The organism is Rhizobacter sp. P2_H3 (genome assembly GCF_056403355.1).
In genome coordinates, this window is sequence record NZ_JBFUFQ010000001.1 from 1 (window position 1) to 101,774 (window position 101,774).

A 101,774-nucleotide genomic window follows, 5' to 3' on the forward strand; every position below is an offset into this window, starting at 1 on the left:
GCCATGCGCTGCGCGGCCCGCTGGAGCAGGCCGTCCAGGCGCCGCGCGGCGCAGCGCCGCCGGCCGCTGGCGCCACCCCCCCGCAGGCGCTGCGCGACGATGAGGGTGACGATCCCCGCAGCGACGGGGCCGGGACCCTGGCCGCCGCACAGCAGGCGCTCGATGCGCACCTCGCGCTGCTGACGCCTGCGTTGCAGCTGGCCAAGGCCACGTAGGCCACCGGACTCAGCCGGCCGGGTCGGCGGGATCGGACGGGTCGGCCGGATCGGCCCACCGCCCGGTGTCCGCGAGCTGCGGCGCGAACTCGGCTGCCGACCAGCGCAGCGGCAGCGCCTGCGGCCGCCACACGCCGGCCTGCACCTGCACCCGCAGCAGCCGCTGCGCGCCGGCGAAGGCCTGCAGCTCGGGGCCGTCCCAGACCAGCTCGGCGTCGCCGGTCAGCTGCAGCACGTCGCCGCGCGCGTAGTCGATGAACAGCAGCCCGGCGTGCGGGTGGGCCGCGATGTTGCCGAGCGTGTTGAAGAGCCGGTTGCCGCGGAAGTCGGGGATCGTCAGCACGCTGTGCGCGCCGACCGTCTCGACCCGCACGAAGCCCGGCCGGCCGCCGCGGTGCGAGACGTCGACACCGTCCGCGCCCGCCTCGCCGCGCGCATGCGGCGACGCCGACGCGATGAACAGCGTGTCCGCTCCGCGCACCAGCGCGCTCGCCTGCGGGCTCAGCAGCGGACCCAGCAGCGTGGCTTCCGGTCGCGTCGCCGAAGCCGGTCGGTCAGCCGGCGCCACGTCGCGCGCCTGGATGTACTGCGGGCAGTTGCCGAAGCTCGCGTCGACCTGCACCTCGATGCGCGCGGCGTCCAGCTGCGTGACCGTCCCGTTCAGCCGGTTGCGCCGCCGCGTGTGCGGCTCCAGGCCCAGCAGGCCGATCGGGTCGCCGACGGCCAGGTGGGCCGACAGCGGATCGGCGGCGTCGCGCGCGGCGCGGATGCGCAGGTGCCGCGCGTCCTGCGCATCGGCGAAGCCCGGCGCACCGCTCAGCACCGAGGCCCACGGGCGACGCATCGCATCGAGGCTGCCGACGAACAGCGTCGGCAGCTGGGCGAAGAACTGCTGGTGCTGCAGCGGCATCGCGTCGCGGATCATGTGCGACGCGAAGCCGTCGACCATCGCGCGCACGCCGGCACGTTGCTGAACCGCCAGTTCGCCGGCGTGGAAGAGGGGGGTGTCGTTCATGCCCCTACCTTAGGCGGCGGCGCCGCGCAGCGGAATCCCCGCCGGGCGCATTTGATTCTTCCGCCGCGCGGAATGGCGAGAATGCGCGGATGGACCGACTCGAAGGGATGCGGGTGTTCGTGGCCGTCGCCGAGGCGCGCGGCTTTGCGCCGGCGGCGCGGCTGCTCGGCATGTCGCCGCCGGCCGTCACGCGGGCGGTCGCGGCGATCGAGCAGCACGTGGGCGCGCAGCTGCTGCGGCGCACGACGCGCAGCGTCTCGCTGACCGATGCCGGCACGCGCTTCCACGCCGACTGCAAGCGCATCCTGGCCGACATCGCCGAGGCCGAGGCGGCCGCGGGCGGTGCGTACACCGCGCCGCAGGGGCTGCTCGCGATCACCGCGCCGGCGATGTTCGGGCGGCTGCACGTCGCGCCGGTGGTGCTCGACTTCCTCGCGGCGCACCCCCAGGTCAGCGCGCGCACCTGGTTCGCCGACCACGTCGTGCACCTGCTCGACGAGGGCTTCGATGTCGCGGTGCGCATCGCGCGCCTCGCCGATTCGGGCTTGCGCGCGGTGCCGCTCGGCCAGGTGCGGCGCGTCGTCGTCGCGTCGCCCGGCTACCTGGCGGCGCATGGCGTGCCGCGCACGCCGGCCGACGTGGCGCAGCATGCGGCGATCGGCTTCTCGCAGCACGGCGCGGTGAACGTGCCGTGGGCGTTCGGCACGCGCGGCGAGAGCGTGCAACCGCGCATGCAGCTGGTGGGCAACACCGGCGAGATGGCGATCGCTGCCGCGCTGGCCGGGCACGGGTTGGCGCGGGCGATGTCATACCAGGTGGCCGACGACGTGCGCGCCGGGCGGCTGCGCATCGTGCTGGCCGGGCACGAGCCGGCACCGGTGCCGGTGCAGCTGGTGCACCTCGAAGGCCGCCGCGCCACCGCGAAGCTGCGCGCCTTCATCGATTTCAGCGTCGCGCGGCTGCGCGACGTGCCGGTGCTGAACGGGCGCTTCCCGTGGCCCGAGCCGGCATGATCCACCTTCCCCTCACCTGGATTCCATGATGAAGCTGATTCGCCTGAGCCTGCTGGCCTTGTGTTCGATCGCGGGCGCTGCGCACGCGGCGCCCGACCCGGCGCCGTTCCCGGACCAGCCGGCGCTGCGCGAGATCGCCGCCGCCGTCAGCCCCGACGAACTGCGCAGCACCATCACCCACCTGGTCGCCTTCGGCACGCGCCACACCGCCTCGGACACCACCTCGCCGACGCGCGGCATCGGCGCGGCGCGCCGCTGGGTGCAGTCGCGCTTCGCCGCGCTGTCGCGCGACTGCGGCGGCTGCCTGCAGGTGGCGACGCCGTCGCAGACCTTCACCGGCCCGCGGCTGCCGCAGCCGACCGAGGTGATGGACATCGTCGCGGTGCAGCGTGGCACCACCGAGCCGCAGCGCGTGATCGTGATCACCGGCCACCTCGACTCGCGCGTCAGCGACGTGATGGATGCGACCAGCGACGCGCCTGGCGCGAACGACGACGCGTCGGGGGTCGCCGCGCTGATGGAGGCGGCGCGGGTGCTGTCGAAATACAAGTTCCGCGCGACCATCGTCTATGCCGCGCTGTCCGGCGAGGAGCAGGGCCTGTACGGCGGCAAGGTGCTGGTCGACCATGCCAAGGTCGAGGGCTGGCAGGTGCAGGCCGACCTGAACAACGACATCGTCGGCAACAGCCGCGGCCAGGACGGCGTGCACGACAACGGCACGGTGCGCGTGTTCTCCGAAGGGACCAAGGCGGTCGAGACGCCGGCGCAGGCCGGCAAGCGGCGCTACAACGGCGGCGAGGTCGATTCGCCGTCGCGCAACATCGCGCGCTTCATGGCCAGCCTGTCGGAACGCTACCTGACCAACTTGCGCGTGCAGATGGTCTACCGCACCGACCGCTACGGCCGCGGCGGCGACCAGGTGCCGTTCCTCGATGCCGGCATCCCGGCGGTGCGCGTGACCGAGGCGCACGAGGACTACACGCGCCAGCACCAGGACCTGCGCACCGAGGGCGGCATCGCCTACGGCGACACGATCGACGGCGTCGACTTCCCGTACCTCGCGCAGGTGACGCGGCTGAACGCGGTGACGCTGGCCGCGATGGCGAACGCGCCGATGCCGCCGAAGGGGGTGTCGATCGGGGGTGCGGTGACGCCGGACACCACAGTCAAGTGGCAGGCACAGCCGGGCGTGGCCGGGTACCGTGTCTGGTGGCGCGAGACGACCGCACCGCAGTGGCAGCGCAGCCGCTTCGTCGCGGGCGATGCAACCCAGCTGGTGCTGAAGAACGTCGTGATCGACGACTGGTTCTTCGGTGTGTCGGCGGTGTCGGCCGACGGCTACGAATCGCCGGTGGTGTTCCCGGGGGATCCAGGCAGCTTCTAGGCTTCGATCGGATCGGCCCGCAGGTCCGCCGCCAGCACCTGGTTGCGCCCGCTGCGCTTGGCCTCGAGCAGCCGGTCGTCGGCGGTCTTCAGCAACTGCTCCATCGCCGCCAGCTCGGCGAGCGAATCGGCGACACCGGCCGAGAAGGTGTTGCCGTGCAGCGTACCGGTCTCGAACTGGAACACCTCATCGCGCCACGCGCCGAGCAGCGCCTCGACCTTGCGCTGCGCGGCGAACGCATCGGTGCGCGGCATCAGCAGGCAGAACTCCTCGCCGCCGAAGCGGAACGCGATGTCGCTGCGCCGCCCGTGCGCGATCAGCAGTGCACCGAACGCGGCCAGCAGCTTGTCGCCGGCCACGTGGCCGTGCCGGTCGTTCACCGACTTGAAGTGGTCCAGGTCGATGATCGCGGCCGCCAGCGGTTGCTGCTCGCGCTGCGCGAGCAGCAGCATCTGCGGCAGCACGTCGTTCAGGTGGCGGCGGTTGAACAGGCCGGTCAGGAAGTCGCGCGTGGCCTGCTGCCGCAGCTCGGCCTGCAGCGCCTCGACCTCGTCGATCTTCTGCGACAGCTGCTGGTTGATGGCCTCGAGCTCGGCCTTCGCGCGCTCGGTGCTGCGGCGGCGCGCCTCGATCTCGTCGAGGTTCTGCTGCAGCCGGCGCAGCTCGGTCTGCAGCGAGGCCGCCTGGTAGCGCGCCCGCGAGGCCTGCTGCGCGCGCTCGACGTGCAGCGCCTGCCAGATGCGCAGCGAGGCCAGCGCCTGCGCCGCGTGGCCCAGCCGCTCATGGGTGTCGGCCATCGCCTGGTGGAACAGGCAGCGCACGCGCAGGCTCAGGCCTTCGGCCGCGGCGTTCAGCACCGCCGGCTGCGCCTGCGCGAGCAGCGCAGCGGCCTGCGGCAGCAGGTCGCGCGCGGCCATCACCTCGGCGGTGGCGACCACCAGCGTGATGCGCTCGTCGGGCACCTTGATGCCGCTCTTGTCCTGCGAGGCGCGCTCGATCAGCTCGGCACCGAGCGCGGTGTTGCCGGCGCGCAGCGCGGCGATCGCCATCGTCTCGAAGTTCGCGTTGGTGCTGCCGCGCCCGCTCGCGTCGGTCGGCAGCGCGAGCAGCCGCTCGACATCGCCCAGCGCATCGGCCGCGCGCTCGAGGTTGGTCAGGCAGATCACGCGGTTGATCAGCAGCACGCTGAGCAGCCGCGGGTTGTCGAGCCGCGCATAGCGGGCGATGCCTTCCTCGACGTGGCTGAGCGCCTGGTGGTAGTCGCCGAGCTGGATCAGCTCGTGCGCGAGGTTGCAGTACAGCACCACCTCGAAGCCGTTGCCGCGTGCCGGGCGCGATTCGTTGAGCGCCTGGAACATGTACGCGAAGGCCTGCTCCGACTGGCCGAGCGAGGCATAGCAGCCGGCGATCACGTTCAGCAGCATGCCGAGCTCGTCGTGCTTCAGCACCGCCAGGCCCTCGGCGCGCAGCGGCAGCGCGCGCTCCAGCGATTCGCGGTACTTGCCCTCGCGCCACAGGCAGCGCGCGATGCCGACCTCGGCCAGCAGGTGGCCGGCGCGGTCGTGCGTGGCGTCGAAGCAGCGGTCGGCCTCGGCCAGCTCGCCGGCGGCTTCGAGCGGTGTGGAATACCAGATCAGGTGCAGCCCGCGCACCAGCCGGGCCCAGCCTTCGGCGGCCTGGTCGCCGTGCGCGAGGCTGCGCTCGAGCGCCTGGTCGGCCAGCGCGATGCAACGGCGCGAGTCGCTGTACAGCAGCCGCCATGCGCGGCGTGCGGTGGCGAGCGCGGTGGACGTCGATCGTCGGATGGGCGGCGCTTTCATGGCACCGGATTGTCATCGCTTTTGGCGTGTGCCGGCATCCCCAAGCTTGCCGGCAGGCGCCGGCCCGGCTACATGCTGCGCCGGTACTGCCCGCCCACCTCGAACAGCGCCGCGGTGATCTGCCCGAGCGAGCAGCAGCGCACCGCGTCCATCAGCACCTCGAACACGTTGCCGTTCGCGATCACCGCCTGCTGCAGCCGCGCCAGCATCGCCGGCGCCGCATCGGCATGCGTTGCATGGAAGGCGGCAAGCCGCGCGAGCTGCGACTGCTTCTCGTCGTCGGTCGAGCGCGCCAGCTCGATGTGATCCTGCACCGGGTCGCCGTGCGGGTTGCGGAAGGTGTTGACGCCGATGATCGGGTACTCGCCGGTGTGCTTGAGCATCTCGTAGTGCATGCTCTCCTCCTGGATCTGGCCGCGCTGGTAGCCGGTCTCCATCGCACCCAGCACGCCGCCGCGCTCGGCGATCTTCTCGAACTCGGCCAGCACCGCCTCTTCCACCAGCTCGGTCAGCTCGTCGATGATGAACGCGCCCTGGTTCGGGTTCTCGTTCTTCGCCAGGCCCCATTCGCGGTTGATGATCAGCTGGATCGCCATCGCGCGGCGCACGCTGTCCTCGGTCGGCGTCGTGATCGCCTCGTCGAAGGCATTGGTGTGCAGCGAGTTGCAGTTGTCGTAGACCGCGATCAGCGCCTGCAGCGTGGTGCGGATGTCGTTGAACTGGATCTCCTGCGCATGCAGCGAGCGGCCCGAGGTCTGCACGTGGTACTTCAGCTTCTGGCTGCGCTCGTTGGCGCCGTAGCGCTCGCGCATCGCCACCGCCCAGATACGCCGCGCGACGCGGCCCAGCACGGTGTACTCCGGGTCCATGCCGTTGCTGAAGAAGAAGCTCAGGTTCGGCGCGAAGTCGTCGACGTGCATGCCGCGCGCGAGATACGCCTCGACGAACGTGAAGCCGTTGCTCAGCGTGAACGCGAGCTGGCTGATCGGGTTCGCCCCCGCTTCGGCGATGTGGTAGCCGCTGATGCTCACCGAGTAGAAGTTGCGCACCTGGTGGTGCACGAAGTATTCGGCGATGTCGCCCATCACCTTCAGGCTGAACTCGGTCGAGAAGATGCAGGTGTTCTGCCCCTGGTCTTCCTTCAGGATGTCGGCCTGCACCGTGCCGCGCACGTTCTGCTGCACCCACGCGCGGATCTTGTGCAGTTCATCGTCGCTCGGCTCGCGGCCGTTGTCGGCCTGGAAGCGCTCCAGCTGCTGGTCGATCGCGGTGTTCATGAACATCGCGAGGATCGTCGGCGCCGGCCCGTTGATCGTCATGCTGACGCTGGTGGCCGGGTTGCACAGGTCGAAGCCGCCGTACAGCACCTTCATGTCGTCCAGCGTCGCGATGCTGACACCGGAGTTGCCGACCTTGCCGTAGATGTCGGGCCGCAGCGCCGGGTCGTTGCCGTACAGCGTGACGCTGTCGAACGCGGTCGACAACCGCTTCGCCGGCATGCCTTCGGACAGCAGCTTGAAGCGCCGGTTGGTGCGGAAGGCATCGCCTTCGCCGGCGAACATGCGCGTCGGGTCCTCGCCCTCGCGCTTGAACGCGAAGGTGCCGGCGCTGTACGGGAAGCTGCCGGGCACGTTGTCGAGCAGCAGCCACTTCAGGATCTCGCCGTGGTCCTCGAACTGCGGCAGCGCCACCTTGCGCACCTTGGTGCCCGACAGGCTCTGCGTGGTCAGCGCGGTGCGCAGTTCCTTGTCGCGGATCTTCACGACGTACTCGTCACCCGCATAGGCGGCCTGCAGCTGCGGCCACTGCGCCAGCAGCTTGCGCGACGCGGCATCGAGCCGCTGCTCGCGCTGGTCGGCGAGCTGCGCCGCGGCATTCGCGTGAGCCGGTTGCGCCGCATCGGCCTCCAGCAGCATGCGCGCCGCACCACGCAGCTGCTGCACCTCGCGCGCGAGCCGGGCCTGCGCGCGCGCGTGCTGCTTGTAGCCGCGCACCGTGTCGCTGATCTCGGCCAGGTAGCGCACGCGCGCGCCGGGCACGATCGGCACCTGGTGGGTGCTGTGGCGCGTCGCGGCCGGCGGCAGCACGCCCGCGCGCACCGGCATGCCGAGGGCGGCCAGCCGCGGCAGCAGCGCCTGGTACAGCGCGGTCACGCCGTCGTCGTTGAAGCGGCTGGCCATCGTGCCGAACACTGGCATCTCGTCGGGCCGCGTGCCCCAGGCCTCGCGGTTGCGCTGCACCTGCTTGGCCACGTCGCGCAGCGCGTCGGCCGCGCCCTTGCGGTCGAACTTGTTGATCGCGACGAACTCGGCGAAATCCAGCATGTCGATCTTCTCGAGCTGGCTCGCGGCACCGAACTCCGGCGTCATCACGTACATCGGCACGTCGACCAGCGGCACGATCGCCGCATCGCCCTGGCCGATGCCGGAGGTCTCGACGATCACGAGGTCGAAGCCGGCGGCGCGGCAGGCGGCCAGCACGTCGGGCAGGGCCTGGCTGATCTCGCTGCCGAAGTCGCGCGTGGCCAGGCTGCGCATGAAGACCCGCGGTCCGGCCCGCCACGGTGCGATCGCGTTCATGCGGATGCGGTCACCGAGCAACGCGCCGCCGCTCTTGCGGCGCGACGGGTCGATGCTGATCACCGCGACGTGCAGTGCGTCGCCCTGGTCGAGGCGCAGCCGGCGGATCAGCTCGTCGGTCAGCGAGCTCTTGCCGGCGCCGCCGGTGCCGGTGATGCCGAGCACCGGCGGCGCGTTCTGCTGCGCGACGGCGTGCAGCTCGGCCTTCAGGGCCTCGGGCACGGCGCCGTTCTCGAGCGCGGTGATCAGCTGTGCCAGCGCACGCCGCTGCGGCTCGCCGCGGCCTTGGATCGCCGCCAGCGCCGTGGGCGCATGCGGCGACAGGTCTTGGTCGCAGCGCATCACCATCTCGCCGATCATTCCCTGCAGGCCCATGCGCTGGCCGTCTTCGGGGCTGTAGATGCGGCTCACGCCGTAGCGCTGCAGCTCGGCGATCTCGGCCGGCACGATCACGCCGCCGCCGCCGCCGAACACCTGGATGTGCGCGCCGCCGCGCTCGCGCAGCAGGTCGACCATGTACTTGAAGTACTCGACGTGCCCGCCCTGGTAGCTGCTGATCGCGATGCCCTGCACGTCTTCCTGCAGCGCCGCGGTGACCACCTCGTCGACCGAGCGGTTGTGCCCCAGGTGGATCACCTCGGCGCCCATGCCCTGCAGGATGCGCCGCATGATGTTGATCGCCGCGTCGTGGCCGTCGAACAGGCTCGCGGCGGTCACGAAGCGCACCTTGTGCGTGGGCCGGTAGTCATGACTGCCCCTCGTCGAAGGGGTACCTTCGCCGATCCCCCGAGGGGATGCCGGCCGGCTTGGGAGCGGCCCGGCGCTCGGCCGGTTGCGCGTTGAAGGATCAGCGGTCATCAGTGTCTCCGTGTCAGCGCACGCGCAGCTTCGCGAGGTCGTCGCTGGCCGGCGGGTAGCGCAGCTTCAGCCCGAGCAGCGCGCGCTTCACCAGCGTCGCGATCATCAGGTTGCGGTGCGTCTTCGAATCGGCCGGCACCACGGTCCACGGCGCCCAGCGCGTGCCGGTGGCTGCGATCGCATCGGCATACGCCTGCTGGTAGGCCTTCCACTGCTTGCGCACGGTCAGGTCCTCGGGCGCGAACTTCCAGTTCTTCGTCGGGTCGTCCAGCCGCTCCTGCAGCCGGGCGCGCTGCTCGTCCTTCGAGATGTGCAGCATGAACTTCAGCACCACGGTGCCGGTCTCGGTCAGCATGCGCTCGAAGTCGTTGATGTGGGCGTAGCGCTGGCGCGCCTGCTGCGGCGTGATCCAGCCGTTCACCACCGGCACCAGCACGTCTTCGTAGTGGCTGCGGTTGAAGACCATCACCTCGCCGGCACCCGGCACCTTCTGGTGGATGCGCCACAGGAAGTCGTGGTCGCGCTCCGGGGCGGTCGGCGCCTTCCAGCCGACCGTCTGCACGCCCAGCGCGCTCATCTGGCCGAACACGCCGCGCAGCGTGCCGTCCTTGCCGCTGGTGTCGGTGCCCTGCAGCACCACCAGCAGCTTGAAGCGGCGGTCGGCGAAGAACAGGTTCTGCAGTTCGTCGAGCTCCAGCGCCAGTGCATCGACAGCCGCCTTGTCGGCCGGCTTGTCGCCGGTCGAGAACGGCTTTGCGCCGGGATCGATCGCGGAGAGGTCGAAGGCGCGCTTCTTGCTCCCGGCGTCCGCATACTGGAAATCCGCCCCATCCGGTGCCTTGGTCGTCACGTGGACTCCGTTCGTTGCAATTGACGTATACGTCAATCGCGAGTGTATCGCCGATACTTCGCAGCGGGCGGCCGCACTCCGTTGCGGGGAATCATGGTCTACCCGACCCGATTCCGGCGGCACAATCGCGCCGTTCAGAAGTACAGCGCCGGAGGGGGCGCCAGGGCAGAACATCAGGAGTGGTTCCGTGCCGAGCATCAATATCCCCGTGAAGACGCCGGAAGGCGTCGACGAGTTGGGCAGTCGACAACGAAAACTGGGACAGCGGCATCGCACGGTCTTGCTGCTGGTCGATGGTCGCAGGCGCGAGAGCCAGGTGCGGCAGCTCGCCGTGCAGGCCGGGGTGCCCGACCAGATCTTCGACGAGCTGGTGGCCATGGGCCTGATCATGTTCACGCAGGGCACCGGTTCGATGCAGGGCAATTCCGGCCTGGCACCGCTCGATGTCGACCTGCCGCTGGACACCGTCTCCGGCCCGTTGCCGCCGTCGCTGAGCCTGCAGCCGGAGTCGGTGCTCACCGATTCGATGCTCGGCGAGTTGCCGATCTCCGACCTGGCGCCGCTGGACGAAGCCGACGCCGCGCTCGACGAAGCGCGCGCGATCCTGATGCGCGCCGTGAAGGCCGAGGCGCCGGTCGCCGGCTCGCTGACGCTGATRCGCCTGAAGCGGGCGCGCTCGCGCAACGACATCGAGGCGCTGCTCGACGAAGTGGAGCAACGCATCACGAAGCCGTTCAAGGGCATCTGGGCGGCGCAGACGATTGCCCGCGTGCGCGACCTGCTGCGCACCGTCAACTCGCCGTCGGCGGCCTGAAGCGGCTGGCGCGCGGCGGGCCCGGGACTTTCCCGGGTTTGCCGGATGCCGGCCTGTCGCCCGGGCGGCAGCGGTTACCCTTGCGGCCATGACGTTCCTGGCCATCGACATCGGCAACACGCGGCTCAAGTGGGCGCACTACGGCAGTCCGCAACCGGGCGCGCGGCTGCTGGCGCACGGCGCCGTCTTCCTCGAAACCATCGACCGGCTGACCGACACCGAATGGAAGAACCTGCCGCCGCCGAGCAGCATGCTGGGCTGCGTGGTGGCCGGCGAGGGCATCCGGCGCGAGGTCGAGGAGCAGCTGGAGCAGCTCGCGCACTGGCAGATCGAGCCGCGCTGGGTGGTCTCGACCGCGCATGCCGCCGGCGTCACCAACGGCTACGACCACCCGAACCGCCTCGGCACCGACCGCTGGGTCGCGTTGATCGGCGCCTGGCAGCGCGTGCGGGCGGCCGGTGCGCCGCGGCCCGCGCTGGTGGTGATGGTGGGCACGGCCGTCACCGTCGATGCGCTGGATGAAACCGGACGTTTCATCGGCGGCATGATCCTGCCGGGCTTCGGGCTGATGCTGCGTGCCCTCGAGATGGGCACCGCGGGCCTGAAGGCACCGACCGGCGAGGTGGTCGATTTCCCGACCAACACCAGCGATGCGCTGATGAGCGGCGGCGCGCATGCGATGGCCGGAGCGATCCTGCGCATGGCGGACAAGCTGCGTGCGCGCACCGGCCAGGAGCCGGTGTTCGTGATGACCGGCGGCGCGGCCGTGAAGCTGGCGCCGATCGTGCCRCTGCCGTTCGAGACCGTCGACACGCTGATCTTCGACGGGCTGCTGGAGCTGCAGTCGCACCGCCTGGCGCTGTGATCCCGGCGCTGTGATCAGCCGCTGACGCGGATGACCACCTTGCCGAGGTGCGCGCCGTCGGCCAGGTGCCGGTAGGCGGCCTCGGCCTGATCGATGGGGAACACGTGATCGATCACCGGCCTCAGCCGGTGCGCGGCGATCAGCCGGTTCATCGCCTCGAAGTCGCTGCGGCTGCCGACGGCAATGCGGCGCAGCGTCAGCAGCCGGCCGCTGAAGGCGCGCGGGTCGAGGCGGGCGTCGTCGGTGCCGAACACGCCCATCAGGCCGATGTCGGCATCCCACGCGGCGCAGCGCAGCGAGCGCTCCAGCGTGGCCGGCCCGACCGCCTCGATCACATGGTCGGCGCCGCGGCCGTCGGTCAGGCGCAGCACCTCGCGGTCCCAGTCGGCCCGCTGCCGGTAGTCGACGACCTCGTCCGCGCCGAGCGACTTCAAGCGCGCTGCCTTGTCGTCGCCGGACGTCGTCGCGATCACGCGGGCGCCGAGCGCCTTCGCGAACTGGATCGCGAACACCGCGATGCTGCCGGCGCCCAGCGTCAGCACCGTGCTGCCGGCGCGCACCGGCCGGCCGCCGGTCAGGCCGTTCCACGCGGTCAGCGCGGCGCAGGGCAGCGTGGCCGCTTCGTCGAAGCCGAGGTGGTCCGGCATCGCGAGCACCGATCCTTCGTCGACCACCACCTCGCTGGCCAGCCAGCCCGGCAGGCTGCAGCCGGTCTGCTGCATCGCCTGCGCCAGGCTCAGCCGGCCTTCGGTCCACTGCGGGAAGTAGGTGCTGGTCACCCGATCGCCGACCGCGAAGCGCGTCACCGCGCGGCCCACCTCGATCACCTCGCCCGCACCGTCGCTGACCGGCACGACCCCCGGCGTCAACGGAACCGGGTAGGTGCCGGCGCGGATCATCAGGTCGCGCCGGTTCAGCGACACCGCGTGCACGCGCACGCGCACGTCGTGCGGGCCGGGCGATGCCGGTGGCGCGTCTCGCACCACCAGGGGCGCTGCAGGGTTGTCGGCATCCAGGTGAAGGCTTTGCATCGCGGTCTCGTCGAGAAGGGGATGGCCCCATTCTGGGAGGCAGGTCCAGGACGATGAATACCTGCTACGCTCGATCTCTTGCCTGACCGTCCAAAAAATGATGGACCCCCTCGATGACATCTTTGCCGCGATGCGGGTGCGCAGCGCGTTGTACGCACGGCTCGAACTGAGCGCGCCCTGGGGCCTGGATTTCGCGGCCGGCCGCATGGCGCGCTTCGGGCTCGTCGTGCGGGGCAGTGCGCTGCTGCAGCTGGACGGCGCCGGGCCGCCGGTCGCGCTGGCGGCGGGCGATTGCTTCGTGATGGTGCGCGGCTCGCGCTACGTGCTGAGCGACGCTCCCGGTTCCGCGACGCGGCCCTGCAGCGAGACGGTGCGCGACCACGTCGGCGGCGTCGTGACGCTGGGCGGCGGCKGCGCGCCGGCCACCGCGATCACCGGGTGGGTCGAATTCGATGCGCTGGCGGCGAAGCCGCTGGTCGAGCTGATTCCCGCGCTGCTGCTGGCGCGGCTGGACGACGACCGCAGCCGGCTGCTGCAGGCCACGCTGCAGATGCTCGCCGTCGAAACTGGCACCCCGGCGCTCGGCTCGGGCACCGTGATCAGCCGGCTCGCCGACATCCTGTTCGTGCATGCGGTGCGCTCGCATGCGCAGGCGGTCGCGCTCGACGAGGGGGCGGGTGCGAGCTGGCTGACGGCGTGGGCCGACCGCCGCATCGGCGCGGCCTTGCGCCGCATGCACCATGAACTCGCGCGGGCCTGGACCGTCGACGAACTGGCGTCGGCGGCCGGCCTGTCGCGCTCGGCGTTCGCGCAGCGCTTCCGCCAGCAGGTGGGTGAGCCGCCGCTCGAATACCTGACGCGCTGGCGGATGTTCCGTGCCGGCTGCCTGATGCGCGCCGGCGATGCGCCGCTCGCGGGCATCGCGGCCCAGGTGGGCTACGACTCCGAGCCGGCCTTCAACAAGGCGTTCAAGCGCGTCACCGGCCTGCCGCCCGGCGCCTGGCGGCGCGAGGCGGCCGCGCAGGCTCAGAGGATGTAGCGCGACAGGTCTTCGTTCTTCGCCAGCTCGCCGAGCTTCGCGTCGACCTCGGCGGCGCCGATCGACACCGTCTGGCCCGACAGCTTCGGTGCGTCGAAACTCACCTCGTCGAGCAGCCGCTCCATCACCGTCGACAGGCGCCGCGCGCCGATGTTCTCGGTGCGCTCGTTCACGTCGAACGCGATCTGCGCCAGGCGGCGGATGGCGTCGGGCCGCAGCTCGAGCGTGACGCCCTCGGTCGCGAGCAGCGCCTGGTACTGCTTGACGAGGCTCGCGTGCGTCTGCGTCAGGATGGCCTCGAAATCGTCGACGCTCAGCGAGCCGAGCTCGACGCGGATCGGGAAGCGCCCCTGCAGCTCGGGGATCAGGTCGCTCGGCTTGCTCAGGTGGAACGCACCCGACGCGATGAACAGGATGTGGTCGGTCTTCACCATGCCGTACTTGGTGTTGACGGTCGTGCCCTCGACCAGCGGCAGCAGGTCGCGCTGCACGCCCTGGCGCGAGACATCGGCGCCGCTCGATTCGTTGCGCGACGCGACCTTGTCGATCTCGTCGAGGAACACGATGCCGTTCTGCTCGGTGTTGTGCAGCGCGGCGGTCTTGATCTCGTCCTCGTTGACGAGCTTGGCCGCCTCGTCGTCGACCAGCAGCTTCAGCGCCTCGCCGATCTTCAGCTTGCGCAGCTTGCGCTTGGCGCTGCCGAGGTTGGCGAACATGCCCTTCAGCTGCTCGGCCATTTCATCCATCCCCGGCGGGCCGATGATGTCCAGCGTCGGCTTGGTGTCGGCCACCTCGATCTCGATCTCCTTGTCGTCGAGCGAGCCTTCGCGCAGCCGCTTGCGCATCACCTGGCGGGCGGTGTTGTCGGCCGCCGGTGCGGCCGGCGTGGTCGGTGTCAGGCCGAAGTCGCTGCTCGCGGCGCGCGGCGGCGGCACCAGGATGTCGAGCACCCGGTCTTCCGCGGCGTCTTCTGCGCGCACCCGCTGGCGCTTGATCTGCGTCTCGCGCTCCTGCTTGACGGCCATGTCGACCAGGTCGCGGATGATGGTGTCGACGTCCTTGCCGACGTAGCCGACCTCGGTGAACTTGGTCGCCTCGACCTTGATGAACGGCGCATCGGCCAGCTTGGCCAGCCGGCGCGCGATCTCGGTCTTGCCGACGCCGGTCGGGCCGATCATCAGGATGTTCTTCGGCGTGATCTCGCCGCGCAGCGCGCCGTCGACCTGCTGGCGGCGCCAGCGGTTGCGCAGCGCGATCGCGACCGCGCGCTTGGCGCCGGCCTGGCCGACGATGTGCTTGTCCAGCTCGGACACGATCTCTTGCGGGGTCATGGAGCTCATCGGGTGCTTTCGCCCAGGATTTCGATCGTGTGGTTCTGGTTCGTGTAGATGCACAGGTCGCCGGCGATCTCGAGCGAGCGCTTGACGATGTCCTGCGGCGCCAGGTCGGTGTGCTCCAGCAGCGCGATCGCGGCGGCCTGCGCATACGAGCCGCCGGAGCCGATCGCGACGATGCCCTTCTCGGGCTCGAGCACGTCGCCGTTGCCGGTGATGATCAGCGAGGCTTCCTTGTCGGCCACCGCCAGCATCGCCTCGAGGCGGCGCAGCACGCGGTCGGTGCGCCAGTCCTTGGTCAGCTCGATCGCGGCGCGCACCAGGTGGCCCTGGTGCTTCTCGAGCTTGGCCTCGAAGCGTTCGAAGAGGGTGAAGGCGTCGGCGGTGGCCCCGGCGAAGCCGGCGAGAACCTGGTCGCGGTACAGCTTGCGCACCTTGCGGGCCGTGGCCTTCACGACGACGTTGCCGAGGGTGACCTGGCCGTCGCCGCCGAGCGCGACGAGGTTGCCGCGCCGCACGCTCAGGATGGTGGTGCCGTGGTATTGATCCATGGGGTCTCAGATTCGGGCGAAGCGCGAGGCTTCAAGCCGAAGATTGTGACCCGGGAATCAGACCACCCGAACCTTGACCTTGGCGTGCTCGTTGATGCCCATCGCGCCGAAGAACAGCGCGACGAGGCGGTGCGCTTCGGAGAAGGTCACGGCGCGGTTCTCGCCGCGGCGCGCCAGCACCCAGTTCAGCAGGTCGCCGGCCGCGATGAAGTCGACGCGGATCAGGCGGGCGCACGAGACGTTGACGACCTCGGCATGGCCCAGCTCGTCGTTCATCTTCGTCAGCGTGGCACCGATGTCACCGACCAGCTGGCCGGACAGCTCGACCCCCGCGACCTGCACGCCCGGTTCGTCGGGCATCTGCGATTCGAGGAAGCTGGTCGACACATCGCTGACGACCGACATCGGCGGCGATTGCGTGCTCATGTTCGAGCCGCTGATGCGCACCTGGCATTTCGCGCTCTCCCACGACGGCGGCGACACCTCGTAGGTGACGCAGTAGTCGATGGCCGCTTCGTCGAACTGGTCGGCGCGGTTGGCCATGCGCAGCGCATCGAGGCGCAGCTGCCAGAAGACGGGGTCGGCATCGCGCACGCCGGTGGGCGCGGCATCCTGCAGCACCTGCATCAGGCGGTCGCCGCCCAGCCAGCGCATGTCGAGCGGTTCGTTGATCCAGCCGCGGAACAGCTCGCTCATGCGCGCGCAGGCCTCGGCGTCGATGCTTTGCAGCGAGCTCCAGTCGAACACCCACGGCAGCGGCATCTGCAGCGATTGCGAGCGCAACCGGGCCACCGCGTCGGCATCGACGATGCTCGGGCACACCCAGCCGACCTGGCCGTCGATGCGCGAGCTGGGGCGGCGCTCCTCGCCGGCGGCCTCGGCCACCAACTTGGGCATCGAGAACCACTGTGGCGCCGACCAGCCGAACTGCTGGGCGTAGTCGATCGCAAGGCTCTCGAACTTGTGGTGCTGGCCGATCGCGCGGTACAGGTCGAACAGCGCCAGCCAGGTTTCGGCGTGCTGGGCGCGCGGGCCGCCCTGGCCGGTCAGCGCGGCGAGCGACGATTCGCAGCTCTCGAAATCGGCATTCGCGAACGCGATCACCGCCTCGTCGAGTTCGGGGTCGTGGGCGACTTCGCTCACTTCCACCGCATACGGGTTGCCCAGGTCGCCGCCGGCGATGTCGAGGTTCAGCGGCGACAACGGCGACAGGCCGGCACCCATCACGACCGTGGCCGGCGCGCCGGCGGGCGGGCGGGCGGGGGTGACCGGTTGGGCTGCGGGCGGGCGCGCACCGTTCGCACGGGCCGGCTCGGGCCGGATGCGGCTCTGGTCGGGCTCGGTCGCCGCGTAGCCGATGGCCGCCGGCTGGGTCGGTGCGTCGTAGAAAGAGGGTGGGCGGCGCGACGGCGAGGCGAGGCCGTCACCGACCATCTGCTGCTCGATCTCGTCGATCTTGGCCTTCACGCCGACATCCGGCTTGGCGCCGCTGTCCTGCATGCGGGCTTCGGAGTCATCGAGGCGGGAGGATCCACCCAGTGCCGCCAGCTGCTCGCTGGTCAGGCCTTCGCGGCGCACCTTGCGCAGCATGTCGAATTCGCGCTTGCGGACGAAATCGTTGCGCCGCTTGCGCTCGATCATCGCCTTCAGCTCGGACTTGGCGTACTCGCTCTCGCGGGCTTCTTCCGTGGGGGTGCCGAGCTGCGCCCAGTCCGTGGCCGGGTTGGCCACGAACTTGACAACCTTTCGGAAGAAGCTGGTGTTGTCTTTCTGATCCGACATGTCGGGTGACGGGGTGCGCGAAGGGTACTTGTCAGTCGCCGAACATCTTCTGCTTCAGCTCGCGCCGTTGCTGGGCTTCGAGGGACAGTGTAGCGGTCGGCCGTGCGATCAGGCGGCCCAATCCGATCGGTTCGCCAGTTTCGTCGCAGAAACCATAGTCACCGGCTTCGATGCGGCCCAGGGATTGTGAGATTTTCTTCAGAAGCTTGCGCTCACGGTCGCGGGTGCGCAGCTCGAGCGCGTGCTCTTCCTCGATGGTCGCGCGATCGGCAGGATCGGGGACGATCGAGGTGTCTTCGCGCAGATGCTCGGTGGTTTCGCCGGCGTTGCTGAGCAGATCGTCCTTCAGCTGCTGCAGCCGGGCCTTGAAGAAGGCCAGCTGCTTCTCGTTCATGTACTCGCTGTCGGGCATGGCCTGCAGCTCGTCGTCGGTCAGCGCCTCGCCGGGCTTGTTCTTCCAGGCGTTGGCGAGCTTGGGGTCGGCTTTGTGTTCGTGCTTGGAAATGTCGGTCACAAGAGAATTCATCTGTCGGGTGGGCGGCCGCGGAGGCGCGAAGCGGTCTGCGAAACGGGATGTGGCCGGTGGAATCGGGGCCGGGGACGAGGCCGCTGCCGAAGCCCGGGCGGCGGCGGAAAGCTTGGGGGCGGGCGGCGGCTTGACGGCCACCGGTTTCGGTGCAGCCACCTCGACGGCCTTGGCGACCGGCTTGGCCGGCGCGGCCACCGGTGCATGCACCGCCTTCGCCGCGGGCTTGGCCGCCGGTGCCTTGGCGGCTGGCGCCTTCGGCGCAGCGGCTGCCTTGGCCGGGGCCTTGGCAGCAGGTTTGACCGCGGTCTTGACAGCAGTCTTTGCGGCCGACACCGGCTTTTTCGCCGTTGACGCTGATGGTGTTGCTCGCTGGGCCGGGGTCTTTGTCACTGAGATCTCCTCGCAACGGCTGTTATACCCGCTCCGCGGGGTGGGCAATCACCCCGCAGCCAAACTTGGGCGCCGCGGATTGTAGCCACGTTGTTTTCCGACTCAACGGGAATTTCGACGGAATCACACGAGGCACTGCTCCAGCCCCTGCAGGAAGATTTCCTTCGGCAGGTCCAGGCCGATGAACACCATCTTGCTGGTCTTCTTCTCGCCCTTGGCCCAGGCGGGGCCCAGGTCGCTGCCCATCAGCTGGTGCACACCCTGGAAGATCACCTTCTTGTCGCTGCCCTTCATATTGAGCACGCCCTTGTAACGAAGCATCTTCGGGCCGTAGACCTGCACGATCGCGCCCAGGAAATCCTCCAGCTTGGCCGGGTTGAACGCCCGGTCGGAGCGGAAGACGAAGGATTTCACGTCGTCGTCATGCACATGGTGGTGCGGGTGGTCGCAGTGTTCGCCGTGCTCGTGGTCATGATCATGATCGTGGCCATGGTGGTGATGGTGGTCGTGGTCGTCCGCCTTCAGGAAATCGGGGTCGATGTCGAGCTTGGCGTTCAGGTTGAAGCCGCGCAGGTCGAACACCTCGGCCAGCGGCACCTCGCCGAAGTGCACCTTGCGTTGCGGCGCCCGCGGGTTCATGTGCTTGATCCGGTGGATCAGCGCATCGACCGCCGGGGCGTCGACCAGGTCGGTCTTGCTGATGAAGATCTGGTCGGCGAAGCCGATCTGGCGGCGCGCCTCCTGGCGGGTGTCGAGCTGGGATTCGGCGTGCTTGGCGTCGACCAGGGTCAGGATCGAGTCGAGCAGGTAGCTCTCGGCGATCTCGTCGTCCATGAAGAAGGTCTGGGCGACCGGGCCGGGGTCGGCCAGGCCGGTGGTCTCGATCACGACGCGGTCGAAGCTCAGTTCACCCTTGCGGCGCTTCTCGGCCAGGTCGTTCAGCGTGGTGCGCAGGTCTTCGCGGATCGTGCAGCAGACGCAGCCGTTGTTCAGCTGGATGATCTGCTCCTGGGTGTCCTGCACCAGGATCTCGTTGTCGATGTTCTCGTCGCCGAACTCGTTCTCGATCACGGCGATCTTCTGGCCGTGCGCTTCGGTCAGCACGCGCTTGAGCAGCGTGGTCTTGCCCGATCCGAGGAAGCCGGTCAGGATGGTGGCGGGGATGAGGCTCATGGAATGTCGGTCCTTGACAAGGAAGCGGGCCAGATGCGGCCGAAAAACTTTTGTTCAAGGTATCAGATGTGTCAAGCCAGTGTGACTCCCTGCTTCGAGTAAGCTTTTGACCCTGTAGAACTCTCGCCCCGGCGCGATGTCAGACCCCCACCCGAGTCGATCTTCCAGAGGCGCCGACAAGCACCCCGCTCCCGCGGACAAGCGCGGCCTGTTCGAGCGGCTGATGGAATTCATGTCGCCCGGCCCCGACTCCAAGGACGAGCTGATCTCCACGCTGGCCGACGCGGAGAACCGCGAGCTGATCGCTCCCGAGTCGCGGATGATGCTCGAGGGCGTGATCCGGATGGCCGACCTGACCGCCGGCGACGCGATGGTGGCCGCCCCGCGCATGGACCTGCTCGACATCGAGTCCCCGTACGACGAACTGCTGGCGCTCGTGATCGGCACCGGCCACTCCCGTTTCCCGGTCTTCGAGGGCCAGCGCGAGAACATCGTCGGCACGCTGATGGCGAAAGACCTGCTGAAGCTGCAGCGGGCGCCCGAACTGAACCTGCGTACGCTGCTGCGCCCGGCGGTGTTCGTGCCCGAATCGAAGGGCCTGAACGAGCTGCTGCGCGATTTCCGCTCCAACCGCAACCACCTGGCGATCGTGATCGACGAGTTCGGCAACACCGCCGGGCTGATCACGATCGAGGACGTGCTGGAAGAGATCGTCGGCGAGATCGAGGACGAATTCGACGAGAAGGACGGCGAATCCGGCATCTACACGCTGGCCGACGGCAGCCACCGGGTGGCTGGCGACACCACGATCGAGGCGGTCAACGAATCGTTCGGCGAGGTGCTGCCGCTGGACGATTTCGACACCATCGGCGGCCTGGTCGCCCAGGAACTGGGCCGGGTGCCGCGGCGCGGCGAGGCGGTGCCGGTCGGCAGCCTCATTTTCACGGTGATGCTGACGCGCGGCGGTGCGGTGCGCTGGTTCAAGGTGACGCGCGCGCCCGAGGCGGCCGTGGGTGAAGACGGTGCCTAGGGCGGTGCCGCAGGCGGCGGCGCCTGGGCCCGGCAAGGGCCGTCGCAGCGCGCGCCGCGAGGTCGGCGCCTCCGAGAACATGTTCCTCGGCCTGGACCTGCTGATGGTGCTGGTGCTCGGCGGCGTGCACAGCTTGGCCGCGACCTGGACGCACGCGTGGATCCTGCAGCTGCTGGCGGTCGCCGGCCTCGCGTTCCGCGTCAGTCGGGCCTCGCCACGCCGGGCGGCGCTGCTCGGCTGGGCGTTCGCGACGGCCTGGTTCGTGGCCGGCACGTTCTGGCTCTACGTCAGCATGCACCGCTACGGCGGCCTGCCGGCCTGGATGGCGGGCGCTGCCGTGGTGGCGCTGTCGGCCTTCCTGGCGCTGTATTTCGCGGCGGCGATGGCGCTGTTCGGCGTGCTGCGGCGCAACGTGCTGGTCGTCGATGCGCTGGTGTTCGCCGCCTGCTGGCTGCTGGCCGAGCTGGCGCGCGGGCTGCTGTTCACCGGGTTCCCGTGGGCGGCCTCGGGGTATTCGCACGTCGACAGCCCGCTCGCGCTGCTGGCGCCGTGGATCGGCGTGCACGGCATCGGCTGGGTGGCGGCGCTGCTCGGCGCGCTGGCGGTGATCGGCTTGCGCAACGGCGTCGGGCCGGGCGGGCTGGGTGTCATCACGAGCGTCGCGGTGGTCGGCGGGTTGGCCGCGATGCAGCCGGTCAATTTCACGCGCGGCAGCGGCAGCCTGCAGTTGTCGTTGCTGCAGTCGAACGTCGCGCAGGACGAGAAATTCGCCGAGGACAAGCTGCCGCAGGCCTTGGTGTGGGCGGCGACCACGCTGCAGTCGGCGCGCGGCGACCTGATCCTCGCGCCCGAGACCATCGTGCCGCTGCTGCCCGACCAGTTGCCCGAGGGCTACTGGGCCACGCTGGCCGCCGGCTTCCAGCATGGCGACCGGGCGGCCTTGATCGGCGTTCCGCTGGGCAGCTTCGAGGCCGGCTACACGAACTCGGCGGTCGGGCTGTCGCGCGAGACGGCCAAGTGGCCGGGCGGCTTCTACCGCTATGACAAGCACCACCTGGTGCCGTTCGGCGAGTTCATCCCGACCGGCTTTCGCTGGTTCACCGAGCTGATGAACATCCCGCTGGGCGACTTCAACCGCGGCCCGGTGGGGGCGCCGTCGTTCGAGGTGAAGGGCCAGCGCATCGCGCCCAACATCTGCTACGAGGATCTGTTCGGCGAGGAGCTGGCGGCGCATTTCCGCGAGCCGGAGCGGGCGCCGACCATTTTCGCGAACCTCAGCAACATCGGCTGGTTCGGCGACACCATCGCGCTGGCGCAGCACCTGAACATCTCGCGCATGCGGGCGATCGAGTTCCAGCGGCCGATGCTGCGCGCGACGAACACTGGCGTGACGGCGGTGATCGACCACACCGGGCGGGTCACGCACCAGCTGCCGCCGCTGACGACGGGGGTGTTGCAGGCGCCGGTCGAGGGCCGCGAGGGAATGACGCCGTACGCGAGCTGGGCGGCGCGCTTCTGGCTGTGGCCGCTGCTCGTTGGCGCGCTGTTGTCGCTGGTGATCGTGGTCCCCCTGCGCCGTTCGTAGGTGCTGCTGGCATATTGGCCCGTGCCTTTGCCGAACCAGTGGCTTGATGCGTAGAAGAAGCGCCTGGCGCGCCCGGGTGACAACCCGGGCTCAAACCTCATTTGTTCGCTTGTCACCTCCCAAAAGGCAGGGTGGTGGCAGAAGGCGCGTGCGGGGAGGCTGTGGAGCGCCAATCAGGACGGGTCGCCGGAGCTGGCTGGTTTCGCGGCCCGCGCGCGTCAGCGCGCTTCGTGCACTGACTGTCGCCGACTGTTTGACCACAACGAACGAAGTGAGTGGCGGGAGTTTCGGCGACGGGCCGCGAAACCAGTCAGCGGAGGGAAGTCATCGCCCCCAGGGGCGATGACCGACCCGGCCGGCGAGCCACAGCCTCCCCGCACGCGCCTTCCACGCAGGCGCGCCGCCTAGAATCGCCAGTTCCGCGTTCACCCAACGCGGCGTCTCTTCCACTATCGAACCCCTATGCTGACCTTCCAGCAAATCATCCTGCGCCTGCAAGACTACTGGGACCGCCAAGGCTGCGCGCTGCTGCAGCCCTACGACATGGAGGTCGGCGCCGGCACCAGCCACACCGCCACCTTCCTGCGCGCGCTCGGCCCGGAACCCTGGAAGGCGGCCTACGTGCAGCCCAGCCGCCGCCCGAAGGACGGCCGCTACGGCCAGAACCCGAACCGCCTGCAGCACTATTACCAGTACCAGGTCGTGCTGAAGCCGGCGCCGGCCAACATCCTCGAGCTGTACCTCGGCTCGCTCGAAGCGCTCGGCTTCGACCTGAAGGCCAACGACGTGCGCTTCGTCGAGGACGACTGGGAGAATCCGACGCTCGGCTGCTGGGGCCTCGGCTGGGAGGTCTGGCTGAACGGCATGGAGGTCACGCAGTTCACCTACTTCCAGCAGGTCGGCGGCATCGACTGCAAGCCGATCACCGGCGAGATCACCTACGGGCTGGAGCGCCTGGCGATGTACCTGCAAGGCGTCGACAACGTCTACAACCTGAAGTGGACCGACACGCTGAGCTACGGCGACGTCTACCTGCAGAACGAGATCGAGCAGAGCACCTACAACTTCGAGCACAGCGACGTCGACTTCCTGCTGCAGGCCTTCGCGGCGCACGAGAAGCAGGCCACTTACCTGATGGCGCAGCAGCTCGCGCTGCCGGCCTACGAACAGGTGCTGAAGGCCGGCCACACCTTCAACCTGCTGGACGCGCGCGGCGCGATCAGCGTCACCGAGCGCGCCGCCTACATCGGCCGCATCCGCAACCTGGCGCGTGCCGTCGCGAAGAGCTACCTCGACAGCCGTGCGCGCCTCGGGTTCCCGATGGCGCCCAAGGCCTGGGCCGACGAGGTGATCGAGCAACTGAACAAGAAGAAGGCGGCCTGAGCGATATGAGCACCCACAACCTGCTGGTCGAGCTGTTCGTCGAGGAACTGCCGCCGAAGGACCTGAAGCGCTTCGGCGAGGCCTTCGCCGCGACGCTGTCCGCCGGGCTGAAGACGCGCGGCCTGGCCACCGATCATTCCGCAACCACCTCGTACGCCACCCCGCGCCGCCTCGCGGTGCACGTCAGCGCGGTGCGCGCGCAGGCCGACGACCGCGCTGTGTCGCTGAAGCTGATGCCGGTCAGCGTGGGCCTCGCCGCCGACGGCCAGCCGACGCCGGCGCTGCTGAAGAAGCTCGCGAGCGTCGGCGCCGATGCGTCGGTGCTGCCGCAGCTCAAGCGCCAGCCCGACGGCAAGGCCGAGGCGCTGTTCTACGACAGCCTCGTCAAGGGGCCGATGCTGGCCGAGGGCCTGCAAGGGGCACTCGACGAGGCCCTGGCCGGCCTGCCGATCCGCAAGGTGATGCAGTACCAGCTGGACGACGGCTGGAGCAGCGTGAACTTCGTGCGCCCGGTGCACGGCCTGGTCGCGCTGCACGGTGCCGACGTGGTGCCGCTGCGGGCGTTCGGCCTGGTGTCGGGCCGCGAGACGCGCGGCCACCGCTTCGAGGCGGCGGTCGAGCCGGTGGTGCTGCAGGATGCCGACCACTACGCGCGCCAGCTCGAAGAGCAGGGCGCGGTTATCGCGAGCTTCGCGGCGCGCCATGCCGAGATCGTGCGCCAGCTGGATCATGCGGCGAAGCAGCAGGGGCTGCAGCCGATCGACGACGCGGCGCTGCTCGACGAGGTGACCGCGCTGGTCGAGCGGCCGAACGTGCTGCTGTGCCGCTTCGAGCCGGAGTTCCTCGACGTGCCGCAGGAATGCCTGATCCTGACGATGAAGGCCAACCAGAAGTACTTCCCGCTGCTCGACGCGGCCGGCAAGCTGACCAACCAGTTCCTGGTCGTCAGCAACATCCGCCCGGCCGATGCGAGCCGCGTGACCGGCGGCAACGAGCGCGTGGTGCGCCCGCGGCTGGCCGATGCGAAGTTCTTCTTCGACCAGGACCGCAAGAAGTCGCTGGCCGATCGGGTCGGCGGGCTGGACAAGGTGGTCTACCACGGCAAGCTGGGCTCGCAGGGCGAGCGGGTGCAGCGGGTGCGGGCGATCGCCGCGGGCATCGCGAAGCAGCTGGGTGCCGACGTGGCGCAGGCCGACCGCGCCGCGCTGCTCGCCAAGGCCGACCTGCTGACCGACATGGTCGGCGAGTTCCCCGAGCTGCAGGGCATCATGGGCGGCTACTACGCGCGCCACGATCGCGAGGCCGACGAGGTCGCGCTCGCGATCGAAGACCACTACAAGCCGCGCTTCGCCGGCGATGAACTGCCGCGCGGCCAGGTCGGCGAGATCGTCGCGCTGGCCGACAAATTGGAGACGCTGGTCGGACTGTTCGGCATCGGCCAGCTGCCCACCGGCGACAAGGATCCGTTCGCGCTGCGCCGCCATGCACTCGGCGTGATCCGGCTGCTGAGCGAACGCCAGCTCGCGCTGCCGCTCGACAAGCTGCTGCACGACGCGGCGCAGGCGTTCGGCGACAGGATCACCGACGCCAGCGCCGCGCTGAGCGACTTCATCTACGAGCGCCTGGCCGGCGCGCTGCGCGAACAGGGCGCGACGGCGCAGCAGGTCGACGCCGTGCTGTCGCTGCGGCCGAAGGAGCTCGGCGACGTCGGCAAGAAGCTGGCGGCCGTGCGCGCATTCGCCGCGCTGCCCGAATCCGAATCGCTGGCGGCCGCCAACAAGCGGGTCAGCAACATCCTGAAGAAGGCCGACGGCGAGGTCGCCGAGCAGGTCGATGCGGCGCTGTTCACCGACCCGGCGGAGAAGGCGCTGCACGCCGCGCTGGTCGACATCGAGCGGATCGCCCGGCCCGCCTTCGACCGGCGCGATTTCACCGCCTCGCTGCAGGCGCTCGCGGCGCTGAAGGCGCCGGTCGACGCGTTCTTCGACCAGGTGATGGTGAACGCCGACGATCCGAAGATCCGCGTCAACCGGCTCGGCCTGCTGGCGATCCTGCGCAGTGCGATGAACCGCGTCGCCGACCTCTCCCGGCTCGCGGTGTGAACCATGCCGCGTGAAGCTCGCCCCCAGAGGTCCGATGCCATGAACCTGATCATCCTCGACCGCGATGGCACCATCAACGAAGACCGCGACGACTTCGTCAAGACGGTCGACGAGTGGGTGGCGATGCCGGGGGCGCTCGAGGCGATCGCGCGGCTCAACCACGCCGGCTGGCAGACGGTGATCGCGACCAACCAGTCGGGCCTGGGCCGCGGCCTGTTCGACATGGCGACGCTGAACCTGATGCACGCGAAGATGAACGTGCAGCTCGCGCGCGTCGGCGGGCGTGTCAGCGCGGTGTTCTTCTGCCCGCACACGCCCGAAGACCAGTGCGATTGCCGCAAGCCGCTGCCCGGCCTGTACCTGCAGATCGGCGAGCGTTTCGGCGCCGATCTGGCGAACGTGCCGGTGGTCGGCGATTCGCTGCGCGACCTCGAGGCGGCGGTGGCCGCCGGCTGCCCGCCGCACCTGGTGCGCACCGGCAAGAGCGCTGCGCTCGACGAGGCGCAGCTCGCGCAGCTGCACGAGAAGGTGCCCGGCCTGCAGGTGCATGACGACCTGACGGCGTTCGCCGAATACATGAYCCAGCAGGAGCGCACGCTGCGCGGCGCCTCCGGCAAGACCGACTCCGGATTCGGAAGGCTCGATTGATGTCCAAATTCATTGCGGCGCTGCGTTCGCTGCTGTTCGTGCTGTGGATGGCGGCCACCGTGATCCCGTGGGCGGTGTTCTCGCTGATCGCGTCGATCTTCATCCGCGGCACGCCGCTGTTCTGGTTCACCACCTTCTGGCTGCGCATCGCGATCACCGGCTGCCGCTTCATCTGCGGCGTGCGCTACGAGGTGAAGGGCATGGAGAACCTGCCCGACGGCCCGGCCATCCTGCTGTCCAAGCACCAGTCCACGTGGGAGACCTTCGCGTTCCCGACGCTGATGCCGCGCCCGCTGTGCTACGTGTTCAAGCGCGAGCTGCTGTACATCCCGTTCTTCGGCTGGGCGATGGCGCGGCTCGACATGGTGCACATCGACCGCAGCAAGCGCGCGGAGGCCTGGAACCGCGTGGCCGAGCAGGGCAAGCGCTTCATGGCGCAGGGCAACTGGGTCATCATGTTCCCCGAGGGCACGCGCATCACGCGCGGCCAGCAGGGCACCTACAAGACCGGCGGCACGCGGCTCGCGGTGGCGACCGGCGCGCCGGTGGTGCCGATCGCCGTCAATTCGGCCAGTTGCTGGCCGCGCAAATCGTTCCTGGTGCGGCCGGGCCTGATCACCGTGTCGATCGGCAAGCCGATCGCGCCGGCCGGGCGCGAGGCCGACGAGCTGATGCGCGAGGTCGAGGGCTGGATCGAAGGGGAGATGCGGCGCATCGACCCCGGGGCGTACACGCCTTCGTAGCTCGCCCTTAGAATCGCGGCCCATGACTCGACGCGCGCCGGGCCCCGAAGAACCACAGCTGTCGCTGTTCGATGAGTCGCCCCCGGCAGTGTCCGCGGCCCTCTGGCCCTCGCTGCCGCGCATGCCGGTCGTCGATGCCCCTGCGGCACCACCGCCCGTCGCCCCTGCGCCCGTCTCCAGCCTGCAGCCCGCGGTCTTCCGCCATCCGCAGGCCCAGCGCGAGATCCGCCTGAACGACCACCTGGTCGGCTATGCGCTGCGCCGCGCGCGCCGCCAGAGCATCGGCTTCGTCGTCGGCACCGAGGGCCTGAGCGTGGCGGCGCCGAAATGGGTCGGCCAGCAGGACATCGAATCGGCGCTGCGCGAGAAGGCCGGCTGGATCCTGCGCAAGCTCGGCGAGCAGCAGCAGCGCGCGCAGCGGCTGCAGGCCGCCCGCGTCGACTGGCGCGACGGCACCGGCATCCCGTTCCTCGGCGAGACGGTGATCGTCGTGCTGGATCCGCGTGCCACCGGTGCCATCCTGAACACCGATGCGGCCGCGCTGCCGGGCGTGCCGCGGCTCACGCTGCACGTCGGGCTGCCGCAGACCGCGACGCCGGAGCAGATCCGCGACGCGGTGCAGAGCTGGCTGCAGCGGCAGGCGCGGCGCATCTTCGAAGACCGCTGCCGGCATTTCGCGGCGCAGCTGAACGTGCGCTACACGCGGCTGAGCCTGTCGTCGGCGCAGACGCGCTGGGGCAGCGCGAGCGCCGACGGCCGGATCCGGCTGAACTGGCGCTTGATCCACTTCGCGATGCCGAGCATCGACTACGTGGTGGCACACGAGCTGGCGCACCTGCGCGAGATGAACCACAGCCCGCGCTTCTGGGACGTGGTGCGCTCGGTGATGCCCGACTTCGAGCAGGTGCGTGGCACCTTGAAGGACGACGCGCTGCCGGTGTTCGACTGATCGGGGCGGGCACAATCCCCCGCTGATGTTCAGCCTCAACCGCTACTCCTTCCGCCAGCTGCTGCTCGTCGCCTTCCTGCTGATCGCCGCGCTGCTCAGCGCGGCCTCGCTGCGCGGCCTGTTCCAGCTCGAAGGCCTGCTGCGCCAGAGCAGCGAGGGCGCGCGCCAGGCCGTCGCGCACACCGCCGATGCGCAGGTGCTGGCCGAGCGCACCGTCGCGATGGAACGCGCCGCGCGCCAGTACCTGGTGCTCGACGACCCGGTGCTGCGCCAGCGCTTCGAGGAGGCCGCGCGCGACGCCACCTCGGCGCTCGCCCGCCTCGCCGACAACCGCATCCCGTCGAACCTGGCGGCCGACTGGCGCGCCACCGAATCCGACATCGAGGCCCAGCTGAGCGGCCCCGATCCGGCGATCCGGCTGCGCGAGGTCACCGTGACCACCGCATTCCGGGAGCTCGAGTCGATCAACGCCACGATCGCCGAGCAGGTGCGCCTGGCCACCGAGACCCGCAACCAGGTGCTGATGAGCGAGCTGGAGGCCGGCCGCACCCAGCTCGGCCGGCAGATCCTCGCGGCGATCGGCATCTCGATCGTGATGGCGCTCGGCTTCGGCCTGTGGCTCGCGCGGCCGCTGAAGCACCTGGAGCGCGCCGTCGTCAGCCTCGGCGAGAACCGGCTCGACCAGCCGATCGACATCCGCGGCCCGACCGACGTGCGCCTGCTCGGCCGCCGCCTCGAATGGCTGCGGCTGCGGCTGGCCGAACTCGATTCCGACAAGTCGCGTTTCCTGCGCCATGTCTCGCACGAGCTGAAGACGCCGCTGGCCGCGTTGCGCGAAGGCGTCTCGCTGCTCGAAGACGGCGTCACCGGCGAGCTGAGCGAGAACCAGCGCGAGGTCGCGCGCATCCTGCGCCAGAACACCCACGTGCTGCAGAGCCAGATCGAGGACCTGCTGCGCTTCAACGCCGCCGCGTTCGAGGCCCGCCAGCTGGTGCGGCGCAAGACCGAGCTCACTGCGCTGATCAAGGACCTGGTCGCCCAGCAGCGGCTGCAGTGGCAGGCACGCCAGCTCGCGGTGCTGGTGGAGGGCGAGCCGCTCGTCGCCGAGGTCGATGCCGACAAGCTCGGCGCGGCGCTGGGTAACCTTTTGTCGAACGCGATACGCTTCAGCCCCGCGGGCGCTACCATCCGTTTTTCCGTGACCCGCGTGCCCGGCCGTGCCTGCATCGACATCGTCGACCAGGGCCCGGGCGTTGCGGCGGCCGACCGGGCGCGCGTGTTCGAGCCCTTCTACCGCGGCGAACGCCAGCCGGGCGACGCGGTGCGCGGCAGCGGCATCGGGCTGTCCATCGTGCACGAGTACGTCACGGCCCACGGCGGCCAGGTCGAACTGATGGACGACGGCGGCCCCGGCGGCGCTCACTTTCACATCGAATTGCCCCATGCGCGTTAGTCCTGCCCTCCGTTGCGCTCCCGCCTGGCTCGGCACGTTGCTGCTGGCGGCCTGCGTGACGCCGCCCGCCGAACTGCCGCCACCCGCGCCCGCCGCCTCGGCGCCGGTGCTCGCCCCGGCCCCGGCCGCGTCGGCCGTCGTGATCCTGGTGCCGGCGCCGGTCGAGCCGGCCGACCAGGTGTCGCGGCAGATCCTCGGCTACCACGAGCAACTGCGTCAGATGTCGGCGGCCGACCTCGGCAACGAGATCACGCGCCTGAACGCGATCGTCAGCGCGAACAGCGCCGCGGCGCCGACCGGCGCGGTGCTCGAACTGGCGCTCGCGCTCTCGCAGCAGCACAACGGCGGCGACGTGGCACGCGCGCAGCAGCTGCTCGAATCGGTCGTGAAGGCCGGTGCCGCCGAACTGCAGCCGTGGCAGCCGATGGCGCGCCTGCTGCTCGCGCGCATCGCCGAGCAGCGCCGGCTGGAAGACGCGTTCAACCGCGAGGCCACGCAGCGCCGCGAGCAGCAGCGCACGCTGCAGCAGCTCAACGAGAAGCTCGAGGCGCTGAAGGCGATCGAGCGCAGCATGACGACCCGCCCCGGGCCGGGCGCGAGCGCGGTGCCGGTGACGCCGCTGCCGGCGCCGGCCGCCGCCTCCGCCCCCGCGGCACCGAAGGCGCCCTGAGGGCCCCCGCCGCATGGCCAACATCCTGCTTGTCGACGACGACCCCGACCTGCTGAAGCTGCTGTCGATGCGGCTCGGCGCGGCCGGCCACCGCGTGACCTCGGTCGAGTCGGCCGAGGCGGCGCTGACGCAGCTGGCGGTCGCGCGGCCGCAGCTGGTGGTGAGCGACGTGCAGCTGCCGGGGCGCGACGGCCTCGCGCTGTTCGACGAGATCCGCGCGCGCCATCCGGCGCTGCCGGTGATCCTGCTGACGGCGCACGGCACCATCCCCGATGCGGTCGAGGCCACCGCACGCGGCGTCTTCAGCTACCTGACCAAGCCGTTCGACGGCAAGGCGCTGCTCGACAAGGTGAACCAGGCGCTGGCGCTCGCGCCGCCGTTGCCGCACGCCGAGGATGGCGACGGCGCCTGGCGTGCCGCGATCGTCAGCCGCTCCGGCCCGATGACCGAGCTGCTCGGCGAGGCCAAGATGGTGGCCGCGTCCGATGCGAGCGTGCTGATCCGCGGCGAGAGCGGCAGCGGCAAGGAGCTGCTCGCGCAGGCCATCCACCGCGCGAGCGCGCGTGCCGCGAAGCCGTTCGTCGCGGTGAACTGCAGCGCGATCCCCGAGGCGCTGCTCGAATCCGAGCTGTTCGGCCACGTGAAGGGCTCGTTCACCGGCGCGGTCGCGAACCACCGCGGCCTGTTCGTCACGGCCGACGGCGGCACGCTGTTCCTCGACGAGATCGGCGACATGCCGCCGGCGCTGCAGGTCAAGCTGCTGCGCGTGCTGCAGGAGCGCTCGGTGCGGCCGGTCGGCGCGAGCCAGGCGGTGCCGGTGGACGTGCGCATCCTGTCGGCCACGCACCGCGACCTCGATGCGGCGATGGCCGAGGGCCAGTTCCGCGAAGACCTGTACTACCGGCTCAACGTGGTGTCGCTGCACCTGCCGACGCTGGCCGAACGGCGCGACGACATCCCGCTGCTGGTGAACCACTTCCTCGCGAAGCTGGGCGAGAAGTACGGCAAGCGCTTCAACGGCTTCGCGCCCGAGGCGATGAAGGCACTGACCACCGCGAGCTGGCCCGGCAACGTGCGCCAGCTGCACAACGTGGTGGAACAGGTGTGCGCGCTGACGACCACGCCGCTGATCCCGCTGACGCTGGTGCAGCGCGCGCTGCGCGTGCCGTCGGTCGAGGTGCTGACCTACGCGCAGGCGCGCGAGCGCTTCGAGCGCGACTACCTGGTCGGCCTGCTGAAGCTGACCGATGGCAACGCCGCCGACGCGGCGCGGCTGGCCGACCGCAACCGCACCGAGTTCTACCGGCTGCTGCAGCGCAACGGCCTGACGCCGGGGCAGTTCAAGGCGGCGGCGGACGACGAGGGCTGAACCCGGCGATCGGATTCAAGCCCACGCGGCTGGATGCGAGCCCGGCGGCATCGACGGCCAGCGCCACAGCGGCGGCGTTTCAGAGAACTGCGGCGCATGGCGCACTGCGACGAGGCGACCGAAGCCCGACGGTTCGCTGACGAGGAAGGGCGTGATGTCGGGCGCTTGCGCCTTCAGTCCGCCGTCGACCCGGCCGAGCGACCGCAGCCACTGCCCGACGCCCGCCAGCGACACCTGCACATGCCAGCTGCCGCCTTCGCGCGCCTGGCGCCACAGCGCGGCCTGCGCGCCGAAGGCCAGCAGGTAGCCTGCCGCGTAGTCCAGCGCCTGCAGCGGCAGGGCCTGCGGCTTCGCGGCGCCGGCGGCGCGTGCCTCGGCGTCGTTGAAGCCGGTGGCGGTCTGCACCAGCGAATCGAAGCTGCGCCGCGTCGACCACGGGCCGGTCGATCCGTAGGCCGACAGCGACACCGCGACGATGCCCGGCCGCAGCGCGGCGAGCTGCTCCGGCCCGAAGCCCAGCGCCTGCAGGCCGCCCGGACGGTAGCCCTGCACGAAGACATGCGCATCGGCCAGCAGCTCCTGCAGTCGCTCGCGCCCCGCGCCGCTGCGCAGGTCGAGGTGGGCCGAGCGCTTGCCGCGGCTGGTCTCGGCGATCGCGTCGATGTTGGGCAGGTGGGGCGAATTCAGCAGCAGCACCTCGGCACCGTAGGCCGCGAGCGTGCGGCCGGCCACCGGGCCGGCGAGGATGCGCGTCAGGTCGAGCACGCGCAGGCCGTGCAGCGGGCGATCGGTGTCGGCGGCGTGGGTCCATTCGCGCGGGGCTGCGTCGCCGAGGCGTTCGATGCGCACCGCCGGCTGGCCGGCCAGCGCCAGGGCTTGCGGATGCCGGTCCCAGGTGTCGACGCTGCGCAGCGCGGCGACCACCAGGCCGGCCTGCGCCGCCGCGTCTTCGAACTCCTCGGCGCGCCAGCTGCGCAAGGCCTGCTCGACGGCGGGGCGCTCGGTGGCGTCGCCGGTCGGGCAGCCGAGCAGCTTCAGCGCGCCGTCACGGTGATGCGCGAAGTTCGCGTGCAGGCGCACCCAGCCCGGCTCGCCGAGCGCCTCGCCGCAGCGGTACAGGCCCGACAGCTTGTCCCAGAGATGCAGGGCGCGGCCGTCGAGCGTGAAGTGCGCGCAGCTCTCCAGCACGGCGTTCTCTCGCGGCACCAGCACGCGCTGCCGGCGCCCATGGCGCAGGTGCCACAGCTCGGCGGCCGCGCCGGAGGCAGCGGCCATGCTGGCCTGGATCGCATCGGCGACGGCGAAGCTGCTCGGCAGCACCGGGGCATCGCCGGGCGCTTCGATGTGATCGAGCGCCGCCGCCGGCAGGCCGGCCTGCTGCCACAGGCCGGACAAGGCGTGCTGCGCCGGACCGGCATCACGATCATCGATGGGCACGCGGTGCTCCAGGGGGGGTGAAGATGGCGCGCATTCGACACCGCCACGCGGCACCCGTCAATCGCCCACGTCAATCGCCCACGTCAGGCGCCCAGCCCGGCGATCAGCGAGTGGTGCAGCGAGACGCCGGCCAGCACGCCATCGGCCGACGCGAAGGTGGCGTTGTGGCGCAGGTGGGCCGCATCGCCGGCCGCGTAGACGCCGGGCACGCTGGTCTGCTTCATGTCRTTGACGCGCAGCATCGGGCCGAACGGGCCGTCGGTGAGCTCGCAGCCCAGCGAGTCGACCAGCTCGTGGCCGATGCGCACGCGCGGCGCGACGAACAGCGCGTCCAGCGGCAGCGAGCGGCCGTCCGCGAGGCGCGCCGCGCTGAGCCGCGGCAGCGGCCCTTCGAGGGCCTGCACCACGGCGGGCTCGATCGCGACGCCGTGCGCACGCAGCCGCCCGGCCTCGTCGTCGTCGAGCTGCTGCCCGTTCAGCAGCAGCGTCGTCGGCCCCCACTCCTTGATCAGCAGCGCATGGTGCACCGAGGCCGGTCCGGCCGACAGCACGCCGAGGCGCCGCCCGGCCTCTTCGTAGCCGTGGCAGTACGGGCAGTGCAGCACGCTCACGCCCCAGCGCGGCGCGAGGCCGTCGATGTCGGGGAAGGTGTCCTGCACGCCGATCGCCAGCAGCAGCCGGCGCGCGGCGAGCGTGCGGCCGTCGTCGAGCGACACGCTGAACTGCCGGCCGCCATCGCCATCACCGTCCCGGCGTGCGCGCAGCGCGCGGCCGCTGACGAACTGCACCGTCGGGTAGGCCTGCACGCGTTCGCGTGCGGCAGCGATCAGCTGCAGCGGCGGCGTGCCGTCCTGCGCGAAGAAGCCGTGCGACCGGGCCGCGAAGCGATTGCGYGGTGCGCCGTCGTCGACCACCGCGACCGTGCGGCGGGCGCGCGCCAGCTGCAGCGCGGCCGACAGGCCGGCGAAGCTGCCGCCGATCACGACGGCGTCAAGGGATGCATCGAGGGTTTCAATGGGCATGGTGGAAGTCCTTCATCGTGTGGCCGGTGGCTTTCAGCCGGCGGTGGAAATCGTTCGACAGGTCGGCGAGCGTCACCTGGCCGAGCCGTGCCAGCAGCAGCGCCTCGGCTTCCTGGCAGGCGTGGTCGAGCGCGGCGTTGACCGCCTGCTCGACGAGGCAGCCGGGGCTTTCGGTGCGGTTGCCGAACGCGAGCAACCCAGGCGAGCCGAGCGCCGCATGGATGTCGCCGAGCGTCACCTCGTGCAGCGGGCACGACAGCACCCAGCCGCCGCCGTGCCCCTTGGCCGACGCGACGAAGCCGGCTTCACGCAGCCCCGTCATCAGCCGGCGCACGACCACGGGATTCGTCTGCATCGCGCCGGCGAGCGATTCGGAGGTGGCTGGCCCGTCCTGCTCGGCCATGTGCAACAGCACGTGCAGGACGCCGGAAAGCTTGCTGTCTCGTTTCATGCAACATTATGAGTTGCGTGATGTGCGGGGCGCCCGGACCCGGCTCCGAAAACCCCACGCTGCGGCAGGGCAATCCAGCGGGCAGCGTGTCAGCGCCGTGCGCCAGGCGCCCCGGCCGCCGTCACGACGCGGTGCACGAACGCCAGCTTGCGCACCACCGGCTCGGGCATCACGAAGGGGTAGGCGTCGTGCGAGCCGAGGCTGCGCGACATCGCGTTGATGAACTGCGAGATCGGCAGCCAGCGTTCGATCAGGGCCGGCTCGAGGGCGTCGTCGCGCGGCTCCAGGGCCGCCGCGCGCACCGGCTCGCCACCCGGCGATGCGAGCTGCAGGCCCCAGGCCGAGGCGGTTTCCAGGCCGTCCTGCACGTGCAGGTAGTGGGCCCAGCATTCGGCCCAGTCCTCCCACGGGTGCGCGCTCGCGTAGGCGCTGACGAACTGCTGCGGCCAGTCGGCGGGCGGCGCGCCGTAGTGGGCCTGCAGCGCCTGCGCGTAGTCGGCGCGCTCGTCGCCGAACAACGCGCGGAACTCGTCCAGCCACGGCGTGCCGTCGACCAGCAGGTCCCAGTAGTAGTGCCCGATCTCGTGCCGGAAGTGACCAAGCAGCGTGCGGTAGGGCTCGTGCATCTCGGTGCGCGTCTTCTCGCGCTGCGCATCGTCGGCTTCGCGCACGTTCAGCGTGATGGTGCCGTTGTCGTGGCCGGTCATCACGCGCTGGCCGGGCTGCATCTCCGCGAGGAACTCGAACCACACGCCTTGCTCGGGATCGACGGCCTTGCTGCGCACCGGCAGGCCGAGCGACAACAGGCTGTACACCAGCCGGCGCTTGGCCTGCTCGATGCGTTGCCACGACAGCAGGTTGTCCGGTTCGCTGAGCGCCGGCAGGATGTGCGTGGTCTGGCACGAGGTGCACAGCGTCGCGTCGCTTGCGGCCGGCACCATCCAGTTGCAGGCCTGCGCGCTGGTGTAGTTGTGGCAAGGGCGCTGGGCCGCGGCGCCTTCGCGCAAGCGGTTCCAGTGGCCGTCGGCCGCGATCTCGAACGCGCCCATCGCCAGCTCATCCGGCACGAAGCCGAGCACGGCGCCACAGCGCTCGCAGGCCACGTTCTCGAAGAACACGCGCAGTCCGCAGCGCTCGCACGACAAGGTCTTCATGCGGCGAGCATAGGAGTCCGCAGCAGCGCGCTGCTGCGCCGCAGCGCCCGTCGGCGTGTAGGACGAACGCGCATTCGCGGCCCTTCCCCCCAACGAGGGGAGTGGCGGTCCCCCTCACCCTGATGGGCGGGTTTGAGCAACTGTCATGCAAGCTCCACCACAATCGCCGTTCAGGTCCGTGGACACAGAACAGGACCGCAAGGTATCGCAAAAAAAAGGGGAACGGGATGATGTTCACGCTGCGCATGGCGCCCGACTGGGCGGAGCAGGTCCGCAAGATCCGCGAGGCGGTCACCGAAGACACGCACCTGATCCGGGCCGACAACGGCTTCTACCGCGTCTGCCGCGCGGGCGATGCGGGCTTCCAGGTTCGCGTGCAGCCGGGCAGCGGCGCCCGAGGCGTGGAACTGAGGCTGCGCGAGAGCGACCTCGACGTGACGCACATCGACGGCGGGCCGTTCGAGCCCGGCACCGCCCGTGTCGATCCGCGCCGGCTGCAGGCGCCCGCGTTCGACGAGGCGCTGCTTGCATTGCAACGCAGCGCCGGCCCGCAGCGCTTCGAAGCGCAATCGTTGCTGGTGCTGTGCGTGGCCGGATCGCTGCGCAGCGACGTGCTCGCGGCGAAAATCGGCCAGTGGCTGCGCGTCGTGACGACCGGCCTGCCCGGCGCGTCGGCGCAGTTGGCGGTGGGCGAACTGCTGCAGGAGGCGCGGGCCTGGGGCCCGGCCTGCGAATCGATCTTCAATGCGATCACCGGCACCGCGCGCGGCATCGCGCTGAAGCGCCGCGCGGAGCTGACGCCGCTGCAGCGGCATTTCAGCGAACGGGTCGACCTGGCGAAGGTCGAGCCGGGGCTGCAGGCCGCGGCGCGCAGCCTCCAGGTGCTGAAGCGGCCGAAGTGAGCTGAGCCCTCAGGGCACCGCGCGGCAGCCGGTCAGCAGTTCCAGCAGGCGTGACTGGATCGCCTGGCGCGACGACGACTTCGCGAACTCGCTGCGCGCCATCAGCTGCGCGCCGGCCGGCGTCTTGCGAAAGCGGTCGACCGCGGCAATCTCTTCTTCGGTGTACTCGGCGATCGGTGCCGTCAGCGTCTCGCCGGCATCGAGCCGGGCCTGCGTCACGCTGCGCTCGGCGTACTTCCGGCCGGCCGGCGTCGCGAGGAAGGCCTCGATCGCATCGATCTCGGCCGCGCTCCAGTTGTCCTTCACGGCGGTCTCGAAGACGGGGACCAGCGCGCCGGGTTGCAGCGACTGGACGCAGGTGGCGGCGTCGACGGTGATCTTGCCGCCTTGGCGGGCTTCGCGCATCGCGCTCTGCACGCCGAGCAGCGTGGAGCGGGCGAGCAGCGTCGCGCTGGCGGTGGGAGTGGCCGCCCTGCCGGGGATCGCCTGGGTGGCGAGCAGCGCAGCGAAGACGGTGGCAGTCAGGGGGGTGGTGATTCGCATCCGGCGATTTTCCCGCATCCGGCGCGGCCAACGGCAACGCAAGGTAAGCAAGCCGCGTAGGCGGATCCTGCGTTCCGTTCGGCCCGCCGTCCGACAGACTGCGGCCTCGAGGATGAACAGACTTCAGCGATCCACCGCTTGAAGGAGCCGTTCATGAAGACTTCCACCATGTTGCCCACCGTGTTGCGCTCGTTCGCGCTGGCGCCGCTGATCGTGCTGAGCGTCTCCGCCGCCATGGCCGCCGACAGGACGGCCCAGCAGACCGCCCGTGCCCGCTTCGAGCAGGACAGCGCCGTCTGCAACAGCGGCCGCTCGAACCAGGACCGTGCGACCTGCATGCAGGAAGCGCGCGCCGCACTGGCCGCGGCACAGGGCGGCCGCCTGCCGGAGCCGGACCCCAGCCTGGCCCGCAACGCGACCCGGCGTTGCGCCGCGTTGCCGATGGAGGACCGCGCGGATTGCGAAGCGCGCATGCGCGGCCAAGGGACGACCAGCGGCAGCGCCGCTGCGGGTGGCATCTACCGCGAGCTCGTCACGCGCACCGTCGGCCCGGTGGAGCCTGCCGCCTCGGCCGCCGAGCCCGCTCCCCGGTGACGGACGCGTCAGGCTGACGCCAGCGCCGCCGCGTCCACCGGCAGCTTGCGCAAGCGCCGGCCGGTGGCCGCGAAGATCGCGTTGGTGACGGCCGGCGCGAGGCCCGAGGTGCCGGGCTCGCCCATGCCGCCGGGTGCCTCGCCGCTCGCGACCAGGTGCACCTCGATCGCGGGCGCTTCGTTCATCCGCACCACCCGCACGTCGTGGAAGTTGGATTGCTCGATGCGCCCGTTCGCGAGCGTCGCCTGCCCCCACAGCGCGCCCGAGATCCCGAAGATCACGCCGCCCATCAGCTGGGCGCGCACGGTGTCCGGGTTGACGATCACGCCGGCATCGACCGCGCACACCACGCGCTGCACGGCGACGCTGCCGTCGGCCGCGACCGCCACCTCGGCGACCGTCGCCAGGAAAGTGCCGAACGCGAACTGCAGCGACACGCCGCGGCCGTGCCGTGCCGGCAGCGCCCGGCCCCAGCCGGCCTTCTGCGCCGCCAGCTCGAGCACCGCCTTCGCGCGCGGGTTGTGCTGCAGCAGGTCGAGCCGGTAGGCCACCGGGTCGGCCTTCGCGGCCGCGGCCAGCTCGTCGATGAAGCTCTCGACGACGAACACGTTGTGCGTCGGCGCCACGCCGCGCCAGAACGCGGTCGGGATCGGCGGCTCGTGGTTCACGTAGTCGACGTGGATGTTCGCGAGTGCATACGGCGGGTGCGCGGCGCCGTCGATGGTCTCGGGGTCGAAGCCGTTGTTGTAGAGCGGCGGCGCCCAGCGCTTCAGGATCGACGAGCCGGTCAGCCGGTGCGTCCACGCCACCGGCCGGCCCTGCGCATCCAACCCTGCGGCGACGCGGTCGAAGAAGTAGGGCCGGTACATGTCGTGCTGCGTGTCTTCCTCGCGCGTCCAGATCACCTTCACCGGGTGGTCGAGCGCCTTGGCGATCTGCACCGCGCGCGTGATGCTGTCCACCTCCAGCCGGCGCCCGAAGCCGCCGCCCAGCAGGTGGTTGTGCACCTTCACCTTGTCCAGCGGCAGTCCGGTCACCTGCGCGGCCGCGGCCTGCGCGCGCGACAGCACCTGCGTGCCGACCCACACGTCGCAGCCGTCGGGGCGCACGTGCACCGTGCAGTTCAGCGGCTCCATCGCGGCGTGCACGAGGAAGGGCACCTCGTACACCGCCTCCAGCCGCGTCGCGGCAGCGGCCAGCGCGGCCGCGGCATCGCCGTCGTGGCGCACGGTGGCGCCGGGTTGCAGCGAGGCCACGCGCATCGATTCGACGATGTCGGCGGTGGCGAGCGTCGCGTGCGGGCCGTCGTCCCATTCGATCGCGAGGGCGGCCAGCCCCTTCTTCGCGGCGCCCATGTGGTCGGCGACCACCGCGACGCAATCGTCCAGCGTCACGATGCGGCGCACGCCGCGCACCTTCAGCGCCGCGCGCTCGTCGACGCGGCGCAGCCGGCCGCCCGGCACCGGCGATTGCGCGAGCGTCGCGATCTTCATGCCGGGGACCTGGGCATCGATGCCGTAGCGCGCGCGGCCATTCACCTTGTCGGGCGTGTCCAGCCGATGGGCGGGCGTGCCGATCAGCCGGAATGCCGAGGCCGGCTTCAGCACCACCTCCTTCGGCTCGGGCAGCAGTGCCGCGCTCGCGGTCAGCGCGCCGTAGCCGAGGCGGCGGCCGCTCGCCGCATGCACCACCTGGCCGCGCTCGGCATGGCAGGCCGACGGCTCCACCGACCAGCGCTGCGCCGCCGCCTGCACGAGCAGCGTGCGCGCGACCGCGCCGGCCCGGCGCAGCGGCCCGAAGGCCGCGCGGATCGTCGTCGAGCCGCCGGTCACCTGGAAGCCGAGCAGCGGGTTGCCGTACAGCGTGTCGTCGGGCGGCGCGTGCGCCACGCGGATCGTCGCGAGCTCGACCTCGAGCTCCTCGGCGATCAGCATCGGCACGCTGGTGTAGGTGCCCTGGCCCATCTCGATGTAGCCCATCGTGACGGTGACCTGGCCGTCGGGCGCGATCCGCACGAAGGCGTTCGGCGCGAACGCTGCCGCGGCCTGGGCCGCGCGCGCCGGGCCGGCCGTGCCCAGGCTCACGCCGACCAGCAGCCCGCCGCCGGCGGCGGCGCCGATGCTGAGGAAGTCTCTGCGCGACAGCGTCGCGTCGTCGAGGTGCGTTGTCATGTCATGCGCCTTTCGACAAGGCGCGTGCCGCGGCATGGATGCCGTCGCGGATGCGCGGGTAGGTGCCGCAGCGGCACAGGTTGCCGCTCATCGCGGCGTCGATGTCGGCGTCGTTCGGCGCACGGTTCGCCGCCAGCAAGGCCGCGGCCGACATCAGCTGGCCCGACTGGCAGTAGCCGCACTGCACGACCTCGAGGTCCCGCCATGCCTGCTGCAGCGCGCGGCCGATGCGGGTGCCGGCCAGTGCCTCGATCGTCGTCACGTCGGCCCGGCCGACCGATTCGACGCTGGTGATGCACGAGCGCGTGGGCACACCGTCGACGTGCACCGTGCAGGCGCCGCACAGGCCTGCGCCGCAGCCGAACTTGGTGCCGGTCATGCCGAGCACGTCGCGCAACACCCACAGCACCGGCGTGTCGCCGTCGACATCGGCGCTGCGCCGGGTTCCATTCACTTTCACGTTGGCTCCTGCTTCGTGGCGACGGCCACATGCGGACGCCAGGATGGCCGCGCGCCGCGCCCGGCGTCGGTCGAATACCCCACGAATCCGGACGTCGAGGCGGCGCAGGCGCCATCTTCGCGGCCGTCACGACGGCCACTGCCAGCGGTGGCTCGGTCGCAGCGCCTCGATGAACTCCGCATCGTGGCTCGCCACCAGCAGCGCGCCCTCGAAGCCCTGCAGCGCGCGCTGCAGTTCCAGCGTGCTGTCGAGGTCGAGGTGGTTGGTCGGCTCGTCCAGCAACAGCAGGCAGGCCGGCTGGCCGCGCCACAGCGCGCAGGCGAGCGCGGCCTTCAGGCGCTCGCCCGCACTCAGCGCGCCCATCGGCAGCTCGACGTGCACCGCACCCAGGCGCAGCTGGGCCAGGCGCGTGCGCAACTCGGCGGGCGGCAGCGGGCTGTCGAGATCGCGCAGGTGTTCCAGCAGCGTGCGCTGCGCCGGCAGCGCGGCCGCGGCGTCCTGGTCGAGCACCGCGAACGGCACATGCAGCGTCGCGCTGCCCGCGGCCGGCGGCAGCAGGCCGGCGATCACCCGCAGCAGCGTGCTCTTGCCGCAGCCGTTCGGGCCGGTCAGCGCGATGCGCACCGGGCCGCTGAACGACGCGTCGCTCACCGGCGCTTCACCGTGCGGCAGCTGCAGGTCGTCGAGGCGCAGCACCAGCTTGCCGGGCACGACGCGGCTGGCCGGCAGCGCGACGAACACCGCCGGCTCCTGCGCGACGCGCCGGGCGGCATCGCGCACCGCAGCGTCGAGCGCGTGGCGGGTGCCGGCGTCGCGCTTCACGTCGCGCGCGTTCGTCGCCTCGGCCGTCTCGCGCATGCCGTTGATCGTGATCGCCGACAGGTTCGCGCTGCGGGCGTTGCGGCGCGCCTGCGACTGCTTGCGCTGCCGCGCAGCGTGCTCGCGGCGCAGCCGGGCCAGCGCGGTGTCGCGCTCGTTGCGCGCATGGGCGAGCGCCGCGCCGGCCGCCGCCGCCTGCGCATCGCGCTGCGCGACGTACAGGCCGTAGTCGCCGCCGTAGACCGACAGGCCGCGCGGCCCGAGCTCGACGATGCGGTCGACCGCACGCAGCAGTTGCCGGTCGTGGCTCACCAGCACCACTGGGCGCTGGCACTGGCGCAGCCAGCGCTGCAGCCACGCACGCGCCGGTGCATCGAGGTGGTTGCTCGGCTCGTCGAGCACCAGGCAGTCGGCCTCGGCCGCCATCGCGCCGGCCAGCGCGACGCGCATGCGCTCGCCGCCGCTCAGCACGGCCATCGGCGTGTCGGGCGAGACACCGGGCAGCCCGGCGTCGGCCAGCGCCTGCGCGGTGCGCGCCGGCAGGTCCCACTGGCCGTCCGCGAGCAGCAGGTCGTCGGCCGTCGCAAGGCCCGCCGCGAGGCGCTCGACCGCCGCGAGCGCCGCGGCCAGGCCCATCGCATCGGCCACGCGCCGCGGGTCGTGCGCGAGCAGCGGCGGGGACACGAGGTGCGCGCGGCCGGCGCGTTCGACGCGGCCGCCCGAAGGCGCGAGGCCGCCGGTCAGCAGCTGCACCAGCACGCTCTTGCCGGCACCGTTGCGCCCGACGATGCCGAGCCGCCCGGGCCCGATCGACAGCGACAGCGGGGTCGACCACAGCGCGCGGCCGTCGGGCGTGCGCCATTGCACGTCGCGCAGCTGGAACGCGAAGGAGGAAGCAGGAACGGAAGAAGCAGGAACGGAAGACGGGGCGGGCGGATGCGCCCCGGACGGACGCGGGCCCGTGGAGATCGATGACATGGCTGGCTTTCCAAGGAAGCTTCCGAAGAAGCAGGCACGCCACGCCGCCTCAAGGGGGCGTGGAACGGCGTTCGAAGGAAAGGCTCAGCGGCGCATCGGACGGGCAGGCAGGGCTGGAAAGACGGCGATCCTAGCGACGCTGTCGCGCACCGTCAACGCGCCGTCGTCAACTTGAAGGATGAACGGTCGGCGGCGCACCCTCCAAAGGCGGGATGCCGGGCCCTGTTGCGTTGTAGGACCGCGTACCATCCTCCGCACACCCAGCAAAGCGCATCACCGCAAAGGCGCGACGTGGAGACGACAGCCCCCGGTCCCGGCGACGAGCCCGGCCTCGCGTTCGAGGCCGGCGAACTGGCCGCGCGCAAGGCTGCGAACGCGCGCCGAGTCCACACCGTCCAGATCCCGGCGATCCGCGCCGTCGGCTTCGTGATCGTCTGCCTGATGGTCGTGCTGCAGGCGTGGCGCGAGGGCACGGTGCTCGCGCCGCTGCAGCTCGCGCTGATCGGCATCAACCTGCTGTACGCCGCGCTCGGCTGGATCGCGCTGCGCATCGGCTGGAAGCGCACCGGCCGGCTCGACCTGAGCCTGCTGCTGTTCCACGTCGACGTGCTGGTGTGGATCGCGAACCTGCACTACCTCGAGAAATCCAACCTCTTCTTCGCCTACCTGCTGCTGATGCGGGTGGCCGACCAGGTCGGCTTCGGCTTCCGGCGCGCATTCTGGTTCAACCACGTGGCGGTGGTCGCCTACCTGGTCTACGCACTGTGGCTGTGGACCTGGGAGCCGGCCGCGGTGCAGTGGCTCGAGCGGCTCGCGATCGCCGCGACGATGTACGTGCTCGGCGCCTACCTGTCGGTGACGGGCCTGGTGATCGAGCGGCTGCGCAACCGCATGAGCATCGCGGTGCGCTCGGCGCGCGAGATGGTCGACAGCCTCGAGCAGGCGAGCCGCGCCAAGTCGCAGTTCCTCGCGATGGTGAGCCACGAGATCCGCACGCCGATGAACGGCATCCTCGGCACCACCGAGCTGCTGCTGACGACCGGGCTGCAGCCCGACCAGCACCGCTACGCGAAGACCGCGCACCGCTCGGCGATGGCGCTGCTCGCGCTGATCGACGATGTGCTCGACCTGTCGCGCATCGAGGCCCGCAAGCTCACGCTGCACCCGGTCGCGGTCGACGTGGGCACGCTCGCGGCCGAGACCGTCGAGCTGATGAGCTTCGCCGGCCGCGACAAGCCGGTGACGCTGAGCTGCTCGCTGCCCACCGCGCTGCCGGCCGTCGTCGAGTGCGATCCGGTGCGGGTGCGGCAGGTGCTGGTCAACCTGCTGCACAACGCGATCAAGTTCACCGAGCGCGGCACGGTCGCGCTGGTCGTCACGCTGCTCGCCGACACGCCCGAGGCGGTGCGGCTGCGCTTTCGGGTCGAGGACACCGGCATCGGCATCGCGGCCGACAAGCTCGGGCTGATCTTCGATGCGTTCACGCAGGTCGACGGCAGCAGCACGCGCCGCCACGGCGGCACCGGGCTGGGCCTCGCGATCGTCAAGCAGCTGGTGGAGCTGATGGACGGGCGCCTGGGCGTCACCAGCGAGCCGGGCGTCGGCTCGGCCTTCTGGGTCGAGCTGGACATGAAGAAGTCGACCGCGACGCCGGCACCGGCCGCCACCACGCTGTCGGCGCTGCCTGCCGAAGCGGCCGAGCCGCGCGGCCCGCTGCGCGCGCACGTGCTGCTCGCCGAGGACGATCCGGTCAACCAGATGGTGCTGCACAGCATGCTGGTGAAGCTGGGCTGCGAGGTCGACATCGCGTCCGACGGCGCGGCCGCCTTCCGCGCCGCGCAGGAGTTCCGGCACGACCTGATCTTCATGGACCTGCACATGCCGGTGATGGACGGCCACGACGCGGCGCGCCAGATCCGCGCCTGGGAGCGCGAGCAGGGCGGCTACACGCCGATCGTCGCGCTGACCGCCGACGCGCTCGACGGCGACCGCGAGCGCTGCCTGCAGGCCGGCATGAACGATGTCGTCACGAAGCCGGTCAGCACCGCGATGCTGGCGTCGGTCATCGAGCGCTGGACGGGGCACCCGACGCAGCCCGCGTCGCCCTGGTGAACGGCAGCCGCTGGATCGCCAGCAGCAGGTCGTCGACATAGGTGAACACGACCGGGATCACGAGCAGGCTCAGCACCGTCGACGTGAGCAGCCCGCCGATCACGATCACGGCCATCGGCTGGCGGAAGCTCGCCTCGGCGCCCAGCCCGAGCGCGTTCGGCAGCATGCCCGCGCCCATCGCGATCGTCGTCATCAGGATCGGCCGCGCGCGCTTGTGGCAGGCATCGAGCAGGGCGTCGAGCCGCCCCATGCCGTGCGTGCGGCGCGCCATGATGGCGTACTCCACCAGCAGGATCGAGTTCTTCGTCACGATGCCCATCAGCATCAGCAGCCCGATCACCGACGGCATCGAGAAGCTCAGGTGCGTGACCAGCAGCGCGAACAAGGCCCCGCCGAGCGACAGCGGCAGCGCGCACAGGATGGTGGCCGGCTGCAGGAAGTCGTGGAACAGCAGCACCAGCACCGCGTAGATGCAGAACACGCCGATCGCCATCGCGAGGCCGAAGCTCTCGAACAGCTCGCCCATGCGCTGCAGCTCGCCCTGCTCGACCGGGTGCACGCCGGCCGGCAGGTGCTGCAGCGCCGGCAGCGCCAGCGCCTCGCGCTGCACCTCGCCGAGCGTGCGGCCGGCCAGCTCCACCGTCAGCGTCACGTTGCGTTCGCGGTCGAGCCGGTCGATCTGCGCCGGGCCGCTGCCGATCGCCAGCTCGCCGAGCGATGCGAGCGCGACGCTGCCGCCGCTGCCGGCCACGCGCAGCTGGCCGATCGCGGCCAGGCTGTCGCGCTGCGAGGCCTCGACGCGCACGCGGATCGGCACCTGGCGCTGCGGCAGGTTCAGCTTGGGCAGCGCCGTCGAGTAGTCGCCGTAGGTGCCGATGCGCAGGACATCCGCGGCGGCCCCGGCGGTCACGCCCAGCGCCGCGGCACGCGCTGCATCGGGCGTCAGCTGCACCTCGGGCCGTTGCAGCGCGGCGCTGGATGTCACGTTGCCGATGCCGTGCAGCGTGCGCAGCTGGCTCTCCAGCGCCGCGGCGGCCTGGTCGAGCGCCGCCGCATCGTTGCCGGCCAGCGTCAGCTGCAGGCTTTCGCCGTTGCCGCCGCCGCCCACCGCGCTGCGCACGCCCGGCAGGCCGCGCAACACGCCGCGCAGCTCGGCCTCGATCGCCGACTGCTTGCTCGCGCGCTCGCCGCGCGGTACCAGGTCGACCGTCAGCGTCGCGCTGTTGCTGCTGGTGCTCGCGCTCGACGAGGTGCCGGGGTGGTCCTCGCCGGCGGTGATGCCGACGGCGCTGAACACCTGCTTCACGCCGGGCACCGCGCGCATCCGGCGCGAGGCCTCGCTCGCCACCGCGTCCATCTCCGCCAGCGTGCTGCCGGGCGGCAGCGTCAGCGTGACGCGGGTCTGCGCGTTGTCCTGCGCGGGCAGGAATCCCGACGGCAGCAGCGGGATCAGCGCGAGCGACAGCGCGAAGAACGCGAGCGCCGCCAGCACGGTCGTCTTGCGCCGGCGCAATGCGCTGCGCGCCCAGCCGAGGTAGCGCGTCATCAGCGCGCTGTCGGCGGCCTCGTGCGGCGCCGGCGCGCCGCGCGCCTTCATCAGGTAGGCGGCCATCATCGGCGTCAGCAGGCGCGCCACCAGCAGCGAGCACAGCACCGCGACCGAGGCGGTGACGCCGAACTGCCGGAAGATCTTGCCGACGACGCCCGACATGAAGGCCGTCGGCAGGAACACCGCGACCAGCGTGAAGGTGGTCGCGACCACCGCGAGGCCGATCTCGTCGGCCGCCTCCATCGCCGCCTGGTACGGCGTCTTGCCGGMCGCCAGGTGGCGCGCGATGTTCTCGATCTCGACGATCGCGTCGTCGACCAGGATGCCGATCACGAGCGACAGCGACAGCAGCGTGATCGTGTTCAGCGAGAAGTCAGCCAGGACCATGAAACCGAAGGTCGGCAGGATCGACAGCGGCAGCGCCGCCGCCGAGATCAGCGTGGCCCGCGTGTCGCGCAGGAACCACCACACCACCAGCATCGCGAGCACCGCGCCTTCGAGCAGCAGGTGCATCGAGCCGCGGTAGTTGTCCTCGATCGGCGCGACGGTGTTGCTGGCCTCGGCCAGCGCGACCGACGGGTTGGCCTGCCCGAAGGCGGCGACCGCGCGGCGCACGGCGCCGGCGACCGTCACGTCGGAGTAGCCCTTCGAGCGCGACACCTGCAGCGCGACCACCGGCGCGCCGTCGCGCCGCGCGAGCGACGTGCGCTCGGCCGGCCCGTCGACGATGCGGGCGACCTGGTCGAGCCGCACGCTGCGGCCGTCGCCGAGGGCGATGCTCATCGCCGCGAGCTCCTGCGCCGAGCCGACCGCGGCCAGCGTGCGCGCCGACTGCCGCTGGCCGGCGATGTCGCCCTGGCCGCCGGAGCTGTCGGTCTGCGCCGCCTTCAGCTGCGACGAGACGGTGGCCGGGCTGATGCCCAGGCCGGCCATCAGCGCCGGGTCGAGCTCGATGCGCACCTCGCGGTCGATGCCGCCGATGCGCTGCACCGCGGCCACGCCCTTCACCGACAGCAGGGCCTTCGTCAGCTCGTTGTCGACGAACCAGGACAGGTCCTGTTCGTCCATCGACGCGGAGGCGGCGGTGAAGGTCAGCAGCGACGAACTCGCCGCGGTGCTCTTCGACACGGTGGGTGCCGACATGCTGGCCGGCAGGTCGGCGCGCGCGCTGTCGACCGCGTTGCGCACCTCGCTGAGCGCGACCTCGGCGTCCTTCTCGATCTCGAAGCTGACGGTGATCGCGACCGTGCCGTCGGTGATGGTGGTCGTGATGTGGTCGAGCCGCGTCAGCGACGCGAGCTTGTCCTCGATCTTGCGGGCGACCTCGGTCTCCAGCTGCGCGGGCGCGGCGCCCTCCAGCGAGGCCGACACCATGATGGTCGGCAGGTCCATGTCGGGAAAGTCCTGGATCTGCAGCTTGTGGAAGCCGATCAGCCCGAGCACGGTGAGCAGCACGAAGACGAGGACGGCCGGCACCGGGTTGCGGATCGACCAGGAGGAAATGTTCACGGGCGGGCGCCTTGCGGGTTCGGGTTGTCGTTCAGGGTCAGCTTGACGGCGGGGGCGGCCTGCGCGACCTGCACCGGCGTGCCTTCGGAGAGGAAGGCGCCGCCGCTCGCGACGACGCGGGCGTCGTCCTTCAGGCCGGTCAGCACCTCGACGCGGTCGCCGATGCGCCGGCCGATCGACACGGTGCGGCGCGTGACGGTGCCGTCGTCCTTCAGCAGGAACACGTCGTTGCGGCCGTCGCGCGGCACCAGCGCGGTCTGCGGCAGCGTCAGCGCCGGCGTCACCGGTCCGTCGATGCTGCCGTTGGCGAACAGGCCGGGCTGCACCGCGCTGTCGGCCGGCAGGCTGACGTAGACGAGCGCGCGGCCGGTGCTGGTGCTGAAGGTCGGCGCGACCAGGCGCACGCGGCCTTCGATCACCTGGCCGCTCGCGAGCGTCAGGTGCGCCACCTGCCCGGCCTGCACCTGGGCGAGCTGGCGGGCGGCCAGCTCGGCGCGCCATTCGACCTTGCCCTGGCGCACCAGCCGGAACAGCTCGGTGCCGGCCGGCACCACGTTGCCCAGCACCGCGCTGCGCGAGGACACGATGCCGTCATCGACCGCGAGGATGCGCGTCTGCGACAGCTGGATGCGGGTGGCGAGCAGGTCGGCCTCGGCCGACGCGAGCGCCGCCCGGTTGGTGGCCTCGGCGATGCGGTAGTCGTCGACCTGCTGGCCCGACAGCGCGCCGCTGCCGTCGACCGCGCCGGCGCGCTGCAGGTTCATCTGCGCCTGCGCGAGGCCGGCGCGGGCCTGCGCGACGGCGGCCTGCTGCTTCTGCAGCTGGGCCTGCAGCGCGTCGTCGGCCAGGCGCGCGAGCAGCTGGCCGCGGCGCACGCGGCTGCCCACGTCGGCGAGCAGCTCGGTGATGCGCAACGAGCCGGTCTCGGCACCGATCACGGCCTCCTGCCAGGCGCTCAGCGTGCCGCTGGCCTGCAGCGTCTGCGGCCAGGCGGTGCGGGTCGGCGTGGTCAGCGCGACGCTCAGCGCGGCGGCCGGCGTGGCGGCCTGTGCCGGGGCGGCCGAGGCGGTGCCGCCCCACACCTGCCAGGCGCCGCCGCCGATGGCGATCAGCAGGGCCGCGGCGATCGCGGTGGTCTTCAGGCTTGGTTTCATGGTCGGGCTCCGGGGGTTGAAGGGGCGGTGGCTTGCAGGGTGTCGACGGTCCAGCCGCCGCCCAGCGCCTTGTAGAGCGCGACCCAGTCGCGCACCTGGTCGCGTTGCAGCGTCAGCAGCGTCGTCTCGGCCGAGATCGCGGCGCGGCGCGCTTCCTCCAGCGTCATCAGGCTGCTGCGGCCGGCGCGCCAGTCGGCCTGCACCGAGGTGAAGTAGCGCCGGTAGCGCTCGGCCGCGGTGCGGGCATCGCGGCTGCGGCGGGCCGCGCCTTCGAGGTTGACGAGGGCGGTCTCGACCTCCTTCACCGCGCTGCGCACCGCGCTGCGGTAGCCGGCGAGCGCGGCGTCGTACGCGGCCTGCGCCGAGTCGACCGCCGAGCGCGCCTGCCCGCCGTCGAGCAGCGGGATCGACAGGCTGGGGCCGAACGACGCGCTGCGGGTCGATCCGGCGAGGCTGGAGGACGACACGCTGATCGTGCCGCCCAGCGTGAAGCTCGGGTAGCGGCCGGCCTCGGCCTGGCCGATCTCGGCGCTGGCGGCGGCGAGCGCTCGCTCGCTGGCGACCAGGTCGGGCCGCTGGCGCAGCAGGTCGGCCGGCACGCCGTCGACGCTGAAGGCATCGGGGATCGGCACGGCCGGCGGCGTCGCGTCGATCAGCGTGCGCAGCGCCGGTTCGTCGGCACCGGTCAGCGCGACGAGCGACTTGACCAGGCCTTCGCACTCGGTCTGCTGCGCGATCAGCGTGGCGTTGGCGCTGGCGGCGCTGGCCTCGGCCAGGTCGCCGTCGGAGGCGGCGCTGAAGCCGGCGCGCACCTTGACCTGCGTGAGGCGCACGGTCTCCAGCTGCGAGCGGACCTCGCTCTCGTCCTGCCGGGCCAGCAGCCGGCAGGCGCGGTACTGCACGTACGTGTCGGCCACTTCGGCGGCGAGCGAGACGCGGGCCTCGTGCCAGTCGGCGCCGCGCGCATCGACGCGGGCCTGCGCGGCTTCGCGGCCGCGCCGCAGCTTGCCGAACAGGTCGATCTCCCACGAGGCGTCGAGGCCGCCGCTGCGTGTCGTCGTGTCGCTCGTGACACCGTCGGTGCGCTGGTGTGACCGGCTCGCCGAAGCGCTGCCCGTGAGCGACGGCGCTGCCGACGCACGGGCGCTGCCGAGCGCGGCCCGCGCGGCGGCGATGTTGGCCGCGGCGGTCGCGAGCGACGGGCTGTCGGCCTCGGCCATCTGCACCAGGCGCGCGACCGTCGGGTCGTCGAAGGCCGACCACCAGCTGGCGAGCTGCACGCTGCTGCCGTGGTGCGGCAGCGCGGCCTGCCACGTGCTGCCGGTGGCGACCGCGGGGGCCTGGTAGTCGGGGCCGACGACTGCGCAGCCGCTCAGCAGCAGCGCCAGCGAGACGCCGAGCGCAACGGGTTTGACGAGGAATCTGGACATGCCTTCATCGTAGGAAAGCGCTCTGTCGGGCGGTGTTCGGCTGCGTCAAGTTGGGTAAAAGCGGGCGGGCGAAGGGTGTCGGCGGCTGTCGCCGCGCCATACTTCGCCGATGATTTCCGTGCTGCTGGTCGATGACGATGCCGAACTCACGTCGATGCTGGGCCAGTACCTGCAGCGCGAGGGTTTCGATGCGCACGCGGTGCACGACGGCGAGGCGGGGGTGGCCGAAGCGCTGTCGGGGCGCTACGCGATCGCGGTGTTCGACGTGATGATGCCGAAGCTGAGCGGCATGGAAGCGCTGCGCCGCATCCGTGCGACGAGCCGGCTGCCGGTGCTGATGCTCACCGCGCGCGGCGACAACATCGACCGCATCGTCGGCCTCGACATGGGCGCCGACGACTACATGCCCAAGCCGTGCATGCCGGGCGAGCTGGTGGCGCGGCTGCGCGCGATCCTGCGGCGCGTCACGCCCGCCGGCGACGAGGGCGCGTCACCGTCGCGGCGCCTGCAGGCCGGTGCGCTGGAGCTGATGCCCGGCAGCCGCAGCGCGCTGTGGCGCGGCGTGCCGCTGGAGCTCACCGGCACCGAGTTCAGCCTGCTGGAGGTGCTGGCGCGGCAGGCGGGGCAGCTCGTCAGCAAGCAGGACATCTCGAAGCGCGCGTTCGGCCGGCCGCTCGAGCGCTTCGACCGGCGCATCGACGTGCACATCAGCAGCATCCGGCAGAAGCTCGGCACGCGCGCGGACGGGCAATCGTGGATCCAGGGCGTGCGCGGCATGGGCTACCAGCTGCTGGTGGACTGATGGCGACCTTCTGGAAGCTGTTCGTCAGCCTGTGGGCGATCTGCATGATGGCCTTCGGGGCCTCGGTGGCGGTGCTGCATTTCACCGGGCACCGGCCACCACCGGACGACGGACTGTTCCCGCTGCTGCCGATCGCGCTGGGGGCGCTGATCAGCCTGATCTTCAGTGCCGGGGTCGCCAGCGTGCTGTCGCGTTCGCTGGGCCATCTGCGCTGGGGCCTGCAGCGCGCGGCGCAGGAGCGCTTCGAGACGCGGGTGCGCCCGCTGATGGACCCGCGCAGCAACGAGTTCGTCGCGGTCGCGCAGGAGTTCGACCGCATGGCCGAGCGGCTGCAGCTGATGCAGGCGACGCGGCGCACGCTGCTGCACGACCTGTCGCACGAGCTGCGCTCGCCGCTGGCGCGCATGCAGGCGGCGATCGGCCTGAGCCGGCAGGATGCCGAGGGCGCGCGGCTGCTGCACGAGCGCATCGAGCGCGAGGTGCAGCGGCTGGACCTGCTGGTCGAGGAGCTGCTGACGCTGCACCGGCTCGAATCGGCCGACGATCCGGCCGGCGAGCGGCTGGCCACCGCGCGGGTCGATCTCGTCGAGCTGCTGGTGGCGATCACCGACGACGCGGGCTTCGAGGCGCGGGCCGCGGAAGGCCGCAGCGTCGAGCTGCGCAGCGGCGGCGGTGCCTTCGTCGCGAACGTCAATGGCGACCTGGTCTACCGCGCGTTCGAGAACGTGATCCGCAACGCGGTCAAGTACACGGCGCCGGGCACGCGGGTGGAGGTGGAGGTGCGGCTGCCCGCGCATGGCAAGACGCTCGAGGTGCTGGTGTCCGACCGCGGGCCCGGCGTGCCGGAAGACAAGCTGCAGGCGATGTTCGAGCCCTTCGTGCGCCTCGAAGGCAGCGAGTCGGTGCGTGGCACCGGGCTCGGGCTGGCGCTCGCGCGCCGCGCGATCGTCTCGCACGGCGGACGGATCGACGCGAGGCGGCGTGACGGCGGCGGGCTGACCGTGTGCATCCAGCTGCCGGCGGACGGGCCGCAGGCCTGAATCGGGACCGGGCCCGGTTCACTGAAACCTGCGCACTGAAACCCGCTGTTACCCGGCGCGCGATGCGCGCCATCGCGAATCTCGCCTACGCTTGGCCCTCATTTTTGAAAACGGTTTCAAACCAGAAGGGAGCGTGATGGTGTCGAACAGGAATTCCGTGTCGTCGTTGCGTGCGGGCCTCGCCGCCGCGCTGCTGTCGGTGCTCGCGGCCGGCCCCGCGCTGGCCGACGTGCCGGCGCTGTCGGTCAGCGGCAACCAGCTGCAGGTGGGCGGCACGCCGGGCAGCCTGTCGGGCGTCAGCTACTACTGGAGCAACAACGGCTGGCCGGGCGCGAAGTACTACAACGCGAGCACCGTGGGCTGGCTCAAGTCGGACTGGAAGGCGAAGGTGGTGCGCGCCGCGATGGGTGTCGAGGACGCCGGGGGCTACCTGCAGGACCCGGCCTCGAACAAGGCGCGGCTGAAGGCGGTGGTCGATGCGGCGATCGCCAACGACCTGTACGTGATCATCGACTGGCACTCGCACTACGCCTGGCAGTACCAGGCGCAGGCGATCGAGTTCTTCCAGGAGATGGCGCGCACCTACGGCAAGAACAACCACGTCATCTACGAGATCTACAACGAGCCGAAGAACGACGCGAGCTGGAGCGGCAACGTGAAGCCGTATGCGCAGGCGGTGATCGGTGCGATCCGCGCGATCGACCCCGACAACCTGATCATCGTCGGCTCGCCGAACTGGTCGCAGGATGCCGACGTGGCGTCGCGCGACCCGATCACCGGCTACTCGAACATCGCCTACACGCTGCACTTCTACGCCGGCACGCACGGCCAGTGGCTGCGCGACAAGGCGACCACCGCGATGAACAACGGCCTCGCGCTGTTCGTCACCGAATGGGGCTCGGTGAATGCCGACGGCAACGGCGGTGTGGCCACCGCCGAGACCAATGCCTGGGTCGATTTCATGAAGGCGCGCAAGCTGAGCAATGCGAACTGGGCACTCGACGACGCACCCGAAGGCTCGGCCGCGCTGGTGGGCGGCGCGAGCGCCACCGGCGGCTGGCCCGAAGCGTCGCTGACCGCGTCGGGCAAGCTCGCGCGCAGCATCGTGCAGGGCTGGCCGGCGCCTGCGCCGACGACCTGCAGCAACACCGTGCTGCCGGCGACGCTGCAGGCGGAAAGCTTCTGCCAGATGTCGGGCGTGCAGGTCGAGGCCACCGCCGATGCGGGCGGCGGCAGCAACCTGGGCTACATCGACGCGGGCGACTGGATGACCTATGCGGTCGACGTGCCGGCCGACGGCAACTACCGCGTCTCGTACCGCGTGGCGAGTGCCGGCAGCGGCGCGAGCCTGCAGCTGGAGCAGGGCGGCGGCACGCCGGTGTTCGGCACGGTCAACATCGCCAGCACCGGCGGCTGGCAGAACTGGACGACGGTGTCGCACGTGGTCGCGCTGAAGGCCGGCAAGCAGGTGCTGGGCGTGTCGACCAAGACCGGCGGCTTCAACCTGAACTGGCTGCAGGTCGAGCGCGCCGACAGCGGCGGGACGGCGATCGCCACCGTGAAGGCGAGCACGTTCTCGCAGATGAGCGGCGTGCAGACCGAGGCCACCACCGACAGCGGCGGCGGGCAGTCGGTGGGCTACATCGATGCGGGCGACTGGCTGTCGTATGCCGGCACGCCGATCACGATCCCGAGCACCGGCACCTACACGATCGCGTTCCGCGTCGCGAGCCTGGACGGCGGCGGCTGGTTCTCGTTCGAGGAGGCGGGCGGCACGCCGGTGTATGCGACGGTGTCGGTACCGAGTACCGGCGGCTGGCAGAACTGGACCACGGTGAAGGCCACGCTGACGCTGACCGCGGGCACGCACAAGTTCGGTTTCAAGGCGCAGACGGGGGGCTGGAACCTCAACTGGTTCAGCGTGACACCGGGCGTGCAGTGAGCATGACCCGGTTGCGGCCGGGTTGCGGGAACCACCCGCTGCGCTGGGTTCAGGCGTCCGGGGGCCTGAAACGATCCGCATGGGCCGCGGACATCAAGGTCCGCAGCGTCGGCCACTTGCGTGTCCAGAACGGGCCGGCCGGGATCAGGCTCGGGTCGATCGCATCGGCCACGTGCCGCCCCCAGCGGGCCGCGACCTTGCGGCCGGCGTCGCTGAGCGCGAGGCATTCGATTTCCGACACGAGAGTCTGCAGGGGGCTGCGGCCGGCGGCGGTGTCGGCGGGTGATGCCAGCACCGCCTCCGATTGCAGAAACTTCCGCGCGACCTCGATCGCCAGCGACAACTGCAGCGCGCCTTTCTCGTTCTTCTTGTCCGGCAGCTCATGCAGGTTGGCCGCGCGGCTGCAGAGCAGGTCGAGCGGATGCATCACCAGGAAGCCGTGCTGGCCGAACTCGATGTGCATCGCGCGCTGCAAGACCTTCTTCGCGTCGAGGCCGATCACCTTGAAGATGACGTCGACGTTGACGAATTCCTCGGCCGAGATCCACCACATGCCATGGTGTTTCGGCTGCCCTGCGCCGCGTCACCACCCCTTGCCCGGCTTGGCCGGCAGGCGCTCGGTGACCTTGGCCGCCTTCACCCGTTCGCGTGAGAACAGGAAGAGGCTTTCCGGATCGCGTTCGCCGCGTTCGACGGCGCGCTCGAACTCCGCCTTCCTGGCGGTGATCGATGCCGCGCCGGTGTACGTCTTGCGCCGGCGGGTCTTGCCCGGCTCCGACGTGATGTGCGCCAGGATCCGGTCCTTGACGCCCGGGTCGCCCTGCAGCAACAGCAGCGACTCTTCCATCGTGATGCCGGCCGCATCGAGGGCCGCACCCAGGCGCACCCAGTACTCGATCTGCTCCGCCAGAGAACGGTGCACCGCCTCGCCGGCTGCAGCCGCAAGTTCATAGACGCCGTCGGACACGCGGATCGATTTGGCCATGGGGCCATCTTATGTGGCGTTTTGCGACATGACAAGGAGTCGTCAGCACCCTCCGAACGCCTGCGCCACCCGCACCAGCTTGTCCGGATTGCGCTGCACATGGATGCGCACGATGCGCTCGCCGTCGGTCTCGTACGACTGCGCCGATTCCAGCGCGCCGTGGAAGAAGCGCAGCAACCCCCACTCGCCGTTGATCAGCGCGAGCTCGATGCGCTGCTCGTCCTCCGGCCGCAGGCTCGCCGCGAAGAGCAGCTGCGCGATGCGCTGGCCGCCCAGCATCGGCCGCCCGAAGCTCGGCACCTTGCCGCCGCCGTCGCCGATCAGTTCCGCGTCGTCGGCCAGCATCGCCTTCAGCGCCGAGAAATCGCCGCCGGTCAGCGCCTGCGCGAAACGCCCCAGCAGGCGCCGGTGCGTGTCGGGCGACACCTCGAAGCGCGGCCGCTCCTCGCGCAGCTGCTCGCGGGCGCGGTGCACCAGCTGCCGGCACGCCGCCTCGCTCTTGCCGATCGTGCGGGCCAGCTCGTCGTAGTCGGCATCGAACACCTCGCGCAGCAGGAAGGCCGCGCGCGCCTCGGGCGCGAGCCGCTCCAGCATCAGCAAGAACGCGACCGACAGGTCGTCGGCGCGCTCCAGCATCTGCTCCGGAGAATCCTGCGCATCGGTCAGCACCGGTTCGGGCAGCCACAGGCCGGCATAGTGCTCGCGCTGGACCTTCGCGGCGCGCAGCCGGTTGATCGACAGCCGGGTCGTCACAGTGACCAGCCAGCCGGTCGGGTCGTCGCGCGCCACGTAGTCGGCCTCGTGCCAGCGCAACCAGGCGTCCTGCACCACCTCCTCGGCCTCGGCCAGCGAGCCGAGCATGCGGTAGGCGATGCCCCGCAACCGGGGGCGCAGGCCGTTGAAGGTGAGCGAGGCGGTGTCCATCGATGGCAGATGCTCGAGTCACCCATTCTGTGACAAGCCGGCAGGGCGTGGTCACGGCGCGAGCCGCACCACGCTCGCGATGCCCTGGCGGGCCATCTTGGCGTAGGGGCACAGCCGTTCGGTCTGGCGCACCAGCGCCTCGGCCAGTGGCCGGTCGATGCCGGGCAGGGCGATCGCCACCTCGGCGCTCAGCGTGTGCAGCCCGTCGACCGGATCGCGGCCGAAGGCCACCGAGACCGCCACCTCGGCGCCGTAGAGCGCGATCCCGTGGCGCGCCGCCAGCAGGTTCAGCGCGCCATGGAAGCAGGCCGCATAGCCGGCCGCGAAGAGCTGCTCCGGGTTGGTGCCGCCGCCCGGCCCGCCCAGTTCGGCGGGCAGCCGCAGCGCGAGCTGCAGCGCGCCGTCGTCCGAGCGCACGATGCCGGAGGCGCGGCCGTGCTGCGCCTCGCCGCCGCTCACGCGCACCGTGGTCTCGTACAGCGGCTCGAACGCGGGCCCGTGGTATTTGTCCAGCAGCGAGACCGGCGGCGGGCGCAGGCGGGTCATTGCGCGGCGAACCACGCCTCGAAGTTCACCGTGCCGAGGCGCGCGCCGTCGCCCGGCACCAGCGTGCCGTCGTCGATCTCGGCGCCGAAGTAGCGCGCATGCGCGTCGTCGACCACCGTGCGGGCGTCGTCCTTGGCGGCGAGGAAGCGCCGCACCAGCTCGGCCAGCCGGATGCGCTCGGGCCCGGCGATCTCGACCGTCGTGCGCAGCGGCTTGCCGAGCGCCACGTCGTGCATCGCATCGGCCACGTCGTCCGACGAGATCGGCTGCACGAACGCCGGCGACAGCCGCACCGTCTTGCCGTCGGCCTCGGTGCCCGATTGCGCGATGCCGCCGAGGAACTCGAAGAACTGCGTCGAGTGCACCAGCGTGTACGGCAGCGGCGAGGCCCTGATCAGCGCCTCCTGGGCTGCCTTGGCGCGGAAATACCCGCTCGCCTGCAGCCGCTCGGTGCCGACCACCGACAGTGCGACGATGTGCCCGACGTCGGCGGCTGCTGCTGCGGCCAGCAGGTTGCGCGTCGAAGTCTGGAAGAAGCTCATCACCGCGTCGTCGGCGAACGACGGCGAGTTCGACACGTCGACCACCACCTTCGCGCCCGCCAGCGCGGCGGCCAGGCCTTCGCCGGTGAGCGTGTTGACGCCGGAATTGGGCGAGGCGGCGAGCACCTCGTGGCCGCTGCGGGCCAGGCGTTGCACGAGCTTGCTGCCGATCAGGCCGGAGCCGCCGATCACGACGATCTTCATGGTGGGCTTTCAGGAGTTGCGGAGGGTGGAGCGGATGCTAGGGAGCGCATCCCGCCCGCACTAGCCCTGCGGCAGGGACCACGCTGTTGCCTGCCGCGCACCAATCTTTTTTGGGGGCGGCCTGTCACAAACCCGGGGGCTCGCGTGTTCTACAGGTCATGGACGCCTCAACCTCACTCGCTTCCCCTGCCGCGGCCGACACGCTGGCGGCCAGTTTCACGGCCAGCTATGCCGGCGTGGTCGCCTTCATCGCCGTCGTCGACGAGGGCAGCTTCGCGAAGGCCGGCGAGCGGCTCGGCATCGGCCGCTCGGCGGTGAGCCGCAGCGTGCAGAAGCTGGAAGCCCAGCTCGACGCGCGGCTCTTCCACCGCACCACGCGCAGCACCGCGCTGACACGCGAGGGCGAGCTGTTCCATGCGAACTGCCGCGTCGGCGTCGAGCACATCGTGCAGGCGCTCGACGACATGCGCGAGCTGCGCCAGGGGCCGCCGCGCGGGCCGCTGCGCATCGCGTCGGCGCCCGGCTTCGGCCGCAAGGTGGTGGCGCCGCTGCTGCGCGGCTTCCAGGCGCGCTACCCGGAGATCGAGCTCGACCTGCGGCTCGACGACCGCCCGGCCGATTTCACGACCGACGGCATCGACGTGGCCTTCCGCGACGGCCGCATGGACGACAGCCAGGTGATCGCCAGGCAGCTGGTGCCGATGCAGGTGCTGGTGGTGGCGTCGCCCGCCTACGCGCGCCGGCACGGCCTGCCGCGCAGCGTCGACCAGCTGGCCGCGCACCACTGCATCAACGTGCGGCTGGCCTCCGGGCGGGTGCGCGATTGGGAGTTCAAGGTCGACGGCCAGCCGCGCAAGCTGGTGCCGCCGTCACGCCACACCTTCAACGATGTCGAGCTGGCGCTGCAGGCGGCACTCGACGGCCAGGGCCTGGCGCAGGTGGCCGCCTACCAGGCCTGCGAGCTGCTGCGCAGCGGCGAGCTGGTGTCCTGCCTGGGCGGCCAGGCGCCGGACGACCGCGGCCACTGGCTGTGCTGGCTGAGCCGGCGCCAGCTGCCGGCGCGCATCCGGGTGTTCATCGACCACATGACCACCGAGACGCGCGCGCTCGACCTCGAGTGCCCGCCGTTCGGGGCGGTGCCGGGGGTCAGCTGAGCCTGGCCTTGTCGAGGCCGAACGCGGTGTCCGACGAACCCGGCACGGTGCGGAACGCGACGTTGATGCGGTTCCATGCGTTGATGTTCATCACCGCGTAGGTCAGGTCGGTCAGTTCCTTCTCGGACAGCTGGCCGCGCACGCGCTCGTACACGTCGTCGGGCACGCCGTGCGGCGCCAGCGTGGTCAGCGCCTCGGTCCAGGCCAGCGCGGCGCGTTCGCGCGGCTCGAACAGCGTCGATTCGCGCCAGATCGCGAGGTGGTGCAGGCGCAGCGGGCGCTCGCCGTGGATCGTCGCCTGCTTGATGTGCATGTCGAGGCAGAAGCCGCAGCCGTTGATCTGCGAGGCGCGGATCGAGACCAGGTCGTGGATCTTCTCCTCGATCGTGCTGTCCTTCACCAGCCCGCCGAACTCGACGAACTTCTTGAAGAGTTCGGGCGCCTGGTGGACGTAGTTGATGCGTTGGGTCATCACATGCTCCTTGAGCCCCAGTGCGGCTGGGGTGCCCGGTTTCTGCTGAGTGCGGAATGGGGCAAATCGTAGGAGCGGGGTCCGCGCCGCGGAAGGCATGCGGCGGGGACCACGGTGTTGACCGCGGGGCACCAATCAGGGCGAAGGCTTCTGCGTCAGCGCCCGCACCTGCGCGGCCACGTCGGTGAGCTGGATCTTCAGCGCATCGAGCTCGCCGTCGACCGCCTCCGAGAAGGTCTCGAGCAGCGCGCCGAAGGCCTGCACGTCGGCGTTGTCGCCCCAGCCGTTGGCCTGGGCCAGGCCCTGGAACTTCTTCGCGATGCGTTCGGCCGTGATGCCCGATCTGGTGTGGGTGGCGTTCATGGGTGGTTTCCCTGGGTGAGTGGTTCGGATCGCCATCGTGCCACCCCTGGCGCACGGCTGCGGCGCGTTGCAAGGTGGTGCTTTATGAAACCGCTTGCAAAACCGCTAGGATCCGGCGATGGGCACCGTCAGAGTGCCCGGCAGCCGCGCCGATCGCCACACACATCACGTTGGAGGACACCATGAGAACACTGCGACCTTTGCTTGCGCTGCTGCTGGGCCTGATGGGCCTGCTCAGCGCGCCGTTCGCGTTCGCGCAGAACTGGCAGCTCGTCTGGCAGGACGAATTCCACGGCAGCATCAGCCCCGACTGGGTCTTCGAGACCGGCACCGGCTCGGGCGGCTGGGGCAACAACGAACAGCAGTACTACCGGCGCGAGAACGCGACGGTCGAGAACGACGCGCTGGTCATCACCGCGAAGCGCGAGGATTTCGGCGGCATGCGCTACACCTCGGCGCGCATGAAGACGCAGGGCAGGAAGAGCTTCAAGTTCGGCCGCATCGAGGCGCGCATTGCGCTGCCGGGCAAGCAGGGCACCTGGCCGGCGTTCTGGATGCTGGGCAGCAACATCAGCACGGTCGGCTGGCCTGCGTCGGGCGAAATCGACATCATGGAGCAGATCAACACCGGCGCCGACGTCTACGGCACCGTGCACTGGCAGGCCGCCAACGGCAGCTACGCGTCGTACGGCGGGCACGTGGCCACCAGCATCAACAGCTACCACGTGTATGCCGTCGAGTGGGACACGAACACCATCAAGTGGTTCGTCGACGGCGCGCAGTACCACGTGATCGACATCAGCAACAACGCCGGCGGCACCGATGAGTTCCAGCGCGATTTCTTCCTGCTGCTGAACATGGCGGTGGGCGGCAACTGGCCCGGCTTCAACATCGACGAAGGGGCGCTGCCGGCGCGCATGCTGGTCGACTACGTGCGCGTCTACCAACCGGGCACCGCGACCACGACGCAGGCGGCCTGGACCAGCCAGAACATCAACGGCAACGTGATCCGCCACCAGGCGAGCCGCGGCCGCATCGACCCGGCCGGCAGCGTCTCGCCGATCGCCGACGGCAACTGGACGATGGTGCCGGGCCTGGCCGGCGGCGGCGTCTCGTTCCAGTCGGTGAACTATCCGAACAGCTACTTGCGCCATCGCAACGGCGAGGTCTGGCTCGATGCCAACGACAACTCGACGCTGTTCCGCCAGGACGCCACCTTCAACCAGCGCGCGGGCCTGGCCAATGCCGGCGCGACCTCGTTCGAATCGTGGAACTTCCCCGGCCGCTACCTGCGCCACCGCAACTCGCTGCTGTACGTCGAGAGCATCGCGAGCGACGGTGACCGCAACGACGCCACCTTCGCGCGCACGCCGCTGCTGCAGGGCTCGGCGATCACGCTGGAGGCCGAGAACTACGCGGTGATGCAGGGCATGACGGCCGAAGCCTGCACCGAAGGCGGCCAGAACCTCGGCTACATCGACGCCAACGACTGGGTGGTGTGGGACGTGAACGTGCCCAGCGCCGGTACCTGGACGGTGCAGTACCGCGTCGCGAGCCAGAGCGGCGGCGGCGTGCTGCAGCTCGAGCGCGCCGGCGGCACGCAGGTGTACGGCAGCCTCGGCGTGCCGTCGACCGGCGGCTGGCAAAACTGGACCACGGTCTCGCACCAGGTGCAGCTGAGCGCCGGGCAGCAGCAGATCGCGGTGAAGGCGCTGCAGGGCGGGTGGAACCTGAACTGGATCAGGCTGAGCCGTTGATCCGGGTCCGTCAGGTGCGCCACACCCGGGGCACCTGCGCAGGCAACGCCCACGCGATCTCTCGCCAGCGCTTCCACACGCCCGTCAGCAGCTCCATCGCCGGCTCGACGCGGTGCGCCAGCACCCGCACCACGACCACCTCGTCATGCGGCGACGTCGCGCCGGCAGTGGCGCGCAGCGCGTGTGCCTCGAGCTGCTCGCGCGCCGCATCGATCAACACCTCCCGCCGCGCGCCCGCCAATGCGGAGCCACCAGCGAACCACATCGTCGCGAGCACGCTGTGCCCCGCGAAGCCCACCGGCGAATCGAGCAGCAGCCGGTCCTCGCCATCGACCGTGCCACGTTCCAGCCACACGCCCGGCAGCTCGATCTGCTGCGTGTAGCGGCCTGCATCGAACAGCTCGCCGCTGGCCGGCAGCCCGAGCGCCAGCACGTCCCAGCCGATCATCTCGGCACCGGGTTCCAGCTCGAAGCGCATGCGGTTCTCGGCCAGCGTGCGCCGGTAGCACAGCGTCTCCAGCGGCAGCCATTCGAGGCGCGCACCCTCGGCCACGCGCGCCGTCAGGCTCTGCACGGCCGTTTCGCCGAGGCTGCGGTAGAAGCGCGTCGCGCCCGGCGTCGTGATCAGGGCATGGGCGCCGGCGTCGAGCGTGGCTTCTATCGCCAGCACATCCCCGCCGACGATGCCGCCAGGCGGGTGCACCAGCACGTTGTGGCAGATCCCGGGGCCTTCGGGATGGAGGCTTTGCAGGACGCGCAACGGCCCGCTGTGTCGGTCGTGGACGACGCAGCGGCCGGCGTCGTGGCGGTAGTGGAGTTGCAGGCGACCGTTCCAGGCCATGGGCTCGGGGTGTTGATGCGGGGCGCGTGCAGTGTAGGGGCGGCCGCCGCATCCTCGGTCGGCACCGGCCGCCGCGTCTCCAGCAGCCAGATGCCGGGCGTGGTGTCGGCGAACGGGATCGCGACCGGCCCGAGGGCCGCCAGGCGGCGTTTGATCGACGGCAGCATGCGAGCCTCCTTCAGTGCGTCCGTGCGCCGGTGCGCGTGAACGGGGGCTCGGCCGGCTCGTCCACCGCCGGCTCGTCGAAGTAGCGGGCCGCCATCGCCTGCGCCATCTGCGATGGCGTCAGCAGCTGCAGGTGGGCCGGCGGCGCGGTGCTGCGGCTGATCAGGTCGAGCAGCAGGTCGAGTGCGATCGCGGTGGTCGACAACGCGAGCCACAGCAGCACCTGCTCGAGCCAGTCCTGCCCGATCACCAGCGCGACCGGCACCGAGACCCACAGGCTCAGGCAGTAGAAGCAGGCGAGCGACGAGCCCTCGCCGGCCCAGCGCCGCAAGGTCTCCAGCACGCGGCGCGGGCCGGCTTGCACGTGCAGCAGGTGGGTGAGGCGCCAGACGGCCAGCGCGCCAAGGACGGACAGGTACCACTTCATGGGCGTCTCCTGAGGATGGGATGGGGTGGAGGAATCCATGGACCGCATTCCATCGGCCCCGCCTTCCCATTGACACGCCCGTGTGCGGCCCGATCGCCCCGGGCGCGAGACGATCACGAGACGATGGGGCGCCGGACACAAAAAACCCCTGGGAGGACGGGCCTCGCAGGGGTTGAGGGGGAGCGCGGTGTGATCAGGCGCGGCGCGGTTTGTCCTCTCCCTTGGGGATGATGTCCCCGTCACCGCAGGGGTCGGGTTGGCGGCCCTTCGGCGGCTCGTAGCGCGCGTTGAACACCGGGAACTCGGGGATCGCCGCCGGCAGCAGGCCCTTGAACGGTTGGCCCTTGTGGTACTCGACGATGAAGTCGACCCAGTCGGTGACCTTCACGAAATCGATGATGTGCGGCTGCACGCGCGGCAGCGTCGGGTCGGGGTTCACGTCGAGGTAGTACGGCGAGCGCCAGTCCCACAGGCCGAGCAGCAGCGGGTCGGGCAGGAAGATGTTCATCGCGAGGTTCTTCGCCGAGAAGTCCCACAGCGCGCCGGGGGCCGTCCACGGCGCGTCGACGGCGCCGTAGCGCTTGATGTCCTTCAGCGCATCGCGCAGCCCGGCCGCCGCCTGCTGCACCTTGAACGGCGCGAAGTCGGTGGCCAGCAGCTCGGTGGCCAGGCTGTCGATGTCGGTCAGCTCGTCCGGCGTCTCCAGGTCCATGTTGGCGTTGGTGTCGAACTGCTGGGCGCGGCGGATCGCGGCGCGGATCTTCTGCACGATCGCCGGGCGTTGCGCAGGCGTCGAGGTGCGCAGCGCGGCGAGCAGCGCATCGGCCAGGTCGTCGATGCGCTCGACGATCGCCTGCAGACGGCCGAGCTGCACGACGCAGCCGACGGTCGGGTGGTTGCCCTTCGCGGCGAGGATGTCCTTGTTGCCGTCGGCGAACCACTGCGCGAGCTGCTGCGCGGTGGCGCTGCCGGCCGCCGCCAGTTTCTGGAACACCGCCGGGTAGGCCGCGCCGGCGGTGAAGAAGTTGTAGTTCTCGTAGCCGGTCGCGTAGTCGGCGTACGGCGCCACCGTGTGCAGCACCTCGACCGACATGTTGAAGCAGTTGTTGAAATGGATCGCGGCCAGCTTCGGGACGCCGGCGTCCTGGGCCTGCTTCAGCGCGTCGCCGAGGCCCCAGGTGGAGAGCGGCATCTGGCTGACCGGCAGCACCGGCGAGCCCTGCGGCAGCACCGGTGACCCCTGGGGCAGCACCGGCGAGCCTTGCGGCAGCACCGGGGTGCCGCCCGATTCGCTGAGGTGCCACTCGAAGGCGCCGCCGGCGGTGATGTTGTGGGCCGTCAGCTTGCTGCGATCGATCTCGGGCAGGAACCCGGCTCCATGGCCTTCGAGCGCGAGCACCAGTGCGGCGGCGGGATGGGCCTGGTGCGCCTGGCGCAACAGGCCGGCCAGCGTGTTCGGCGAGGTCATGTCCTGCTTCCAGCGCGAGGTGACGACCACGTCGGCCGGCTGCAGCGCCGCGATCTCCACGAGGTAGGAATCGTCGTCGGCCAGGTCGATCAGCGCGGTGACGTGCACGCCGCTGGCAGCGATCTTCGGCAGGGCCCGCATCAACGGGTGCTGCGACAGGTCGCGCGAGGTTCCGTCGGGGAACCCGCTCAGCACGGGATCGCCGCCGAACGGCGCGAGGACGACCAGCGCGACGCCGTCGGTCGCGGACGAGGTGTTCGGATCGGAAGCAAGGAGGCGGGGCAGGGGCATGACGGTTCCTCGATGAGGCAATGGGTGCGAAATCGCGTCGATACACTAACCGTCGCGCGCTCGCATGCCCAGGCATGGCGGACCGCGCAAATCCGTCGCGGTCCGGACGATCGCGAGACGATGCACCGGATCCATGGCGAACCATCCCCCTAACTTGCAGGGCGGCCCAGGTGCCGCAGCGCTGCCGCTGCCGGCCGGCACGGTGGAAACCCTGCTGGGGCAGGCGCTGGCCGCCCACAAGACGGGCACGCTCGACGACTGGCTGCGGCGTCGGCCCCGGGCCACCCGCTGGTTCGTCAGGCGCTTCCTGCAGCCGGTGCTCGGGACCGCCGGCGATGCGTTGCCGCGCGACCGTGCGCTGGTCGAGGCGACCGCGCTGTGGCTGCGCTGGGTCGTCTCGCAGCTGCGCCCCGACCAGGCGTCCGTGCTCTCCGGCATCGATGCCGCGGCATGGGTGGATCGCACGAGCTGGCGGCCGATGCTGGCCTTGATGTGCCACTACGGTTTCGAGCCGGTGCCCGATTTCCGGCAGCGCTACCGCCGCCATCCCGACGAGGCGGCCAGCGAGAACCTCTGCGGGCTGTGGGCGATCGGCCCGAGCACCTTCTACCGCTATCTCGAGAAGGGCAAGCGCCTCGCGGCCGAGGCGCTGCTGGAGCGCCCCGCGGCCGGCGAGCGGCGCATCGCGATGCGGCAAATGGTGCTGCGCGAGCTGCTGCCTCGCCTGGAGCTCGCGTCACCGGCGGAACTGGTCGATTGGCACCGGCGGCAATCGACGCTGGCGCTCGCGCAACAGGACACGTTGTCGGCGCTGTGGCACCTGCAGCAGGCGAGCGCGCCGGCCGCCTTCATCGAGCTGCTGCAGCGCGCGCGGGTCGACGTGGCCGACGATGCGGAAACCGATGCGCTGATCGCGCTCGTGGCCGCCGGTGCGTCGGACCCCCGGCAACGCTTCGACCTGCTGCTGGCACAGGCGGCGTTGTGGCGCATCCGCGATGCCGGCGATCGCGAGCGCCAGGCCTATGAGCAGGCGCTGCGGCTGGCCAACGGGTGCGGCGACGCCCTGATGCTGGGCATCGTCTACGGCGCACTCGGCAAGTTCTATGAACCGMGCGACGCCGACCGTGCCTTCGCGTGCTACGAGGACAGTGCGGAGTTCCTGCGCCGCGCGGGCCTGGAGGACGGCCGCCCGCCGGGTGCGGCGGTCGCCGAGGAGTACCTGGCGACGCTGGTCAAGCTCGCCTGGCTCTACGTGCTGCGCAACGACCCGCGCTCGCGCGCCGTGCTGGACCGGGCGGAGCCGTTGCGCCGCGACCCGTCGCTGTCGCCCGCCACGGTCGGCATGCTGGAGCAGACCTGGGGCGAGTACTGGCGCCGGGCCGGCGACCTGCGCCGGGCGCTCGAGCACAAGCACCGCGCGCTGAACATCTTCGAGCGCGAGGGCGACCGGCTGTCGGTGCTGAAGACCTACGCCAACCTCAGCCTGATCTACGGCGACGCGAAGGATTTCGACAGCGCGATCGCCTATTCGCAGCGCATCCTCGGGATGGCCGGCAGCGTTCCGATCGAACCGGAAACGCTGACCAGCACGCACCTGAACCTCGGTGCGACCTACTTCTGGCAGGGCCGCTACGGCGAGGCGATCGCCGAGTACCGGCAGGCCCTCGCGATGGGGGAGCAGGCCGGCCTGAGCCTGCACGTGCGCCGCGCGCACTACAACCTGGCCGAGGCGCACTACAAGCGCTACCAGCTCGACGCACAGCCCGATGACGAAAGCCAGGGCGATGCGCACGCGGCCGCGGCGCTGAAGGTCTCGCCGGGCGACAGCGATCCGGCCCACCTTGAGGCCACGCGCAACCTGAAGACCGAGATCCTCGGCCCGCGCGACGGCGCGCCCTACGACCGCCTGCTGCCGGAGGAATTCGCGGCCCACTTCGACGAGATGGCGCAGATCCAGCGCCACCGGGCAGTGCTGGCCGTGCCGATGGGGGCCGAGGCCCATGTGCGCGCGCGCCTGGCCATCGCGAACGCCTACCTCGCGATGTCGTCGAAGGAGCGCGAGGCGGCGCTGCAGCTGATCCAGAAGCACGGCCTGGGCGACGGCTTCGCGGCCGAGTTCGAGCAGCTGCGCAGCACCTTCAACCGCGAGCTGACGCGCGAGCAGCAACTGGCCACGCAGTGGGAGCGCGAGGCTGGCGAGCTGCTGCAGGAGCAGCGGCGCATCGCGGTGCTGGAGCACCTGTTCCGCGCCGGGTCGATCCAGAAGAGCATCTACGCGCAGGTGTGCGGCGTCGGCCTCGCGACGGCGTCGAAGCACCTCGCGACGCTGGCCGAGCGCGGCCTGCTGGAGCAGACCGGCAAGGGGCCGAGCACGCGCTACGTGCTGCCGGGCTGAAGTGTGTCGTGGACGACACAGACGCGCGGCCGTCATGTCTTGATCAAGGATTCGGCATGCAAGCCGCCGGCCCCCTCGGTAATCTGGTGCGCGATGAATGTGTCCGCCCCCGCCCACCCTTCCGTGCCCGAGACCTGGACGACCGATGGCCTGCCGCCGCGGCGGCAGTTCGACGCGTGGCGCGAGGTGATCGTCGATGCGCACCTGAGCTGGGACATCCCGAAGATCGCCTGCGACCGCTTCCCCGCCTTCATGCGCCAGCACCGGCTGGGCGGCGTGCGGCTGACCGACTGCACGTCCGCGGCGACGGTGAGCGGTACGCGCGGGCGGCGGCAGATCGCCCGCGACGACAGTGCCTGGCTGACCGTCGTGATGGTCGCGCAGGGCACCGAAACGCTGCGCTTCGGCGGCGACCGCGAGCTGCAGCTGGGCGCCGGCATGTTCACGCTCTGGGACAGCACGCAGCCGATGGCCTTCCAGACCAGCGACGACCTGCGCCAGATGTCGATGCTGGTGCCCGAGGCCGAGCTGCTGCGCCGCCTGCCGCGGGTGCGCGACCTGGTCGGGCGGCCGATGGACGGCCGGCAGGGCGCGGGCGCCTTGTTCGTCGAGCATTTCCAGCTGCTGATGCGGCGCTTCGGCGAGCTTCCCGCCGCCGGGCGGCAGGTAGCGCTGGGCGGCGCGCTCGACCTGCTGGGCCTGTGCCTGGGCGAGCAGCCGGCGCCGGGCCTGCGGCAGCTGGTGCGCGAGCAGCTGCTGCGCCACATCGAACAGCACCTGGCCGAGCCCTCGCTCGGCGTGGCGATGCTGGCGCGCCGCTTCCGCATGAGCGAGCGCAACGTGCACAAGCTGTTCGAAGGCACCGGCGAGACGGTGAGCGGCTGCATCCGCGACCGCCGCCTCGCGATGTGCCGGCGTGACCTGGAGGCGCCGGCGATGGCGGCGCGCCCGATCGCCGAGATCGCCCGCCACTGGGGCTTCGCGGACCCCAGCCACTTCAGCAAGGTGTTCCGGGCCGCCTACGGCGTGTCGGCGCGCGAGTTGCGTGCGAAGGCCGGGCGCTGACCGTCGCGCACCACCACCGTCCCTGCCAGCTTGTCGTGCCAGCCCTGCTTGCGTGCGTCGAAGGCGATCCAGAGGAAGCCGAGGAACAGCGGGAGGCTCGAGAGGTAGTAGCCCAGGTAGCGGCCGACGGACTGGCCCAGCGTCGGCGGCAGTCCGGTCTTCGCGTCGACGATCCGCATCTTCATCGCCATCTTGCCCGGCGTCGCCTGCCACTTCATCCAGCAGCCGATGTAGAGCACCGCCGGGAAGACCCAGGTCAGGAAGAACTCGAGCGGGTCGCCGGTGCTCGGGAAGGTCTTGGCGGGGACGTGCTTCAGGGCCCCGTAGTCGGACCCGTAGAAGAACCGGACCAGCGGGATGAAGAAGGCCAGGAAGAGCAGCGTGTCGGCGAAGCTGGCGATCGATCGCCGCCAGAATCCTGCGTACGCCACCTGCGTCGGGTTCGCATCGAGGTCGGCGACGGGAGCCTTCGGCGGGGCGTAGGGATTGGTGCTCATGCAGGACTCTGCGGGTGGGCGATCCCCGGATTGGCATCCGGGCTACGGGTGTGCACCGGCTTCGTACCAGCGCTTCAACACGGCTCGCTCATCATCGCTGATCTGCGTCGCATTGTTCAACGGCATCAGCTTCAGCACCACCGCCTGCTGGTAGACCTGCTGCGCATGCGCGGCGATGCCCTGCGGCGAATCGAGCCGCACGCCCTTGCTCGCGAGCTGCTCGTTGTGGCACATCACGCAGCGCGTGCCGACCACCTGCTGCACCTGCGCGAACGTGACGGGCTGCGAGGCCTGCGCAGCCGGCTTCGATGCCGGCGCGAGCCACACCGCCACCCCGGCCAGCAGCGCCGTGCCCGCCACCGCGAACTCCCACGGCACCCGCCTGCCCTGCGCCAGCGCCTTGTGCCGCACCACGAAGGCATGGCGGATCAGCGCCCCGGCCCCCATCACCAGCACCAGCACCGCCCAGTTGTGCGGCGCGCCGTAGAGAAAGCCGTAGTGGTTGCTGAGCATCGCGGCCAGCACCGGCAGTGTGAAGTAGGTGTTGTGCACGCTGCGCTGCTTGGCACGCTGGCCGTGCACCGGATCGACCGGCTGGCCGGCGCGCATCTGCGCGATCACGGTGCGCTGGCCGGGGATGATCCAGAAGAACACGTTGGCACTCATCGCCGTCGCCATCATCGCGCCGACCAGCAGGAAGGCCGCCCGGCCGGCGAACAGCTGGCAGGCGAGCCAGGCACCGACCACGACCACCACCGCGACCACCGCGCCGACGATGCGGTCGCCGTGGATACCGCGGCCGAACGCGCGGCAGATGCCGTCGTAGACGAGCCAGAACACCGCGAGGAAGGCCAGCGCCGCCGCGATCGCGCCGGCCGGCGACCACGCATGCACCCGCGCGTCGATCAGGAAGGTGCTGGCCTGCCACAGGTACAGCACCGTGAACAGCGCGAAGCCGGTCAGCCAGGTGGAGTAGCTCTCCCAGTAGAACCAGTGCAGGTGCGCCGGCAGCGACTTCGGCGCCACCATGTACTTCTGCGGGTTGTAGAAGCCGCCGCCGTGCACCGCCCACAGCTCGCCGTCGACGCCCTTGTCCTTCAGCTCGGGGGCCTCGGGCTTCAGCAGGCTGTTGTCGAGGAAGACGAAGTAGAACGACGAGCCGATCCACGCGATCGCGACGACGACATGCGCCCAGCGCAGCAGCAGGTTGACCCAGTCCAGCACATAGGCTTCCATGCGCGTCAGCTGCCGCGGTAGGTGGAATAGGCCCAGGGGCTCGCGAGCAGCGGCACGTGGTAGTGGGCGCCGGTGTCGGCCAGGCCGAAGTCGATCGGCACGCTGTCGAGGAAGGGGGGCTCGGGCAGCACGACGCCGCGCGCGCGGAAGTAGTCGGCCAGCTCGAACACCAGGCGGTAGCGGCCGGGCATGAAATCGGCGCCCTCCAGCAGCGGCCCGCCGGCGCGGCCGTCGGCATCGAGCTGCACGCTGCGCAGCAGGTGCGGCGTGGCGCCATCCACGCGATACAGGCGCACTGCCATCCCGGCGGCGGGGCTTCCGTTCATCGTGTCGAGCACGTGCGTCGTCAGTTTTCCCATGGTGGGAAAGTGTATACACTTTGCCTTCGAGAGCCAACCGAGCCGCCCGCTCCATGCCCCGCGCCGCCAGCCCCAAGTCGACCCCGCTGAAGCAGATCCGCCCGGCCCGGCGGCGTGCCGGCGCGGCTGATGGCGGCAGCGCGCAGCACATCGGGACCACGCAGCGCATCGTCGACGCCATCACCACCGCGATCGTCGAACGCCGGCTGATGCCCGGCACCAAGCTCGCCGAGCAGAAGATCGCCGATCTCTTCAAGGTCTCGCGCACGCTGGTGCGCCAGGCGCTGAACCAGTTGAGCCGCGACAAGCTGATCACGCTCGAGCCGGCGCGCGGCGCGCGCGTCGCGATGCCGAGCGTCGACGAGGCGCGCCAGGTGTTCGAGGTGCGCCACATGATCGAGGCGGCGCTGGTGCGCCGCGCCGCCGGCGCGCTCGATGCGGCGCAGCTGGCCGCGTTGCGTGCCCACCTGGCCGCCGAGCGCGAGGCCGTGCTGCGCACCGACGTCACCGGCCGCACGCGGCTGCTGGCCGATTTCCACGTCGTGCTCGCGCGCATGCTCGGCAACGAGGTGCTGGCCGAGATGCTGGCCGACCTGGTGTCGCGCTCGTCGCTGATCTCGCTGATGTACCAGTCGGCGCATTCGGCCGAGCATTCCTTCGAGGAGCACGTGGCCATCGTCGACGCGCTGGAGCGGCGCGATGCGCGCGCCGCGGTGCGGCTGATGCAGGCCCACCTGCGCAGCGTCGAGCGCAACCTGCGGCTCGATCCGCGTGTTCCGCCCCTGCCCGATCTCGCCGGCGCGACGCCGGCCCACGCCACCGCCTGAACGCCATGCCACCAACCACCTACCCCCGCGACCTCGTCGGCTACGGCGAGCACCCTCCGCACGCCGAATGGCCGGGCGGCGCCCGCATCGCGGTGCAGTTCGTGCTGAACTACGAAGAGGGCGGCGAGAACAGCGTGCTGCACGGCGACGCCGGCAGCGAGCAGTTCCTGTCGGAGATGTTCAACCCGGCCGCCTACCCGGCGCGCCACCTGTCGATAGAGTCGATCTACGAGTACGGCTCGCGCGTCGGCGTGTGGCGGCTGCTGCGCGAGTTCGAGCGCCGCGCGCTGCCGCTCACGGTGTTCGGCGTCTCGATGGCGCTCGAGCGCCACCCCGAGCTGACGCAGGCCTTCGTCGAGCTCGACCACGAGATCGCCTGCCACGGCTGGCGCTGGATCCACTACCAGCAGATGGACGAAGCCACCGAGCGCCAGCACATGGACATCGGCATGGACATCATCCACAAGCTGACCGGCGATCGCGCGTTCGGCTGGTACACCGGCCGCGACAGCCCGAACACCCGCCGGCTGGTGGCCGACTACGGTGGCTTCGAGTACGACAGCGACCACTACGGCGACGACCTGCCGTTCTGGCTGCAGGTGCGCAAGACCGACGGCAGCCTCGCGCCGCACCTGGTGGTGCCGTACACGCTCGACACCAACGACATGYGCTTCTCGCTGCCGCAGGGCTTCGCGACCGGCGACGATTTCTTCACCTACCTGCGCGACAGCTTCGACGTGCTGTACGCCGAGGGTGACGAATCGCCGCGCATGCTGAGCGTCGGCATGCACTGCCGGCTGCTCGGGCGGCCGGGGCGCTTTCGCGCGCTGCAGCGCTTCCTCGACCACGTGGAGGCGCACGACCGGGTGTGGGTGTGCCGCCGCGTCGACATCGCGCGCCACTGGAAGAGCGTGCATCCGTTCAACCCTGACAACGCCTGGGTGTGGAAATGAGCGTCAGCCTGCAGCAACTGAACGAAGCGACGCTGGAGGGCTTCGTCGCGCTGCTCGATGGCACCTACGAGCATTCGCCATGGATCGCCGAGCGCGCGTTCGCCGCGGCGCCGTTCGCGAGCCTCGCGCAGCTGCGCCAGGCGCTGGTGCAGGTGGTGCGCGATGCGCCGCGCGACGAGCAGCTTGCGCTGGTGCGCGCCCATCCCGAACTCGCTGGCAAGGCGCGCGTGGCATTGACGAGCGAGTCGGCCAGCGAGCAGTCGGTGTCCGGGCTCACGCAGTGCTCCGAGGCGGAGTACGCGCGGCTGCAGGCGCTGAACGCCGCGTACCGTGAGCGCTTCGGCTGGCCGTTCATCCTCGCGGTGCGTGGTCCGCGCGGCAGCGGGCTCACGCGCGCGCAGATCATCGAGACCTTCGCGCGCCGCGTCGACGGCCCGGCCGATGTCGAGCTGGCCGAATGCCTGCGCCAGATCCACCGCATCGCCGAGCTGCGCCTGGACGACAAGTTCGGCAGCGAGCCGACGCTGGGCAACCAGGTGTGGGACTGCGCCGAGCTGCTCGCGCAGCACAGCGACCCCGGCTACGCCGAGCAGGGCCAGCTCACCGTCACCTACCTGACCGATGCGCACCGTGCCTGCCAGCGGCAACTGGTGCGCTGGATGCAGGAGTGCGGCTTCGACGAGGTGTCGGTCGATGCGGTCGGCAACGTGGTCGGCCTCTATCACGGGGCGGACCGCGCCGCGCCGCGCCTGCTCACCGGCTCGCACTTCGACACCGTGCGCAACGGCGGCAAGTACGACGGCCGGCTCGGCATCTTGGTGCCGATGGTCTGCGTGCGCGAGCTGCAGCGCGCCGGCCGGCGCCTGCGGCACGGCATCGAGGTGGTCGGCTTTGCGGAGGAAGAGGGGCAGCGCTACAAGGCCACCTTCCTCGGCTCGGGGGCGCTGATCGGGCAGTTCGACGTGCGCTGGCTCGACCAGCAGGATGCCGACGGCATCGCGATGCGCGACGCGATGCGCGCTGCCGGCCTCGACCCCGCGACGATCCCCGCGCTGCAGCGCGACCCGTCGCGGTACCTCGGCTTCGTCGAGGTGCACATCGAGCAGGGGCCGGTGCTCAACGAGCTCGACCTGCCGCTGGGCGTCGTCACGTCGATCAACGGCAGCGTGCGCTACCTGGGCGAGGTGATCGGCATGGCCAGCCACGCCGGCACGACGCCGATGGACCGCCGCCGCGATGCCGCGACCGCGGTGGCCGAGCTGGCGCTGTACGTGGAGAAGCGCGCTGCGGCGCAGCCGCACCTCGTCGGCACGGTGGGCATGCTGACGGTGCCGAACGGCTCGATCAACGTCGTGCCGGGCCGCTGCCGCTTCAGCCTCGACCTGCGCGCCACCACCGACGAGGCGCGTGATGCGCTGGCCCGCGACGTCGTCGCCGAGCTGGAGCGCATCTGCGGGCGGCGCGGCCTGCAGCACACGCTGGAAGAGACACTGCGCGCCAGCGCCGCGCCGAGCGATGCGGCCTGGCAGGCCCGCTGGGAGCGCGCGGTCGAGGCCGGCGGCTTGCCTGTGCACCGCATGCCCAGCGGCGCCGGCCATGACGCGATGAAGCTGCACGAGGTGATGCCGCAGGCGATGCTGTTCGTGCGCGGCGGCAACTCCGGCATCAGCCACAACCCGCTGGAAACCATCACCACCCACGACGCACAGCTGTGCGTCGAAGCCTTCCAGCACCTGCTGGATCACCTGGAGACGACATGAGCGACGACCTCTGCGCGCGCCTCGATGCGTGGATCGACGCGCACTTCGATGAACAGACCCGCTTCCTGCAGGCGCTGGTGCAAGTGCCCACCGACACGCCGCCGGGCAACAACGCGCCGCATGCCGAGCGCACGGCGGCCCTGCTGCAGGGCTTCGGCTTCGAGGCTGAACGGCACGTGGTGCCGGGCGACGAGGTGCGCGCGGCCGGCCTGGAGAGCATCACCAACCTGATCGTGCGGCGTCGTTACGGCGACGGTCCGACCATCGCGCTGAACGCGCACGGCGACGTGGTGCCGCCCGGCGAGGGCTGGTCGCACGGCCCGTACAGCGGCGACATCGAGGGCGGCAAGCTCTACGGCCGCGCGGCGGCCGTCAGCAAGAGCGATTTCTCGACCTACACCTTCGCGGTGCGCGCGCTCGAGGCGTTGGGCGTGCCGCTGAAGGGCGGCATCGAGCTGCACTTCACCTACGACGAGGAGTTCGGCGGCGAGCTCGGCCCCGGCTGGCTGCTGAAGCACGGCCTGACGAAGCCCGACCTGCTGATCGCCGCCGGCTTCAGCTACCAGGTGGTGACGGCGCACAACGGCTGCCTGCAGATGGAGGTGACGGTGCACGGCCGGATGGCGCATGCGGCGATCCCCGACACCGGCATCGATGCGCTGCAAGGCGCGGTCGTGCTGCTGAACGCGCTGTATGCGCAGAACGCGCTGTACCGGCAGGTCACGTCGAAGGTGGCGGGCATCCGCCACCCGTACCTCAACGTGGGGCGCATCGAGGGCGGCACCAACACCAACGTGGTGCCGGGCAAGGTGGTGCTGAAGCTCGACCGCCGGATGATCCCGGAGGAGAACCCGGCCGAGGTCGAGGCCGCGCTGCGCCGGGTGATCGCCGATGCGGCGGCGCAGGTGCCGGGCATCACGGTCGAGATCCGCCGCCTGCTGCTGGCGCATGCGCTGCAGCCGCTGCCGGGCAACCGGCCGCTGGTCGAGGCGCTGCAGCGGCATGGCGAGGCGGTGTTCGGCGAGGCCATCCCGACCTCGGGCTCGCCGCTGTACACCGACGTGCGGCTCTACAGCGAGCGCGGCATCCCGGCGGTGATCTACGGTGCCGGGCCGCGCACCGTGTTCGAGAGCAACGCGAAGCGGGCCGATGAGCATGTGGTGCTCGACGACCTGCGGCGTGCCACGAAAGTGGTGGCGCGCACCTTGCATGACCTCCTGAAGGGCTGAAACGCCGATCCACCGGAGACCTCGCATGTTCGCTCGCCTGCTGGCCCTCGCCGCCGCCTTCCTCGCGCAAGGCGCCATCGCCCAGGACACCCCGATCAAGTTCCAGCTCGACTGGCGCTTCGAAGGCCCGGCGGCGATGTTCCTGGTGCCGGCCGCGAAGGGGTATTTCAAGGCCGAGAAGCTCGACGTGACGATCGACGCCGGCAACGGCTCGGGCGGCGCGGTCACGCGGGTCGCGTCGGGGGCGTACGACATGGGCTTCGCCGACCTCGCGGCGCTGATGGAGTTCCACGCCAACAACCCGACCGCGCCGGACAAGCCGGTCGCGGTGATGATGGTCTACAACAACACGCCGGCCGCGGTGCTGGCGCTGAAGAAGTCCGGCATCAGGGCGCCGGCCGACCTGAACGGCAGGAAGCTCGGCGCACCGGTGTTCGATGCCGGCCGCAAGGCCTGGCCGATCTTCGCGAAGGCCAACGGCATCGGCAACGTGGCCTGGACCGCGATGGACCCGCCGCTGCGCGAGACGATGCTGGTGCGCGGCGACATCGACGCGATCACCGGCTTCTCGTTCACCTCGCTGCTGAACCTCGAGGCGCGCGGCGTGAAGGCCGACGACGTCGTCGTGCTGCCTTACCCGCAGTTCGGCGTGAAGCTCTACGGCAATGCGGTCATCGTGTCGCAGGCGTTCCTGAAGAAGCGCCCGGACGCGGTGAAGGCCTTCCTGCGCGCGTTCGCGAAGGGCATGAAGGACGTGGTGGCCGACCCGGCTGCCGCGGTCGCCACCGTGAAGGCGCGCGACGGCATCGTCAACGAGGCGCTGGAGCTGCGGCGCCTGAAGCTCGCGCTCGATGCGACGGTGCTGACGGCCGATGCGCGGGCCGAGGGCTTCGGGGCGGTGCTGGCGCCGCGGCTGAGCCTGATGGCCAGCCAGGTGTCGGACGCGTTCGGCACCAAGGAGCGTGTGAACCCGGCGGCGGTCTGGGCCGACGGCTACCTGCCCGATGCGGCCGCGCGCAACCTGTTCGCGGTGGTCCGGAAGTAGCGCATGTCAGGGCACCACGGCCGACAACTGGAACATCAGCGCCGAGTTGCCGAGCACGTTGACCTGGGTCGACAGCGCCGGCGTCAGCTGCCAGCCGACCGTCAGCACCAGCCCGGGCGAGAAGCCCTTGTAGTTCAGCGGCACCTTGTCGTCGAACGGCGCCTTGTAGCCGTAGATCAGGCCGGCGGTCCACTGCGCGTAGAGCCGGTTCCAGTCGCTGAAGTCGGTCAGGCGCTGGCCGACGTAGGCGTAGGCGCTCGGCTGGCCGAACGAGTTGCTGAAGTAGGTGAGGCCCGAGACCACGCCGTTCGGCCGCTCGCGTTCGAGGCCGACCATCCACACGTAGCGGTGGTCCGGATCGCGCGAGTAGTGGTAGGTGGCCGGCGAGTACATCAGGCGCCAGACATCGGCGGCGGGTGCGACGTCGGCGGCGGGGGCGGCTACAGTGGCCGGCGGCGCCTCGGGCGCGTCCGGGGCAGCGGGTACGGTTTGCGCAGGGGTGCAGATCGACACGCCGCAGGCGCACACGGCAGACGCCAGGGCAGGAAACTTCATGGCGCTGATTGTCGCGAACTCTCGACCCCGTTTCTGGAGCCAGCTGTCCAGGCGTGTCGGATGGCTGTGCTCATTGATGTCATGCGTTGTCATGCTGCAGGGCTGCGCGTGGTGGGACCTGAAGCAGAGGCAATGGGTGTTCCGACCCTCGCCGGGGCAGCCGGCCGACGTGGTGCTGCGGCCGGGCGACGTGTCGTACGCGGTGGCGGTGCCTGGGGCAACACCCGGGGCGCAGGACCGGCTGCAGCTGTGGTGGATGCCGAATGCCGACCCGCAGGCGCCGACGCTGCTGTACCTGCACGGCACCTTCCGCGCGCTGTACCGCAACCTGCCGAAGATCGACGCGCTGCGCGATGCCGGCTTCTCGGTGCTGGCCGTCGACTACCGCGGCTGGGGCGAGAGCACGCCCCTCGTGCCGTCGGAGGCGACGATCCTGGCCGATGCCGACATCGCGTGGGCCGAGCTGGTGAAGCACCAGCCCGATCCGCGGCGGCGCGTGATCTTCGGTCATTCGATGGGCGGCGGCGTGGCGGTTGACCTGGCGAGCCGCCAGCACGCCGGGCGCGACTACGGCGGCCTGATCCTCGAGTCGACCTTCACGCGGTTGCCCGACGTGGCCGCCGAGCTGGGCGCGATCGGCACGGTGGTGTCGTGGCTCGCCAACGAGCAGTTCGATTCGGTCGACAAGATCGGCCACATCGACGCGCCGATCCTGATCATGCACGGCAGTGCCGACGACACGGTGCCGGTGACGCTGGGCCGCAGGCTGCGCGATGCGGCGCCGGCCGGCACGCGCTGGGTCGAGTTCAGCGGCGGCTCGCACAGCCGGCTGCACAGCGAAGATCCGGCGCTGTACCGCGAGGCGGTCAAGTCGCTGATCGCGCGCCTTGCGGCCCCTTCACCCCCTTCATCGGCTGCATCCGTCGCATCCCCATGAGCCTGTCCACGCCGCCCTTCGTCGATTTCCGCAACGTCTGGCTCGCCTACAACGATGAACTGCTCGCGCGCCGGCRGTTCGCGATCGAGGACATCTCGCTGCAGGCGCAGCCCGGCGAGTTCATCGCGATCGTCGGGCCCTCGGGCTGCGGCAAGTCGACCTTCATGAAACTCGCGACCGGCTTGAGGCGGCCGTCGCTGGGCACGGTGGTGGTCGACGGCCGCGAGGTCGCCGGCCCGCTGAAGATCACCGGCATGGCGTTCCAGGCGCCTTCGCTGCTGCCGTGGCGCAGCACGCTGCGCAACGTGCTGCTGCCGCTGGAGATCGTCGAGCCGTACCGCTCGCAGTTCCGCGCCCGGCGCGGCGAGTACGAGGCGAAGGCGCGCGCGCTGCTCGCAAGCGTCGGCCTGGCCGGCTACGAGGACAAGTTCCCGTGGCAGCTGTCCGGTGGCATGCAGCAGCGGGCGTCGATCTGCCGTGCGCTGATCCACGAGCCGAAGATGCTGCTGCTCGACGAGCCGTTCGGCGCACTCGATGCGTTCACGCGCGAGGAGCTGTGGTGCACGCTGCGCGACCTGCACGCGGTGCAGCGCTTCAACGTGATCCTGGTGACGCACGACCTGCGCGAGGCGGTGTTCCTCGCCGACACGGTGCATGTGATGACCCGCGGCCCGGGGCGCATGCAGGTGCGCCGCGAGATCGGCTTCGAGCGCCCGCGCGAACTCGCGCTCACCTACACCCGCGAGTTCAGCGACGTGGTGCTCGAGTTGCGCGAGCACATCGGCAGCATCCGCCGCGCGCCGGAGGCGGTGTCGTGACGGGCCGGCGCGAGCGCCTGGCGCCGTGGCTGCTGCTGGCCGCGGTGCTGCTGCTGTGGGAGCTGGCGTGCCGCGGCTTCGGCATCTCCGACTTCATCTTCCCGAGCCMGTCGCGCATCGCGCAGCAGCTGTGGGAGTTCCGCGCGGTGATCGCCGCGCATGCGTGGCGCACGTTCTGGGTCACGATGCTGGGCTTCGGCCTGGCGATCGTGGTCGGCGTGCTGCTGGGGTTCCTGGTCGGCAGCTCGCGGTTGGCGTATGCGGCGATGTACCCGCTGATGACGGCCTTCAATGCGCTGCCGAAGGCGGCCTTCGTGCCGATCCTCGTCGTGTGGTTCGGCATCGGCGTCGGGCCGGCGGTGCTGACGGCGTTCCTGATCTCGTTCTTCCCGATCACGGTCAACATCGCGACCGGCCTGGCGACGCTGGAGCCGGAGCTGGAGGACGTGCTGCGCGTGCTGGGCGCGCGGCGTACCGATGTGCTGCTGAAGGTCGGGCTGCCGCGCTCGATGCCGTATTTCTACGCGTCGCTGAAGGTGGCGATCACGCTGGCCTTCGTCGGCACGACGGTGTCGGAGATGACGGCCGCCAACGAAGGCATCGGCTACCTGCTGATCTCGGCCGGCTCGTCGATGCAGATGGGGCTGGCGTTCGCCGGGCTCGCGGTGGTGGGCGCGATGGCGATGGCGATGTACGAGCTGTTCGCGATCATCGAGCGGCGCACGACGGGCTGGGCGCATCGGCGGGCGGGTGCGGCATGAGCGATTTCTCGAACCCCGATCCGACGCACGAGCAGAGGCTGCGGCATCTGCGGCGTGCGAACGAGGTGGCGCGGCGGGCGATGGGCCTGGGTCGCCATCCGTTCGGCGCGCTGCTGGTGGCGCCGGACCACGAGACGGTGCTGGCCGAGCAGGGCAACATCGACACGGTGCAGCACGCCGAGGCCACGCTCGCACGGCATGCCTCGCTGAACCATGCGCCCGGGTTCCTGTGGAACTGCACGCTGTACACGACGGTGGAGCCGTGCGCGATGTGCGCCGGCACGCAGTACTGGGCGCACATCGGGCGGTTGGTGTATGGCGTGTCGGAGGCGGCGCTGCTCGCGATCACCGGCGCGCATCCCGACAACCCGACGCTCGACCTGCCGTGCCRCGAGGTGTTTGCGCGCGGGCAGAAGGCGGTGCGGGTGTGGGGGCCGGTGGGGGAGGTGGAGGCGGAGCTGCTCCAGCTGCATCAGACGTTCTGGTCCGCGAGCCCGTAGCCCGGGTGACAACCCGGGATCGTGGACCACGAATCCCGGATTCGCATCCGGGCTACGGTGAATAGGGCGCTGCCAACCCCACATACGCCTTGCGCAGCGGCGCCGCATAGTCCCCGCGCTTGCTCGTCCCGAGCCCGATCGCGACCAGCCCCTCGGCCAGCTTGACGGCCGCCGCGACGCCGTCGACCACCGGCACGCCGAGCTCGGCCTGCAGCCGCGCACACAGGTCGGCCATGCCGGCGCAGCCCAGCACGATCGCGCCGGAGCGGTCGCGCTCCAGCGCCTGCCGGGCGCTCGCGAGGATGCGTGCATAGGCGTCGCTCGCCGGGTCGTCGAGTTCCAGCACCGCGATGTCGGTGCCGTGGATGCCGCGGCAGCGGCGCTCGAAGCCGTACTGCAGCACCAGGTGCTCGGCGATCACGCAGGTGCGCGTGAGCGTCGTGACGACCGAGAAGCCGGTGGCCACGAGCGACGCGCAATGGAACGCCGCCTCCGCGATGCCGATCACCGGCCCGCGTGCCAGCTCGCGCGCCGCATGCAGGCCGGGGTCGCCGAAGCACGCGATGACGTGCGCATCGGCGCCCAGCACCTCGCCCGCGCGCACCTGTTCGGCCACGCCGGCGGCGGCCCACACGTCGTCATGGTGCCCCTCGATCGACGGTGCGCCAAAGCTCGGTTGCACCGCGTCGATCACGGTGCCGGGCGCGGCGACCGCGCGCGCGGCCTCGCCGATCTTGGCGGTCATCGACGCGCTGGTGTTGGGGTTGATCAGGCGGATCTTCATCGTCGGCTCCTCGGGTCTGTGGGCTGCTTTGTATACAAAGCGGGCCCGGGTATCGCCATCAGCTGAGCAAGTCGTGCGCCCGTTCCAAGGCGTGCCGTCGCCCCAAAATCGGGCGATGCCAGAGGCCAACTTGCGCACTTGGTGCAAGCCGCAGTGCTGGATCGGCCAAGCAGCCGCCGCGGAACCGGCTCTGCCGGGCCGCTGGTGGCGCCCCCTGGGGGGAGGCGCCGAAGGCGCTTCGGGGGGAGCGTCATCTGGCACATGCTTTGCATACATGGGCGACCATGAAGCCCGACTCGTCCCTGGTGCTCACCTCGCTGGTCAAGCGTTACGGCGACACGGTCGCCGTCGACGGCATCGACCTGACGATTCCCTCCGGCAGCTACTGCTGCCTGCTGGGGCCCTCGGGCTGCGGCAAGACCTCGACGCTGCGCATGATCGCCGGCCACGAGCTCGCGAGCGACGGGCAGATCCTGCTCGGCGGCAAGTACATCACCTACAGCGCCGCCGCCGACCGCGGCACCGCGATGATGTTCCAGAGCTACGCGTTGTTCCCGCACCTGAGCGTGCTCGACAACGTCGCCTTCAGCTGGAAGATGCGCGGCAAGCCGCCCGCCGAGCGCCATGCGCGGGCGCGCGAACTGCTCGCGCTGGTCGCGATGACGCCCTACCTCGCTCGCCTGCCGAGCGAACTCTCCGGCGGCCAGCAGCAGCGCGTGGCGCTGGCGCGCGCGCTGATGACCGAGCCGCGCGTGCTGCTGCTCGACGAGCCGCTGTCGGCGCTCGATCCGTTCCTGCGCGTGCAGATGCGCGCCGAGCTGAAGCGCTGGCAGCAGGAGCTCGGCTTCACCTTCGTGCACGTGACGCACTCTCAGGAAGAGGCGATGGCGCTGGCCGACCAGGTGGTCGTGATGAACCAGGGCCGCATCGAGCAGACCGGCTCGCCGCGCGAGGTGTTCAACGCGCCGCGCAGCGAGTTCGTCGCACGCTTCATGGGCGCGCACAACGTGATCGCGTCGCCGGCCGGCCGCATCGCGGTGCGCTCCGACCGCATGCGGCTGCAGCACCATGCCGACACCGAAGGCCACGCCGCCGCGGTGCGCGCCGTCGAGTACCAGGGCACGTACGTGCAGGTCAGCCTCGCGCCGCACGGCGAGGCGGCCGATGCGCACTGGACGGCCACCGTCTCCGACGCCAGCTTCGACGCCGCGCCGTTCGCGCCCGGCGACACCGTCTACGTCAGTTGGGCCGCGCACGAGGCGCATGCGCTGGCTTGAATCCTTTCCGTTCCCACAAACACCCCGAGGAGCCTTCCATGTCCGACCACAACGATCCGTCCGCTACACCGGCCACACCCAAGCTCGGCCGCCGCACGCTGCTGAAGGGCGCGGCCGCCGCCGGCGGCACGCTGGCCTTCCCGTTCGTGCATGCGCAGGAGAAGATCACGCTGCGCTACCTGGGCACCGCGGTGAACCAGGACAAGGCCATCGCCGACAAGTTCAAGGCCGACACCGGCATCGAGATCCAGTACATCCCGGTCACCACCGACGACGTGACCAAGCGCGCCGTCACCGCGCCGAACTCGTTCGACCTGATCGACACCGAGTACTTCTCGCTGAAGAAGATCCTGCCGACCGGCAACCTGCTGGGCATCGACACCAAGCGCATCAAGAACGCCGACAAGATCACGACGCTGTTCACCAAGGGCGAAGTCGGCGGCAAGAAGGTCGGTGACCAGGGCACCGCGCCGAAGAAGGTGATGTACGTCGCATCCCCCACCGCGAAGGACTTCGCGAAGGAGCCGACGCAGTTCATGACGCTGATCCCGACCGTCTACAACGCCGACACGCTGGGCATCCGGCCCGACCTGATCAAGCGCCCCATCGAGAGCTGGAAGGAACTGCTGAACCCCGAGTTCAAGGGCAAGGCCGCGATCCTGAACATCCCGTCGATCGGCATCATGGACGCGGCGATGGTGGTGGAGGCGGCGGGCCTCTACAAGTACCCCGACAAGGGGAACATGACGAAGAAGGAAATCGACCTGACGATCAAGACCCTGATCGAGGCGAAGAAGGCCGGCCAGTTCCGCGCGCTGTGGAAGGATTTCAACGAGAGCGTGAACCTGATGGCCTCGGGCGAGGTCGTGATCCAGTCGATGTGGTCGCCGGCCGTCACCGCGGTGCGCACCAAGGGCATCGCCTGCACCTTCCAGCCGCTGAAGGAGGGCTACCGCGCGTGGGCCGCCGGCTTCGGCGTGCCGAAGACGGTGAGCGGCAAGAAGGCCGACGCGGTCTACGAATTCATCAACTGGTTCCTCGACGGCTGGGCCGGCGCGTACCTGAACCGCCAGGGCTACTACAGCGCGGTGCTGGAGACCGCGAAGGCCAAGATGGAAGCCTACGAATGGGCCTACTGGATGGAAGGCAAGGCGGCCGCGCAGGACATCAAGTCGCCCAACGGCGACCTGCTGGCCAAGGCGGGCAGCGTGCGCGACGGCGGCAGCTACGAGACGCGCATGGGCGGCATCGCCTGCTGGAACGCGATCATGGACGAGAACGCGTACATGGTTCAGAAGTGGAATGAGTTCGTAGCTGCATGAGCCCCCCAGTCGCTTCGCTCCTGCCCCCAAGGGGCGCCACCCCTGGGCCCGGCAAAGCCGGATCCCGGGGCGTTGCTTGATCCCATGAAGCCCACTCGTCTGCCAGCGTGGTTGCAGGCCACACCATTCGCCATGGTGTTCCTGCTGTTCCTGGTGCTGCCGCTGCTGCTGGTGGTGACGGTGAGCTTCTGGCGCGCCACCGACTACGAGCTGATCCCGGCCTTCACCTGGCAGAACTACCTCGACGTCTTCAACGAGACCACGGTCCGCACCTACCTGTCGACGCTGAAGTTCTGCTTCCTCGTCTGGCTCGTCACGCTGCTGATCGGCTTCGCGGTGGCGTATTTCCTCGCGTTCCACGTGCGCTCGGTCGGCGCGCAGACGCTGCTGTTCATCCTGTGCACCGTCCCGTTCTGGACCTCCAACGTGATCCGCATGATCTCGTGGGTGCCGCTGCTCGGGCGCAACGGGCTGATCAACCAGGGGCTGCAGGCGATCAACGTGATCGATTCGCCGATCGAGTGGCTGCTGTTCAGCGATTTCTCGGTGGTGCTCGCCTTCGTGCACCTCTACACGATGTTCATGATCGTGCCGATCTTCAACTCGATGATGCGCATCGACCGCGCGCTGATCGAGGCGGCACGCGATTCCGGCGCGAGCGGCTGGCAGACGGTGTGGAACGTCGTCGTGCCGCTGAGCCGCACCGGCATCATCATCGGCTCGATCTTCGTCATCACCATCGTGATGGGCGACTTCGTGACGATCGGCGTGATGGGCGGCCAGCAGATCGCCTCGGTCGGCAAGATCATCCAGGTGCAGACCTCGTACCTRCAGTTCCCGATGGCCGCGGCCAATGCGGTGATCCTGCTGGCGGTGGTGCTGATGATGATCTGGGGCCTGACCCGGCTCGTCGACATCCGGAAGCAACTCTGATGCACGCCGACAAGCGCCCGCGCAGCTTCTACGCCCTCGCCGCGGTGTTCGGCGCGTTCGTGCTGTTCCTCTACGGCCCGATGATCACGATCTTCGTGCTCAGCTTCCAGGGCCCCGAAGGCGGGCTCACGTTCCCGATGCGCGGCGCCTCGCTGCACTGGTTCGCGAAGCTGTGGGAGGGCATGGGCGTCGTCGACATTGCGGCCGCGTTCCGGCGCTCGGTGGCGCTGGGCAGTGTCGTGATGCTGCTGACGGTGCTGCTGTCGCTCGGTGCCGGCCTCGCGTTCCGCAAGAAGTTCGCCGGCTCGGGCGTGCTGTTCTACACCTCGGTCGCGAGCCTGATCATGCCGTCGATCGTGGTCTCGCTCGGCATCGGGCTGCAGTTCCGGCTGATCGACACCGCGTTCAAGGGCGTGCTGGAGAGCGTCGGCGCGAGCGGCCTGCTCGAGGGCTACGGCACCGCGATGGGGCTGTACACCTCGGCGCTCGGCGCGCACATGACGTGGACGCTGCCGTTCGGGCTGCTGATCATGCTGGCCGTCTTCAACCGCTTCAATCCGGCCTTCGAGGAAGCGGCGGCCGACCTGGGTGCCACGCCGTGGCAGAGCTTCCGCCACGTGGTGCTGCCGCTGATCGCGCCGAGCCTGGTGGGGGTCGGCATGTTCGGCTTCACGCTGAGCTGGGACGAGATCGCGCGCACCTCGCAGGCGATCGGCGACGTCAACACGCTGCCGCTGGAGCTGCAGGGGCTGACCAGCACCGTCACCACGCCGGCCATCTACGCGCTCGGCACGGTGACGACGGTGGTGTCGTTCGCGGTGATGGGATGCACGCTGGCGCTGGTGAAGTTCCTCGGCAAGCGGCGCGGCGCCTGACGATGGCCGAAGCGTCCGCGGCGACCGGGGGTGCCGATCGGGTCTATGAGGCGATCTATGCGGCGGTGATCGACCACCGCCTCGCGCCCGGTTCGCGGCTGCGCGAGGAGGAGCTGGCGCAGACCTTCGAGGTCTCGCGCACGCTGGTGCGCCAGGCGCTGCACAAGCTCGCGCAGGACGGCGTGATCGTGCTGCGGCCGAACCGCGGCGCGCAGGTGCCCGAACCGACGCGGCGCGATGGCGAGCATGTGTTCGATGCACGGCGGGTGGTGGAGTGCGAGGTGGCGCGGCGGCTGGCCGGCAAGCTGAGTGCCGAGCAGCTGGCCGAGCTGCGCCAGCTGGTCGAGGCCGAGGCGCGGGCGACGAAGTCGCAGAACAAGCAGGAGGCGATCCGGCTGTCGGGCGAGTTCCACCTGAAGCTCGCGCGCATGAGCGGCAACCCGATCTTCGTGCGGCTGCTCGAGGAGCTGCTGCCGACCACCTCGCTGCTGATGGCGCTCTACAAGTCGCCCGGCGAGCCGATGTGCGTCGCACACAGCCACCAGCAACTGCTGCAGGTGATCGCGAAGGGCGCCGGCGCGGGCGCGTCGACCGAGATGCGGCGGCACCTGAACGAGATCGAGCGCAGCCTGTCGCAACCGGTGGCGAAGGCGGTGCCGGCGTTGCGGGATGTGTTTCGAGGGTATCGCTCGTAGGCCATCTATCCGTTCGGTCAGAGGCACGCGAAGCGATACACCCCGTCAGCATCCACCGAGCGCACGAGCTTCCCCGCCAGCCACAGCGCATGCAGGTGCGCGATCGATTCGCCCATCGCGAACGTCGTCTGGTGCAGGTCGAGCTTGCGGGTGAACAGCACCGTGAGCAGATCGGCCGCGCTCTGCGGCGCCTCGGCGCACGCCTTCATCACGTCAGCGAAGCGATCGTCGTGGTGCGTCACCAACTGCTGGATCCGCGTGTGCATGCCGCGGAACGGCCGGCCGTGCGACGGCAGCACCAGCGTGTCGGCCGGCAATGACGCGTAGCGCTGGATCGACGCCAGGTACAGCGGCAGCGGATCGGCCTCCGGCTCCAGGTCGATCACGCTGACGTTGGTCGAGATGCGCGGCAGCAGCATGTCGCCCGAGATCAGCACGCCGAGCCCGGCGCAGTGCAGCGACATGTGCTCCGGCGCATGCCCGTAGCCGGAGATGCACTGCCAGCCGTGCCCGCCGATCGTCAGCACCATGCCGTCGAGCAGCCGGCGGAACGCGGCCGGCACCTGCGGCACCATCGTCGCGTAGTAGTTGCTGCGCGCCTTGATCCTGGCCACGGCCTCCGGATCGGTCAGCCCGTGGCCGGCCATGAACTTCGCCGCCGCCTCGCCGCCGAAGCCGGTGGTGGAGGTGCTGGCCAGCCGCGCCGCGTTGTAGTCGGTCGCGCTGATCCACAGCCGCACGTTCCAGCGCTCGGTCAGCCAGTGCGCCAGCCCCATGTGGTCCGGGTGCATGTGGGTCACGATCACGCGCAGCACCGGCAGGCCCTGCAGCTCGGTCTCGAACACCTGCTCCCAGGCCGCCTTCGTCGCGTCGTTGGTGATGCCGCAGTCGACGATCGTCCAGCCGGCGCGGCCCTCGATCTCGTCGCGCAGCAGCCAGAGGTTGATGTGGTCCAGCGCGAAGGGCAGCTGCATGCGCAGCCAGCGCACGCCGGGCGCCACCTCCAGCGTCCGGCCCGCCTCGGGCAGGTTCTCGCCCAGCGGGTACTGCAGCTGTCGCTCGAGCTCGTTCATCGGCTTGGTCGGTGATGTCATGGGGCGGCTACACTTTACGTATACGTCAATCAGCCGATTCTAGGTTTTCATGCCGCACGCTGCTGTCGCCGAGGTGTCCGCCACCTCGTCCACCCCGGGAATCACCTACACGATCAGCGAACTCGCCCGCGAATTCGACCTGACGACGCGGGCGATCCGCTTCTACGAGGACTGCGGGCTGCTGTCGCCGCAGCGTGCCGGGCGCAACCGCATCTACACCGCGCGCGACCGCACCCGGCTGAAACTGACGCTGCGCGGCAAGCGGCTCGGGCTGACGCTGTCCGAGGTGAAGGAGCTGGTCGACATGTACGAGTCGCCGCGCGACACGCAGGCCCAGCTGAAGAAATTCCTCACCGTGCTGGCGATGCACCGCCAGCAGCTGGAGCAGCAGATGGCCGACCTGCACGTCACGCTCGACGAGGTGCGCACGCACGAGAAAGAGGCGAAGCGCCTGCTGAATTCGCCCTGACACGATTCATCCCAGAAACTGACGGAGACACCCCATGAACCTGCCCGGACTCGACTTCCAGCTCGGCGAAGACATCGACGCGCTGCGCGACAGCGTGCGCGCCTTCGCCGAGGCCGAGATCGCCCCGCGCGCCGCCGGGATCGACCGCAGCGACCAGTTCCCGATGGACCTGTGGCGCAAGATGGGCGAGCTCGGCGTGCTCGGCGTCACCGTCAGCGAGGAATACGGCGGCGCCAACATGGGCTACCTCGCCCACATGATCGCGATGGAGGAGATCAGCCGGGCGTCGGCCAGCGTCGGGCTGAGCTACGGCGCGCACAGCAACCTGTGCGTGAACCAGATCAAGCGCAACGGCAGCGAGGCGCAGAAGCGCAAGTACCTGCCGAAGCTGATCAGCGGCGAGCACGTCGGTGCGCTCGCGATGAGCGAGCCGGGCGCCGGCTCCGACGTGATCAGCATGAAGCTGAAGGCTGAGGACAAAGGCGGCCACTACCTGCTGAACGGCACCAAGATGTGGATCACCAACGGCCCCGATGCCGACACGATGGTGGTCTATGCGAAGACCGAACCCGAGCTGGGCGCCCGCGGCGTCACCGCCTTCATCGTCGAGAAGGGCATGAAGGGGTTCAGCACCGCGCAGAAGCTCGACAAGCTCGGCATGCGCGGCTCGCACACCGGCGAGATGGTGTTCCAGAACGTCGAGGTGCCGGCCGCCAACGTGCTGGGCAGCCTGAACGGCGGCGCCAAGGTGCTGATGAGCGGGCTCGACTACGAGCGCGCGGTGCTCGCGGCCGGGCCGATCGGCATCATGCAGGCGGTGATGGACAACGTGGTGCCGTACATCCACGACCGCAAGCAGTTCGGCCAGAGCATCGGCGAGTTCCAGCTGATCCAGGGCAAGGTCGCCGACATGTACACCGTGCTGCAGGCGGCACGCGCCTTCTGCTACACGGTCGGCAAGAACCTCGATTCGCTCGGCGTCGAGCATGTGCGCCAGGTGCGCAAGGATTGCGCGAGCGTGATCCTGTGGTGCGCCGAGAAGGCCACCTGGATGGCCGGCGAAGGCATCCAGGTCTTCGGCGGCAACGGCTACATCAACGAGTACCCGCTCGGTCGTCTCTGGCGTGACGCGAAGCTCTACGAAATCGGCGCGGGCACCTCGGAGATCCGGCGCATGCTGATCGGTCGCGAGTTGTTCGCCGAGACGATGTGAATATGCTGCGGCGCGCCGATTCGAGCCCGTTTCCTGACGGCTGTTTGACAGGTTCGGGCGAATATCGCGCGCCGCCAAAAAGGCAAGAAAAAACTTCGCGCACCAGTTCACATCGGCTTGCAATTGAATCGCGAAATGAGTAGGGATATCCCTGTCTGTCTTTCTAAGATGCTGTCCATACGGCGCCGTTCGCGCCATACCGGAACATCTGATGTCTACCAAACCGACTTCCGCTGTGCAGCGCTTCCGTCTGCATGCGCTGGCCGTTACCGGCCTGCTGGCCGCCACGCTGGCTGCCCCGTTCGCGGCGCTGGCCGCCGAGCCGATCGTGATCGGCCAGGTTGCGCCGTTCACCGGCCCGCAGGCCGTGACCGGCAAGGCGATGAACGCCGGCGCGAAGCTCTACTTCGACGCGGTGAACCTGAAGGGCGGCGTGCGCGGCCGGCCGATCAAGCTGGTGACGCGCGACGACGCGCAGAAGCCCGAGGACAGCGTGCGCCTGACGCGCGAACTGATCGCCGCCGAAGCGCCGGTCGCGATGATCAGCACGGTGGGCACGGCCAACCTCGAGGCGCTGGCCAAGGACGGCGTCTACACGCAGACCAAGACCTCGCTGGTGGGCGCGGTGTCGGGTGCGGCCACGGTCGTCAAGGCGCCGGGCATGCACATCGTGAAGGCGAGCTACCACGACGAGGTGGGCCGCCTGTTCGACCAGCTGTCGCACGTCGGCGTGAAGCGCGTGGGCCTGGTCTACCAGGACGACGGCCTGGGCAAGGATGTGCTGGCCGGTGCGCAGGCGGCGGCGCAGACGCACGGCATCGAGCTGGCGGTGACGAGCGGCTATCCGCGCAACACGGTGCAGGTCGAGAAGTCGGTTGCCGACATCATCGACTCGAAGGTGCAGGTGGTGTTCCTCGGCGCGACCACCGCGGCCGGCATCGAGTTCGTCAAGCAGTACGCCGCCAGGGGCGGCCAGGGCATCCTGTACGGCATGTCGATCATCGACACCGATGCACTGCTGAAGGCGCTCGGCCCGGAGCGTGCACGCGGCTACGCGTTCTCGGTGGTGCTGCCGCTGCTGCAGCAGAGCAACCTGGCGGTGGTGCGCGAGTACATGCAGCTGAAGGCGGCCTCGAACAACCCGGACCTGTCGGCCCGCTCGATCGAGGGCTTCATCGCCGCGAAGGCGCTGGTGAAGGTGCTGGAGACCACGAACTCGCTGACGCCGGCTGGCGTCACCGCGGCGCTGAATGCCGCCAGCGCGATCGACGTCGGCGGCTACACGCTCGACTTCAGCGTCAACGACAAGCCGGGTTCGCACTACGTGAACTTCGCGATGTTCGGCGCGAACGGCAAGATCCTCAACTGACGACGGGGCCTGCATGCCCCGCGGGAGCGTGGGCATGACAGGGCACATCGTCGCGTTGGGCGGGGGCGGCTTCTCGATGGAGCCGGACAACCCCCGCCTCGACACCTGGATCCTCTCGCTCGCCCGCCGGCCCCGCCCGCGCGTGAGCTTCGTCGGCACCGCCAGCGGCGACAGCCCCGACTACCTGCTGCRCTTCTACAAGGCCTTCGCGAAGCTCGACTGCGAGGCCCGCCACCTGCCGCTGTTCCAGTTCGACCGCGGGCTCGACCTGCGCGCCGAGGTGCTCGCGAGCGACGTCGTCTACGTCGGCGGCGGCAACACGCCGGCGATGCTCGCGGTGTGGCAGCTCTACGACCTGGCGGCCGCCTTCGCCGACCTGCTCGATGCCGGCGGCGTGCTGGCCGGCATCAGTGCCGGCGCGAACTGCTGGTTCGACCGCTACGTCACCGACAGCGTGCCCGGCGGCGGCGTGAAGCCGGGCCTCGGCTTCGCGGCCGGCAGCTTCTGCCCGCACTACGACGGCGAATCGTGGCGCCGGCCGCTCGTCGAGCAGGTCGCGCGCGACCATGCCGGCGAGTGCCTGGCCTGCGACGACAGTGCGGCGGTGCGCCTGGATGCGCAAGGCCGTCTCGTCGAAGCCGTCGCCTCGGTCGAGGGCAAGCGCGCCCACCGCTGGATCGACGGCGAGCCCGCGCCCCTCATCACCCGGCTGCTGGCCTGAGAGGGCGAGAGCAAATCCGCAACTGCTTACACTGCCGCGTCTTCGCTGCACTGCAACATCATGACGACCGACCTGCAAGAACTCCTGGACAGCAACCGCCTGTGGGCGCAGCGCACCGAAGCACGCACGCCGGGCTTCTTCACCGGCCTGCTGAAGCAGCAGGCGCCGCAGTACCTGTGGATCGGCTGCGCCGACAGCCGCGTGCCGGCCAACGAGCTGGTCGACCTGGCGCCGGGCGAGCTGTTCGTGCACCGCAACGTCGCCAACGTGGTGGTGCACTCCGACCTGAACGCCCTGTCGGTGATCCAGTTCGCCACCGACATGCTGAAGGTCAAGCACATCATCGTGGTCGGCCATTCCGGCTGCGGCGGCGTGGCGGCGGCGCTGCACGACCGGCGCGTCGGCCTGGCCGACAACTGGATCAGCCACGTCAAGGACGTGCGCAACAAGCACCAGGCCTGGCTCGACACCGTGCAGGAATCGCGCCGCGTCGATGCGCTGTGCGAGCTGAACGTGATCGAGCAGGCGCGCAACGTCTGCCACACCACGGTGGTCGAGGAGGCCTGGCGGCGCGGCCAGGAGCTGGTCATCCACGGCTGGTTCTACGGCCTGTACAACGGCCTGCTGCAGGACATGAAGATCACCATCGCCGGCCCGGAGCAGGTCGGCACGGCGTACGACGACGCGCTGGCCGGGCTGCAGTCGCGCTATGCCTCGATGGGGGCGGTCGGCTGAACCGCGGCGGCGCATGTTCCCGCAGGCCCTCACCGACGCGCGCGCGTTCGGCATCGCACAGGCGATGCTCGACGGCTTCAACCGCCACTATCGGTTGTTCCGCGCGGCCAGCGCCGGCGCCAAGCAGCGCTTCGAGAGCGCCGACTGGCACGGCCAGCAGCGCGCGCAGCGCGAGCGCATCGAGTTCTACGACGTGCGCGTCGACGAGGCCGTCGAACGGCTGCAGACCGAGTTCGATGCCGCGAGCCTGTCGTCCGAGGCCTGGCAGGAAGCCAAGCTGCACTACATCGGCCTGCTGACCAACCACCACCAGCCCGAGCTCGCCGAGACCTTCTTCAACTCGGTGACGACGAAGATCCTGCACCGCAGCTACTTCAACAACGACTTCATCTTCGTGCGCCCGGCCGTGTCGACCGAGTACATCGAGAACGACGAACCGGCATCGCAGCCGACCTACCGCGCCTACTACCCGACGCGCGAGACGCTGCGCGAGACCTGGCTGCGCGTGGTGCACAACTTCCAGCTGGCCTGCGAGTTCGAGGATCTCGATCGCGACATCGACCACGTGCTGGCCGCCGTCACCGCGCAGATGGGCGATTTCCGGCCGCGCGCGAACTTCCAGATCCAGGTGCTGAGCTCGCTGTTCTTCCGCAACAAGGGCGCCTACGCGGTCGGCAAGGTGATCAACGGCTTCCGCGAGACGCCGTTCGCGCTGCCGATCCTGCACAGCGCCGGCGGCAAGGGGCTCACGATCGACACCGTGCTGCTCAGCGAGGACGACCTGCTGATGCTGTTCAGCTTCGCGCGTGCGTACTTCCTGGTCGACATGGAGATCCCGTCGGCGTATGTGCAGTTCCTGCGTTCGCTGATGCCGCGCAAGCCGCGCTCGGAGCTGTACAGCGCGCTCGGCCTGCAGAAGCAGGGCAAGAACATCTTCTACCGCGACCTGCTCGCGCACCTGCGCCACAGCAGCGACACGTTCCGCATCGCGCCCGGCATCAAGGGCATGGTGATGCTGGTGTTCGACCTGCCGTCGTTCCCGTACGTGTTCAAGGTGATCAAGGATTTCTACCCGCCGCAGAAGGAAACCACGCGCGAGCTGATCAAGAGCAAGTACCTGCTCGTGAAGCAGCACGACCGCGTCGGGCGCATGGCCGACACGCTGGAGTACAGCAACGTGGCCTTCCCGCGGGTGCGCTTCGACGACGAGCTGGTGGCCGAGCTGAAGCACTTCTGCGGCAGCCTGCTCGAGCAGGACGGTGACGACCTGGTGATCCGCCACGTCTACATCGAGCGCCGGATGATCCCGCTCAACATCTACCTGCAGGAGGCGACGCCCGAGCAGGTGGAGCACGCGGTGGTCGAGTACGGCAACGCGATCAAGGACCTGGTTGCCGCGAACATCTTTCCCGGCGACATGCTGTGGAAGAACTTCGGCGTCACGCGCAACGGCAAGGTGGTGTTCTACGACTACGACGAGATCGAGTACCTGAGCGACTGCAACTTCCGCCGCGTGCCGGCCGCGCGCACCGAGGAGGAAGAACTCTCCGGCGAGGTCTGGTACCGGGTCGGGCCGCGCGACGTGTTTCCCGAGACCTTCGGGCCGTTCCTGCTCGGCCACCCGGGCGTGCGCGAGGTGTTCATGAAACACCATGCCGACCTGCTGGATGCCGATTTCTGGCAGCGTCGCAAGGAGCGCATCCAGGCCGGGCATGTGCACGACGTGTTCCCGTACGACCCGGCGCGGCGCTTCAAGAACCAACGACGGCTGCGCGCGGCGCAGCAAGGCTCGACATGATGACCCTGAATGAACGCAGCCGCGCCGCGGTGTGGCACCCCTGCAGCCAGATGAAGCAGCACGAGACGCAGCCGCTGCTCGAAGTGGCCGGCGCCGAGGGCGTGTGGCTGATCGATCCGGCCGGCCGGCGCTATCTCGACGGCATCAGTTCGTGGTGGGTCAACCTGTTCGGCCACGGGCATCCGCACCTGCGCGCGGCGCTGCATGCGCAGCTCGACACGCTGTGCCACGTGATGCTGGCGGGCTGCACGCACGAGCCGGTGGTGGCGCTGTCGGAGCGGCTGGCCGAGCTCACCGGCCTGGGCCATGCGTTCTACGCCAGCGACGGCGCGGCCGCCACCGAGATCGCGCTGAAGATGAGCGCCCACCACTGGCGCAACCGCGGCCGGCCCGGCAAGAACAAATTCGTCGGCATCGAGGGCGGCTACCACGGCGAGACGGTGGGCGCGCTGTCGGTCACCGACATCCCGTTGTTCCGCGATGCCTACGGCCCGCTGGTGCGCCTGAGCGCGACGGTGCCCAGCCCCGATGCGCGCGGCGCGCTGCCGGGCGAGACGGCGGCCGACGTGGCCCGCCGCTGTGCGCAGGCGCTGCAGGCGGTGCTCGAATCGCGGCACGACGAGATCGCCGCGGTGATCGTCGAGCCGCTGATCCAGTGCGCCGCCGGCATGGCGATGCACGACCCGGCCTGGCTGCGCGAGCTGCGCGCGCTGTGCGACCGCTACGAGGTGCACCTGGTGTGCGACGAGATCGCGGTCGGCTTCGGCCGCACCGGCAGCCTGTTCGCGCACCAGCAGGCCGGCATCCGGCCCGACCTGCTGTGCCTGTCGAAGGGGCTGACCGGCGGCACGATGGCGTTGTCGACGGTGCTGGCCAGCGACGAGGTGTTCGCGTCGTTCTACGACGACAGCACGGCGCGCGGCTTCCTGCATTCGCATTCGTACACCGGCAACCCGCTGGCCTGCCGTGCTGCGCTCGCGACGCTGGAGATCTTCGGCCAGCGCGACTGGATGGCGCACAACGCGACAACGGCCGCGGCGCTCGACGCGCTGTGCGAGCCGTTGCGCGCGCACCCGGCGGTGCTGCGCAGCCGCCGGCTCGGCATGGTGTGGGCGTTCGACATCGACAGCGCGGATCCGCTGTTCGCGCGCCGCTACCACGCGGCCGCGCTGCGCCACGGCCTGATGCTGCGGCCGATCGGCAGCACGCTGTACTTCATGCCGCCGTACGTGATCGACGAGGCGGCGTGCGCGCAGCTGGCAAGCGGTGCGCTGGCCGCACTGCAGGAGACCCTGGAATGAACGTCGAAGGCTATTTCGTCACCGGCACCGACACCGGCGTCGGCAAGACCCTGGTCGCGAGCACGCTGATGCTCGACCTGCGCCGCCGCCACAAGCGCGTCGTCGGCATGAAACCGGTGGCCGCCGGCACGATCGCGACGCCGCACGGCGACGACAACGAAGACGTGCTTGCGCTGCGCGCCGCCGCCACCGTCGCGGTCCCGCGCGAGCTGGACAACCCGTACTGCCTGCCGCTGCCGCTGTCGCCGCACCTGGCGGCGCGCGCCGCCGGCGTGCAGATCGACATCTGCGAGCTCGGCCGGCGCTACCGCGACCTGGCCGCGCTGGCCGACGCGGTCGTCGTCGAAGGCGCCGGCGGCTTCCTGGTGCCGCTGAACGACACGCAGACCGGTGCCGACCTCGCGCAGGCACTCGACCTGCCGGTGCTGCTGGTGGTGGGCCTGCGACTGGGCTGCCTGAACCACGCCTTGCTGACGCAGGAGGCGATCCGCGCGCGCGGGCTGCGCCTGGCCGGCTGGGTCGCGAACCGCATCGACCCGGCGATGCGCGCGGCCGACGAGAACATCGCGACGCTGCGCGAGCGCATCGACGCGCCGCTGTGGGCGGAGCTGCCGCACCAGCCGCACGCGACCGCGCAGGACATGCTGCCCCACTGGACCGCGCGATGAATGCCTTCGACCTCGGCGAGATGACCGCGCAGCTCGACGCGCTGGACGGCGCCAGCCTGCGCCGGCGCCGCCGTGTCGTGCAGCAGGTCGACGGCCCGCGCATGGTGGTCGACGGCGAAGCGCTGCTCGCGTTCTGCAGCAACGACTACCTGGGCCTGGCGCAGCACCCGGACCTGATCGCCGCGGCGCAGCGCGCGGCTCGGCAGTGGGGCGTCGGCGCGACCGCCTCGCCGCTGGTCTGCGGCCACACCGAGGCGCACGACGCGCTGGAGCGCGAACTCGCCGCGTTCGTCGGCCTGCCGGCGGCGCTGAGCTTCTACGCCGGCTTCGCGGCCAACGTCGGCCTGCTGCCGGCGCTGGTGGGGCGAGGCGATGCGCTGTTCTGCGACGCGCTGAACCACGCCTGCCTGATCGATGGCGCGCGGCTGTCGGGCGCGCAGATCGGCGTGTACCCGCACGGCGACCTGGAGGCGCTGGCCGGGCGGCTCGCCGCGTCGACCGCCGAGCGCAAGCTGGTGGTCACCGATGCGGTGTTCAGCATGGATGGCGACCTCGCGCCGCTGCCCGGGCTGCTGTCGCTGTGCGAGCGCCACGACGCCTGGCTGCTGATCGACGATGCGCACGGCTTCGGCGTGCTCGGCCCCGACGGGCGCGGCACCGCGGCACATTTCGGGTTGCGCTCGAAGCGACTCGTCTACATGGCGACGCTCGGCAAGGCGGCCGGCGTGGCCGGCGCGTTCGTCGCCGGCGACGCGACGCTGATCGACTGGCTGCTGCAGCGCACCCGCAGCTACATCTTCGCGACCGCGATGCCGGCGATGCAGTGCGAGGTGCTGCGCGAGAGCCTGCGCGTGATGCAGCGCGAGCCGCAGCGGCGCGCGCATGTGCTGGCGCTGGTGCGGCGGCTGCGCGCCGGGCTGGCCGAGCTGCCGTGGGAGAACCCGCCGTCGCCGACGCCCGTGCAGCCGCTGATCCTCGGCGGCAATGCCGAGGCGCTGGCGATGGCCGCGGGCCTGCGCGAGCGCGGCCTGTGGGTGCCGGCGATCCGGCCGCCGACGGTGCCGGCGGGCAGCGCGCGGCTGCGCATCACCTTGTCGGCGGCGCACACCGAGGCCGAGGTCGACCGGCTGCTGGATGCATTGCGAGAGATCGCCGCGAAGCGTAGAACCTGTTCACCACACCCTGAAGGAGACCCTCATGTCTGATCGCATCGTCATCGTGTCCGCCGCCCGCACGCCCATCGGCGGCCTGCTGGGTGATTTCAGCGCGCTGGCCGGCCACCAGCTGGGCGCGATCGCGATCAAGGCCGCGGTCGAGCGCGCCGGCATCACCGGCGACGCCGTCAACGAGGTGCTGATGGGCAACTGCCTGATGGCCGGCCAGGGCCAGGCGCCGGCGCGCCAGGCGGCGCTCGGGGCCGGGCTGCCGCAATCGGCCGGGGCGGTGACGCTGTCGAAGATGTGCGGCTCGGGCATGCGCGCGATGATGTTCGCGCACGACATGCTGAAGGCCGAGAGCGTCGACGTGATGGTGGCCGGCGGGATGGAGAGCATGACGAACGCGCCGCACCTGATGTTCGCGCGCAAGGGCGTGCGCTACGGGGCGGCCCAGATGTTCGACCACATGGCGATCGACGGGCTGGAGGATGCCTATGACCGCGGCCGCGCGATGGGCGTGTTCGCCGAGGAGTGCGTGGCCAAGTACCAGTTCACCCGCGAGGCGCAGGATGCGTTCGCGATCGCTTCGACGCAGCGCAGCAAGCAGGCCAACGAAGACGGCAGCTTCGACTGGGAGATCGCGCCGGTGACGGTCGCCGGCAAGGCGGGCGACACGGTCGTGAAGTTCGACGAGCAGCCGTTCAAGGCCAAGCTCGACAAGATCCCGACGCTGAAGCCGGCGTTCAAGAAGGACGGCACGATCACCGCGGCGAATGCGTCGAGCATCTCCGACGGCGCCGCGGCGCTGGTGCTGATGCGCGAGAGCACCGCGAAGCGTCTGGGCAGCCAGGTGCTTGCGCGCATCCATGCGCACGCGGTGCATGCGCAGGCGCCGAACTGGTTCACCACGGCGCCGATCGGCGCGATCGAGAAGGTGCTGAAGAAGACCGGCTGGGCCGCGAAGGAGGTCGACCTGTGGGAGGTCAACGAGGCCTTCGCCGCGGTGACGATGGCGGCGATGCACGAGTTCAAGCTGCCGCACGAGATCGTCAATGTGCACGGCGGCGCGTGCGCGCTGGGCCACCCGATCGGCGCCAGCGGTGCGCGCATCGTCGTCACGCTGCTGGGCGCGCTGCGCAAGCGCGGTCTGAAGCGCGGCGTGGCCGCGCTGTGCATCGGTGGCGGCGAGGCGACGGCAATGGCGGTGGAGCTGGTTTGACGGGCACGCGGCGGTCGTCGCTCGCGCCGCCGGTGCGCATCGGCACGGCGGGGTGGGCGATTTCCGCCGCGAATGCCGCGGCGCTGCCCGGCGACGGGACGCACCTCGAGCGCTATGCGATGCGGATGAACTGCGTGGAGATCAATTCGTCGTTCTACCGCGGCCACCGCACGCAGACCTATGCGCGGTGGGCCGACAGCACGCCCGAGCACTTCCGCTTCGCGGTGAAGCTGCCGAAGCGCATCACGCACGAATGCCGGATGGCGGATGCCGACGAGCTGCTCGCGCAGTTCGTCGACGAGGCCGGTGGGCTGGGCCCCAAGTGGGCCGTTGCATTGGTGCAGCTGCCGCCGGGGCTCGCGTTCGATGCCGACGTGGCGGGGCGCTTCTTCGGGCGGTTGGGCGAGGCCTTCGACGGCGCCGTCGTCTGCGAGCCCCGGCACCGCAGCTGGTTCACGTCTCAGGCCGACCAACTGCTGGCGCGCTGCGAGGTGGCGCGCGCGGCCGTGGACCCCGCGAAGTGGCCGCATTCGGAGCACCCCGGCGGGTGGGCCGGAGCGTCGACGGCGCGGCGCCCGGCCGTCTTCTACTTCCGCTGGCACGGCTCGCCGCGGACCTACTGGTCGGCCTACGACGAGGCATGGCTGCGCGAGCGTGCGCAGGTCCTCGCGCAACTGCCGGCGCACGCCGAGCGCTGGTGCATCTTCGACAACACGGCGGCGGGCGCGGCATTGCCGAACGCCCTGCAGCTGGAGACACTCACGACCCCATGAACATCCTCATCATCGGCGCTTCGCGCGGCATCGGCCTCGAGTTCGTCCGCCAGTACCGCGAGGCCGGCGCGCGCGTCACTGCGACCGCGCGCGACGAGGCCGGCATCGCCCGCCTGCAGCAGCTCGGCGCCGAGGCCTTCGCGCTCGACGTGACCGACACCGCCAGCGCCTCGGGTCTCGCCTGGCGCATCGACGGGCAGGCCTTCGACGTCGTCGTCGTCAATGCCGGCGTGCTCGGGCCGCAGCTGGCGGCGCCGCAGACGCCGAGCGAGGCCGACTTCGATGCGGTGATGCACACCAACGTGCTCGGCGCGATGCGCATCCTGCCGCAGGTGATGGAATCGCTCGCGCCCGGCGCGAAGCTCGCGGTGCTGTCGTCGCGCATGGGCTCGATCGGGCTGCGCAGTTCGGGCAGCAGCTGGCTGTACCGCGCGTCGAAGGCCGCGCTCAACTCGGTGCTGAAGGACATGTCGTTCACGCTTGCCGGCCGCGCGACCTGCGTCGCCTTCCACCCGGGCTGGGTGCGCACCGACATGGGCGGTTCGTCGGCCGACATCAGCGTCGAGCAGAGCGTGGCCGACATGCGGCGCACGCTGGCCGCGCTGCAACCGTCGGAGAACGGCAGCTTCCTGAACCACGACCACCAGCCGCTGGCCTGGTGAGGCTGAACGAAGAATCGAGGAGACGACCCATGCTGACCGAAGACCACCGCGCGGTGCAGGACGCCGTGCGCGCCTACGTGCAGGACCGCATCGCCCCGCAGGCTGCCCGCTGGGACAAGGAGCACCATTTCCCGAAGGACGAACTGCGCGGGCTGGCCGAGCTCGGCTGCTACGGCGTGGCGGTGCCCACCGAGTGGGACGGTGCCGGGCTCGACTACCTGAGCCTGTCGCTGATCCTCGAGGAGATCGCGGCCGGCGACGGTGCCACGTCGACCATCGTCAGCGTCAACAACTGCCCGGTGTGCTCGATCCTGATGGCGTGGGGCGACGAGGCGCAGAAGGCGCTGTGGCTGAAGCCGCTCGCGCGCGGCGAGATGCTCGGCGCGTTCTGCCTGACCGAGCCGCACGTCGGCTCGCAGGCCGACGGGCTGAAGACGAGCGCGGTGCGCGACGGCGAGCACTACGTGCTCAACGGCGTCAAGCAGTTCATCACCAGCGGCAAGCACGGCGACGTGGCGATCGTGATGGCGGTCACCGACAAGGCGGCCGGCAAGAAGGGCATCAGCGCGTTCATCGTGCCGACCTCGATGCCGGGCTACAGCGTGGCGCGGCTGGAGGACAAGATGGGCCAGCATGCGAGCGACACCGCGCAGATCCTGTTCGAGAACTGCCGCATCCCGGTGGCGAACCGGCTGGGCGATGAAGGGCAGGGGCTGAAGATCGCGCTGTCGGGGCTGGAGGGCGGGCGCATCGGCATCGGCTCGCAGGCGGTGGGCATGGCGCGCGCGGCCTTCGAGGCGGCGCTGCGCTACGCGAAGGAGCGTGTCGCGTTCGGCAAGCCGATCTTCGAGCACCAGGCGCTGCAGTTCAGGCTGGCCGAGATGGCGACGCAGATCGAGGCGGCGCGGCAGCTGATCCACCATGCGGCGCGGCTGAAGGATGCCGGCCAGCCGTGCCTGAAGGAGGCCGCGATGGGCAAGCTGTTCGCGAGCGAGATGGCCGAGCGCGTGTGCAGCGAGGCGATCCAGATCCATGGCGGGTATGGGTACGTGAGCGATTTCCCGGTCGAGCGCATCTACCGCGACGTGCGGGTGTGCCAGATTTACGAAGGCACGAGCGACGTGCAGAAGATCCTGATCGGGCGGGCGCTGGCATGAACACCCCCATCGACTTCTACTTCGACTTCTCATCCCCGTACTCCTACATCGCCTCCGAATGGATCGAGGCCCTGGCGGCGCGCCACGGCCGCACCGTCGCGTGGAAGGCGGTGATGCTCGGCGCGGTGTTCCAGGCCGCTGAGCTGAAGAGCCCCGTCTCGCACCCGGTCAAGCGCGAGTACTCGCTGCACGACTTCGAACGCTCGGCGCGCTTCGCCGGCGTGCCGCTCGCGATGCCGGCGAAATTCCCGATCGCCACGCAGAACGCCTCGCGCGTGTTCTGGTTCCTGCACGACAGCGATCCGGCGCGCGCCGTGGCCTGGGCCCGGCTGTGCCTGCGCGCGTACTTCACGCGCGGTGTCGACCTGGGTGATGCCGCGGCACTGGCCGGGCTGGCGTCCGATCTCGGCTTCGAGGCCGGCGCGGCCGAGCGCGTCTGGACCGATCCGGTCTGGAAGGACCGCCTGCGCCAGGTCAATGACGCGGCAATCGCGGCCGGCGTGTTCGGTGCCCCGTTCTTCGTGCTCGATGGCGAGCCGTTCTGGGGCAACGATCGGCGCCCGCAGATCGAACGCTGGCTGGAGAGCGGCCCGTTCTGACTTGATCGGCCGCAACGACACGCCGCCCGATGCGGCCCAGGATCGGGCTTTCGACTCTGCCCTGCCGCCCCATCACCATGTCTGCCCTTGCCGTCGATCCGCAATCGCTGTCCGCCCCCCTTCCTCCGCCGCGGCCACGCCTGGCCTGGTCCGACGGCCTCGCGCTCGGGCTGGAGGCAATGGACCACACGCACCAGGCGTTCGTCGACCTGCTGGCGCAGGTGGCGACCGCCGATGACGAGGCGGTGCGTACTGCCTGGGATGCGCTCGTCGAGCACACGCAAGGGCATTTCGACCAGGAGGACCGCTGGATGCGCGACACCGGCTTCGCCTCCGGCAACTGCCACGCGACCCAGCACCGCGTGGTGCTCGAGGTGATGCGCGAAGGCGCGGCGCGCGGGCAGGTGGCGATGATCCGCCAGATGGCCGATGAGTTGGCCGTCTGGTTCCCGACGCATGCGCAGACGATGGACGCGGCGTTGGCGCTGCATCTGCGGGGTGTCGGCTACGACCCGGTGAGCGGCGAGGTGCGGCTGCCGCAGGCGCTGCCGGCGGGCGGGATCACGGGCTGCGGGTCGGCTTCTTGCGGCTGACGCGGCTGCCACCGGCTGCAGATTTCGTCCCCTCCGGCGGCCGCGCCATCACCCACTCGTACAAGCCCTGCGCCGCCACCGACAGCCCGCGGTCGCGCCGCCGCACCAGGTAGAGCTGCCTTTGCAGCCCGGTCCACGCCAGCGGCCGCGTGACCACGCCGGGCGCCTTGAAGTGGAACAGCGTCAGCCACGGCACGATGCTCACGCCCAGCCCCGCGCGCACCATGCCCATCACGGTGGCGAGCTGGTCGACCTCCAGCACCGCGTTCATCACCTGCGGATGCGTCGCCGCATCCAGGTACTGCCGCACGCTCGATGTGCGCGACAGGTGGATGAAGGGCCAGGCCGCCACGTCCTTCGGCCGCACCTCGGCCAGGCGGGCCAGCGGATGGCGCGCCGGGCACACCAGGTGGAAGTCGTCGCTGCAGAACGGCTCGGCGCGCAGCTCGGGCGTCTCGGCCCGCGTGGCCGCGAGCGCGAAGTCCGCATGCCCGCTGCGCACGAGCTCGATGCACGGCTCCGACAGCACGTCGGCCACCTGCAGCTCGATGCCCGGCCAGGCAGCGCGGAACCCCGCCAGCACCGGCGGCAGCCAGCCGGCCGCGAGCGACGGCAGCAGCGCGATCGAGACCCGCCCGCGCCGCCGCGCGGCCTGGTCGCGCACGCCGGCCAGTGCGCTGTCGAACTCGTCGAGCACGCGCCGCGCCGACAGCTCGAACTCGCGGCCCTCGGCCGTCAGCTCCACCGAGCGCGTGCTGCGGTCGAACAACCGCAGCCCGAGCGCCTCCTCCAGCTGGCGGATCAGTGCACTGAAGGCCGGCTGCGACAAGTGCATCGCCGCCGCGGCCCGCGTGAAGTTGCGCTGCCCCGCCAGCAGCACGAAGGCGCGCAACTGCCGGGTCGAGACATTCATTTGCATTGCAGATCAACTCATCCGAAATTGCGAATTCCCATATTAATCGCCGCTGCCTACAGTCGGCCCGATGAATCGACAACCCTTGCGCATCGGCTGCGCCGCCGGCTTCTCGGGCGACCGCACCGATGCGGCCGGCCCGGTGGTTGATGTGCTGCTCGCCGCCGGCGGCCCCGGCGTGCTGATCTTCGAGACGCTGGCCGAGCGCACGCTGGCGCTGGCGCAGCTGGCGCGCCGCGACGATCCGCTGGGCGGCTACGAGCCGCTGCTCGATGACCTGCTGCGGCCGGTGCTCGCGCGCTGCCTGGCCGGCGGCCTGCGCATCGTCAGCAACTTCGGCGCGGCCAACCCGCAGGGCGCGGCGCGGCACATCGCGGCGCTGGCGCGCGAGCTGGGTGTGCGCGTGCCGCGCATCGCGGTGGTGTCGGGCGACGACCTCGCCGGCGATGCGCACCGCGGCCTGCTGCTCGACGCGCTGGGGCCCCAGGCGGCCGCGCTGAACATCGTCGCGGCCAACGCCTACCTCGGCGCCGAGGCGATCGCCGATGCGCTGCTGGCCGGCGCCGAGATCGTCGTCTGCGGGCGGGTCGCCGATCCGTCGCTGACCGTCGGCCCGGCACTTGCGCACTTCGGCTGGGCGCGCGACGACTGGGACCGCATCGCCGGTGCGACGATGGCCGGGCACCTGCTCGAATGCGGCGCGCAGGTCAGCGGCGGCTATTACGCCGATCCGGGCTACAAGGACGTGCCCGGCCTCGCGGCGCTCGGCTACCCGATCGCCGAGATCGATGCCGACGGCGGCTGCGTCATCACGAAGCCCGCCGGCACCGGCGGGCGCATCGACGAGCACACCGTGAAGGAGCAGCTGCTCTACGAGGTGCACGACCCCTTCGCCTACCTGACGCCCGACGTCGTGGCCGACATCGGCCAGGCGCAGGTGCGGCAGCTCGGCCCCGACCGTGTACGGCTCGACGGCGTGCGCGGCCATGCCCGACCGGCGCAGTTGAAGGTGAACGTGTGCCACGAGACCGGCTGGCTGGCCGAAGGCGAGATCTCGTACGCCGGCCCGCGGGCCGAGGCGCGCGCGCGGCTCGCGGCCGAGGTGCTGCGCGAGCGGCTGCACGGCCT

94 protein-coding genes are annotated in these 101,774 nt (G+C 70.5%); 56 read left to right on the forward strand and 38 right to left on the reverse strand.

Annotated features, from left to right (window positions below; genetic code table 11):
* Nucleotides 1-215, forward strand: a 215-nt coding sequence (locus AC1D1T_RS00005) for a hypothetical protein (protein ID WP_477991161.1), incomplete at its 5' end; no start/stop codon positions are given.
* Nucleotides 216-225: 10 nt separating this feature from the next.
* On the opposite strand, the gene AC1D1T_RS00010 is transcribed toward AC1D1T_RS00005, so the two are convergent.
* The gene (locus AC1D1T_RS00010; protein WP_477828917.1) at nucleotides 226-1,230 is read right to left on the reverse strand and encodes a flavin-nucleotide-binding protein; all 1,005 of its coding nucleotides are present in this window, start codon (nucleotides 1,228-1,230) and stop codon (nucleotides 226-228) included.
* 89 nt (nucleotides 1,231-1,319) lie between these two features.
* Between AC1D1T_RS00010 and AC1D1T_RS00015 the strand changes: the two genes are divergently transcribed.
* Nucleotides 1,320-2,243: a LysR family transcriptional regulator gene (locus tag AC1D1T_RS00015; RefSeq protein WP_477838452.1), complete on the forward strand. Its 924-nt coding sequence runs from the start codon at nucleotides 1,320-1,322 to the stop codon at nucleotides 2,241-2,243.
* 28 nt (nucleotides 2,244-2,271) lie between these two features.
* Complete coding sequence (locus tag AC1D1T_RS00020) at nucleotides 2,272-3,627, forward strand: M28 family metallopeptidase (protein WP_477828004.1); 1,356 nt, start codon at nucleotides 2,272-2,274, stop codon at nucleotides 3,625-3,627.
* Here the strand turns inward: AC1D1T_RS00020 and AC1D1T_RS00025 are convergent.
* The 3 genes from AC1D1T_RS00025 to AC1D1T_RS00035 form a co-directional block, all read right to left on the reverse strand.
* Complete coding sequence (locus AC1D1T_RS00025) at nucleotides 3,624-5,447, reverse strand: diguanylate cyclase (RefSeq protein ID WP_477838450.1); 1,824 nt, start codon at nucleotides 5,445-5,447, stop codon at nucleotides 3,624-3,626. The two genes, AC1D1T_RS00020 and AC1D1T_RS00025, sit on opposite strands and share 4 nt — an antisense overlap.
* Nucleotides 5,448-5,515: 68 nt before the next feature.
* Nucleotides 5,516-8,809, reverse strand: coding sequence for a fused isobutyryl-CoA mutase/GTPase IcmF (gene icmF, locus AC1D1T_RS00030; protein ID WP_477838472.1), 3,294 nt, complete (start codon nucleotides 8,807-8,809; stop codon nucleotides 5,516-5,518).
* Nucleotides 8,810-8,897: 88 nt separating this feature from the next.
* Nucleotides 8,898-9,734 (reverse strand): PPK2 family polyphosphate kinase, encoded by an 837-nt coding sequence (locus AC1D1T_RS00035; RefSeq protein WP_477825907.1) that lies wholly within the window; start codon nucleotides 9,732-9,734, stop codon nucleotides 8,898-8,900.
* Nucleotides 9,735-9,921: 187 nt separating this feature from the next.
* On the opposite strand from AC1D1T_RS00035, the gene AC1D1T_RS00040 reads away from it, so the two are divergent.
* Entirely contained in the window at nucleotides 9,922-10,548 is a 627-nt protein-coding gene (locus tag AC1D1T_RS00040) for a hypothetical protein (protein ID WP_477991163.1), read from the forward strand.
* Between the two features lie 88 nt (nucleotides 10,549-10,636).
* Entirely contained in the window at nucleotides 10,637-11,413 is a 777-nt protein-coding gene (locus tag AC1D1T_RS00045) for a type III pantothenate kinase (RefSeq protein ID WP_477825905.1), read from the forward strand.
* A 14-nt stretch (nucleotides 11,414-11,427) separates the two neighbouring features.
* Here AC1D1T_RS00045 and AC1D1T_RS00050 read toward each other — a convergent pair whose 3' ends face one another.
* Nucleotides 11,428-12,444 (reverse strand): zinc-dependent alcohol dehydrogenase family protein, encoded by a 1,017-nt coding sequence (locus AC1D1T_RS00050; protein ID WP_477825904.1) that lies wholly within the window; start codon nucleotides 12,442-12,444, stop codon nucleotides 11,428-11,430.
* A gap of 100 nt (nucleotides 12,445-12,544) precedes the next feature.
* On the opposite strand from AC1D1T_RS00050, the gene AC1D1T_RS00055 reads away from it, so the two are divergent.
* Entirely contained in the window at nucleotides 12,545-13,483 is a 939-nt protein-coding gene (locus tag AC1D1T_RS00055; RefSeq protein WP_477991165.1) for an AraC family transcriptional regulator, read from the forward strand.
* On the opposite strand, the gene hslU is transcribed toward AC1D1T_RS00055, so the two are convergent.
* The 5 genes from hslU to AC1D1T_RS00080 all read right to left on the reverse strand — a co-directional run bounded on the left by hslU (nucleotide 13,471) and on the right by AC1D1T_RS00080 (nucleotide 19,242).
* A complete protein-coding gene (gene hslU / locus AC1D1T_RS00060; protein ID WP_047509966.1) occupies nucleotides 13,471-14,823 on the reverse strand; it encodes an ATP-dependent protease ATPase subunit HslU in 1,353 nt (450 codons plus the stop codon). The genes AC1D1T_RS00055 and hslU overlap by 13 nt on opposite strands.
* A complete protein-coding gene (hslV, locus tag AC1D1T_RS00065; RefSeq protein ID WP_047509968.1) occupies nucleotides 14,820-15,368 on the reverse strand; it encodes an ATP-dependent protease subunit HslV in 549 nt (182 codons plus the stop codon). The genes hslU and hslV overlap by 4 nt, the downstream gene beginning before the upstream one ends.
* Nucleotides 15,369-15,425: 57 nt before the next feature.
* Nucleotides 15,426-17,150 (reverse strand): hypothetical protein, encoded by a 1,725-nt coding sequence (locus tag AC1D1T_RS00070; RefSeq protein WP_465112812.1) that lies wholly within the window; start codon nucleotides 17,148-17,150, stop codon nucleotides 15,426-15,428.
* A 31-nt stretch (nucleotides 17,151-17,181) separates the two neighbouring features.
* The gene (dksA, locus tag AC1D1T_RS00075) at nucleotides 17,182-18,069 is read right to left on the reverse strand and encodes an RNA polymerase-binding protein DksA (RefSeq protein WP_465112811.1); all 888 of its coding nucleotides are present in this window, start codon (nucleotides 18,067-18,069) and stop codon (nucleotides 17,182-17,184) included.
* 123 nt (nucleotides 18,070-18,192) lie between these two features.
* The gene (locus AC1D1T_RS00080; protein WP_477826776.1) at nucleotides 18,193-19,242 is read right to left on the reverse strand and encodes a CobW family GTP-binding protein; all 1,050 of its coding nucleotides are present in this window, start codon (nucleotides 19,240-19,242) and stop codon (nucleotides 18,193-18,195) included.
* 136 nt (nucleotides 19,243-19,378) lie between these two features.
* Here AC1D1T_RS00080 and AC1D1T_RS00085 point away from each other — a divergent pair, with 136 nt between their 5' ends.
* From AC1D1T_RS00085 to AC1D1T_RS00130, 10 genes are all read left to right on the forward strand, one after another.
* A complete protein-coding gene (locus AC1D1T_RS00085; RefSeq protein ID WP_477826775.1) occupies nucleotides 19,379-20,272 on the forward strand; it encodes a CorC family transporter in 894 nt (297 codons plus the stop codon).
* On the forward strand, nucleotides 20,256-21,857 hold the full coding sequence (gene lnt, locus AC1D1T_RS00090) for an apolipoprotein N-acyltransferase (RefSeq protein WP_477991168.1): 1,602 nt from the start codon (nucleotides 20,256-20,258) through the stop codon (nucleotides 21,855-21,857). The genes AC1D1T_RS00085 and lnt overlap by 17 nt, the downstream gene beginning before the upstream one ends.
* Before the next feature lie 462 nt (nucleotides 21,858-22,319).
* Nucleotides 22,320-23,240 carry a glycine--tRNA ligase subunit alpha gene (gene glyQ / locus AC1D1T_RS00095; protein WP_047506719.1) on the forward strand — a complete coding sequence of 307 codons (921 nt, stop codon included), beginning with the start codon at nucleotides 22,320-22,322 and terminating at the stop codon, nucleotides 23,238-23,240.
* Between the two features lie 5 nt (nucleotides 23,241-23,245).
* Complete coding sequence (gene glyS, locus AC1D1T_RS00100; protein WP_477826447.1) at nucleotides 23,246-25,342, forward strand: glycine--tRNA ligase subunit beta; 2,097 nt, start codon at nucleotides 23,246-23,248, stop codon at nucleotides 25,340-25,342.
* A gap of 39 nt (nucleotides 25,343-25,381) precedes the next feature.
* A complete protein-coding gene (gene gmhB, locus AC1D1T_RS00105; protein WP_477991170.1) occupies nucleotides 25,382-25,990 on the forward strand; it encodes a D-glycero-beta-D-manno-heptose 1,7-bisphosphate 7-phosphatase in 609 nt (202 codons plus the stop codon).
* A complete protein-coding gene (locus AC1D1T_RS00110; protein ID WP_047506723.1) occupies nucleotides 25,990-26,733 on the forward strand; it encodes a lysophospholipid acyltransferase family protein in 744 nt (247 codons plus the stop codon). Before gmhB ends, AC1D1T_RS00110 begins: the two co-directional genes overlap by 1 nt.
* A 22-nt stretch (nucleotides 26,734-26,755) precedes the next feature.
* Complete coding sequence (locus tag AC1D1T_RS00115) at nucleotides 26,756-27,682, forward strand: M48 family metallopeptidase (RefSeq protein ID WP_477991172.1); 927 nt, start codon at nucleotides 26,756-26,758, stop codon at nucleotides 27,680-27,682.
* A 25-nt stretch (nucleotides 27,683-27,707) separates the two neighbouring features.
* Nucleotides 27,708-29,135: a sensor histidine kinase gene (locus AC1D1T_RS00120; RefSeq protein ID WP_047506725.1), complete on the forward strand. Its 1,428-nt coding sequence runs from the start codon at nucleotides 27,708-27,710 to the stop codon at nucleotides 29,133-29,135.
* On the forward strand, nucleotides 29,125-29,805 hold the full coding sequence (locus tag AC1D1T_RS00125; protein WP_477829452.1) for a hypothetical protein: 681 nt from the start codon (nucleotides 29,125-29,127) through the stop codon (nucleotides 29,803-29,805). The genes AC1D1T_RS00120 and AC1D1T_RS00125 overlap by 11 nt, the downstream gene beginning before the upstream one ends.
* A gap of 13 nt (nucleotides 29,806-29,818) precedes the next feature.
* A complete protein-coding gene (locus tag AC1D1T_RS00130; RefSeq protein ID WP_047506727.1) occupies nucleotides 29,819-31,174 on the forward strand; it encodes a sigma 54-interacting transcriptional regulator in 1,356 nt (451 codons plus the stop codon).
* Between the two features lie 15 nt (nucleotides 31,175-31,189).
* On the opposite strand, the gene AC1D1T_RS00135 is transcribed toward AC1D1T_RS00130, so the two are convergent.
* The 4 genes from AC1D1T_RS00135 to AC1D1T_RS00150 form a co-directional block, all read right to left on the reverse strand.
* Nucleotides 31,190-32,611, reverse strand: a complete 1,422-nt coding sequence (locus tag AC1D1T_RS00135) for a CoA transferase (protein ID WP_477827535.1) — start codon at nucleotides 32,609-32,611, stop codon at nucleotides 31,190-31,192.
* Nucleotides 32,612-32,694: 83 nt separating this feature from the next.
* Nucleotides 32,695-33,633, reverse strand: a complete 939-nt coding sequence (locus AC1D1T_RS00140) for an NAD(P)/FAD-dependent oxidoreductase (protein ID WP_477827534.1) — start codon at nucleotides 33,631-33,633, stop codon at nucleotides 32,695-32,697.
* Nucleotides 33,623-34,084: an Rrf2 family transcriptional regulator gene (locus AC1D1T_RS00145; RefSeq protein ID WP_465112801.1), complete on the reverse strand. Its 462-nt coding sequence runs from the start codon at nucleotides 34,082-34,084 to the stop codon at nucleotides 33,623-33,625. Before AC1D1T_RS00145 ends, AC1D1T_RS00140 begins: the two co-directional genes overlap by 11 nt.
* A gap of 89 nt (nucleotides 34,085-34,173) precedes the next feature.
* Complete coding sequence (locus AC1D1T_RS00150) at nucleotides 34,174-35,238, reverse strand: zinc-binding metallopeptidase family protein (protein ID WP_477991175.1); 1,065 nt, start codon at nucleotides 35,236-35,238, stop codon at nucleotides 34,174-34,176.
* Between the two features lie 230 nt (nucleotides 35,239-35,468).
* On the opposite strand from AC1D1T_RS00150, the gene AC1D1T_RS00155 reads away from it, so the two are divergent.
* Nucleotides 35,469-36,140, forward strand: coding sequence for a ribosome-inactivating family protein (locus AC1D1T_RS00155; RefSeq protein ID WP_477991177.1), 672 nt, complete (start codon nucleotides 35,469-35,471; stop codon nucleotides 36,138-36,140).
* A 9-nt stretch (nucleotides 36,141-36,149) separates the two neighbouring features.
* On the opposite strand, the gene AC1D1T_RS00160 is transcribed toward AC1D1T_RS00155, so the two are convergent.
* A complete protein-coding gene (locus tag AC1D1T_RS00160; protein ID WP_477827711.1) occupies nucleotides 36,150-36,683 on the reverse strand; it encodes a hypothetical protein in 534 nt (177 codons plus the stop codon).
* Nucleotides 36,684-36,836: 153 nt separating this feature from the next.
* On the opposite strand from AC1D1T_RS00160, the gene AC1D1T_RS00165 reads away from it, so the two are divergent.
* Nucleotides 36,837-37,277, forward strand: a complete 441-nt coding sequence (locus tag AC1D1T_RS00165; protein WP_477839689.1) for a hypothetical protein — start codon at nucleotides 36,837-36,839, stop codon at nucleotides 37,275-37,277.
* Nucleotides 37,278-37,285: 8 nt separating this feature from the next.
* On the opposite strand, the gene AC1D1T_RS00170 is transcribed toward AC1D1T_RS00165, so the two are convergent.
* From AC1D1T_RS00170 to AC1D1T_RS00180, 3 genes are all read right to left on the reverse strand, one after another.
* Nucleotides 37,286-39,448 carry a xanthine dehydrogenase family protein molybdopterin-binding subunit gene (locus tag AC1D1T_RS00170; RefSeq protein ID WP_477991179.1) on the reverse strand — a complete coding sequence of 721 codons (2,163 nt, stop codon included), beginning with the start codon at nucleotides 39,446-39,448 and terminating at the stop codon, nucleotides 37,286-37,288.
* 1 nt (nucleotide 39,449) lies between these two features.
* Nucleotides 39,450-39,908, reverse strand: coding sequence for a (2Fe-2S)-binding protein (locus AC1D1T_RS00175; protein ID WP_477828310.1), 459 nt, complete (start codon nucleotides 39,906-39,908; stop codon nucleotides 39,450-39,452).
* 126 nt (nucleotides 39,909-40,034) lie between these two features.
* Nucleotides 40,035-41,705: an ATP-binding cassette domain-containing protein gene (locus AC1D1T_RS00180; RefSeq protein ID WP_477828311.1), complete on the reverse strand. Its 1,671-nt coding sequence runs from the start codon at nucleotides 41,703-41,705 to the stop codon at nucleotides 40,035-40,037.
* 291 nt (nucleotides 41,706-41,996) lie between these two features.
* On the opposite strand from AC1D1T_RS00180, the gene AC1D1T_RS00185 reads away from it, so the two are divergent.
* Complete coding sequence (locus tag AC1D1T_RS00185; RefSeq protein WP_465112793.1) at nucleotides 41,997-43,817, forward strand: ATP-binding protein; 1,821 nt, start codon at nucleotides 41,997-41,999, stop codon at nucleotides 43,815-43,817.
* On the opposite strand, the gene AC1D1T_RS00190 is transcribed toward AC1D1T_RS00185, so the two are convergent.
* Genes AC1D1T_RS00190 through AC1D1T_RS00200 form a run of 3 tightly spaced genes read right to left on the reverse strand, consistent with a single transcriptional unit; the run spans nucleotide 43,768 to nucleotide 49,459 of the window.
* Nucleotides 43,768-46,875: an efflux RND transporter permease subunit gene (locus AC1D1T_RS00190; RefSeq protein ID WP_477991181.1), complete on the reverse strand. Its 3,108-nt coding sequence runs from the start codon at nucleotides 46,873-46,875 to the stop codon at nucleotides 43,768-43,770. The genes AC1D1T_RS00185 and AC1D1T_RS00190 overlap by 50 nt on opposite strands.
* Complete coding sequence (locus tag AC1D1T_RS00195; RefSeq protein WP_477825564.1) at nucleotides 46,872-48,029, reverse strand: efflux RND transporter periplasmic adaptor subunit; 1,158 nt, start codon at nucleotides 48,027-48,029, stop codon at nucleotides 46,872-46,874. The genes AC1D1T_RS00190 and AC1D1T_RS00195 overlap by 4 nt, the downstream gene beginning before the upstream one ends.
* On the reverse strand, nucleotides 48,026-49,459 hold the full coding sequence (locus AC1D1T_RS00200) for an efflux transporter outer membrane subunit (RefSeq protein ID WP_477991183.1): 1,434 nt from the start codon (nucleotides 49,457-49,459) through the stop codon (nucleotides 48,026-48,028). Before AC1D1T_RS00200 ends, AC1D1T_RS00195 begins: the two co-directional genes overlap by 4 nt.
* A gap of 109 nt (nucleotides 49,460-49,568) precedes the next feature.
* On the opposite strand from AC1D1T_RS00200, the gene AC1D1T_RS00205 reads away from it, so the two are divergent.
* The 3 genes from AC1D1T_RS00205 (at nucleotide 49,569) to AC1D1T_RS00215 (ending at nucleotide 53,243) form a co-directional block, all read left to right on the forward strand.
* Nucleotides 49,569-50,261, forward strand: a complete 693-nt coding sequence (locus AC1D1T_RS00205; protein WP_047506747.1) for a response regulator — start codon at nucleotides 49,569-49,571, stop codon at nucleotides 50,259-50,261.
* Nucleotides 50,261-51,301: a sensor histidine kinase gene (locus tag AC1D1T_RS00210; protein ID WP_477838372.1), complete on the forward strand. Its 1,041-nt coding sequence runs from the start codon at nucleotides 50,261-50,263 to the stop codon at nucleotides 51,299-51,301. The genes AC1D1T_RS00205 and AC1D1T_RS00210 overlap by 1 nt, the downstream gene beginning before the upstream one ends.
* 139 nt (nucleotides 51,302-51,440) lie before the next feature.
* Nucleotides 51,441-53,243: a carbohydrate-binding protein gene (locus tag AC1D1T_RS00215; RefSeq protein ID WP_477825561.1), complete on the forward strand. Its 1,803-nt coding sequence runs from the start codon at nucleotides 51,441-51,443 to the stop codon at nucleotides 53,241-53,243.
* Nucleotides 53,244-53,292: 49 nt separating this feature from the next.
* Here the strand turns inward: AC1D1T_RS00215 and AC1D1T_RS00220 are convergent, their stop codons facing one another.
* The 5 genes from AC1D1T_RS00220 to AC1D1T_RS00240 are packed head-to-tail and all read right to left on the reverse strand — an operon-like array spanning nucleotide 53,293 to nucleotide 56,444.
* Complete coding sequence (locus AC1D1T_RS00220; RefSeq protein ID WP_477838376.1) at nucleotides 53,293-53,796, reverse strand: hypothetical protein; 504 nt, start codon at nucleotides 53,794-53,796, stop codon at nucleotides 53,293-53,295.
* A gap of 30 nt (nucleotides 53,797-53,826) precedes the next feature.
* Nucleotides 53,827-54,228, reverse strand: a complete 402-nt coding sequence (locus tag AC1D1T_RS00225; RefSeq protein ID WP_477826206.1) for a TA system antitoxin ParD family protein — start codon at nucleotides 54,226-54,228, stop codon at nucleotides 53,827-53,829.
* A 42-nt stretch (nucleotides 54,229-54,270) separates the two neighbouring features.
* A complete protein-coding gene (locus AC1D1T_RS00230; RefSeq protein ID WP_477826207.1) occupies nucleotides 54,271-55,152 on the reverse strand; it encodes an RNA polymerase sigma-70 factor in 882 nt (293 codons plus the stop codon).
* A 51-nt stretch (nucleotides 55,153-55,203) separates the two neighbouring features.
* Nucleotides 55,204-55,698, reverse strand: coding sequence for an Ohr family peroxiredoxin (locus AC1D1T_RS00235; protein ID WP_477826208.1), 495 nt, complete (start codon nucleotides 55,696-55,698; stop codon nucleotides 55,204-55,206).
* A complete protein-coding gene (locus tag AC1D1T_RS00240) occupies nucleotides 55,695-56,444 on the reverse strand; it encodes an SDR family oxidoreductase (RefSeq protein WP_477826209.1) in 750 nt (249 codons plus the stop codon). The genes AC1D1T_RS00235 and AC1D1T_RS00240 overlap by 4 nt, the downstream gene beginning before the upstream one ends.
* 158 nt (nucleotides 56,445-56,602) lie before the next feature.
* Here AC1D1T_RS00240 and AC1D1T_RS00245 point away from each other — a divergent pair, with 158 nt between their 5' ends.
* Nucleotides 56,603-57,598 carry a LysR family transcriptional regulator gene (locus AC1D1T_RS00245; protein ID WP_477826210.1) on the forward strand — a complete coding sequence of 332 codons (996 nt, stop codon included), beginning with the start codon at nucleotides 56,603-56,605 and terminating at the stop codon, nucleotides 57,596-57,598.
* On the opposite strand, the gene AC1D1T_RS00250 is transcribed toward AC1D1T_RS00245, so the two are convergent.
* Nucleotides 57,591-58,070: a carboxymuconolactone decarboxylase family protein gene (locus AC1D1T_RS00250; RefSeq protein ID WP_477838384.1), complete on the reverse strand. Its 480-nt coding sequence runs from the start codon at nucleotides 58,068-58,070 to the stop codon at nucleotides 57,591-57,593. The two genes, AC1D1T_RS00245 and AC1D1T_RS00250, sit on opposite strands and share 8 nt — an antisense overlap.
* Nucleotides 58,071-58,205: 135 nt before the next feature.
* On the reverse strand, nucleotides 58,206-58,433 hold the full coding sequence (locus AC1D1T_RS00255) for a hypothetical protein (RefSeq protein ID WP_047506772.1): 228 nt from the start codon (nucleotides 58,431-58,433) through the stop codon (nucleotides 58,206-58,208).
* Between the two features lie 182 nt (nucleotides 58,434-58,615).
* Here AC1D1T_RS00255 and AC1D1T_RS00260 point away from each other — a divergent pair, with 182 nt between their 5' ends.
* Nucleotides 58,616-60,190: an AbfB domain-containing protein gene (locus tag AC1D1T_RS00260; RefSeq protein ID WP_477826212.1), complete on the forward strand. Its 1,575-nt coding sequence runs from the start codon at nucleotides 58,616-58,618 to the stop codon at nucleotides 60,188-60,190.
* A gap of 10 nt (nucleotides 60,191-60,200) precedes the next feature.
* Here the strand turns inward: AC1D1T_RS00260 and AC1D1T_RS00265 are convergent, their stop codons facing one another.
* The 3 genes from AC1D1T_RS00265 to AC1D1T_RS00275 form a co-directional block, all read right to left on the reverse strand.
* The gene (locus AC1D1T_RS00265; protein WP_477838385.1) at nucleotides 60,201-61,031 is read right to left on the reverse strand and encodes an urease accessory protein UreD; all 831 of its coding nucleotides are present in this window, start codon (nucleotides 61,029-61,031) and stop codon (nucleotides 60,201-60,203) included.
* Between the two features lie 178 nt (nucleotides 61,032-61,209).
* A complete protein-coding gene (locus AC1D1T_RS00270; RefSeq protein WP_477827058.1) occupies nucleotides 61,210-61,623 on the reverse strand; it encodes a hypothetical protein in 414 nt (137 codons plus the stop codon).
* A gap of 193 nt (nucleotides 61,624-61,816) precedes the next feature.
* On the reverse strand, nucleotides 61,817-63,382 hold the full coding sequence (locus AC1D1T_RS00275) for a clostripain-related cysteine peptidase (protein WP_477838386.1): 1,566 nt from the start codon (nucleotides 63,380-63,382) through the stop codon (nucleotides 61,817-61,819).
* Nucleotides 63,383-63,536: 154 nt separating this feature from the next.
* Here AC1D1T_RS00275 and AC1D1T_RS00280 point away from each other — a divergent pair, with 154 nt between their 5' ends.
* Nucleotides 63,537-65,777 carry a tetratricopeptide repeat protein gene (locus AC1D1T_RS00280; RefSeq protein ID WP_477991186.1) on the forward strand — a complete coding sequence of 747 codons (2,241 nt, stop codon included), beginning with the start codon at nucleotides 63,537-63,539 and terminating at the stop codon, nucleotides 65,775-65,777.
* Between the two features lie 123 nt (nucleotides 65,778-65,900).
* Nucleotides 65,901-66,842 (forward strand): AraC-like ligand-binding domain-containing protein, encoded by a 942-nt coding sequence (locus AC1D1T_RS00285; RefSeq protein ID WP_477991188.1) that lies wholly within the window; start codon nucleotides 65,901-65,903, stop codon nucleotides 66,840-66,842.
* Here the strand turns inward: AC1D1T_RS00285 and AC1D1T_RS00290 are convergent.
* The 3 genes from AC1D1T_RS00290 to uraH are packed head-to-tail and all read right to left on the reverse strand — an operon-like array spanning nucleotide 66,797 to nucleotide 68,934.
* Nucleotides 66,797-67,339 carry an RDD family protein gene (locus tag AC1D1T_RS00290; RefSeq protein WP_465112774.1) on the reverse strand — a complete coding sequence of 181 codons (543 nt, stop codon included), beginning with the start codon at nucleotides 67,337-67,339 and terminating at the stop codon, nucleotides 66,797-66,799. The genes AC1D1T_RS00285 and AC1D1T_RS00290 overlap by 46 nt on opposite strands.
* A 42-nt stretch (nucleotides 67,340-67,381) precedes the next feature.
* Entirely contained in the window at nucleotides 67,382-68,575 is a 1,194-nt protein-coding gene (locus AC1D1T_RS00295; RefSeq protein WP_477827054.1) for a urate hydroxylase PuuD, read from the reverse strand.
* A gap of 5 nt (nucleotides 68,576-68,580) precedes the next feature.
* The gene (gene uraH / locus AC1D1T_RS00300; RefSeq protein WP_047506788.1) at nucleotides 68,581-68,934 is read right to left on the reverse strand and encodes a hydroxyisourate hydrolase; all 354 of its coding nucleotides are present in this window, start codon (nucleotides 68,932-68,934) and stop codon (nucleotides 68,581-68,583) included.
* 53 nt (nucleotides 68,935-68,987) lie between these two features.
* Between uraH and AC1D1T_RS00305 the strand changes: the two genes are divergently transcribed.
* From AC1D1T_RS00305 to AC1D1T_RS00325, 5 genes are read left to right on the forward strand one after another with little or no spacing between them, the layout of a single operon-like run.
* A complete protein-coding gene (locus AC1D1T_RS00305) occupies nucleotides 68,988-69,761 on the forward strand; it encodes a GntR family transcriptional regulator (RefSeq protein ID WP_477827053.1) in 774 nt (257 codons plus the stop codon).
* 5 nt (nucleotides 69,762-69,766) lie between these two features.
* On the forward strand, nucleotides 69,767-70,714 hold the full coding sequence (gene puuE, locus AC1D1T_RS00310) for an allantoinase PuuE (RefSeq protein WP_477991190.1): 948 nt from the start codon (nucleotides 69,767-69,769) through the stop codon (nucleotides 70,712-70,714).
* Nucleotides 70,711-72,474, forward strand: coding sequence for a 2-oxo-4-hydroxy-4-carboxy-5-ureidoimidazoline decarboxylase (gene uraD / locus AC1D1T_RS00315; RefSeq protein WP_477825368.1), 1,764 nt, complete (start codon nucleotides 70,711-70,713; stop codon nucleotides 72,472-72,474). The genes puuE and uraD overlap by 4 nt, the downstream gene beginning before the upstream one ends.
* Nucleotides 72,471-73,703, forward strand: a complete 1,233-nt coding sequence (locus AC1D1T_RS00320; protein ID WP_477825369.1) for a M20 family metallopeptidase — start codon at nucleotides 72,471-72,473, stop codon at nucleotides 73,701-73,703. The genes uraD and AC1D1T_RS00320 overlap by 4 nt, the downstream gene beginning before the upstream one ends.
* Nucleotides 73,704-73,728: 25 nt before the next feature.
* Entirely contained in the window at nucleotides 73,729-74,748 is a 1,020-nt protein-coding gene (locus AC1D1T_RS00325) for an ABC transporter substrate-binding protein (protein ID WP_477825370.1), read from the forward strand.
* Nucleotides 74,749-74,754: 6 nt separating this feature from the next.
* Here the strand turns inward: AC1D1T_RS00325 and AC1D1T_RS00330 are convergent, their stop codons facing one another.
* Nucleotides 74,755-75,303 (reverse strand): ABC transporter ATP-binding protein, encoded by a 549-nt coding sequence (locus AC1D1T_RS00330; RefSeq protein WP_477825371.1) that lies wholly within the window; start codon nucleotides 75,301-75,303, stop codon nucleotides 74,755-74,757.
* A gap of 91 nt (nucleotides 75,304-75,394) precedes the next feature.
* On the opposite strand from AC1D1T_RS00330, the gene AC1D1T_RS00335 reads away from it, so the two are divergent.
* The 4 genes from AC1D1T_RS00335 to AC1D1T_RS00350 are packed head-to-tail and all read left to right on the forward strand — an operon-like array spanning nucleotide 75,395 to nucleotide 78,319.
* Entirely contained in the window at nucleotides 75,395-76,240 is an 846-nt protein-coding gene (locus AC1D1T_RS00335) for an alpha/beta hydrolase (RefSeq protein ID WP_477825372.1), read from the forward strand.
* Complete coding sequence (locus tag AC1D1T_RS00340; RefSeq protein ID WP_477991192.1) at nucleotides 76,237-77,058, forward strand: ABC transporter ATP-binding protein; 822 nt, start codon at nucleotides 76,237-76,239, stop codon at nucleotides 77,056-77,058. Before AC1D1T_RS00335 ends, AC1D1T_RS00340 begins: the two co-directional genes overlap by 4 nt.
* A complete protein-coding gene (locus AC1D1T_RS00345; protein WP_477991194.1) occupies nucleotides 77,055-77,819 on the forward strand; it encodes an ABC transporter permease in 765 nt (254 codons plus the stop codon). Before AC1D1T_RS00340 ends, AC1D1T_RS00345 begins: the two co-directional genes overlap by 4 nt.
* On the forward strand, nucleotides 77,816-78,319 hold the full coding sequence (locus tag AC1D1T_RS00350; RefSeq protein ID WP_477991196.1) for a nucleoside deaminase: 504 nt from the start codon (nucleotides 77,816-77,818) through the stop codon (nucleotides 78,317-78,319). The genes AC1D1T_RS00345 and AC1D1T_RS00350 overlap by 4 nt, the downstream gene beginning before the upstream one ends.
* Before the next feature lie 52 nt (nucleotides 78,320-78,371).
* On the opposite strand, the gene AC1D1T_RS00355 is transcribed toward AC1D1T_RS00350, so the two are convergent.
* Entirely contained in the window at nucleotides 78,372-79,103 is a 732-nt protein-coding gene (locus AC1D1T_RS00355; RefSeq protein WP_477825375.1) for an aspartate/glutamate racemase family protein, read from the reverse strand.
* A gap of 284 nt (nucleotides 79,104-79,387) precedes the next feature.
* Here AC1D1T_RS00355 and AC1D1T_RS00360 point away from each other — a divergent pair, with 284 nt between their 5' ends.
* From AC1D1T_RS00360 to AC1D1T_RS00380, 5 genes are all read left to right on the forward strand, one after another.
* The gene (locus tag AC1D1T_RS00360; RefSeq protein ID WP_477825376.1) at nucleotides 79,388-80,380 is read left to right on the forward strand and encodes an ABC transporter ATP-binding protein; all 993 of its coding nucleotides are present in this window, start codon (nucleotides 79,388-79,390) and stop codon (nucleotides 80,378-80,380) included.
* 38 nt (nucleotides 80,381-80,418) lie between these two features.
* Complete coding sequence (locus AC1D1T_RS00365) at nucleotides 80,419-81,702, forward strand: ABC transporter substrate-binding protein (protein WP_477825377.1); 1,284 nt, start codon at nucleotides 80,419-80,421, stop codon at nucleotides 81,700-81,702.
* An 84-nt stretch (nucleotides 81,703-81,786) separates the two neighbouring features.
* Entirely contained in the window at nucleotides 81,787-82,635 is an 849-nt protein-coding gene (locus AC1D1T_RS00370; protein WP_465112759.1) for an ABC transporter permease, read from the forward strand.
* Nucleotides 82,635-83,510 (forward strand): ABC transporter permease, encoded by an 876-nt coding sequence (locus AC1D1T_RS00375; protein WP_047506816.1) that lies wholly within the window; start codon nucleotides 82,635-82,637, stop codon nucleotides 83,508-83,510. The genes AC1D1T_RS00370 and AC1D1T_RS00375 overlap by 1 nt, the downstream gene beginning before the upstream one ends.
* 2 nt (nucleotides 83,511-83,512) lie before the next feature.
* Nucleotides 83,513-84,205, forward strand: a complete 693-nt coding sequence (locus AC1D1T_RS00380; RefSeq protein ID WP_477838399.1) for a GntR family transcriptional regulator — start codon at nucleotides 83,513-83,515, stop codon at nucleotides 84,203-84,205.
* Between the two features lie 17 nt (nucleotides 84,206-84,222).
* On the opposite strand, the gene AC1D1T_RS00385 is transcribed toward AC1D1T_RS00380, so the two are convergent.
* Nucleotides 84,223-85,278 carry an MBL fold metallo-hydrolase gene (locus AC1D1T_RS00385; RefSeq protein WP_477838400.1) on the reverse strand — a complete coding sequence of 352 codons (1,056 nt, stop codon included), beginning with the start codon at nucleotides 85,276-85,278 and terminating at the stop codon, nucleotides 84,223-84,225.
* Between the two features lie 70 nt (nucleotides 85,279-85,348).
* Between AC1D1T_RS00385 and AC1D1T_RS00390 the strand changes: the two genes are divergently transcribed.
* The 15 genes from AC1D1T_RS00390 (at nucleotide 85,349) to AC1D1T_RS00460 (ending at nucleotide 99,733) form a co-directional block, all read left to right on the forward strand.
* Nucleotides 85,349-85,768 carry a MerR family transcriptional regulator gene (locus AC1D1T_RS00390; protein WP_477829215.1) on the forward strand — a complete coding sequence of 140 codons (420 nt, stop codon included), beginning with the start codon at nucleotides 85,349-85,351 and terminating at the stop codon, nucleotides 85,766-85,768.
* Between the two features lie 34 nt (nucleotides 85,769-85,802).
* A complete protein-coding gene (locus tag AC1D1T_RS00395; RefSeq protein ID WP_477991198.1) occupies nucleotides 85,803-86,981 on the forward strand; it encodes an isovaleryl-CoA dehydrogenase in 1,179 nt (392 codons plus the stop codon).
* 211 nt (nucleotides 86,982-87,192) lie between these two features.
* Nucleotides 87,193-88,350, forward strand: coding sequence for an ABC transporter substrate-binding protein (locus tag AC1D1T_RS00400; RefSeq protein ID WP_477991200.1), 1,158 nt, complete (start codon nucleotides 87,193-87,195; stop codon nucleotides 88,348-88,350).
* Nucleotides 88,351-88,384: 34 nt separating this feature from the next.
* Nucleotides 88,385-89,071, forward strand: coding sequence for a Type 1 glutamine amidotransferase-like domain-containing protein (locus tag AC1D1T_RS00405; protein ID WP_477991202.1), 687 nt, complete (start codon nucleotides 88,385-88,387; stop codon nucleotides 89,069-89,071).
* 60 nt (nucleotides 89,072-89,131) lie between these two features.
* On the forward strand, nucleotides 89,132-89,806 hold the full coding sequence (gene can, locus AC1D1T_RS00410) for a carbonate dehydratase (RefSeq protein ID WP_465112753.1): 675 nt from the start codon (nucleotides 89,132-89,134) through the stop codon (nucleotides 89,804-89,806).
* Between the two features lie 13 nt (nucleotides 89,807-89,819).
* Nucleotides 89,820-91,604: a bifunctional isocitrate dehydrogenase kinase/phosphatase gene (gene aceK / locus AC1D1T_RS00415; RefSeq protein WP_465112752.1), complete on the forward strand. Its 1,785-nt coding sequence runs from the start codon at nucleotides 89,820-89,822 to the stop codon at nucleotides 91,602-91,604.
* Nucleotides 91,604-92,905: an adenosylmethionine--8-amino-7-oxononanoate transaminase gene (gene bioA, locus AC1D1T_RS00420; protein ID WP_477843772.1), complete on the forward strand. Its 1,302-nt coding sequence runs from the start codon at nucleotides 91,604-91,606 to the stop codon at nucleotides 92,903-92,905. Before aceK ends, bioA begins: the two co-directional genes overlap by 1 nt.
* Nucleotides 92,902-93,573, forward strand: a complete 672-nt coding sequence (gene bioD, locus AC1D1T_RS00425) for a dethiobiotin synthase (RefSeq protein ID WP_047506838.1) — start codon at nucleotides 92,902-92,904, stop codon at nucleotides 93,571-93,573. The genes bioA and bioD overlap by 4 nt, the downstream gene beginning before the upstream one ends.
* On the forward strand, nucleotides 93,570-94,778 hold the full coding sequence (bioF, locus tag AC1D1T_RS00430; RefSeq protein WP_477991204.1) for an 8-amino-7-oxononanoate synthase: 1,209 nt from the start codon (nucleotides 93,570-93,572) through the stop codon (nucleotides 94,776-94,778). Before bioD ends, bioF begins: the two co-directional genes overlap by 4 nt.
* On the forward strand, nucleotides 94,771-95,949 hold the full coding sequence (locus AC1D1T_RS00435; RefSeq protein ID WP_477826453.1) for an acetyl-CoA C-acyltransferase: 1,179 nt from the start codon (nucleotides 94,771-94,773) through the stop codon (nucleotides 95,947-95,949). The genes bioF and AC1D1T_RS00435 overlap by 8 nt, the downstream gene beginning before the upstream one ends.
* Nucleotides 95,946-96,722 carry a DUF72 domain-containing protein gene (locus tag AC1D1T_RS00440; RefSeq protein WP_477841768.1) on the forward strand — a complete coding sequence of 259 codons (777 nt, stop codon included), beginning with the start codon at nucleotides 95,946-95,948 and terminating at the stop codon, nucleotides 96,720-96,722. Before AC1D1T_RS00435 ends, AC1D1T_RS00440 begins: the two co-directional genes overlap by 4 nt.
* A complete protein-coding gene (locus tag AC1D1T_RS00445; RefSeq protein WP_477826451.1) occupies nucleotides 96,719-97,384 on the forward strand; it encodes an SDR family oxidoreductase in 666 nt (221 codons plus the stop codon). The genes AC1D1T_RS00440 and AC1D1T_RS00445 overlap by 4 nt, the downstream gene beginning before the upstream one ends.
* Nucleotides 97,385-97,413: 29 nt before the next feature.
* Nucleotides 97,414-98,541 (forward strand): acyl-CoA dehydrogenase family protein, encoded by a 1,128-nt coding sequence (locus AC1D1T_RS00450; protein ID WP_477991206.1) that lies wholly within the window; start codon nucleotides 97,414-97,416, stop codon nucleotides 98,539-98,541.
* Nucleotides 98,538-99,140, forward strand: a complete 603-nt coding sequence (locus AC1D1T_RS00455) for a 2-hydroxychromene-2-carboxylate isomerase (RefSeq protein ID WP_477827744.1) — start codon at nucleotides 98,538-98,540, stop codon at nucleotides 99,138-99,140. The genes AC1D1T_RS00450 and AC1D1T_RS00455 overlap by 4 nt, the downstream gene beginning before the upstream one ends.
* A gap of 77 nt (nucleotides 99,141-99,217) precedes the next feature.
* Complete coding sequence (locus AC1D1T_RS00460; protein ID WP_477827745.1) at nucleotides 99,218-99,733, forward strand: hemerythrin domain-containing protein; 516 nt, start codon at nucleotides 99,218-99,220, stop codon at nucleotides 99,731-99,733.
* Here AC1D1T_RS00460 and AC1D1T_RS00465 read toward each other — a convergent pair.
* A complete protein-coding gene (locus AC1D1T_RS00465) occupies nucleotides 99,702-100,646 on the reverse strand; it encodes a LysR family transcriptional regulator (RefSeq protein WP_477827746.1) in 945 nt (314 codons plus the stop codon). The two genes, AC1D1T_RS00460 and AC1D1T_RS00465, sit on opposite strands and share 32 nt — an antisense overlap.
* A 70-nt stretch (nucleotides 100,647-100,716) precedes the next feature.
* Between AC1D1T_RS00465 and AC1D1T_RS00470 the strand changes: the two genes are divergently transcribed.
* On the forward strand, nucleotides 100,717-101,774 hold a 1,058-nt coding region (locus AC1D1T_RS00470; RefSeq protein ID WP_477991210.1), incomplete at its 3' end, for an acyclic terpene utilization AtuA family protein.

Bases quoted from the DNA above. Each gene is read 5' to 3' on its own strand.
- bioF (WP_477991204.1), top strand. From the start codon at position 93,570: ATGAATGCCTTCGACCTCGGCGAGATGACCGCGCAGCTCGACGCGCTG.
- AC1D1T_RS00335 (WP_477825372.1), top strand. From the start codon at position 75,395: ATGCTGCAGGGCTGCGCGTGGTGGGACCTGAAGCAGAGGCAATGGGTG.
- AC1D1T_RS00155 (WP_477991177.1), top strand. From the start codon at position 35,469: ATGTTCACGCTGCGCATGGCGCCCGACTGGGCGGAGCAGGTCCGCAAG.
- AC1D1T_RS00240 (WP_477826209.1), bottom strand. From the start codon at position 56,444: ATGAAGATCGTCGTGATCGGCGGCTCCGGCCTGATCGGCAGCAAGCTC.
- AC1D1T_RS00235 (WP_477826208.1), bottom strand. From the start codon at position 55,698: ATGACCCGCCTGCGCCCGCCGCCGGTCTCGCTGCTGGACAAATACCAC.
- AC1D1T_RS00380 (WP_477838399.1), top strand. From the start codon at position 83,513: ATGGCCGAAGCGTCCGCGGCGACCGGGGGTGCCGATCGGGTCTATGAG.
- AC1D1T_RS00355 (WP_477825375.1), bottom strand. From the start codon at position 79,103: ATGAAGATCCGCCTGATCAACCCCAACACCAGCGCGTCGATGACCGCC.
- AC1D1T_RS00265 (WP_477838385.1), bottom strand. From the start codon at position 61,031: ATGGCCTGGAACGGTCGCCTGCAACTCCACTACCGCCACGACGCCGGC.
- glyS (WP_477826447.1), top strand. From the start codon at position 23,246: ATGAGCACCCACAACCTGCTGGTCGAGCTGTTCGTCGAGGAACTGCCG.
- AC1D1T_RS00015 (WP_477838452.1), top strand. From the start codon at position 1,320: ATGGACCGACTCGAAGGGATGCGGGTGTTCGTGGCCGTCGCCGAGGCG.
- AC1D1T_RS00070 (WP_465112812.1), bottom strand. From the start codon at position 17,150: ATGTCGGATCAGAAAGACAACACCAGCTTCTTCCGAAAGGTTGTCAAG.
- AC1D1T_RS00295 (WP_477827054.1), bottom strand. From the start codon at position 68,575: ATGGAAGCCTATGTGCTGGACTGGGTCAACCTGCTGCTGCGCTGGGCG.
- AC1D1T_RS00450 (WP_477991206.1), top strand. From the start codon at position 97,414: ATGCTGACCGAAGACCACCGCGCGGTGCAGGACGCCGTGCGCGCCTAC.
- AC1D1T_RS00330 (WP_477825371.1), bottom strand. From the start codon at position 75,303: ATGAAGTTTCCTGCCCTGGCGTCTGCCGTGTGCGCCTGCGGCGTGTCG.
- AC1D1T_RS00080 (WP_477826776.1), bottom strand. From the start codon at position 19,242: ATGAGCCTCATCCCCGCCACCATCCTGACCGGCTTCCTCGGATCGGGC.
- AC1D1T_RS00465 (WP_477827746.1), bottom strand. From the start codon at position 100,646: ATGAATGTCTCGACCCGGCAGTTGCGCGCCTTCGTGCTGCTGGCGGGG.
- AC1D1T_RS00170 (WP_477991179.1), bottom strand. From the start codon at position 39,448: ATGACAACGCACCTCGACGACGCGACGCTGTCGCGCAGAGACTTCCTC.
- AC1D1T_RS00375 (WP_047506816.1), top strand. From the start codon at position 82,635: ATGCACGCCGACAAGCGCCCGCGCAGCTTCTACGCCCTCGCCGCGGTG.
- AC1D1T_RS00115 (WP_477991172.1), top strand. From the start codon at position 26,756: ATGACTCGACGCGCGCCGGGCCCCGAAGAACCACAGCTGTCGCTGTTC.
- AC1D1T_RS00145 (WP_465112801.1), bottom strand. From the start codon at position 34,084: ATGAAACGAGACAGCAAGCTTTCCGGCGTCCTGCACGTGCTGTTGCAC.
- glyQ (WP_047506719.1), top strand. From the start codon at position 22,320: ATGCTGACCTTCCAGCAAATCATCCTGCGCCTGCAAGACTACTGGGAC.
- can (WP_465112753.1), top strand. From the start codon at position 89,132: ATGACGACCGACCTGCAAGAACTCCTGGACAGCAACCGCCTGTGGGCG.
- AC1D1T_RS00050 (WP_477825904.1), bottom strand. From the start codon at position 12,444: ATGCAAAGCCTTCACCTGGATGCCGACAACCCTGCAGCGCCCCTGGTG.
- AC1D1T_RS00085 (WP_477826775.1), top strand. From the start codon at position 19,379: ATGTCAGACCCCCACCCGAGTCGATCTTCCAGAGGCGCCGACAAGCAC.
- AC1D1T_RS00290 (WP_465112774.1), bottom strand. From the start codon at position 67,339: ATGAGCACCAATCCCTACGCCCCGCCGAAGGCTCCCGTCGCCGACCTC.
- bioA (WP_477843772.1), top strand. From the start codon at position 91,604: ATGACCCTGAATGAACGCAGCCGCGCCGCGGTGTGGCACCCCTGCAGC.
- AC1D1T_RS00200 (WP_477991183.1), bottom strand. From the start codon at position 49,459: ATGTCCAGATTCCTCGTCAAACCCGTTGCGCTCGGCGTCTCGCTGGCG.
- uraH (WP_047506788.1), bottom strand. From the start codon at position 68,934: ATGGGAAAACTGACGACGCACGTGCTCGACACGATGAACGGAAGCCCC.
- aceK (WP_465112752.1), top strand. From the start codon at position 89,820: ATGTTCCCGCAGGCCCTCACCGACGCGCGCGCGTTCGGCATCGCACAG.
- AC1D1T_RS00385 (WP_477838400.1), bottom strand. From the start codon at position 85,278: ATGAACGAGCTCGAGCGACAGCTGCAGTACCCGCTGGGCGAGAACCTG.
- hslU (WP_047509966.1), bottom strand. From the start codon at position 14,823: ATGAGCTCCATGACCCCGCAAGAGATCGTGTCCGAGCTGGACAAGCAC.
- AC1D1T_RS00120 (WP_047506725.1), top strand. From the start codon at position 27,708: ATGTTCAGCCTCAACCGCTACTCCTTCCGCCAGCTGCTGCTCGTCGCC.
- AC1D1T_RS00210 (WP_477838372.1), top strand. From the start codon at position 50,261: ATGGCGACCTTCTGGAAGCTGTTCGTCAGCCTGTGGGCGATCTGCATG.
- hslV (WP_047509968.1), bottom strand. From the start codon at position 15,368: ATGGATCAATACCACGGCACCACCATCCTGAGCGTGCGGCGCGGCAAC.
- AC1D1T_RS00130 (WP_047506727.1), top strand. From the start codon at position 29,819: ATGGCCAACATCCTGCTTGTCGACGACGACCCCGACCTGCTGAAGCTG.
- AC1D1T_RS00395 (WP_477991198.1), top strand. From the start codon at position 85,803: ATGAACCTGCCCGGACTCGACTTCCAGCTCGGCGAAGACATCGACGCG.
- AC1D1T_RS00165 (WP_477839689.1), top strand. From the start codon at position 36,837: ATGAAGACTTCCACCATGTTGCCCACCGTGTTGCGCTCGTTCGCGCTG.
- AC1D1T_RS00230 (WP_477826207.1), bottom strand. From the start codon at position 55,152: ATGGACACCGCCTCGCTCACCTTCAACGGCCTGCGCCCCCGGTTGCGG.
- AC1D1T_RS00455 (WP_477827744.1), top strand. From the start codon at position 98,538: ATGAACACCCCCATCGACTTCTACTTCGACTTCTCATCCCCGTACTCC.
- AC1D1T_RS00460 (WP_477827745.1), top strand. From the start codon at position 99,218: ATGTCTGCCCTTGCCGTCGATCCGCAATCGCTGTCCGCCCCCCTTCCT.
- AC1D1T_RS00305 (WP_477827053.1), top strand. From the start codon at position 68,988: ATGCCCCGCGCCGCCAGCCCCAAGTCGACCCCGCTGAAGCAGATCCGC.
- AC1D1T_RS00270 (WP_477827058.1), bottom strand. From the start codon at position 61,623: ATGAAGTGGTACCTGTCCGTCCTTGGCGCGCTGGCCGTCTGGCGCCTC.
- uraD (WP_477825368.1), top strand. From the start codon at position 70,711: ATGAGCGTCAGCCTGCAGCAACTGAACGAAGCGACGCTGGAGGGCTTC.
- AC1D1T_RS00360 (WP_477825376.1), top strand. From the start codon at position 79,388: ATGAAGCCCGACTCGTCCCTGGTGCTCACCTCGCTGGTCAAGCGTTAC.
- AC1D1T_RS00150 (WP_477991175.1), bottom strand. From the start codon at position 35,238: ATGAAGACCTTGTCGTGCGAGCGCTGCGGACTGCGCGTGTTCTTCGAG.
- AC1D1T_RS00010 (WP_477828917.1), bottom strand. From the start codon at position 1,230: ATGAACGACACCCCCCTCTTCCACGCCGGCGAACTGGCGGTTCAGCAA.
- AC1D1T_RS00320 (WP_477825369.1), top strand. From the start codon at position 72,471: ATGAGCGACGACCTCTGCGCGCGCCTCGATGCGTGGATCGACGCGCAC.
- AC1D1T_RS00400 (WP_477991200.1), top strand. From the start codon at position 87,193: ATGTCTACCAAACCGACTTCCGCTGTGCAGCGCTTCCGTCTGCATGCG.
- AC1D1T_RS00025 (WP_477838450.1), bottom strand. From the start codon at position 5,447: ATGAAAGCGCCGCCCATCCGACGATCGACGTCCACCGCGCTCGCCACC.
- AC1D1T_RS00435 (WP_477826453.1), top strand. From the start codon at position 94,771: ATGTCTGATCGCATCGTCATCGTGTCCGCCGCCCGCACGCCCATCGGC.
- AC1D1T_RS00275 (WP_477838386.1), bottom strand. From the start codon at position 63,382: ATGCCCCTGCCCCGCCTCCTTGCTTCCGATCCGAACACCTCGTCCGCG.
- AC1D1T_RS00325 (WP_477825370.1), top strand. From the start codon at position 73,729: ATGTTCGCTCGCCTGCTGGCCCTCGCCGCCGCCTTCCTCGCGCAAGGC.
- AC1D1T_RS00365 (WP_477825377.1), top strand. From the start codon at position 80,419: ATGTCCGACCACAACGATCCGTCCGCTACACCGGCCACACCCAAGCTC.
- AC1D1T_RS00260 (WP_477826212.1), top strand. From the start codon at position 58,616: ATGAGAACACTGCGACCTTTGCTTGCGCTGCTGCTGGGCCTGATGGGC.
- AC1D1T_RS00110 (WP_047506723.1), top strand. From the start codon at position 25,990: ATGTCCAAATTCATTGCGGCGCTGCGTTCGCTGCTGTTCGTGCTGTGG.
- AC1D1T_RS00125 (WP_477829452.1), top strand. From the start codon at position 29,125: ATGCGCGTTAGTCCTGCCCTCCGTTGCGCTCCCGCCTGGCTCGGCACG.
- AC1D1T_RS00445 (WP_477826451.1), top strand. From the start codon at position 96,719: ATGAACATCCTCATCATCGGCGCTTCGCGCGGCATCGGCCTCGAGTTC.
- AC1D1T_RS00250 (WP_477838384.1), bottom strand. From the start codon at position 58,070: ATGACCCAACGCATCAACTACGTCCACCAGGCGCCCGAACTCTTCAAG.
- AC1D1T_RS00020 (WP_477828004.1), top strand. From the start codon at position 2,272: ATGAAGCTGATTCGCCTGAGCCTGCTGGCCTTGTGTTCGATCGCGGGC.
- AC1D1T_RS00390 (WP_477829215.1), top strand. From the start codon at position 85,349: ATGCCGCACGCTGCTGTCGCCGAGGTGTCCGCCACCTCGTCCACCCCG.
- AC1D1T_RS00255 (WP_047506772.1), bottom strand. From the start codon at position 58,433: ATGAACGCCACCCACACCAGATCGGGCATCACGGCCGAACGCATCGCG.
- AC1D1T_RS00245 (WP_477826210.1), top strand. From the start codon at position 56,603: ATGGACGCCTCAACCTCACTCGCTTCCCCTGCCGCGGCCGACACGCTG.
- AC1D1T_RS00160 (WP_477827711.1), bottom strand. From the start codon at position 36,683: ATGCGAATCACCACCCCCCTGACTGCCACCGTCTTCGCTGCGCTGCTC.
- AC1D1T_RS00205 (WP_047506747.1), top strand. From the start codon at position 49,569: ATGATTTCCGTGCTGCTGGTCGATGACGATGCCGAACTCACGTCGATG.
- bioD (WP_047506838.1), top strand. From the start codon at position 92,902: ATGAACGTCGAAGGCTATTTCGTCACCGGCACCGACACCGGCGTCGGC.
- AC1D1T_RS00195 (WP_477825564.1), bottom strand. From the start codon at position 48,029: ATGAAACCAAGCCTGAAGACCACCGCGATCGCCGCGGCCCTGCTGATC.
- AC1D1T_RS00225 (WP_477826206.1), bottom strand. From the start codon at position 54,228: ATGGCCAAATCGATCCGCGTGTCCGACGGCGTCTATGAACTTGCGGCT.
- AC1D1T_RS00220 (WP_477838376.1), bottom strand. From the start codon at position 53,796: ATGTGGTGGATCTCGGCCGAGGAATTCGTCAACGTCGACGTCATCTTC.
- AC1D1T_RS00180 (WP_477828311.1), bottom strand. From the start codon at position 41,705: ATGTCATCGATCTCCACGGGCCCGCGTCCGTCCGGGGCGCATCCGCCC.